Annotated in this window: 99 protein-coding genes (1 of these 99 cut by a window edge); 60 read left to right on the forward strand and 39 right to left on the reverse strand. The window is 69.6% G+C overall.

The window, feature by feature from the left end:
• Positions 1-116: 116 nt before the first annotated feature.
• From KRR26_RS16425 to KRR26_RS16450, 6 genes are all read left to right on the forward strand, one after another.
• Positions 117-401: a hypothetical protein gene (locus tag KRR26_RS16425; protein WP_120206604.1), complete on the forward strand. Its 285-nt coding sequence runs from the start codon at positions 117-119 to the stop codon at positions 399-401.
• 524 nt (positions 402-925) lie between these two features.
• The gene (locus KRR26_RS16430) at positions 926-2,704 is read left to right on the forward strand and encodes a serine/threonine-protein kinase (protein ID WP_217080277.1); all 1,779 of its coding nucleotides are present in this window, start codon (positions 926-928) and stop codon (positions 2,702-2,704) included.
• Positions 2,705-2,786: 82 nt separating this feature from the next.
• Entirely contained in the window at positions 2,787-3,740 is a 954-nt protein-coding gene (gshB, locus tag KRR26_RS16435) for a glutathione synthase (protein ID WP_217080278.1), read from the forward strand.
• A 78-nt stretch (positions 3,741-3,818) separates the two neighbouring features.
• Positions 3,819-4,502: a nitroreductase family protein gene (locus KRR26_RS16440; protein WP_120206601.1), complete on the forward strand. Its 684-nt coding sequence runs from the start codon at positions 3,819-3,821 to the stop codon at positions 4,500-4,502.
• A 16-nt stretch (positions 4,503-4,518) separates the two neighbouring features.
• Complete coding sequence (locus KRR26_RS16445) at positions 4,519-5,283, forward strand: tRNA1(Val) (adenine(37)-N6)-methyltransferase (RefSeq protein WP_217080279.1); 765 nt, start codon at positions 4,519-4,521, stop codon at positions 5,281-5,283.
• Positions 5,284-5,395: 112 nt separating this feature from the next.
• Entirely contained in the window at positions 5,396-5,902 is a 507-nt protein-coding gene (locus tag KRR26_RS16450; RefSeq protein ID WP_217080280.1) for a DoxX family protein, read from the forward strand.
• 803 nt (positions 5,903-6,705) lie between these two features.
• Here KRR26_RS16450 and KRR26_RS36850 read toward each other — a convergent pair.
• Complete coding sequence (locus KRR26_RS36850; protein WP_233577057.1) at positions 6,706-6,903, reverse strand: hypothetical protein; 198 nt, start codon at positions 6,901-6,903, stop codon at positions 6,706-6,708.
• Here KRR26_RS36850 and KRR26_RS16455 point away from each other — a divergent pair.
• The 3 genes from KRR26_RS16455 (at position 6,854) to KRR26_RS16465 (ending at position 10,489) form a co-directional block, all read left to right on the forward strand.
• A complete protein-coding gene (locus KRR26_RS16455; RefSeq protein WP_236068685.1) occupies positions 6,854-8,383 on the forward strand; it encodes a CapA family protein in 1,530 nt (509 codons plus the stop codon). The two genes, KRR26_RS36850 and KRR26_RS16455, sit on opposite strands and share 50 nt — an antisense overlap.
• A 245-nt stretch (positions 8,384-8,628) precedes the next feature.
• The gene (locus KRR26_RS16460) at positions 8,629-9,909 is read left to right on the forward strand and encodes an MFS transporter (protein WP_120206597.1); all 1,281 of its coding nucleotides are present in this window, start codon (positions 8,629-8,631) and stop codon (positions 9,907-9,909) included.
• Positions 9,910-10,177: 268 nt separating this feature from the next.
• Entirely contained in the window at positions 10,178-10,489 is a 312-nt protein-coding gene (locus tag KRR26_RS16465; protein ID WP_328707155.1) for a YciI family protein, read from the forward strand.
• 74 nt (positions 10,490-10,563) lie between these two features.
• Here KRR26_RS16465 and KRR26_RS16470 read toward each other — a convergent pair whose 3' ends face one another.
• Positions 10,564-10,959, reverse strand: coding sequence for a VOC family protein (locus tag KRR26_RS16470; RefSeq protein WP_217080282.1), 396 nt, complete (start codon positions 10,957-10,959; stop codon positions 10,564-10,566).
• A 485-nt stretch (positions 10,960-11,444) separates the two neighbouring features.
• Between KRR26_RS16470 and KRR26_RS16475 the strand changes: the two genes are divergently transcribed.
• Positions 11,445-11,765 (forward strand): hypothetical protein, encoded by a 321-nt coding sequence (locus tag KRR26_RS16475; RefSeq protein ID WP_120206594.1) that lies wholly within the window; start codon positions 11,445-11,447, stop codon positions 11,763-11,765.
• 140 nt (positions 11,766-11,905) lie between these two features.
• Positions 11,906-12,202, forward strand: coding sequence for a hypothetical protein (locus KRR26_RS16480; protein ID WP_120206593.1), 297 nt, complete (start codon positions 11,906-11,908; stop codon positions 12,200-12,202).
• A gap of 46 nt (positions 12,203-12,248) precedes the next feature.
• On the opposite strand, the gene KRR26_RS16485 is transcribed toward KRR26_RS16480, so the two are convergent.
• Together KRR26_RS16485 and KRR26_RS16490 are read right to left on the reverse strand one after the other, a co-directional pair.
• Positions 12,249-13,772 (reverse strand): M16 family metallopeptidase, encoded by a 1,524-nt coding sequence (locus KRR26_RS16485; protein ID WP_217080283.1) that lies wholly within the window; start codon positions 13,770-13,772, stop codon positions 12,249-12,251.
• On the reverse strand, positions 13,772-15,154 hold the full coding sequence (locus KRR26_RS16490) for a M16 family metallopeptidase (protein WP_120206591.1): 1,383 nt from the start codon (positions 15,152-15,154) through the stop codon (positions 13,772-13,774). The genes KRR26_RS16485 and KRR26_RS16490 overlap by 1 nt, the downstream gene beginning before the upstream one ends.
• Positions 15,155-15,306: 152 nt before the next feature.
• Here KRR26_RS16490 and KRR26_RS16495 point away from each other — a divergent pair, with 152 nt between their 5' ends.
• Positions 15,307-16,095 carry an LIM domain-containing protein gene (locus tag KRR26_RS16495; protein ID WP_217080284.1) on the forward strand — a complete coding sequence of 263 codons (789 nt, stop codon included), beginning with the start codon at positions 15,307-15,309 and terminating at the stop codon, positions 16,093-16,095.
• 4 nt (positions 16,096-16,099) lie between these two features.
• On the opposite strand, the gene KRR26_RS16500 is transcribed toward KRR26_RS16495, so the two are convergent.
• A complete protein-coding gene (locus KRR26_RS16500) occupies positions 16,100-17,122 on the reverse strand; it encodes a hypothetical protein (RefSeq protein ID WP_120206589.1) in 1,023 nt (340 codons plus the stop codon).
• Positions 17,123-17,414: 292 nt separating this feature from the next.
• Between KRR26_RS16500 and KRR26_RS16505 the strand changes: the two genes are divergently transcribed.
• Entirely contained in the window at positions 17,415-17,900 is a 486-nt protein-coding gene (locus tag KRR26_RS16505; protein ID WP_217080285.1) for a DUF2267 domain-containing protein, read from the forward strand.
• A 15-nt stretch (positions 17,901-17,915) separates the two neighbouring features.
• Here the strand turns inward: KRR26_RS16505 and dnaA are convergent, their stop codons facing one another.
• Entirely contained in the window at positions 17,916-19,265 is a 1,350-nt protein-coding gene (dnaA, locus tag KRR26_RS16510; RefSeq protein WP_120206587.1) for a chromosomal replication initiator protein DnaA, read from the reverse strand.
• A 363-nt stretch (positions 19,266-19,628) separates the two neighbouring features.
• Between dnaA and rpmH the strand changes: the two genes are divergently transcribed.
• Genes rpmH through KRR26_RS16550 form a run of 8 tightly spaced genes read left to right on the forward strand, consistent with a single transcriptional unit; the run spans position 19,629 to position 25,618 of the window.
• The gene (gene rpmH, locus KRR26_RS16515; protein WP_120206586.1) at positions 19,629-19,781 is read left to right on the forward strand and encodes a 50S ribosomal protein L34; all 153 of its coding nucleotides are present in this window, start codon (positions 19,629-19,631) and stop codon (positions 19,779-19,781) included.
• 12 nt (positions 19,782-19,793) lie between these two features.
• Complete coding sequence (rnpA, locus tag KRR26_RS16520) at positions 19,794-20,213, forward strand: ribonuclease P protein component (RefSeq protein WP_120206585.1); 420 nt, start codon at positions 19,794-19,796, stop codon at positions 20,211-20,213.
• Positions 20,210-20,428: a membrane protein insertion efficiency factor YidD gene (yidD, locus tag KRR26_RS16525; RefSeq protein WP_120206584.1), complete on the forward strand. Its 219-nt coding sequence runs from the start codon at positions 20,210-20,212 to the stop codon at positions 20,426-20,428. Before rnpA ends, yidD begins: the two co-directional genes overlap by 4 nt.
• Before the next feature lie 52 nt (positions 20,429-20,480).
• On the forward strand, positions 20,481-22,307 hold the full coding sequence (yidC, locus tag KRR26_RS16530) for a membrane protein insertase YidC (protein WP_120206583.1): 1,827 nt from the start codon (positions 20,481-20,483) through the stop codon (positions 22,305-22,307).
• Complete coding sequence (locus KRR26_RS16535; RefSeq protein ID WP_217080286.1) at positions 22,304-23,047, forward strand: hypothetical protein; 744 nt, start codon at positions 22,304-22,306, stop codon at positions 23,045-23,047. Before yidC ends, KRR26_RS16535 begins: the two co-directional genes overlap by 4 nt.
• Before the next feature lie 56 nt (positions 23,048-23,103).
• Positions 23,104-23,331, forward strand: a complete 228-nt coding sequence (locus KRR26_RS16540; protein ID WP_120206749.1) for a hypothetical protein — start codon at positions 23,104-23,106, stop codon at positions 23,329-23,331.
• Positions 23,332-23,382: 51 nt separating this feature from the next.
• Positions 23,383-24,936 carry a tRNA modification GTPase gene (locus tag KRR26_RS16545; protein ID WP_217080287.1) on the forward strand — a complete coding sequence of 518 codons (1,554 nt, stop codon included), beginning with the start codon at positions 23,383-23,385 and terminating at the stop codon, positions 24,934-24,936.
• Positions 24,937-24,958: 22 nt separating this feature from the next.
• Entirely contained in the window at positions 24,959-25,618 is a 660-nt protein-coding gene (locus KRR26_RS16550; RefSeq protein ID WP_217080288.1) for a Uma2 family endonuclease, read from the forward strand.
• Here KRR26_RS16550 and KRR26_RS16555 read toward each other — a convergent pair.
• The 3 genes from KRR26_RS16555 to KRR26_RS16565 all read right to left on the reverse strand — a co-directional run bounded on the left by KRR26_RS16555 (position 25,541) and on the right by KRR26_RS16565 (position 30,167).
• Complete coding sequence (locus tag KRR26_RS16555) at positions 25,541-26,647, reverse strand: GspE/PulE/PilB domain-containing protein (RefSeq protein WP_217080289.1); 1,107 nt, start codon at positions 26,645-26,647, stop codon at positions 25,541-25,543. The genes KRR26_RS16550 and KRR26_RS16555 overlap by 78 nt on opposite strands.
• A gap of 607 nt (positions 26,648-27,254) precedes the next feature.
• The gene (sppA, locus tag KRR26_RS16560) at positions 27,255-29,048 is read right to left on the reverse strand and encodes a signal peptide peptidase SppA (RefSeq protein ID WP_217080290.1); all 1,794 of its coding nucleotides are present in this window, start codon (positions 29,046-29,048) and stop codon (positions 27,255-27,257) included.
• Between the two features lie 186 nt (positions 29,049-29,234).
• Positions 29,235-30,167 (reverse strand): tropomyosin, encoded by a 933-nt coding sequence (locus KRR26_RS16565; RefSeq protein ID WP_217080291.1) that lies wholly within the window; start codon positions 30,165-30,167, stop codon positions 29,235-29,237.
• A gap of 265 nt (positions 30,168-30,432) precedes the next feature.
• Between KRR26_RS16565 and KRR26_RS16570 the strand changes: the two genes are divergently transcribed.
• The 14 genes from KRR26_RS16570 (at position 30,433) to KRR26_RS16635 (ending at position 55,227) form a co-directional block, all read left to right on the forward strand.
• Positions 30,433-33,255, forward strand: coding sequence for a M16 family metallopeptidase (locus KRR26_RS16570; protein WP_217080292.1), 2,823 nt, complete (start codon positions 30,433-30,435; stop codon positions 33,253-33,255).
• Between the two features lie 44 nt (positions 33,256-33,299).
• The gene (locus KRR26_RS16575) at positions 33,300-33,770 is read left to right on the forward strand and encodes a macro domain-containing protein (RefSeq protein WP_217080293.1); all 471 of its coding nucleotides are present in this window, start codon (positions 33,300-33,302) and stop codon (positions 33,768-33,770) included.
• An 88-nt stretch (positions 33,771-33,858) separates the two neighbouring features.
• The gene (locus KRR26_RS16580; RefSeq protein ID WP_147422973.1) at positions 33,859-34,218 is read left to right on the forward strand and encodes a hypothetical protein; all 360 of its coding nucleotides are present in this window, start codon (positions 33,859-33,861) and stop codon (positions 34,216-34,218) included.
• Between the two features lie 166 nt (positions 34,219-34,384).
• Positions 34,385-34,780 (forward strand): YciI family protein, encoded by a 396-nt coding sequence (locus tag KRR26_RS16585; protein WP_217080294.1) that lies wholly within the window; start codon positions 34,385-34,387, stop codon positions 34,778-34,780.
• On the forward strand, positions 34,780-36,036 hold the full coding sequence (locus KRR26_RS16590; RefSeq protein ID WP_120206572.1) for an RNA polymerase sigma factor: 1,257 nt from the start codon (positions 34,780-34,782) through the stop codon (positions 36,034-36,036). The genes KRR26_RS16585 and KRR26_RS16590 overlap by 1 nt, the downstream gene beginning before the upstream one ends.
• Positions 36,037-36,629: 593 nt before the next feature.
• Positions 36,630-38,477: a tRNA uridine-5-carboxymethylaminomethyl(34) synthesis enzyme MnmG gene (mnmG, locus tag KRR26_RS16595; RefSeq protein ID WP_217080331.1), complete on the forward strand. Its 1,848-nt coding sequence runs from the start codon at positions 36,630-36,632 to the stop codon at positions 38,475-38,477.
• 98 nt (positions 38,478-38,575) lie between these two features.
• Entirely contained in the window at positions 38,576-39,226 is a 651-nt protein-coding gene (rsmG, locus tag KRR26_RS16600; protein ID WP_120206570.1) for a 16S rRNA (guanine(527)-N(7))-methyltransferase RsmG, read from the forward strand.
• Between the two features lie 149 nt (positions 39,227-39,375).
• Positions 39,376-39,768 (forward strand): VOC family protein, encoded by a 393-nt coding sequence (locus tag KRR26_RS16605; RefSeq protein ID WP_217080295.1) that lies wholly within the window; start codon positions 39,376-39,378, stop codon positions 39,766-39,768.
• A gap of 11,337 nt (positions 39,769-51,105) precedes the next feature.
• Entirely contained in the window at positions 51,106-51,570 is a 465-nt protein-coding gene (locus KRR26_RS16610; protein WP_217080296.1) for a DUF5063 domain-containing protein, read from the forward strand.
• A 350-nt stretch (positions 51,571-51,920) separates the two neighbouring features.
• A complete protein-coding gene (locus tag KRR26_RS16615; protein WP_236068688.1) occupies positions 51,921-52,724 on the forward strand; it encodes a ParA family protein in 804 nt (267 codons plus the stop codon).
• Between the two features lie 95 nt (positions 52,725-52,819).
• Positions 52,820-53,707 (forward strand): ParB/RepB/Spo0J family partition protein, encoded by an 888-nt coding sequence (locus tag KRR26_RS16620; RefSeq protein WP_120206567.1) that lies wholly within the window; start codon positions 52,820-52,822, stop codon positions 53,705-53,707.
• Between the two features lie 3 nt (positions 53,708-53,710).
• Entirely contained in the window at positions 53,711-54,160 is a 450-nt protein-coding gene (gene bacM, locus KRR26_RS16625) for a bactofilin BacM (RefSeq protein WP_120206566.1), read from the forward strand.
• The gene (locus KRR26_RS16630; RefSeq protein ID WP_328707156.1) at positions 54,160-54,711 is read left to right on the forward strand and encodes a hypothetical protein; all 552 of its coding nucleotides are present in this window, start codon (positions 54,160-54,162) and stop codon (positions 54,709-54,711) included. The genes bacM and KRR26_RS16630 overlap by 1 nt, the downstream gene beginning before the upstream one ends.
• A 318-nt stretch (positions 54,712-55,029) precedes the next feature.
• Positions 55,030-55,227 carry a hypothetical protein gene (locus KRR26_RS16635; RefSeq protein ID WP_217080297.1) on the forward strand — a complete coding sequence of 66 codons (198 nt, stop codon included), beginning with the start codon at positions 55,030-55,032 and terminating at the stop codon, positions 55,225-55,227.
• Positions 55,228-55,642: 415 nt separating this feature from the next.
• Here the strand turns inward: KRR26_RS16635 and egtD are convergent, their stop codons facing one another.
• The 3 genes from egtD to KRR26_RS16650 form a co-directional block, all read right to left on the reverse strand.
• Positions 55,643-56,665: an L-histidine N(alpha)-methyltransferase gene (egtD, locus tag KRR26_RS16640; protein ID WP_120206564.1), complete on the reverse strand. Its 1,023-nt coding sequence runs from the start codon at positions 56,663-56,665 to the stop codon at positions 55,643-55,645.
• A 3-nt stretch (positions 56,666-56,668) separates the two neighbouring features.
• The gene (egtB, locus tag KRR26_RS16645; protein ID WP_217080298.1) at positions 56,669-58,000 is read right to left on the reverse strand and encodes an ergothioneine biosynthesis protein EgtB; all 1,332 of its coding nucleotides are present in this window, start codon (positions 57,998-58,000) and stop codon (positions 56,669-56,671) included.
• Between the two features lie 181 nt (positions 58,001-58,181).
• Positions 58,182-58,835: a trimeric intracellular cation channel family protein gene (locus KRR26_RS16650; RefSeq protein ID WP_158611483.1), complete on the reverse strand. Its 654-nt coding sequence runs from the start codon at positions 58,833-58,835 to the stop codon at positions 58,182-58,184.
• Between the two features lie 161 nt (positions 58,836-58,996).
• Here KRR26_RS16650 and KRR26_RS16655 point away from each other — a divergent pair, with 161 nt between their 5' ends.
• A complete protein-coding gene (locus tag KRR26_RS16655) occupies positions 58,997-59,368 on the forward strand; it encodes a response regulator (RefSeq protein ID WP_120206561.1) in 372 nt (123 codons plus the stop codon).
• 12 nt (positions 59,369-59,380) lie between these two features.
• Here KRR26_RS16655 and KRR26_RS16660 read toward each other — a convergent pair whose 3' ends face one another.
• The gene (locus KRR26_RS16660; protein ID WP_233576988.1) at positions 59,381-59,566 is read right to left on the reverse strand and encodes a hypothetical protein; all 186 of its coding nucleotides are present in this window, start codon (positions 59,564-59,566) and stop codon (positions 59,381-59,383) included.
• A 1,898-nt stretch (positions 59,567-61,464) separates the two neighbouring features.
• Here KRR26_RS16660 and KRR26_RS16665 point away from each other — a divergent pair.
• Both KRR26_RS16665 and KRR26_RS16670 read left to right on the forward strand, forming a co-directional pair.
• Positions 61,465-61,977: a hypothetical protein gene (locus KRR26_RS16665; protein WP_217080299.1), complete on the forward strand. Its 513-nt coding sequence runs from the start codon at positions 61,465-61,467 to the stop codon at positions 61,975-61,977.
• Positions 61,978-62,093: 116 nt separating this feature from the next.
• Complete coding sequence (locus KRR26_RS16670; protein WP_120206558.1) at positions 62,094-62,477, forward strand: helix-turn-helix domain-containing protein; 384 nt, start codon at positions 62,094-62,096, stop codon at positions 62,475-62,477.
• A gap of 21 nt (positions 62,478-62,498) precedes the next feature.
• Here the strand turns inward: KRR26_RS16670 and epsA are convergent, their stop codons facing one another.
• The 5 genes from epsA to KRR26_RS16695 are packed head-to-tail and all read right to left on the reverse strand — an operon-like array spanning position 62,499 to position 67,619.
• On the reverse strand, positions 62,499-63,311 hold the full coding sequence (gene epsA / locus KRR26_RS16675; RefSeq protein ID WP_217080300.1) for an exopolysaccharide biosynthesis glycosyltransferase EpsA: 813 nt from the start codon (positions 63,309-63,311) through the stop codon (positions 62,499-62,501).
• 7 nt (positions 63,312-63,318) lie between these two features.
• Complete coding sequence (epsB, locus tag KRR26_RS16680; protein WP_217080301.1) at positions 63,319-65,490, reverse strand: GH44 family glycoside hydrolase EpsB; 2,172 nt, start codon at positions 65,488-65,490, stop codon at positions 63,319-63,321.
• A 40-nt stretch (positions 65,491-65,530) separates the two neighbouring features.
• A complete protein-coding gene (gene epsC / locus KRR26_RS16685; protein WP_120206555.1) occupies positions 65,531-66,076 on the reverse strand; it encodes a serine O-acetyltransferase EpsC in 546 nt (181 codons plus the stop codon).
• On the reverse strand, positions 66,073-67,104 hold the full coding sequence (gene epsD / locus KRR26_RS16690; protein WP_120206554.1) for an exopolysaccharide biosynthesis glycosyltransferase EpsD: 1,032 nt from the start codon (positions 67,102-67,104) through the stop codon (positions 66,073-66,075). The genes epsC and epsD overlap by 4 nt, the downstream gene beginning before the upstream one ends.
• A complete protein-coding gene (locus KRR26_RS16695) occupies positions 67,101-67,619 on the reverse strand; it encodes a hypothetical protein (protein ID WP_233576986.1) in 519 nt (172 codons plus the stop codon). Before KRR26_RS16695 ends, epsD begins: the two co-directional genes overlap by 4 nt.
• 161 nt (positions 67,620-67,780) lie before the next feature.
• Here KRR26_RS16695 and epsE point away from each other — a divergent pair, with 161 nt between their 5' ends.
• The 4 genes from epsE to KRR26_RS16715 all read left to right on the forward strand — a co-directional run bounded on the left by epsE (position 67,781) and on the right by KRR26_RS16715 (position 71,871).
• Positions 67,781-69,004: an exopolysaccharide biosynthesis GT4 family glycosyltransferase EpsE gene (epsE, locus tag KRR26_RS37435; RefSeq protein ID WP_328707157.1), complete on the forward strand. Its 1,224-nt coding sequence runs from the start codon at positions 67,781-67,783 to the stop codon at positions 69,002-69,004.
• Positions 69,005-69,330: 326 nt separating this feature from the next.
• Positions 69,331-69,480 carry a hypothetical protein gene (locus tag KRR26_RS36860; protein WP_236068689.1) on the forward strand — a complete coding sequence of 50 codons (150 nt, stop codon included), beginning with the start codon at positions 69,331-69,333 and terminating at the stop codon, positions 69,478-69,480.
• 65 nt (positions 69,481-69,545) lie between these two features.
• Complete coding sequence (locus KRR26_RS16710) at positions 69,546-70,748, forward strand: MBL fold metallo-hydrolase (protein WP_147422972.1); 1,203 nt, start codon at positions 69,546-69,548, stop codon at positions 70,746-70,748.
• 73 nt (positions 70,749-70,821) lie between these two features.
• Positions 70,822-71,871 (forward strand): cation diffusion facilitator family transporter, encoded by a 1,050-nt coding sequence (locus KRR26_RS16715; RefSeq protein ID WP_120206549.1) that lies wholly within the window; start codon positions 70,822-70,824, stop codon positions 71,869-71,871.
• 144 nt (positions 71,872-72,015) lie between these two features.
• On the opposite strand, the gene KRR26_RS16720 is transcribed toward KRR26_RS16715, so the two are convergent.
• The gene (locus tag KRR26_RS16720) at positions 72,016-72,609 is read right to left on the reverse strand and encodes a putative glycolipid-binding domain-containing protein (protein ID WP_217080303.1); all 594 of its coding nucleotides are present in this window, start codon (positions 72,607-72,609) and stop codon (positions 72,016-72,018) included.
• A gap of 168 nt (positions 72,610-72,777) precedes the next feature.
• Between KRR26_RS16720 and KRR26_RS16725 the strand changes: the two genes are divergently transcribed.
• Positions 72,778-74,328: an arylsulfatase gene (locus tag KRR26_RS16725; protein ID WP_217080304.1), complete on the forward strand. Its 1,551-nt coding sequence runs from the start codon at positions 72,778-72,780 to the stop codon at positions 74,326-74,328.
• Between the two features lie 15 nt (positions 74,329-74,343).
• On the opposite strand, the gene KRR26_RS16730 is transcribed toward KRR26_RS16725, so the two are convergent.
• The 5 genes from KRR26_RS16730 to KRR26_RS16750 form a co-directional block, all read right to left on the reverse strand.
• Positions 74,344-75,675, reverse strand: coding sequence for a DUF1254 domain-containing protein (locus KRR26_RS16730; protein ID WP_217080305.1), 1,332 nt, complete (start codon positions 75,673-75,675; stop codon positions 74,344-74,346).
• 121 nt (positions 75,676-75,796) lie between these two features.
• Positions 75,797-77,233, reverse strand: a complete 1,437-nt coding sequence (locus tag KRR26_RS16735) for a golvesin C-terminal-like domain-containing protein (RefSeq protein ID WP_217080306.1) — start codon at positions 77,231-77,233, stop codon at positions 75,797-75,799.
• 59 nt (positions 77,234-77,292) lie between these two features.
• Positions 77,293-78,231: a bifunctional helix-turn-helix transcriptional regulator/GNAT family N-acetyltransferase gene (locus tag KRR26_RS16740; protein ID WP_217080307.1), complete on the reverse strand. Its 939-nt coding sequence runs from the start codon at positions 78,229-78,231 to the stop codon at positions 77,293-77,295.
• 93 nt (positions 78,232-78,324) lie between these two features.
• On the reverse strand, positions 78,325-79,029 hold the full coding sequence (locus KRR26_RS16745) for a hypothetical protein (RefSeq protein WP_217080308.1): 705 nt from the start codon (positions 79,027-79,029) through the stop codon (positions 78,325-78,327).
• A gap of 87 nt (positions 79,030-79,116) precedes the next feature.
• Complete coding sequence (locus KRR26_RS16750) at positions 79,117-79,914, reverse strand: hypothetical protein (protein ID WP_236068690.1); 798 nt, start codon at positions 79,912-79,914, stop codon at positions 79,117-79,119.
• Between the two features lie 156 nt (positions 79,915-80,070).
• On the opposite strand from KRR26_RS16750, the gene epsH reads away from it, so the two are divergent.
• The 3 genes from epsH to KRR26_RS16765 all read left to right on the forward strand — a co-directional run bounded on the left by epsH (position 80,071) and on the right by KRR26_RS16765 (position 83,111).
• A complete protein-coding gene (gene epsH / locus KRR26_RS16755) occupies positions 80,071-81,381 on the forward strand; it encodes an exopolysaccharide biosynthesis glycosyltransferase EpsH (protein WP_120206542.1) in 1,311 nt (436 codons plus the stop codon).
• Between the two features lie 363 nt (positions 81,382-81,744).
• Entirely contained in the window at positions 81,745-82,359 is a 615-nt protein-coding gene (locus KRR26_RS16760; RefSeq protein ID WP_328707158.1) for a DUF6310 domain-containing protein, read from the forward strand.
• Positions 82,356-83,111, forward strand: coding sequence for a DUF5953 family protein (locus KRR26_RS16765; protein WP_407931721.1), 756 nt, complete (start codon positions 82,356-82,358; stop codon positions 83,109-83,111). Before KRR26_RS16760 ends, KRR26_RS16765 begins: the two co-directional genes overlap by 4 nt.
• Before the next feature lie 136 nt (positions 83,112-83,247).
• Here KRR26_RS16765 and epsU read toward each other — a convergent pair whose 3' ends face one another.
• The 11 genes from epsU to KRR26_RS16820 all read right to left on the reverse strand — a co-directional run bounded on the left by epsU (position 83,248) and on the right by KRR26_RS16820 (position 94,568).
• The gene (gene epsU, locus KRR26_RS16770; protein WP_217080311.1) at positions 83,248-84,459 is read right to left on the reverse strand and encodes an exopolysaccharide biosynthesis GT2 family glycosyltransferase EpsU; all 1,212 of its coding nucleotides are present in this window, start codon (positions 84,457-84,459) and stop codon (positions 83,248-83,250) included.
• Between the two features lie 25 nt (positions 84,460-84,484).
• Positions 84,485-85,981 carry a PCP family exopolysaccharide biosynthesis protein EpsV gene (gene epsV, locus KRR26_RS16775; RefSeq protein ID WP_158611481.1) on the reverse strand — a complete coding sequence of 499 codons (1,497 nt, stop codon included), beginning with the start codon at positions 85,979-85,981 and terminating at the stop codon, positions 84,485-84,487.
• The gene (gene epsW / locus KRR26_RS16780; RefSeq protein ID WP_120206539.1) at positions 85,978-86,385 is read right to left on the reverse strand and encodes an exopolysaccharide biosynthesis response regulator EpsW; all 408 of its coding nucleotides are present in this window, start codon (positions 86,383-86,385) and stop codon (positions 85,978-85,980) included. Before epsW ends, epsV begins: the two co-directional genes overlap by 4 nt.
• A 26-nt stretch (positions 86,386-86,411) precedes the next feature.
• The gene (locus tag KRR26_RS16785; protein ID WP_199723794.1) at positions 86,412-86,588 is read right to left on the reverse strand and encodes a hypothetical protein; all 177 of its coding nucleotides are present in this window, start codon (positions 86,586-86,588) and stop codon (positions 86,412-86,414) included.
• Positions 86,589-86,598: 10 nt separating this feature from the next.
• Positions 86,599-87,795, reverse strand: coding sequence for an exopolysaccharide export protein EpsX (epsX, locus tag KRR26_RS16790; RefSeq protein WP_120206538.1), 1,197 nt, complete (start codon positions 87,793-87,795; stop codon positions 86,599-86,601).
• A 3-nt stretch (positions 87,796-87,798) separates the two neighbouring features.
• Positions 87,799-88,431 carry an exopolysaccharide export protein EpsY gene (gene epsY / locus KRR26_RS16795; RefSeq protein WP_120206537.1) on the reverse strand — a complete coding sequence of 211 codons (633 nt, stop codon included), beginning with the start codon at positions 88,429-88,431 and terminating at the stop codon, positions 87,799-87,801.
• A 14-nt stretch (positions 88,432-88,445) separates the two neighbouring features.
• On the reverse strand, positions 88,446-89,990 hold the full coding sequence (gene wzx / locus KRR26_RS16800) for an exopolysaccharide biosynthesis flippase (RefSeq protein ID WP_233576980.1): 1,545 nt from the start codon (positions 89,988-89,990) through the stop codon (positions 88,446-88,448).
• A 94-nt stretch (positions 89,991-90,084) separates the two neighbouring features.
• On the reverse strand, positions 90,085-91,581 hold the full coding sequence (epsZ, locus tag KRR26_RS16805) for an exopolysaccharide biosynthesis polyisoprenyl-phosphate hexose-1-phosphate transferase EpsZ (RefSeq protein WP_236068691.1): 1,497 nt from the start codon (positions 91,579-91,581) through the stop codon (positions 90,085-90,087).
• 323 nt (positions 91,582-91,904) lie between these two features.
• Positions 91,905-92,792, reverse strand: a complete 888-nt coding sequence (locus KRR26_RS16810; RefSeq protein ID WP_217080312.1) for a formate dehydrogenase accessory sulfurtransferase FdhD — start codon at positions 92,790-92,792, stop codon at positions 91,905-91,907.
• Positions 92,782-93,306, reverse strand: a complete 525-nt coding sequence (gene mobB / locus KRR26_RS16815; RefSeq protein WP_217080313.1) for a molybdopterin-guanine dinucleotide biosynthesis protein B — start codon at positions 93,304-93,306, stop codon at positions 92,782-92,784. The genes KRR26_RS16810 and mobB overlap by 11 nt, the downstream gene beginning before the upstream one ends.
• Positions 93,303-94,568 (reverse strand): molybdopterin molybdotransferase MoeA, encoded by a 1,266-nt coding sequence (locus KRR26_RS16820; protein WP_217080314.1) that lies wholly within the window; start codon positions 94,566-94,568, stop codon positions 93,303-93,305. The genes mobB and KRR26_RS16820 overlap by 4 nt, the downstream gene beginning before the upstream one ends.
• Positions 94,569-94,817: 249 nt before the next feature.
• Between KRR26_RS16820 and mobA the strand changes: the two genes are divergently transcribed.
• Positions 94,818-95,438 (forward strand): molybdenum cofactor guanylyltransferase, encoded by a 621-nt coding sequence (gene mobA, locus KRR26_RS16825; protein ID WP_328707159.1) that lies wholly within the window; start codon positions 94,818-94,820, stop codon positions 95,436-95,438.
• Positions 95,439-95,491: 53 nt separating this feature from the next.
• On the opposite strand, the gene KRR26_RS16830 is transcribed toward mobA, so the two are convergent.
• Positions 95,492-96,517, reverse strand: coding sequence for a 1,9-bis(guanidino)-5-aza-nonane synthase (locus tag KRR26_RS16830; RefSeq protein ID WP_199723793.1), 1,026 nt, complete (start codon positions 96,515-96,517; stop codon positions 95,492-95,494).
• Between the two features lie 377 nt (positions 96,518-96,894).
• Between KRR26_RS16830 and KRR26_RS16835 the strand changes: the two genes are divergently transcribed.
• Positions 96,895-97,509 carry a TIGR02265 family protein gene (locus tag KRR26_RS16835; protein WP_120206530.1) on the forward strand — a complete coding sequence of 205 codons (615 nt, stop codon included), beginning with the start codon at positions 96,895-96,897 and terminating at the stop codon, positions 97,507-97,509.
• Between the two features lie 3 nt (positions 97,510-97,512).
• Here the strand turns inward: KRR26_RS16835 and KRR26_RS16840 are convergent, their stop codons facing one another.
• Positions 97,513-98,832, reverse strand: coding sequence for a PQQ-dependent sugar dehydrogenase (locus KRR26_RS16840; RefSeq protein WP_217080316.1), 1,320 nt, complete (start codon positions 98,830-98,832; stop codon positions 97,513-97,515).
• Positions 98,833-99,411: 579 nt separating this feature from the next.
• Here KRR26_RS16840 and KRR26_RS16845 point away from each other — a divergent pair.
• The 12 genes from KRR26_RS16845 (at position 99,412) to KRR26_RS16900 (ending at position 111,979) form a co-directional block, all read left to right on the forward strand.
• Positions 99,412-100,029 carry a hypothetical protein gene (locus KRR26_RS16845; RefSeq protein WP_120206528.1) on the forward strand — a complete coding sequence of 206 codons (618 nt, stop codon included), beginning with the start codon at positions 99,412-99,414 and terminating at the stop codon, positions 100,027-100,029.
• Positions 100,030-100,429: 400 nt separating this feature from the next.
• A complete protein-coding gene (locus KRR26_RS16850) occupies positions 100,430-101,083 on the forward strand; it encodes a cytochrome c3 family protein (RefSeq protein WP_120206527.1) in 654 nt (217 codons plus the stop codon).
• Positions 101,071-104,049 (forward strand): 4Fe-4S dicluster domain-containing protein, encoded by a 2,979-nt coding sequence (locus KRR26_RS16855; RefSeq protein ID WP_236068692.1) that lies wholly within the window; start codon positions 101,071-101,073, stop codon positions 104,047-104,049. The genes KRR26_RS16850 and KRR26_RS16855 overlap by 13 nt, the downstream gene beginning before the upstream one ends.
• A complete protein-coding gene (gene nrfD / locus KRR26_RS16860; protein ID WP_120206525.1) occupies positions 104,046-105,458 on the forward strand; it encodes an NrfD/PsrC family molybdoenzyme membrane anchor subunit in 1,413 nt (470 codons plus the stop codon). Before KRR26_RS16855 ends, nrfD begins: the two co-directional genes overlap by 4 nt.
• Complete coding sequence (locus KRR26_RS16865) at positions 105,455-105,991, forward strand: DUF3341 domain-containing protein (RefSeq protein ID WP_120206524.1); 537 nt, start codon at positions 105,455-105,457, stop codon at positions 105,989-105,991. The genes nrfD and KRR26_RS16865 overlap by 4 nt, the downstream gene beginning before the upstream one ends.
• Positions 105,988-106,833: a cytochrome c gene (locus KRR26_RS36865; RefSeq protein WP_233576969.1), complete on the forward strand. Its 846-nt coding sequence runs from the start codon at positions 105,988-105,990 to the stop codon at positions 106,831-106,833. Before KRR26_RS16865 ends, KRR26_RS36865 begins: the two co-directional genes overlap by 4 nt.
• A complete protein-coding gene (locus KRR26_RS16875) occupies positions 106,830-108,020 on the forward strand; it encodes a hypothetical protein (protein ID WP_120206523.1) in 1,191 nt (396 codons plus the stop codon). The genes KRR26_RS36865 and KRR26_RS16875 overlap by 4 nt, the downstream gene beginning before the upstream one ends.
• Entirely contained in the window at positions 108,017-108,379 is a 363-nt protein-coding gene (locus tag KRR26_RS16880) for a hypothetical protein (RefSeq protein ID WP_217080336.1), read from the forward strand. Before KRR26_RS16875 ends, KRR26_RS16880 begins: the two co-directional genes overlap by 4 nt.
• Entirely contained in the window at positions 108,376-109,386 is a 1,011-nt protein-coding gene (gene coxB, locus KRR26_RS16885) for a cytochrome c oxidase subunit II (RefSeq protein ID WP_120206521.1), read from the forward strand. Before KRR26_RS16880 ends, coxB begins: the two co-directional genes overlap by 4 nt.
• On the forward strand, positions 109,367-110,995 hold the full coding sequence (locus KRR26_RS16890; protein ID WP_120206520.1) for a cbb3-type cytochrome c oxidase subunit I: 1,629 nt from the start codon (positions 109,367-109,369) through the stop codon (positions 110,993-110,995). The genes coxB and KRR26_RS16890 overlap by 20 nt, the downstream gene beginning before the upstream one ends.
• Positions 110,985-111,614 carry a cytochrome c oxidase subunit 3 gene (locus KRR26_RS16895; RefSeq protein ID WP_120206519.1) on the forward strand — a complete coding sequence of 210 codons (630 nt, stop codon included), beginning with the start codon at positions 110,985-110,987 and terminating at the stop codon, positions 111,612-111,614. Before KRR26_RS16890 ends, KRR26_RS16895 begins: the two co-directional genes overlap by 11 nt.
• 8 nt (positions 111,615-111,622) lie before the next feature.
• Entirely contained in the window at positions 111,623-111,979 is a 357-nt protein-coding gene (locus KRR26_RS16900; protein ID WP_217080317.1) for a cytochrome C oxidase subunit IV family protein, read from the forward strand.
• Positions 111,980-111,992: 13 nt separating this feature from the next.
• Here KRR26_RS16900 and KRR26_RS16905 read toward each other — a convergent pair whose 3' ends face one another.
• Together KRR26_RS16905 and KRR26_RS16910 are read right to left on the reverse strand one after the other, a co-directional pair.
• A complete protein-coding gene (locus KRR26_RS16905) occupies positions 111,993-112,832 on the reverse strand; it encodes a hypothetical protein (RefSeq protein WP_217080318.1) in 840 nt (279 codons plus the stop codon).
• Between the two features lie 133 nt (positions 112,833-112,965).
• Positions 112,966-113,409 carry the 3' portion of a hypothetical protein gene (locus tag KRR26_RS16910; protein ID WP_120206516.1) on the reverse strand. It continues 48 nt past the right edge of the window, so 444 of the gene's 492 nt are visible here — the last part of the coding sequence; its start codon lies off the right edge, out of view; it ends in the stop codon at positions 112,966-112,968.

Below are 113,409 nucleotides of genomic sequence, written 5' to 3' on the forward strand. Positions count from 1 at the left end.
AGGCAACCCGCTTCCCGCGGTGGGGCACGTCCTTCCCATTCGGTCGGCTTGTGCGCTCCAAGGCCCCAGGGCGGATTCAAATGTCGAGGGTATGCTTCTGGCAGTGCCCGGCCGGCATGGGCCTCGTCGCATCCCTCCCATTCGCTCCAGAACCCGCCTTCTCGGTGCTCATCCCGCGCGCGCTCCAGGACGCCCTGGCGGCACTGCCCGGTGAGGCGCGCCGGGCCCTGCTCGCCGCGCTGTTCGGCCTCGCCTCGCGGGAGGCACGGCGCGACGTCCCGTCCACGGACCTGGAATCGATGACGCTGGAGGTCGCGGGGCATCGGGCCTTCGTCACCGCGGACCGAGCCCAGGCCCGCTGGCGGCTCACCGGCCTCGTCCGGGTCAGACCTCAGCCCTGATGCCCCACCGGGCCCGCTTCGGCCCGGTCACACCGGGAGTGGACCCGTTTCCCGAAAGCGAGCGGCCCATCGCCTTTTCGGCATGGGGCGGCCGTGCCGGCCCGCCTTGCGTTCGGGCGGGGTGGGGACGCGGGCTGGGCAGGGGCCGGGGGCTTTCGTCGCTCCTGGATGCCTTGGAGGCCCTGGAGGCCGTGCATGCGGGTGGGGCTGCCTGATGCCGGTCGGTCCATCCGCCCCGCGTTCGGCTCACTCCACAGCCCGGTGCCGCGCCCATGATGTTCTTCCAGAAGGTATTGAGAGTGTTGATCAAGTGGTGGAAGAGATAGGCGGCGCGGAGTTGGGGACAAGTCAGCAAGCTCCCGAAACGCTTCAGGAATCCGCGATCTGCTACATGTGGGCAACTTGGAGCTTTCCCACGGGCATCCACAAGCCGGGTCCCCGGTCCCCATTTCTCCACACCCCTCCCCTCACAATCCACAGGTGATCCACAGGCTTCTGTGGGAGACCTGGGGCGAGCAGGCGAAATGGGTGCAGATTCACGGGACGTCCGCGCCCTACAGGCCTGTTATCGTCGCGCACCGTTTCGGGCGCCTCGGGCGCTGGAGGGTTTCCCCATCGACTTCCATCGGGGAGAGCGCATCGGGAAGTACGAGGTCCTGACCCAGCTTTCCGTCGGCGGCATGGCGGAGCTGTTCCTCGGCTACACGTCGGGCCCGGGTGGCTTTCGCAAGTACGTGGTCATCAAGCGCATCCTTCCGGACGCGCGCGAGAACGCGCAGTTCAAGCGCATGTTCTTGGATGAGGCGCGCATCACGGCGGCCTTCAACCACCCCAACATCGCGCAGGTGTTCGACCTGGGGGAGGAGGACGACGGCCTCTACCTGGCCATGGAGTTCATCGCCGGACAGAACCTCAACCAGGTGACGAGCGCGTGCCTGCGCAAGCGCCAGCAGGTGCCGCTGGCCTTCACGCTGTCCGTGGCCCGCGACGTGTGCCTGGCGCTGCACTACGCCCACGCGTTCACCACGCCCGGCGGCGAGCCCAGCCCCGTCATCCACCGGGACGTGGCGCAGAAGAACATCATGGTGACGTACGACGGCGTGGTGAAGCTGCTCGACTTTGGCATCGCCAAGGCCAAGGGCAGCTTGGAGCGCACGCACGTCGGCACCGTGAAGGGCACCACGGGCTACATGTCCCCCGAGCAGGTGCGCGGCGAGTCGCTCGACGGCCGCAGCGACCTGTTCTCCGTGGGCGTGGTGCTGCACGAGCTCGTCACCGGCGCGCGGCTGTTCGCCGGCCGCACCGAGCGCGACGAGATGGTGAAGATCCTCGAGGACACCATCCCGTGGCCCTCGGTGCTGGTGCCGCATGTGTCCGAGGACGTGTCCCGGGCCATCATGAAGGCGCTGGAGCGCGGCGTATCGCGGCGCTACCCGAACGGCCGGGACATGGCGCGCGCCATCGAGAAGGCCGCGGGCAAGCAGTTGATGGACGCGGACCAGCGCGCGGCGCTGATGAGGGACCTGTTCGCCGAGCGCCTCGCGGCCACGCGCGCGCTCCTGGAGAGCGTGGACGCCAGCACCAGCGACGTCGTGCTGGAGTCCGCGCGCCGGGCCCTCCAGAAAGACGAGGGGCCCTACCTGCCGGAGCGCAAGGACGCGATGCGCGTCATCGAGGAGCGCAAGAAGGCGGAGGCGGCGGCCGCGCGCGCGGCGGACACCGACCCCGTCCGGCAGGACCCCGTCCCCATCCCACCCCGGCAGAAGAAGCAGAAGTCCGGCTCGAGTTGGATCTGGACCGTCCTGGTGCTCGCGCTCCTGGGCGGCAGCGGCTACGGCGTCTTCCTGTTCCTCAAGGCGCTGGATGCCTCGGCGACGCCGGAGCAGCCCCAGGACCCGCTCGCCGTGCCCATCCCGGCGAACGGCGCGAACCCGCGGCTCGCGGTGTTTCATGAGCCCGGGTCCCTTTTGCCCGACGCGGGCATGGCCAAGGCGACGAAGGTGGAGCCGCCGCCCGCCAAGGAGAACACCAAGGAGAAGGAGCCGGAGGAGGCTCCAGACGAGGGTCGCAATGCCCGGCGCGTGGAGGGCAAGCTGACGCTCGTGGTGCTGCCCGAGGCGGATGTGTACCGCGGCAAGAAGAAGCTCGGCCGCACGCCGCTGTTCAACGTTCCCATCCCAGTGGGCACGCACGTGCTGCGCATCGTGGGCCCGGACAAGAAGGATCGCACCCTCACGGTCCCCGTCCAGGTGGGCAAGCCCGCGGTGTTCAAGCTGGCACTCCAGAACATCCCCGAGGGGTGACGTGCCCCAGGGCGAATGAAGAGCGGGGGCCGAGAGCCTCCGCTATCTTCGGGCACCAACCCTCCGGACCCCTTCGATTGCGATGGCGCTGACCCTCGGCTTCTTGATGGACCCGCTCGAAACGGTGCGGGTGGACCACGACTCGACGTTCGCGCTGATGCTGGAGGCGCAGCGTCGAGGGCACGAGGTCCTGTACTTCGAACAGGGCTGGCTGCGCTTCAACGGCACGTGCGCCGAGGCCCGCATGCGCCGCGTCCAGGTGCGCCGCGAGCCAGGCCACCACTTCGACGTGCTGGACGAGCGCGTGGTGCCGCTGTCGCGCCTGGACGTGCTGTTCCTGCGCAAGGACCCGCCGGTGGACGCGGACTACCTGCACGCCACGCAGCTCGTGGAGCTGTGCGGAGACAACGCGCCCCTCTTCATCAACGACCCGCGCGGCATCCGCGACGCGAACGAGAAGCTCTTCGCGCTGCGATTCCCGGACCTGATGCCGGACACGCGCATCACCGGCGAGCTGCCGGTGCTGCTGGACTTCATCGCGCACAACGCCCGCGGCACCATCCTCAAGCCCATCGACGGCTTCGGCGGCAAGGGCATCCTCTTCCTCGCGCCGGGAGACCGGAACGCGCGCTCGGCGGTGGAGCTGCTCACGCGCGGGGGCCGCGAGCCCATCGTCGCGCAGGCCTACGTCCCCGAGAGTCGACTGGGCGACAAACGCATCCTCCTGGTGGATGGCGAGCCCGCGGGCGCGGTGATGCGCGTGCCGTCCGAGCAGGACCACCGCGGGAACATGGCCGCGGGCGGCACGCCGGTGAAGGCGGAGCTGACGGCGCGCGACCTGTTCGTTTGTGAGCGGCTGAAGCCCTCGCTCCGAGAGAAGGGCCTGACGCTGGTGGGCATCGACGTGCTGGGCGACTTCCTCACCGAGGTGAACGTCACCAGCCCCACCGGACTGGTGGAGGCGGACCACCTGGATGGCGTGTCCATCGAGGGCCGCGTGCTGGACGTGGCCGAGCGGATGCGCGGTGCGCGCTGACGCGCGCGGGATGGGACTTCCCAGGACTCGTGGCTCCGGGTCAGATGGACGGCCGTCGCCCTCACTGCGGAGTGCTCCATGCGCGTGAAGACGTATCCGTTCGTGCCGCTCGTCTGGAACCAGCCCACCCCGGAGGAGTCGCGCGCCCGCGCCAAGGACTTCCGCGAGTCCATGGCGAAGCGCCGCTCCGTGCGCCACTTCTCCTCCGAGCCCATCCCGGACGGCGTGCTCGAGGACGCCATTGCCTGCGCGGCCAGCGCGCCCAGTGGTGCCAATCAGCAGCCCTGGACGTTCGTCGTGGTGAGGGACCCCGCGCTCAAGCAGCAGCTGCGCGAGGCGGCCGAGGCCGAGGAGCGCGAGTCCTATTCGAACCGCATGAGTCAGGAGTGGCTGGACGCGCTCGCGCCGCTCGGCACGGATTGGACCAAGCCCCACTTCACGGACGCGCCGGCCATCCTGGTGGTGTTCGAGCAGATCTACGGCGTGCAGTCCCTGCCGGACGGCACCGTGAAGAAGGTGAAGCACTACTACGTGCAGGAGTCGGTGGGCATCGCGGTGGGGTTCCTCATCGCGGCGCTCACACAGGCGGGGATCGCGACGCTCACGCACACGCCTTCGCCCATGGGGTTCCTGCGCGAGTTGCTGGGGCGGCCGGAGAACGAGCGCGCCTTCGCGGTGCTCCCCGTGGGGTACCCCGCCGCGGGCGCGCTGGTGCCGGACATTGGCAAGAAGCCGCTGGATGGGGTGCTGGTGCGCAAGTGAAGGTTGTTTCCGAGACATGAGCGTGTCGGAAGTCACCGGGGCGGACGAGACCCTCGATTCCATTGGCACGTCGGGGGTGCGCGTGTTGCAGCGGCGCGGTGGCTACCGCTTCACGCTGGACGCGGTGCTGCTGGCGCACTTCGCGGCCACGGAGGGCACGCGCGGCGCGGTGCTGGAGCTGGGCGCGGGCAGCGGCGTGGTGTCCTTCCTGCTCGTGAAGCAGTTCGGGCTGGAGCGCGTGGACGCGCTGGAGCTGCAGCCCGCGGTGCACTCGAGGATGCTGCGCGCCGTGGCGCTCAACGGCTGCGAGGGGCGGGTGAATCCCCTGCTCGGGGACTTGCGAGAGGCGCGGACGTTGTTGCCCTCGGGCGCCTACGGGCACGTGGTGTCCAACCCGCCCTTTCGCAAGGCGGAGGCGGGGGTGCGCAGCCCGGATGACGAGCGCGCCATCTCCAAGTCCGAGCAGGCCTGTGATGCGCCCGCGGTGGTGGCGGCGGCGCGGCACGCGTTGATGCCCGGTGGCGGGGTGAGCCTCGTGTATCCGGCGGCGCGCGTGGCGGAGGTGCTGGAGTTGTTGATGCGGGCGCGGCTGTTTCCTCGGGCGCTGCGCTTCGTGCACTCGCGCGTGGAGGAGCCGGCCACGCGCTTCCTGGTGCACGCGGTGCGGGACAAGGACCGAGGGCTCTTGGTGCGCGCGCCGCTCATCGTCCACGGCGAAGGGCCCGGGGGCTACGCGCCCGAGGTGGCCGCGCTCATGGACGCGCCGTTGGCGGAGCAGTGAGGGCACGGGGCCGGTCCCTCGCGTGCCCGCTCGCCGACGTGGGGTGCCGGAGCGGCTGCTCGGGTGCAACGTAGGGAGGCACCTACACCCGGAATCCGCAGGAGGAGACGCCATGAACGAGGCGATGCTGGAGGGGCGACCGTCGCTGCTGCACGCCGTGGCCATGTTGCCCCCGCGTCTGTCGCTCGGGGCGACGATGATCAAGCACGGGCTGGCGAAGCTGAACAAGGATGGTCAGGCGCAGAGCGCGGGCTTCTTCGAGCAGCTCGGCATCCGGCCTGCTCGACCGTGGGTGATCGCCACAGGCGTGACGGAGCTGGCCTCCGGCATCAGTGCGGTCCTCGGCTTCGCCACACGCTTCACCGCCTTGGGAGTGATCGCCACGCAGGCGGTGGCCATCGCGAAGGTGCATCGGAAGAACGGGTTCGACGTGACGAAGGGCGGCTACGAGTTCAACCTCGCGCTCATCGCCATCTCGCTCGCGACGCTGTTGCGAGGACCGGGCCCGTTGTCTCTGAGTGGCGCGCTGAGACGAGGAGTACAGCGTCGGGAGCGGCGGCGCCTGCGCTTGTTCCCTCGGCAGCGTCGAGGCTCGCGGCTGATTGAGGCCCTGGGCTGAGGCTCGGACGTGCCCCGTGCCCAAGCAGGGAGGGGCACGGGGACCGACCGAGAGGCGTCACAGGAGGCCAAGTGACGGCGGCCCGGTGCCGAGTCGGCATGGGCACAGGGGCCGAGTGAGAGCGCCACGAACTCCGAGTCGGCCCGCGGGCACGAGGGTCAAGTCGGCACGGGGGCCCGAGCAAGAGCCATCAGGGGTCGATTGCAAGGGGGCTCGGAGACCGAGTAGGCGCGGGCTCGGGGACTCAGCCTGTCCGGTCGGGGATGGGCCGAGCCCGTGGGAAGCGCACCCGCTGGCGAGCACTGCCCGTAAGATGCGCGCTCCATGGCTTCGTCCGCGCTTCTGCTGTTGCTCCTCGCTGCTCGCGAGCCCGTTTCCCCCAACAAGTTCTCCACAGCGAATCGCCCTGCCGCGGCCCTCGTGGCCGACGTGGGCGCCGCGTCGGTGAGGTCCGCCTCGGACGATGTCCGCTTCGAGGCTGACAAGGCGGGGGCCGCCTCGGTCATCGCAGTGGCGGAGGCGGTCAGCGGACGAACCGTGTCGGCACGGCGGAGCACGAAGTCCAAGCAGCGCGCAGCGACCTCCACTGCTCGCTCGAAAGTGTCCGCACATGGGGGCACGGCGGGTGAGGCCCGTGCGGCCAAGACGTCCACGCAGGATTCCAAGTCGCATCCCGCCGAGCCCGGAGGCGCGGGCGTGGTGACAGTGTCCACCGCCACGACCGAGTCGACGCCCACCCCTGACGCAAACGGAGCAACATCCGCGCCGAGCGCGTCGCCTTCGGCGACGTCCCCAACTGCCGCTCAAAACGGAGCGACGGATCCGACGACCGCATCGAACGGAGTGACGGCTGTGTCCGCTGCCGCAGCTCCGAGCGCCACGTCCTCGACCGCAGCGAACGGGATGTCTGCCGCAGCTCCGAGCACCACATCCTCGACCGCAGCGAACGAGATGCCTGCCGCGTCTCCCATCGCGTCCCCGAGCGCCACGCCTTCGACCATTGCCCCAACCACCGCCCAGAACGGGATGCCCGCTGCGCTGTCCAGCGCAGCGGCCGAGTCCCCTGTCGCGGATCCGAATGTGCTGACCGCGGAGGACGTGGGCCGCATCGCGGCCGAAGCGGGCATCGCAGCCCTGCGCGCCGCCGCGGTGGCCCTACAAGTCCCCGAGAGCGAAGTGCAGGCGCGTTACGCGCGCGGCCTGACCGCCCTCCAGGCGAAGGACACGCGCACCGCCATCGGCGAGCTGTCCTCCTGCGTGGCGGCTTCTCCCTCGCGCGCGGACTGCCGCTGGGAGCTGGGCTGGGCCTACTCGCTGGAGAACCGCTGGGCGGAGGCGCTCGAACAGTGGACGCATGTCCAGCGCTTGAACCCGCAGCAGCCGGAACTGGAAACAGCGCTCACCCAGGCTCGGGGGCAGGCCGCGCTCCAGGCCCGCCTGGCCCATTTTGCCGATGGGACGCCGCGCCCCCCTCCCCCGCTGGGCGCCAAGGTGCGCATCCGTGCCACCGGGGACGTGATGCTCGGCACCACCGTGCCGGAGGGCAAACTCCCCCCCGAGGGCGGCGGCAGCGTCATCGCCAACGTGCGCTCGCTGCTGGAGGACGCGGACCTCACCTTCGTGAACCTGGAGGGACCGCTGTGCGACAACGGCATCACCACCAAGTGTCGCTCGCCCAAGCACTGCTACGCGTTCCGTTCGCCCACGTCCTTCGCTCAGTTCCTCCAAGAGGCTGGCGTGGACGTGGCCGGCACGGCGAACAACCACTCGGGTGACTTCGGCGAGGTGTGCCGTCGCGAGACCGAGGCCTCGCTCGACGCCCACGGCATCGCGTGGAGCGGGCCGCCGGGAACGGTGGCCACGATGGACCGCAATGGCCTGCGCATCGGGTTGGTGGCCTTCCACACGTCGGCCTCGTGCAACCACCTCAACGACCTGCCCACCGCCACGGCGCTGGTGCGCTCCGTGGCCGCGACGCACGACATCGTCGTCGTGTCGTTCCACGGAGGCGCAGAGGGCGGCAAGGCCCTCCACGTCCCCGCTGGCCGAGAGCTGTTCTTCGGCGAGGACCGAGGCGACCTGCGCGCCTTCACCCACGCGGTGGTGGACGCCGGCGCGCACCTTGTCATCGGCCACGGGCCCCATGTCGCGCGCGCGATGGAGTTCTACCAGGGCCGACTCATCGCCTACTCGATGGGGAACTTCGCCACCTACGGCCGCTTCAACCTGAAGGGCCCCCAGGGCCTGGGCATGGTGCTGGAGGTGGAACTGGACCGCGAGGGCCACTTCACCACCGGCCGCATCCTCCCCACGAAGCAGGTGGGTGAGGGCATCACCCTGCCGGACCCCGCCGGAGGCGTCATCAAGCAGGTGCGCCAGCTCACCCGCGACGACTTCCCAGAAACGGGCGCCCAGGTGGCCGAGGACGGCACGCTGTCTCCCCGCGCCACGTCGCTCCCCGCCGTGGGCAGCATGCCGTAACACACACGCGACTTTCCGACAGTCTCACCCCCCCCGCGCGCGGAGGCTGTCGTGTCAGTCACACCCCGGAACGCACGGCCTGTGTGTGTCCAGAACGCGTGGGCTCGCGCGTTCTTGCTGGCGAATTCCGCGTGACTGAAAACACGCGTGAATCCCAGACAAACCACGTCCTCTTTGCTGCCCAAATCATACAAGAAAATGGGACCGAGCGCGCGTCTGGGTCATGCGCTAGAAAGACAGACGCCGTGCCTGCGCTCCGACTTCCTCGACTCGCTTCGCTCCGTCCCTTCGACCATCCGGGATTCTTCGCGGTGTGGTTGGGCGCCTTGGTCTCCAATGTCGGCACCTGGATGGAGACGGTGGCGATGGGCGTCTACGTCACCCAGACCACGGGCAAGGCGGGATGGACCGGCGCCATCGTCGCGCTGTCCTTCCTCCCCGCGGTGGTACTGGCCCCGCTGGGTGGTGCGCTGGCGGATCGCTTCGATCGCCGCGCCTATGCCGCGGTGGGCGCCGTGCTCCAGGCGCTGCTGGCGGGGGTGCTCACGCTGCTCGCGTTCCGCAATCAGCTCAGCCTCGGGGCCATTGGCGTCATCTCGTTCCTCAACGGCAGCGTCAGCACGTTGACCAACCCCGCGTTCTCCGCGCTGCTCGCGGAGCTGGTGCCACCGCACGAGCTGCACCTGGCCACCAGCCTCAACTCCGCCCAGTTCAACCTGGGCCGCATCATGGGCCCCACGCTGGCCGCGCTGGTGCTGGCCTCGGGCGGGCCGCCGTGGGCGCTGCTCGCCAACACGCTCTCCTTCTTCGCGGTCATCGTCGCGCTGTCCCGCGTGACGCCGCCGCCGCGCGAGACGAAGGCCGCGCGCGAGGAGCTGTGGGCCGGCATCGTGCGAGGCATCTCCGTGGCTCGCGAGGACGCGGACATCTCGTTGGTGCTCCTGGGCACGGCGCTCGTCGCGGCGCTGGTGGCGCCGTTCATCGGCTTGGTGCCGGTGTTCGCCATCCGCGAGCTGGGCCAGGGCGCGGCGGCCACGTCGCTGTTGGTGAGCTGTCAGGGCGCGGGCGCGGTGGCGGCGGCCCTCGTGGTGGGCACGCTGTCGGATGTCATGGGACAGCGCCGCCTGCGAGGCTTCGCGGCGCTCTCCATCGGCGTGATTGGGATGATCTACTGGCTGACGCCGTCCCTGCCCCTGGCCGCGTGCTGCATCTTCCTGCTCGGCGCCAACTACCTGACGTTGATGAGCGGGCTGAGCGCCTCGTGCCAGAACCGCGTGCCGCGTGACCTCCAGGCGCGCATGAACAGCCTCTACAGCATGGTGCTCGGCGTGGGGTACTCGCTGGGCGTGTGGCTGCAAGGCGAGCTGGCCGACCTGCTGGGTCTGCGACTCGTCACGGTGGCCTGCGCCTTCTTGTTCTTCGCGTTGGTGCTCACCGCGCGCATGCTCCGGCCGCACAGCTTCGAGAACGAAGCGAACCCCTCGCCCGCCGTGGCGGTGCAGCCCTTCTCCGACGGCTCGCACTGACGTCGCGCGAGGCGGCGCTCCACCCGACTCCGCCGTCCCTCGGCCGCGCGCGCATCACGCATGTCGATTTCCGCCCGCGTGGTTCGACGTCGGGAAGAAGGCTCGCTGGGCCCGATGAACGGAGCCGTGAGCCGTCACGAGGTGGAACGAACATGCGCGTCATGGTGCTCATCAAGGCGGACCTGCACACGGAGGCAGGTCAGCTCCCGAGCCAGGAGCTGCTGACCCAGATGGGGCAGTTCAACGAGGAGTTGGTGAAGGCCGGGTCATGCTCTCTGGCGAGGGCCTTCACCCCAGCGCGAAGGGCCGACGGGTGCGGTTCTCGGGAGCCCAGCGCACCGTCGTGGACGGGCCCTTCACGGGAGCCAGGGAGCTCATCGCGGGCTTTTGGATCTGGCGGGTGGGCTCGATGGACGAGGCGGTCGAGTGGGTGAAGCGCATGCCCCACCCGATGCAGGACGACGCCGAGGTCGAGCTGCGCCAGGTGTTCGACCCGGAGGACTTTGGCCCCCAGCTCACGCCCGAGCTGAAAGCCAATGCCGAAAAGCTCCAGGTCATCATCGATTCGTGGCGCGGATGAGGGCCGCGCCAGACTTGTGGACAACTTGGGGACGGGGCCCACGCGATGCGTGAAGGCCATCCCCGGAGCGGGGCTCAGGCTGGGCCGCGGTAGACGGCCTCGACGTTGTTGCCGTCGGGGTCGATGACGAACGCGCCGAAGTAGTCCGGGTGGTAGTGCGGCCGCGGACCGGCCGCGCCGTTGTCCTTGCCTCCGGCCTGGAGGCCCGCGCGATGGAACGCCTCCACCGCGGCGCGATCCTGCGCCACGAACGCCGTGTGGCGGGGCGTGACGGCGGTCTTCGTCTCCATGATCCACAGGACGGGCTTGCCCGGAGGCCCGAACGCGCACATGCGTCGCGTGGGAAAGTCCGGGTCCCACGTGGAGGTCATCTCCAGCACCAGCCCATGGCCCAGCGCCGCGAGCGTCGCGGTGTAGAAGGCCTTCGTAGCGGCATAGTCCGTCGCATAGAAGCTCAGGTGGTCGATCATGCGGCCCGTCGTAGCAGAGCGTGGCGCCGTGTGCGCGCCTTGCTCGCCGCGTGGTCAGGGGCGTGACACGCTCGTGGCCCGTCACGACGGGGGGAACCACATGAAGCTGTTGCTCGGCCCGGTGCTGTACGCCAGGGAGCGCGCGCACTCGGACACCTGGGGCTTCTGCGTCCAGCTCTTCCTGGACACGGTGGATGTCGCCCAGCCCCCTCCCCTGCGGCTGTGCATCGCGGGCTCAGCGGGCGCGGAGCTGTTCTCCACCCTGGACCGCGACCTGGACGTGGTGATGCTGGACCTGCGGGAGTCGCTGGGGCACCGAGGCGAGCGCTCTCGGCTCATCATGGACCTGTTCACCTTGGCCAAGGAGTCTTGCTGCGCGGTGACGGTGGTGTCGGGTGACGTGCACGTGGGCGCGCGGGCCCTCCTTCGCTCGGTGAACCCGGACCCCCTGCGCGAACGAGCGAGGCGAGGCCATCATCGACCAGGTGACGTCCTCGGCCATCGTCCACCCGCCGCCGAGCGCGCTGGAGTTCACCGGCATGCTCGCGATAGGGCGCGACGGCGCGGAGGACCTGCCCGGCTTTCTGCGCACGGAGATGCTGCCGGCGGACGCGGGCACGTCCCTTCGCGAGCGCAACGGGTTGTCGCTGCGCGTGGAGGCGTCGCGGTTGGATTCGCCTCGGCCCAAGCTGTGGATCCGCTGGGAGGCGGAGCACAGCAGCCTCACCACGCAGGTGGTGGTGGAGCCCCCTTCCCCGCCCCGAGCGAGGGAAGACGCTCCCGTCCGCTTGTCCGTGGGGGCCTGACGCTCCGTCTTCGGCTTGGGTGCCGCTCGGGCGGGCGCCTCACTCCATGGTGGGAGCTTGGTGCCGGGGGACCTCGCTGCCGACATTCCTCATGAACCGGCGCGCGTCCTCTCGCCGCGCCTTCGGACGAGGAGCGACCCATGAGCACGGGCAGCAGGAAGAGCGAACCCTCGAAGGGCGGCCGGGGAGGCCACCCGCGAGCGCACTTCGCCAAGGACCGCGTGGAGGGAGGGCTGGAAGCGGACGACACCAAGCCGCTCTTCGCGGACGACTCCATCCGCTCGACGCGCGAGGAGAAGTTCGCCCTCGACAGCGACGCGCCGGTGGGCGGCGACGTTCCCGACATCCGCAGCCCCATCGACGAAGCGGACGAACTGGAGCGCGAGCGCCGAGGCCGCGAGCGCGTCGAGAGTCAGCAGGTGGAAGAAGAAGACTGAAGCACCGAGGCCCGCGCGGCGAACGAGCGGGCCCCGGCGTTTCGCGTTACGGGTGCGGCTTCGCGGGCGGCGCGGACGGCGTCATCCCCGGCGGCTCGACGGGCGTGAGCTTGCCGAGCTTCTGCGGATCCACCTGCTCCTGAATGACGAGCGGATCCCCCACGAGGATGATCTGCATCGTCTCGGGGGCCAGGTACGACTCGGCCACGCGCTGCACGTCGGCGGCGGTCGCGGCGCGGAGTCCGGCCACGGTGCGCTCGAACTCGTTCAGCGGCCGGTGCTGGTAGTAGAGCGACGCGGCGCTCGAGCCCAGTCCCTCCACCGTCTCGAAGGCGCCGGGGAAGCCGCGGATGAGTCCCTCCCGCGCGGCCTCCAACTCCTTCTCGGTGATGGGGCGAGACTTCAAGTCGGTCAGCTCCCTCATGAACTCACTCATCGCGGGGCCCGTGACGTCCTGGCGCACGGCGGCGTAGGCGGTGAGCGGGCCCACGCCCAGCCGCGGGCTGAGCTGCGCGCCCGCCCCGTAGCTGTAGCCCTTGTCCTCGCGGAGGTTCATGTTGAGCCGGCTGCCGAAGAAGCCACCGAACACGGTGGTGGCCAGCTCCAGCGGGAACTCATCCGGGTTGCCAGCGGCCACGCCGGGGCGCCCCACCAGCACCATGGTTTGATCCAGGCCCGGCTTGGGCACCAGCCGCACGAGCTGCCGCGCGGGCACCGGAGGCGCGGCGGGCGCGCCGGGCGGCGTGGCACTGCCCCTCCACTTGCCGAAGTACTGCTTCGCCCAGGCCACTGCCTGGGGCAGCGTCACGTCTCCTGCCATCACCAGCGCGGCGGCGCGCGGGCCGGTGTTGCGCTGGTAGAAGCCCTTCGCGTCCGCGAGCGTGAGCGCCTGCACGGTCTCGGGAGTGCCACCGCCCACGTGCCCATACGGATGCGTGGGCCCGAAGACGGCCGGGAAGTACGTGGCCTGCGCGAGGAAGCTGGGGTTGCCCAGCCGGCGCACCAGGTCCGCGAGCTGCTGCTTCTTGCGCCGCTCGAAGGCCTTCGCGTCGAACGTGGGCCGCAGCACCACGTCCGACAGCAGCGCCAGCGCGGGGTCCACGTTGCGCGTCAGCACGCGCACGCCCACGAAGGCGCCATCGGGCTCCACGGAGACCGCGGGCGAAACGCCCAGGTCCGCGAAGGCGTTGTCCAGCGTCACCGTGTCCCGTGGGCCCGCGCCCTCCAGCAGCATGCGGTACGAGAGGTCCGCCACGCCCAACTGCTTGAGGGGCTCGCGCGAGGAGCCCACCGCATAGGCGATGCCGGCGAACACCAGCGGCAGCTCCTTGCGAGTGCTCACCAGCACGGTGAGGCCGTTGTCCAGCGTCGCGCTCTGGAACGTGGGCAGCACCAGCTCCGGAGGCTTGCCCGGCGTGGGCGCATGGTCGCGGAAGGACTCCACGCGGGCCGCGGGCTCCGCCGCGGGAGGCGGAGGCGTGGGCTGCGGCGTGGGAGCGGTGGGCTTGGGCGTACTGGCGCACGCGGACAGCGTCAGCACGAGGAGGGCGGAGAGGATTCGGCGCGACATCACTTGGCCTCCTGCTTCGAGGGCGGAACGGCGTGCAGGGTGACGCGCGCGTCGGGGCGCAGCACGTCGCGGGCGAACTGCTTCACCTTCTCGGGGGTCACGTCCTGGTAGCGCGCCAGGTCCTGCGCCACGAAGTTGGGCTCGCCGACGAAGTGGTTGTAGTTCTGGAGCACGTCCGCCTTGCCACCCGAGCCGCCCACGGCCTGGAGGCCGGAGAGCATGCGCGTGTCGAAGCGGGTGCGGACGCGTTGGATCTCCTCGGGCGTGACGCTGTCCTTGCGCACCTCATCGAGGATGGCGTCCACTTCGGTCTTGATCTGATCCGTGGAGACGCCAGGGCGGGCCACCACGTCGATGCTGAAGACGGACTGCGCGCCCAGGCTCTGCTGGGTGGCGTCCACGCTCTGCGCCAGCTGCTTCTCCAGCACGAGCCGGCGGTAGAGCCGACTGGCCTTGCCCGTGCCGAGCGCGGTGGCGAGCACGTCCGCGGTGGCGTCCCCCGGCTTCAGGTAGGGCGCGGTGAGCCAGGACATGGACAGCAGGGGCAGCGTGGCCACGCGCTCGTCGTGGCGGATGACCTTCTCCTGGGTGTGCTTCACCGGCGCCACATCCGGCCGCTTCGGCTTGGGGCCGCTCGGCAGCGTGCCGAAGTACTTCTCCACCAGGGCCTTGGTGGAGGGCACGTCGAAGTCGCCCACGATGGCGAGCGTGGCATTGGACGGCGCGTACCACGTGCGGAAGAAGGACTTCACGTCGTCCAGGGTGGCCGCGTCCAGGTCCTTCATGGAGCCAATGATGTTGCCGAAGTACGGGTGCGGCGCGGGGAAGAGGGCCTGCCAGGCCTTCTCGTGCGCCTCGCCATAGGGCGCGGTCTCCACGTCCTGGCGGCGCTCGTTCTTGACGACCTCGCGCTGCGTATCGAGCTTCTTCTGGCTGAGCGCATCCAGCAGGAAGCCCATGCGATCGCTCTCCAGCCAGAGCGCGGTCTCCAGGTAGTTGCTGGGGACGGTCTGGTAGTAGTTCGTGCGATCGAACGTGGTGCTGCCGTTGAGGTCGGTGGCGCCGGCCTGCTCCATGAGGCCGATGTGCACGTCATCCGGTACGTGCGCCGAGCCCTGGAACATCATGTGCTCGAACAGGTGCGCGAAGCCGGTGCGCCCGGGCTGCTCGTCATACGCGCCCACGTGGTACCAGACGTTGACGGCGACCACGGGCAGCTTGCGGTCGACGGAGAGAATGACCTCCATGCCGTTGGGCAGGGTGTACTTCTCGTAGGGAATCGCGAGCGCTTCACGGCCGGGCTCGGGCGGCTTCGCCTCGGGCTTCTGTTGGGCGAGTGCCGGGAGCCCCGCGACGAGGGCGGCGGCGACGAGGGCCTTCACAAGGGACAAGGTGCCTCCACGGAACGGAAGGCCCTGCGCTTAGCACGGGGCTGGAACCCGGTGGATGGGAAGCCATCGCGGGAAGAACAGGGGACGTCCGGTGTTGAGCCGTGCACGTCCCCGCGCCGGGTTCTCCATGCGACACTGCGCCCATGTCCATGGATGTCTCCGCCCAGGCCATGCCTCGCTGCGCCGTCCATCCCGAGGCGCTCGCGGGCGCGACGTGCTCCCGCTGCGGAAGCTTCCTCTGCGCTGGGTGCACGACGTGGCGCGACGGGAGCCTCTTCTGCGCGACCTGCGCCCAGCGTCCGGAGATCAACTACCTGGAGCAGTTCCGCCAGACGCTCTGGGGCCGCCGCGACGGCTGGGCCTACATCATCGCGGGCTGCACGGCGCTGATGCTGGTGGCCGGCGCGCTGTCCGCATCCGAGTCGGGCTGGCTGGGCGCAATCGTGGCCATCGCCTTCGTCCCCGTGGGCGTGGGCTTCTTCCTGGGACAGTCCTGGGCGCGGCTGGCGCTGGTGGTGGCGCCCCTGCTCGGCGCGGCCGCGATGTCGCGCGAGTTCGGTCCGGGGCTCATCGCGCTGGGCATCATCCCCACCGTGGCGGCCTTCGGCATCATCCGAGACCCACGCAACCAGCTCTTCTTCCGCCGGCCCATTCCGACCCGGGCGCTGCATCGGCTCTGGGACCTGCACGCGAACAACCCGCTGGCGCGTCACGCGTTTGGCTTGGGATTGAATGCCCTGTTCATTCCGCTGTTCGCGCCCATCGCCATCGTCTGCGGCGCCATCGCGCTGACCCGGGTGGACTCGCGGGCCCAGCCGCCCATTGGCCGACGGGGACAGGCCCTCGCGGCCATCCTGTTGGGCGTGGCGTCCCTGGCGGGTTGGGCCTTCATCATCAGCAAGGTCTTCCTCTGGCCCACCGAGGGAGACTGAGGCGTCAGCCCTTCGCGCTGAAGGCCAACGCGGAGAGGCTGCCCACGATGGGCGCGAGCACCGCGATGCTGTCCTGCAACACCTTCAGCGCGCTGTCCTCCAGGCCCAGGTACGCGCGAATGGCCTGGCGCTCCGTCATCCAGTCGGACCACCGCCGCCGCTCGCCAAGCGAGGCCTGCAACAACTCCTCCGCGATGGACTCGCCCACCGCCGTCAGCGAGCGCGCGGCAGGGAGGAACATGAGGGCCAGCAGCGCGGAGAAGAACGCGCCATAGGCCATGACGAGCGCGGCGGAGAAGCGCGCCCCGGGCATCTCTCCGAGGATGAGGTTGCGCAGCGAGCCCGTGCTCAACGTCGCGATGCCGATGATGGCCGCCGCATAGCCGAGGAACCGGCGGAGCTGCTCGCGGAGCCGCTGGTACTCCCGCACGCGCGCATCGATCGAGGTTTCGCCAAGCTGCGTGACCAGTTCGTACAGGCGGGCCTGCACGCAGAGGATGCCGAAGGCATGCACCGTGGCGGCGGTGGTGCCCACCGCGCTGAGGGTGGGCATCTTCCACAGGAAGCCGGGCATGCGCGTGGCTTGCGCGGCCTCGGGAGGCAGCAGCGAGGTGTGGGTCAACGCCTGGATGACGATGGGCAGCGCGGCCGCGAACAACGTCAGGGCGAAGCACGCCAATGCCCCGGCGCGGTAGGGCGTTCGCCTGGGCAGCACGGAGCGCTCGGGGTCTCGGAAGTCGCTCGCCACGGCGAGGAACGAGGCCAGCCAGAGCACCGGCTGTGCCGCGAGGAACAGGTGCCACAGCCGAGCCTCGGGCAGCGTCCAGAAGGCCGTGGCCTCGGCACCCGAGAGCCCGCCGAGGAAGGCCGCCGTCACGAGGAACGTGGCCACGCAGATCAGGAATGATCCGAACGGAGGTCCCCGCAGCGGAGCCACCCGCGCGAACACCCCGGGGCGAAGCGGCTCGCTCGGGCGAAGCGGCTCGCTGGGCGGTGGGGACTCGGGAGCGGGCAAGGGGGCGCTCATGACGGGCGGTGCCTTCCTGCCCGAGCGGTCCATCCGGCGTGTCGCATGTGTCCCCTCCCCTCGAGCCGCGAGGCTCGCGCCGAGCACAGCGGCCCGGTGGAGCGTCAGCATGCCCGGCTCCTCCCACGCCCTCCACTTCCGGTGGAGTCCGTGCGGAGGCGGGCGAGCGGGGTCCGGTTCACCCCCTGGCCCATCACCCAGGCGTCCGCTGATCCATGGCGTGAGCCCACCTGCCGATGGCCCTCCAGGGTGCGCACGCTCACGGGAGCGACAGCGCACGGGAGGCACGGCCATGGCGGAAGCGCGAGACGAACAGGGACAGGACGTTCAGGGCTCGGAGTCCACCCCGGACCTGCGAGCGCAGCAGCGCCACGCCTCACGCACGGCGCGCACCTACGGCTTCTTCCTCAAGGACCTCCAGAAGCGAGCAGGCGTGGACGCGGCCCGAGCCGAACAAGCCGCCCAGTCCGTGCTGTGCCTCATCGAGCAGCGACTGATGGGCGGCGAAGTGAAGGACCTGGAAGCGCAGCTCCCGCAGAAGCTGCGCGACGTGCTCCAGCGCTGCCCTCGACATGAAGGCAAGCCCCCGAGGAAGTTCGGCCTGCTCGCGTTCCTCGCGCAGGTGGCCGAGGACCTGGACATCACGACCAACGAGGCGGAACGGCTGTCCCGCGCGGTGCTCGTCACGGTGCGAGAGCACATCTCCGAGGGCGAAGCCGAGGACGTCATCGGACAGCTCCCCGCCGACCTGCAGGCGCTCTGGGCCCGCGAGGCGTGAAGCCGTCCTGAGGGGCTACCCGCTGAGGCGTGCTTCCAGCTCCACCAACTCGCGGTGCACGGTGGGGTCCGACTCGCGCAGACCCTCCACCTTGCGCACGGCGGAGATGACGGTGGAGTGATCCTTGCCGAAGCGCGCGCCAATCTCCGGGAAGGAGCTCTTGGTCAACTTGCGGCTCAGGTACATGGCCACCTGGCGCGCGTGCGCGAGCTGCTTGTGGCGGCGGTCCTCCTTCAAGGCCTCGATGGTGACCTTGTAGAAGCGCGCCACCTCACGCTGGATGGCCTCCACGTCCACCACGCGCTGCGCTGGGAGGATGTCCTTCAGCACCTGCGCGGCGAAGTCCTCCGTCACCGGCTGCCGCGTGAGGCTGTGCATGGCGGACAGCTTCACGAGCGCGCCCTCCAACTCCCGCACGTTCTTCTGGATGTGCTTGGCGATGAAGTGCGCCACCGCGTCCGGCAGGTCCAACCCCTCGGCCTCCGCCTTCTTCTGGAGGATGGCCACGCGCGTCTCGTACGTGGGCTCGCGGATGTCCGTCATCAGCCCCATGGTGAAGCGGCTGCGCAGCCGCTCCTCCAGGCCGGGAATCTCCGCCGGCACCGTGTCGCTGGTGAGGACGATGGCCTTGTTCAGCTCGTAGAGCGTGTTGAAGGTGTAGAAAAACTCCTTCTGCGTCTCCTCGCGCTTGCCCAGGAACTGGATGTCGTCGATGAGCAGCACATCGCACTCTTCCCGGAACTTCCGGCGGAAGTCCGTCATGCGGTGCTCGCGAACGCTCTCCACGTACTCGTTCGTGAACTGCTCACTGGACAGATAGACCACGCGCTGGGTGGGGTCCTTCTCCCAGATGTGATTGCCCACCGCCTGGAGCAGGTGCGTCTTCCCCAGCCCCGTGCCGCCATAGATGTAGAGCGGGTTGTAGTGGTGCCCTGGCTTCTCGGCCACCGCCGCCGCCGCCGCCGCGGGGAGCTGGTTGCTGTCCGCCACCACGTAGGTGCTGAAGGTGAAGCGCCCGTTCAGCCGTGGAGGCCGCGCCGGGTTGGCCTTCACCGTCGGTGTGGGAGGAAGGTTCGCGGAAGCGGGCGGTCCCTCCACCACTTCATAGGCCAGCTTGGACAGTCCCTCGCCCAACCGGGCCAGGTGGGACTCGAGCAGCGCGCGGTAGTGGTCGTCCACCCAATCGCGGAAGAAGCGATCGGGAACGCCGAGCACCAACGAGCCCTCGCGCAGATCCAACGGGCGCATCCGCTCCAGCCACGTGAGCGCGTAGCCACGGCCCTCCTGGCGGATGGCTTCCAGGATTCGTGCCCAAAGAATTCCGGCACTTGGCAACGAGGGAGCGGCTTGAGCGAGGGCGTTCACGCGGGTCTCAACAGTGCAAAAACGGGGAGTCGGCGAGGGTTCGGCCGTGCTAACAGACGCTCCCAGGTCGATCAAGGAACTGACCCAAAGTGGCGGAAGTCCTCGCGGTTCCTGCCCCCGGAGTGATCGGATCCACGCGCGCGGAACCTGGGCGGTTGTGGGCCCTTGCTCCCCTCCCCCCAACCGCTGGGGGGCCGATCAGGACAGCAACACGGGGAGTGCGGAATGCAAAGGTCCCGAGGCCGGGTCAACGAGCTCCTTCGTTGACTTGTCCTGGAAATGGAGTTACGGACGCCCCCCTTTACTCAGTTTGGTCGCGCCGGGAGACCAGGCGCCGCCTTCTTCATCCAGGGAGTTCGAGCCGTGTCCAAGCGCACGTACCAGCCGTCGAAGATTCGGCGCAACCGCACCCACGGGTTCCGCAAGCGCAACGCCACCAAGGGTGGCCGGGATGTCCTCAAGCGCCGTCGGGCGAAGGGCCGCAAGCGGCTCGTGGTGTCCGCCCCGAAGAAGTAACCGGACTCGCGAGTGACGGCCGAGGGAGTCGCGCCAGATGTGCCGGCGGTTGTCGGCGAGCGCTTCCCCAAGGCCCTGCGCCTGTTGCAGCGGCGCGAGTTCCTCGAGGTCCAGGACGGCGGTCAGAAGGTTCCTTCCGACTGTCTCCTGGCCCTCATTCAACGCAATGGCCGGGCGTACTCTCGCGTGGGGCTCACCGTTTCCAGCAAGGTGGGCAACGCGGTGGTGCGCGCCCGGCTTCGTCGCGTCTTGCGCGAGCTGTTTCGCAAGCGTCGCACGCAATGGCCGCCTGGATTGGACGTCGTGTTGGTCGTCCGCTCCTCGGCGAAGGAAGCCTCCTTCGCGGAAGTTTCGCGTGCGTTCGACGGCGTCACCCGTAAGCTGCAAAGGCTCTTCCCGGCACCGCCTCCGCCGAAAGCGCCCGTTCCATGAGTCCGCTCGCCTTCCTCATCGCCCTGCCCATCCGCTTCTACCGGAGGTTCTTGGGGCCGTTGCTTCCGAAGGCGTGCCGGTTCCACCCCTCGTGCTCCACCTACGCCATGCTGGCGCTGGAGAAGCACGGCGGCTTGAAGGGCAGCGCGCTCATCGTCTGGCGCCTGCTGCGCTGCCAGCCATTCCACCCCGGCGGATTCGATCCCGTTCCTTGACGGTTTGCTTCCGCCCTCCCTCCGGCCCTCTGCCGCCGGCAGAGGGAACCCTATGACGAACGATCCGCTCTCGCCCCAGTCGAACGATTCGCAGAAGCGGCTGATGGTCGCACTCGCGCTGTCCTTCGCTGCCACCGCGGCCTACACCTTCTTCTTCGCTCCCAAGCCGCAGCCGCCGGGCGCCGAGGGCGCCGACGCAGGCGTCGTGCTCGCCCAGGGTGCTGATGCCGGCACCGCCGAGGTCGCGGTGCCGCCGCCCGGAAACGGCGGCACGGCGGAGAGCACGCTGACGGCCGAGGCGCCCCCGCCTCCCCTGCGCAAGGTGGACGTGGCGCGCCAGGAGGCCAAGTACACGTTCTCCTCCGAGGGCGCGGGCCTCACCTTCGCGGAGCTGCAGGGCCGCAAGATGCGGGAGCAGCAGACGCTCACCATCCGCGAGGGCTTCGACAAGCTCTTCGGCAAGCCGGTGCCGACCGCGCCGCAGATGAACCTGGCGCACCCGGTGCCCGGCCAGCCGCTGCCGCTGTCCATCTCCATCGAGGGGAACACGCCGCTGCCGGCCACCACCCGCTACGCGGTGGAGGAAGGCACCACGCCCAAGGGCGCCGGCACCCTGTCGTTCACCGGCCGCCAGGGCCCGTGGGAGGTGACAAAGTCATTCCTGTGGCCGCACGAGGGCTTCGAGCTCGTCTACACCGTCACCGTGCGCAACACGTCCGCGCAGCCGCAGAGCGGCGAGCTGCGGGTGCACTACAGCCGCGCCATCGACCCGGAGTTCGAGCACGCGCCGTCCTTCTTCGGCGGCGTGGGCAACCTGAGCCGCTCGGCGTGCTGGATTGATGACAAGCTCCACAAGCTGAGCCCCGGCGACAAGCCACCCGAGGACACGCGCGGGCAGGTGAGCTTCTTCGGAATCGATCAGCAGTACTTCCTGTCCGCGCTCTACCCGCTGGACGGGCCCATGGCCGGGCACTGCGTGCTGACGGCCACGCCCACCGCGCGCGAAGTGGCGGCGGGCTTCCCGCTCAACGTGGGTCCCGGCCAGACGGCCACCTTCCGGTTCGGCGGCTACCTGGGTCCCAAGGATCCGGACCTGCTGCGCACCGTGCCGGGCGTGGCGCTGCGTGACGCCGCGGGCCTGTCCACCGCCGCCGCGTTCCACCCGAAGCTGGAGGACACGGTCGACTTCGGCATCTGGGCGGTCATCTGCAAGATGCTGCTGGCGGTCATGAAGTTCTTCCACGGCCTCGTGGGCAACTGGGGCGTGGCCATCATCCTGCTCACCGTCCTGGTGAAGCTGGTGCTGCTGCCGCTCACCTACCGCTCCATGGTCAGCATGGAGCAGGTGAAGAAGCTCCAGCCGCGCCTGGAGGAGATCAAGAAGAAGTTCGCGGACGACCGGGAGCGCCAGAACCTGGAGACGATGAAGCTCTACCAGGAGGCCAAGGTGAACCCGCTGGGCGGGTGCCTCCCGATGCTCATCCAGATGCCGGTGTGGATCGCCCTCTTCACGTCGCTGCGCAACAGCTTCGACATCTACGGCGAGCCCTTCTTCGGGCCGGTGTGGACGGACCTGACCTACAAGGACCCCACGTACATCCTGCCGCTGGCGCTGGGCGTCTCGATGATCATCACCCAGAAGATGCAGCCGCAGATGATGGATGCGCAGCAGGCGAAGATGATGACCTGGGTGCTGCCGGTCATCTTCACCTTCACGCTGCTTCAGTACCCCGCCGGTCTGTCGCTCTACATCTTCACCAACAACGTGCTCTCCATCGCGCAGCAGTACGGCCTGCGGAAGTGGCTGGCGCGCAAGGGCGGGAACCCAACGGGTGATGGGACGGCGGCCGTCTCCGCCGCGGGAGGCAAGCGCAAGTGAGCGAGCCGCAGGGGACGACGCAGCAGGGCGTGGCGGGCGGCGCGGACTTCCGCGCCCGCGTGGAGCGACTGCTCACCGACATCCTCGGGCTGATGGGCTTCCCGGCCCGGTTGGAGATGCAGGACGCCTCGGACGGCAGCCTGTCCGTGGCGCTTCACTTCGACGCGGGCCTGCCGGCCGGCGTCGAGGTGGGCAAGCGCAGCCAGGTGGTGGACTCGCTCCAGTTCCTGCTCAACAAGATGCTGCACCGCCCGGGCGTGGATCGGCGCTGGGTGATGTTGGGCGCGGGCGTGCATCCGGAGCCCCGTCCGCGTCGCGAGGCGCAGCCGGCTCCCGCGGCACCCGCTCCGGCTCCTATCGCGCGAGCCCAGCCGGCTCCCGCGGCGCGGCCGGCGGCGGCGCCCAAGGCCGCGCCGACGGCGCCGGCACGGGCTCCCGCGGCGCCTCGGGGCGACGTGGACGAGCGCTCGGTCGCGGTGGAGGAAGACGCGGCCTTGCGAGAGGCCGTGCGCCGGATCGCCGAGAAGTCCGCCGGGCTGGGGCGCTTCTATGCGCTGGCCGCGATGAAGATGGAGGACCGCGCCCGGGCCCTCAAGGCGGTAGAAGGAGTGTCCGGGGTGAAGGTGACGGCCGAGGGTGAGGGCCGCAATCGCCGGGTGGTGTTCACTCCGGACAAGCCGGCGCCGCTGCCCAAGCGGAGCCTGCTCCCCGACGATGACGAGGACGACCTCGACGAGTAGGCATGGCCCCGACGCGCGGGGGCTCGTCGGGTCGCCTGGAGAAAGAGAAGAGGTTCATGGGCAAGGCGAAGGGACTGAAGGACAAGCTGTACGGCGCCGCCGTGGTGAAGATGAGCTTCCGCCTCCGAGGAGATGAGGAGTCCACGGCCTTCCGAGTCGTCTACCCCGGTGTGCTGCGAGACCTGGAGATCGACGACGCCGCCGTGGAGAAGTACATCGAGGAGAACCGCGAGGCCGTGGAGCGCGCCGCGCGGGGCTCCACTCCGCCTCCGGGAGTCCGGTAGGCCGCTCGTCTCAGGAGCTGGCGCGGTGAGGACCTCCTGCGCTTCGTCACCATGACGTCCGGTTCCGTCACCATCGTCGCGCTCGCCACCGCGCCCGCCGCGGGCGCCGTGGGCATCCTGAGGCTGTCCGGACCGGATGCGCTGGAGGTGGGCCGCCGGCTCGCCCCCAGCGTCCCCGCCGAGCCCACCCCGCGTCACGCCTACCTGGCCACCTTCGTGGATGCCGCGGGGCGGATGCTCGACGAGGGCCTGTTCCTCTACTTCCGAGGGCCCCGGTCCTTCACGGGCGAGGACGTGGTGGAGCTGCACGCGCACGGCAGTCCGCGCCTGTTGCGTTTGCTGTTGGGGCGCGTGTTGGAGGATGCGCGGGTTCGGCTCGCGCTGCCGGGAGAGTTCACCAAGCGCGCCTTCCTGCAAGGGCGCATCGACCTGACGCGCGCCGAGGCGGTCGCGGACCTCGTGGCCGCGGACTCGGAAGCGGCCGTGCGCGCCGCCGCCGCGGGCCTGTCCGGAGCGCTCGCGGGGCGGGTGCGCGAGTTGGAAGAGCCCCTGCGCGCCCTGCACGTGGACCTGGAGGGCGTGCTCAACTTCCCGGACGAAGCCGAGGGCGCGGACGAGGATGCCGCCGCGCGCGTCGTGCCGCTCATGGCCCAGGCGGAGACACTGCTGGCTGAGGCGGGACGCGGCCGACTGGTGCGCAGTGGCGCGCGGGTGGCGTTGTTCGGTCCGGTGAACGCGGGCAAGTCCACGCTCTTCAACCGACTGGTGGGCGAGGCCCGAGCGCTCGTGGACGCGGAGCCCGGTACGACGCGAGACACGCTGGAGGCCCGTGTCGAGTGGGATGGGCTGGGCGTCACGCTCTACGACTCGGCGGGGCTGCGCGATGCGCCCGGGAGAGTGGAGGCGCTCGGCATCGCGCGCACGCGTGAGTTGCTCGCCGCAGTGGACCTCGCGGTGCTGGTGCTACCACCGGACGCGAGCGCCGACGAGGCGCATGCGTGGGAGCGCGAGGCAGGCGCGACGCCCGTGCTGCGGTTGATGGGCAAGTGCGATGTCGCCGCGTGCACGCTTGACGTGGTGACCGTCGCGAGTGGCGTGGCGAACGGAAACGGATCCGATTCGGATCAGACCGTCGACGTGAGTCACGCGCGCGGCGTGACGAACGAGAGACCATCCAGCTTGCGCGCGCTCCTCCTGGAGTCGCGGGTCAGTGGAGAAGTGAGCGCGTCCGCCGCGCATGGGCCCGCTTCTGCGCCTCGCGCGAGTGACGTGAGCCCGGGCGCCCTGCACTCACCCGTCCCGGCGTTGCGGGTGAGCGGGCTCACGGGCGAGGGCGTGGAGACGCTGCGCGCCGCCATGGTGGCGCGGCTGTGGGGCTCGGGGACGCCGTCCGCGGTTGCGCTTGTCTCCGAGCGACATGCGGATGCCCTGCGTCGCGCTTCCGAGGCGCTGAGCCGCGCTCTGGAGGCCTCGCGCGTGTCCACCCTCGAGGTCCTCTCCGGCGAGTTGGGCCTCGCGTTGGAGGCACTGGGAGAAGTGTCTGGAACCACCGTTTCCGAGGCGCTCCTGGATGCACTCTTTCAGCGATTCTGCATCGGAAAATAGGGCCTTCGCGGCGTCGCGGGAGATGTCAGACCCGTCCCTAGAATGCCCCGCCTCAACCGGTATTCACGGAGGCGCCGTGACGGCACTCAGCACCCACTCGCATCCCTATTCTCTGCTTTCGGCGCTGCCTTCGGGCTGGGTGGGGGAAATCCTCGACGAAGAGTTGGTGGCGTCCCCGCGCCCCGGCCTGCCGCAGTCGCGCGCGGCCTTCATGTTGGGCGTGGAACTCGGCGAGGCGCTCGACAAGCGTCGCGGTGGCTCCGGGCGCTGGTGCTTCCTGCGCGCGCCGGAACTGCACCTGGGCCATGACCTGCTCGTGCCGGACCTCGCGGGCTGGCGACGCGAGCGCATCAGCGAGCCGCTCGACCCGGGTGTGTCCTTCCTCACGTTGACGCCGGACTGGGTCTGCGAGGTGCTCGCGCCCGCCACCACGGGGTTGGACCGCACGCGCAAGTTGCCGCTCTACGCGCGCGAAGGCGTGTCGCACGTGTGGCTGGTGGACCCGGACGCGCGCACGCTGGAGACGTATCAGCGCGTGAAGCGCGGGTGGCTCCTCACGGGCAGCTACGAGGGCGACGCGTGGGTCCGCGCCGAGCCCTTCTCCTCAGTGGCGCTGGAGCTGGGCTCGCTGTGGCTGCCGGAGGTCCCCGAGCAGACTTCCTTCCTGCACGCTGCTCCCTGAGAGGGCATCGCTCCAGCGGGCGCGCTTGCCCGTGGCATCGTCCGCGGAGGCCGCCAGTCGGCGCACCGCCCGCAGGAGCAGATCCGGATCCACCGGCGCCGCGAGGAACCCGCGCGCGCCAACGGCCTGAGCCCGAGGCAGATCCAACTCGGGCGTCTTGCCCGCCACCAACACCTGCGCGCGCACGCGGCGGCCCAGCGCTTCCATGGATGGCAGCGGCGCCACCACGACCTGCGTCTCGTCCGAGGCGAGCACTGCGTCGGTACTCGCCACGCGCGCCAGAAGGCCCTCGTCGCCCAGCACTCGCACCAACCCCGCCGCGGCGACCGCACCCCATCCGTAGACGAGCACCTGACCCGTGGCCGTCACCGGCTGAGGCGTCACGCGCGCCAGAGGCGGCAGCGGCGCGCGAGGAGCCCGAGCCTCCAGCGGCGCGAGCAGTGGCAGCCCCGTGGTGCCCTCTTCGGCAGGGGTCTCCATGTTCGTCAGCTCGGCCATGCTCTCGCCCATCACCACGGGCATGGCGTCATCGGCTTCGGGAAGGGAGAAGCCCTCGAAGCCAGGACGGCGCGGGGCGGGGCCCACTTCGCCTCGGTAGAGCCGCCCAATGGCCCGGCGAATGGCGGCATCCGTGGCCAGCCGAGCCACCACCCTCCCCTTCCCCGATACGCTCTTCACCACGTCCAGTGACGCCATGCTCGCCGGCGCGGCGATGGCCACCACCAGCACCGCGTCGCGAGGGCCCTGCCCTTCCATCCGCAGCGGCACCACGCGATGCGCCTCGGCCACCTTCTCGGGGATGAGGCGCGTCAGGACGGACTCAGGCGCCAGGGTGTCCAGGTCCACCGTCTCCAGTCCTGCCTGTTCCGCGAGCGCGGCGAACACGATGTCAGCGGTGCAGAAGCGCTGGTCCACCACCACCTGGCCCAGCGGGACGCCCCACTTGCGCTGGTAGGCGAGCGCGGAATGGAGCTGCAAGGTGTCCAGCACGCCCCGAGCCAGAAGGATGTCCCCCAAACGCTTCTTCATGATGTCGACTCCTCCGGCCCCCCTACCACGTGGCGCGGTGACGCCACGGGGTGGCGCTCGGTCTCCGGGATGAAACGCGAGCGGTGTCCCCATGGCCCCGGGAAGCTGTGCTTCTTTCCAGGCGATGGGGCTGCTCTTGGTCTGTTTCAACGGACTGCGCGCCAATCCTTGAGGCCACCGAGCGTGCGGGCCTCCCAGGGATGGCCCCAATTGCTGCGAGGGAAGCCCGCCTGCGGGCCTCGGTGGGTCATCTCAAAGGCGACACACCGCCGCCACGCGTGGCGGACCCGGGGTCCGTGTGGCGCCCCTCATGCTCACCTCGCGTGGTGGGGCCAGGAGCGCTGCGTCGCTACCCGCGCACAGGACCTCGCGTGGCGGGTTCAAGGGGCTCATCGCGGGAGAGTGTGGGGCCGTGGCCCGACTCTCGAGGAGTGGACCCTCGGAGCAGCCGGAGTGGAGTCGTGGGTGGGCCCACTCGGGACGAACCCACGAAGATGGGGACCCTGCACCGCGGCGCTACACGCGAGTCGAGGCACACGCGGTGCGAGCTTCCCCCCGAGTTGAGGAGACCGGGAAGTGTGAGCGCCCCGGTCTCGTGTGACGCCAACTACCAACGGATCGCGGGAGGCGGCGCATAGAGCGCGCTGGAGCGCGCGTTGCCTCGCGTCAGTCCCAACTGCTCACCGAGCTGGTACACAGCACGCGCCTGATCCATCACCGGCGCCCAGGTCGCTGCGCGCGTGGTGACATCGTCCTCGCTGTTGTCGCCGTTGCGCTCGCCGAACAGCTCGGCGAGGACCTGCGCGGTCGGCTTGGGGCGCGGGAACTCCACGATGTTGACGGGCGCGTCCTTGGGCAGCTTCGCGGCCTCCTTCGCCAGCTCGATCGCCTTCGGATATCCACCGAGCGCATCCACCAGTCCTCGCGCCGATGCGTCCTCACCGGTCCACACTCGGCCGCGCGCCACGTCGCGCAGTTGCTCCACGGGGATCTTCCGGCCCGCGGCGGCGCGCGTGGTGAAGTCGGCGTAGATCTGATCCAACGAGTTCTCGAAGCGCTGCTTCTCCTCGGGCGTGAAGTCCGAGTCCGAGCTGTACATGTTCGCGTTGCGGCCCTGGCTGACGGCGTCGAAGTTCACGCCGAGCTTCGCCCAGAAGTCCGCCGTGACGAACTTGCCGCTGTACACACCGATGCTGCCCGTCAGCGTGCCAGGCTGCGCGACGATCTTGTCCGCGTCCATGGACACGAAGTAGCCGCCGCTGGCCGCGTAGGTGCCCATGCTGACGATGACGGGCTTGCCCGCGTCCCGAGCGCGCTGCACTTCGCGGCGCACGGTGTCGCTGGCCACGTAGCTCCCTCCGGGGCTGTCCACGCGGAAGACAATCGCCTTCACGCGCGGATCCTCCACCGCCTTGCGGAACGCCGCCGCCACGCTGTCGCCGCCCATCGCCTGTCCGCCGCTGAGCGGATTGGACTGGCTCTTGCCACGGACCAGCTCGCCCACGCCGTAGATGAGGGCGATGGTGTCGCCTCGCGTGTGCGGACGGCCCGCGCGCTCCAGATACTTGTCCGCGTAGAGGAGCTGCGCCCCCTCGCCGGCCTGCTTCTTCAGATCGTCATAGACCTCGTCGCGGTAGCGCAGACCGTCCACGAGCTTGGCCTCCAGCGCCTCCTTGCCGAAGTACGGCGCGTGGTCGATGAGGTCGCGCACCTGGGCCTCGGTCATCTTCCGACCCTCCGCGACGCCGCGGACAATCTGGCCGTAGAGGCTGCCGGTGAAGCGCTCGGTGGCCTCGCGGTGGGGCGCGGTGTAGTCCTGCTCCGTGTAGGTATCGACGGCGTTCTTGTATTCAGCGCGCTTGCTGAAGTGTGGCACCACGCCGAACTTGGTGAAGGCGTCACGCGCGAAGGGCGTCTCGATGGAGATGCCCGTCAGCGCCACGTCGCCCGAGGGCTGGATGTAGATTTCATCGAAGGCGCTGGCCAGGTAGTACGCGCCGGTGCCGTTCCCGGACTCGCCCAGGCTGTCCGCGTAGGCCACGGCGCGCTTGCCCTTGGCGCGGAAGGCCTGGACCGCGTCACGCAGTTCCTGTGCCTGGGCCGCGCTGCCGGGCGAGCCCACGCGCGCCACCACTGACTTCACCCGAGGGTCACTGCCCGCCTTCTCCAGCGCATCCACCACGTCCCGCACGGTGGTGGGGCGTTTGCCGAACGCTCCCGCGAAGGACTCGTCGAGCACGTACTCGGGCAAGGGCTGGTCCAGGTCCAGCTCCAGGACGAGGTTGGAGGGGACGCTCGGTTTGCTGGAGGACGCGAGCACCAGCAGTCCCACGATGCCGATGACGAAGAGAATGGACAGCGCGCCGATGCAGGCGAGCGCGCCGATGAAGAAGCGTTTCATCCGGAAGGACTCCTGGTGCCCGAGTATCCGAGGGAAGGCCCCGGCAGGCGGTGCTTACTACTAACGCGCCTGAGCGACGATGCTTGCCGTGTGGGGTGTCCCGCGGATGTTGTGTGGCAACAGGGGCGGGTCCCGCTTGCCCGCCCTCCCGCGGAGCACGGCATGGCTCCGCGGGGGGCCGGACGCTCAGGCGTTCGAGAGTTCCGCGATGCGCAAGGCGAGAGTGTTCAGGCGAAGGTCGATGTCGTCCAGCTTCTCGGCGAACCTCACGATGACGCGATTGAGGTTCTGGAGTTGCCAACTGTGATGGGTCTTGAGTTGAGAGACCTCTTTCACGAGCCTGTCCAACCCCGCGACGACCATGGACTGCGTCTGGTTCATGCTTGTCGTACTCTGCTCACTTAGAGAACTCTGGGCGATCAATCGATCGACAGACCGGTCAACGAGGACGAGTCGCTCCTCGACCTTCGTCATCCGTGCTTCCACGAGGGCGAGTCGCTCTTCAATCTTCGTCGTTCGCACGTCGAGAAGTGTGACCCGCTGTTCGAGGTCAGCGAGCCGTTGCTCGACCTTCTCCATGCGTCGTTCGAGGTCAACAAGCCGCTGCTCGACTTTCTCCATGCGCTGCTCGAGGTCAGCGAGCCGCTGCTCGACCTTCTCCATGCGCTGTTCGAGGTCAGCGAGCCGTTGCTCGACCTTCTCCATGCGCTGTTCGAGGTCAGCGAGCCGTTGCTCGACCTTCTCCATGCGTCGTTCGAGGTCAACAAGCCGCTGCTCGACTTTCTCCATGCGTCGTTCGAGGTCAACAAGCCGCTGCTCGACCTTCTCCATGCGCTGCTCGAGGTCAGCGAGCCGCTGCTCGACCTTCGTCACTCTCACTTCGAGGTCAGTGATTCTCCTCTCGATGTCTGTGAGTCGGTGCTCGATGTCTGTGAGTCGGTGCTCGATGCGCTCGATTCGGTGCTCGACCGCTTCGAGCCTCCGTTCGATCCGTGCGATGTCTTGTTTGAGTTCCGCGACCCCCTGCTCGATTTGAGTGAAGCGCCCCGACACCTGCTGCCGGAAGTCTCGAAATTCGTGCAGCAGCACCTGCATCACATCCCCGCCCGCCATCTCCATGACTGCTCCCTCTCCTGGCCCGGTGCGGCCAGTCACCCCGCTCTACCAAACCAACCTGACACGGCGGAATCCTGGAGCCCGCCTCCACACATCCTGTCATGGAACCTTTGAAGTGATCAACGCATGGCAGAACCTGTAAGGTCGTGTCGGGACCCACGCTGAACACTCCCGACCTCGGCGCCGCCGAGATGGGTTGCTCGGGATGGCGGGCACCTCGCGGGTGGTTCAAAGTCCCGTGCACTCTCTGAAAGGTCGCGAGGACCGCATGCCGCGCCGTACCCCGCTCTTCCTGCTGGCCACCTTGCTGGTCGCCTCCACGCCTGGGTGGGCGAAGGGGTCTGCCCCCGCGCCGAAACCGGTCGCCACGGCGCCCGCTCGGGCGGCGACCAAGGCGCCTGCGCTCTCACCCATGACGAGCGTGGAGGGCATCACCGAGTACCGCATGCCCAATGGCCTGCGCGTGCTCCTCTTCCCGGATCCGACCAAGCCCACCGTGACGGTCAACGTCACCTACTTCGTCGGCAGCAAACACGAGGGCTACGGCGAGACGGGCATGGCCCATCTTCTCGAACACCTCATGTTCAAGGGCACGCCCACCACGACCAACGTGCCGCAGGCGCTCACCGAGCGCGGTGCGCGTCCCAATGGCACCACGTGGTTGGATCGCACCAACTACTACGAGACCCTGCCCGCCTCGGACGACAACCTGCGCTGGGCGCTCGGCTTCGAGGCCGACCGCATGGTCCACAGCTTCATCGCGAAGAAGGACCTCGACAGCGAGATGACCGTCGTCCGAAACGAGCTGGAGTCGGGCGAGAACAACCCGCGCGGCATCCTCTTCGCGCGCGTGATGAGCACCGCGTACCTCTGGCACAACTACGGCAAGTCGACCATCGGCGCGCGCGCCGACCTGGAACATGTCCCCATCGATCGCCTCCAGGCCTTCTATCGGCGCTACTACCGGCCCGATAACGCCATGGTCGTGGTGGCGGGCCGCTTCGATGAAGCGAAGGCCCTCGCGCTGGTGCGTGACACGCTGGGCAAGGTGCCGCGCCCCGCCGCGCCAGTCCCCACCACCTACACGCAGGAGCCCACGCAGGACGGCGAGCGCGAGGTGACGCTGCGCCGCGTGGGCGACACGCAACTGCTCACCAGCGTCTACCACGTGCCCGAGGGCGCCCATCCCGAGTTCGCCGCCATCGACGTGCTCACCGAGGTCCTCGGTGATGTGCCATCGGGTCGCCTCTACAAGTCGCTCGTGGAGACGAAGCAGGCCTCGCGCGCGAGCGCGTTCAACTTCCAGCTCCGCGACCCCGGCGTCATCGGTTTCTCCACCGAGCTGCGGCAGGACCAGCCGCTCGCGCCCGCCCGCGACACACTGCTCAAGGAAGTCGAAGAGGCCGCGCGCCGCCCGTTCACCGCGGACGAGGTGACGCGCGCGAAGACGAGCCTGCTGAAGCAGGTGGATCTGCTGCTCAACAACTCGGAGCGCGCCGCCATCCTGTTGTCCGAGTGGGCCGCCATCGGTGACTGGCGCCTGCTCTTCCTGCATCGTGACCGCATCTCCGAGGTGAAGCCCGAGGACGTCACGCGCGCCGCAGCGGCCTACCTCAAGCCCTCCAACCGGACGCTGGGGACCTTCCTCCCCACGCCGCAGCCGGACCGCGCCGAGCTGCCCTCTCCCGTGGATGTGGCGAAGATGGTGGATGGCTACCAGGGCCGCGCGAAGGTGGCGCAAGGCGAGGCCTTCGACCCCTCCCCTGCCAATGTGGAGGCGCGTGTCGAGCGCGGCGAGCTGCCCGGAGGACTGCGCTACGCCGTGCTGCCGAAGAAGACGCGCGGCGAGATGGTGAACGTGGTGCTCGACCTGCACTGGGGCACCGAGGAGACCGTGCGCGGCCGAGTGGACGCCGCGCAGTACGCGAGCCGCATGCTCATGCGCGGCACCACGAAGCACTCGCGCCAGCAGCTCATGGACGCGCTGGACACCTTGAAGGCGCGCGTGTCCGTCGACGGCTCCTCGTTGGAAGCGAGCGTCTCCATCGAGTGTCCGCGCGACAACCTCGCCGAGGTGCTGAAGCTCATCGCCGAAGTCCTGCGCGAGCCCGCCTTCGACGCCAACGAGTTCGCCCTGCTGAAGCAGGAGCGCCTGACCGCGCTCGAAGCCCAGCGCAGCACGCCGGAGACCCAAGGCGGCATCGCGTTCTGGCGCGCGCTCTCACCGCAGTATCCGAAGGGGCACCCGTACTACGTGCCCACGATGGACGAGCGGCTGGCCTCGGTGAAGGGCACGACGCTGGAGGAGGCGCGGGCCTTCTACCAAGACTTCTACGGCGCCTCGCACGGAGAGCTCGCGGTGGTGGGCGACTTCGACACGAAGCAGGTGCTCGCGCAGGTGCAGGCCCTGTTGGGAGACTGGAAGAGTCGCGCTCCCTACGCGCGGGTCCCCTACTCCTATGTGGACGTGGGCGCCAAGGCCGTGACGTTGGAGACGCCGGACAAGGCCAACGCGTACTTCCTCGCGGGCCAGTCGCTCTCCCTGCGTGACGATGACGCGGATTGGCCCGCGCTGACGCTGGGCAACTTCATGCTGGGCGGAGGCTTCCTCAACTCGCGACTGGCCACGCGCGTGCGCCAGCAAGAGGGCCTCTCGTACGGCGTGGGCAGCAGTGTCCGCGCAAGCGAGTTGGACGCGGTGGGCAGCTTCGTCACCTACGCCATCTACGCCCCGGAGAACGCGGCGAAGCTGGAGTCCGCGATGCGCGAGGAACTCTCCCGTGCGACGCAGCAGGGCTTCTCGGTCGAGGAGCTGACCAAGGCGCGCGCCGGCCTCCTGGAGTACCGGCAGACGTCGCGGGCCCAGGACGGGAGCCTCGCGCACCAACTCGCCAGCTACCTGTACCTGGGCCGCACGCTCGGCTTCGACGCGGAGCTGGAGCGCAAGCTGGCGAAGCTGACGCCTGACGAAGTCCGCCGGGCCATGGCGGCGCGCCTGAGCTGGGACCGCGTCTCCATCGTGAAGGCCGGTGACTTCGCCGGGGCGCGCAAGAAGGCGCCCGCGTCGGACGCGCCTCCCGCCTCGCCGTAACGACAGACATCCCCGGTGTCGGGCATGCGGGTTATGGTCCTCGCATGCCCGTCGCCGTGATGGATGGAGACCTGCTGGACCAGCCGGTGGATGCGATTGTCAATGCGTGGAATCGCAACATCATCCCCTGGTGGTTGCTGTTGCCCCAGGGCGTGTCGGGCGCCATCAAGCGCCGCGGCGGCACCGCGCCCTTTCGTGAGCTGGCGCGCGTGGGGCCCATGCCGCTCGGCTCGGCGGTGGTGACGGGGCCGGGACGTCTGCCTTTTCGCGGCATCATCCACGTCGCCGGAATCAACATGCTGTGGCGGGCTTCGCCGCGCTCCATTCAAGACTCGGTTCGCAATGCCCTGGCCCGCGCGCGCGAGCATGGCTTTCGCTCCGTGGCGTTTCCCGTCATCGGCGCGGGGTCGGGCAGCTTCGATGCGGCGCGTGCGCTCGTGCTCATGCAGGAGGCGATGCAGGACGCGGACGCCGCGTCGCTCGACACGCGCATCATCCGCTACCGCCCGTCGTGACCTGGGGAGCCCCATTCCTTCCGCCCGCGCGTTCCACCGATGATGCGCGGGACGGGGGGATGGACCTGGGGACACGGGAGTGGATGCGATGAAGGCTGGCGGATGGATGCGGGGACTCGTGGTGGGCGTCGCGGTGCTGGGGATCGGCGCGTGCGCGGCGGGGAAGGGGGATGGAACGAAGTCCGCATCCGAGGCCCTCGCGGCGGCGCCCGCGACGGTGACCCGCGATGCCGGCCCTCGGCCGACCTGTGAGCCGGCGACCTGCTCCTCGCTGAAGCTGCGCTGCGGCCAAGCCGATGACGGCTGCGGAGGTCAGGTGGACTGCGGGGCGTGCGCCTCCTCCCGCTGTGGGCCCGACGAGCTGTCCTGCTGCGGCGCCTGCGTGCCCAAATCGGAGGGGCGCTGCCCGGAGAATGTGCACTGCCCCGCGCCCGCTCCGCTGCTCTGAACTGGGCGCCAGGAGACTCCGAGCCCAGTGATTCTCAGGGGTTCGGAGCCTCCAGCCGGTCGCGCGAGGAATCTGTGGCGGCCATGTAGAGAATTCGTGCTCGGCTCCGACCTCTGTGTGACCGCACCTCGTCACGGGGTGCCGGTGACAACCCGAGGAGTCGACCATGAAGTACATCCTGATGATGAACACCCCCGGCAATGGCCCGTACCAGGTGGCGAACTGGCCGCAGCAGGACCTCAAGGCGCACATCGCCTTCATGATGGGGTTCGCCAAGAAGCTGAAGGGGACGGGCGAACTGCTGGCCGCCGAGGGGCTCGCGGGGCCTGATCAGGCCAGGCGCGTGCGCGCGGGCGCGGACGGCAAGCCCATCACGGACGGCGTGTTCCCCGAGTCCAAGGAGTTCCTCGCCGGCTACTGGATGGTCGAGGTGGAGAACCCCGAGCGCGCCTACGCCATCGCCGCCGAGGCCTCCGCCGCGCCCGGCCCGGGTGGCAAGCCGCTCAACATGGCCATCGAGGTGCGCCAGGTCATGAGCGGTCCCCCGCCTGACCTGATGTGATGAACGCGGTCTCCGCCCAGATGGAGGACCTGCTCCGAACGCTCGCGCCGCAGGTGCTCGGCGCGGTCATTCGCAGGTTCCGCGACTTCAGCGCCTCCGAGGACGCCGTCCAGGAGGCGTTGATCGCCGCGGCCGAGCAGTGGCCCCGTCTGGGCATGCCGCAAGAGCCGCGCGCGTGGCTCATCCAGGTGGCTGCGCGCCGCATCTCGGATCAGGTGCGCGCCGAGACCGCGCGCCGCCGCCGCGAGGAACTCGTGGTGAGCCTGGTGCCGCCCGAGGAGCAACTCGCGCTGGCGCTCGATGAGGACGAGACGGCGGGGCGGGATGACACGCTCGTGCTGCTCTTCATGTGCTGTCACCCCGCGCTCTCCTCGGCGTCGGCCATCGCGCTGACCTTGCGCGCGGTGGGCGGGCTCACCACGGCGGAGATTGCCCGCGCATTCCTGGTCCCAGAAGCGACGATGGCGCAGCGGATCAGCCGCGCCAAACAGAGCATCCATGCCTCGGGTGTGCCCTTCCAGATGCCCACGGCGGAGGAGGGGGCGCAGCGCCTGGGCGCGGTGCTGCATGTGCTGTATTTGATTTTCAGCGAGGGCTACACCGCGAGCTTCGGCTCCGAGCTGCGCCGGAGCGACCTGTCCGGCGAGGCCCTGCGACTGACGCGCTTGCTCCACGGCCTGCTCCCGGATGACGGAGAGGTGGCGGGGTTGCTCGCGCTGATGCTGCTCACGGATGCGCGGCGCGCGGCGCGCACGGGGCCCTCGGGCGAGCTGATTCCGCTCGAGGAGCAGGACCGCCGCTTGTGGAACGCGCACGAGATTGCCGAGGGCATCGCGCTGGTCACCGCGACGCTGTCCCGAGGCGCCGTGGGACCGTATCCGCTCCAGGCCGCCATCGCCGCGGTGCACGACGAGGCGCCCAGCACCGAGGCCACCGACTGGCCGCAGATTGTCGCGCTGTACGAAGTCCTGATGGGCCTCTCCGACAATCCCATGGTGGCGCTCAACCATGCCATCGCGGTCGCCATGGTGCGGGGACCCCAGGCGGGCCTGGACCTCTTGAAGCGCCTGGACGCGGATGCCCGGCTCGCGGCGCACCACCGGCTGGACGCGGTGCGAGCCCACCTGTTGGAGCGCGCGGGCGAGCGCGCCGCCGCCATCGCGCACTACCTGAGGGCATCTCAGCGCACCACCAGCCTCCCCGAACGCGACTACCTGCTCATGCGCGCCGCGCGGCTGCGAGACACCGGCGCCTGAGCCGGAATGTCAGACCCACTGGCTATACCTTCACGTGTCGCGCACACGGGGGCCGCGCCGTCCTCTCGGCTTCTGGTCCCCGCACCGTTGCGCCCTCACCGCACGGAGGAGATCGCCCCCCGTGTGCGCGACGGCAGTTCGGCAGCACGTGAGGACGGGGGCCTCGCGGTCGCGCCCCAGGGCGTGGGTTCCACGGCGGAGAGGGGCGCCGGAGAACGGAGGAAGCGGGGGATGCCGAAGCGCGCGGGGGGACGCGCAAGCGGGGACATGGCGCGGGGGGCGCCCGGCGGCCGAGGGGGACGGCCGCCCCAAGACAGACATCTGGAGTGCCACCTGTCCGGTGGGGCTGGCTGCCGTGAGTGTCCGGCCCACCCTCTGGAGAGGTGACCGGTGCGCGCGAGGCGGGCAGCGTTTCAACCCCTCCCACTGTCCGCCTCGCGCTGCTCCCGTCCTGGGAAGCTTTGCTTGCCAAGGGCCCGAGCCGGGGACATACGGAAGCGCAAGGCCGCAGCGCGCGGGGCGCGGTGCCCGGCGCGACGGAGCGGGCCCGCGCTCGGGTGTCGGACGCGGGTGGTGCGCGGCCCTCGCGAGCGATGGGACTCCGGTACGACGTCATCGTGGTGGGACTGGGCCATGCCGGCTGCGAGGCCGCGCTGGCCTGCGCGCGCTTGGGCGTGTCCACGCTGGGCGTGACGCTCAAGCGAGACCGCGCCGCGGTGATGAGCTGCAACCCCGCGGTGGGGGGCACGGCCAAGGGCCACCTCGTGCGAGAGCTGGACTCGCTCGGCGGCCAGATGGGCCGCGTGGCGGACCTGGCGGGCACGCACTTCAAGACGCTGAATGACTCCAAGGGCCCCGCGGTGCAGGCGACGCGCGTGCTGTGCGACCGCGAGGCCTATGCCGCGGCCATGCAGGCGGTGCTCTTCTCGCAGCCGAACCTGGATGTGCGCGAGGCCGAGGTGTCCTCGCTCGTCGTCGAGGGCGGTCAGGTGGCGGGCGTGGTGCTGGGCGACGGCACGCAGGTGCTCGCCCGCGCGGTGCTGCTCACCACGGGTACCTTCCTTCAGGCGCTCATGCACGTGGGCGAGAAGAAGGAAGTGGGCGGTCGGCTCGGTGACGACGCGGCGCGCGGCCTGTCGGACTCGCTGCGCGCGGCGGGCTTCTCGCTCGGGCGCTTCAAGACGGGGACGCCGGCGCGGCTGGCGCGCGCGAGCATCGACTGGGATGCGGTGACGCCGCAGCCCGGGGACTTCCCGCCGCGTCCGTTCTCCTGGCGCACGCGCGGGGAGCTGGCCTCGGGCGAGGTGTTCCCCCGTCAGCCGGCGGTGACGTGCGGCCTCACGGCGACGACGTCCGAGACGCATCGGCTGCTGCGCGACAACCTGCACCGCTCGCCGCTCTTCCAAGGGGACATCGTGGGGCGAGGGCCGCGGTACTGCCCCTCGCTGGAGGACAAGGTGGTGCGCTTCGCCGCGCGCGAGCGCCACCAGGTCTTCCTCGAGCCCGAGGGGCCCCGGTCTCCCTTGGTGTACCCGGCGGGGTTGTCCACCAGCATGCCGGCGGACGTGCAGCTCGCCTTCCTGCGCACGGTGCCGGGCTTGGAGCGGGTGGAGGTGGTCCGCTTCGGCTACGCGGTGGAGTACGACTACGCGCCCCCCACGCAGCTGCGCGCCACGTTGGAGACGAAGGCCGTGTCGGGCCTCTTCTTCGCGGGGCAGCTCAACGGCACCTCGGGCTACGAGGAGGCCGCCTTCCAGGGACTGTGGGCGGGCCTCAACGCGGCCCTCCAGGTGAAGGGTGAGCCGCCGCTCCTCCTGGGCCGGGACGAGGCCCACGGCGCGGTGCTGGTGGATGACCTGGTGACGAAGGGCGTGGACGAGCCGTTCCGCATGTTCACCAGCCGCTCCGAGCATCGGCTCAAGCTGCGCGAGGGGAACGCGGACCTGCGCCTGGCGAAGCACGGGCACCGGGTGGGGCTCCTCCCACGCGAGGCCCTGGAGCGCGCCGAGGCCCGCGCCCACGCGGTGATGGCCGAGGTGACGCGGCTGAAGCGCGGCGGCCTCGCGCTTCGACTGAAGCGTCCGGAGATGAGCCATGCCCGACTGGGCGAAGGGCGAGCGGACTGGCCCACGCTGCCTCCGGACGTGGTGGAGGAGGTGGAGGTGGAGGTGAAGTACGAGGGCTACATCGCCCAGGCCGAGCGAGCGGCGGCGCGCGAAGCGGAGGCCACGGACCGGTGGCGGATCCCCGAGGGGTTCCGCTTCGATGCGGTGCGGGGCCTCGGCGCCGAGGCGGTGGAGAAGCTGGCAGCGCATCGGCCGGGGACGGTGGGGCAGGCTCGGCGCATTCCGGGGCTGACGCCCGCGGCGGTGTCGCTGTTGCTGGTCGCGCTGAAGCGGGGCCCGGGGCCGGGGAGCGGTGGTACGCCGCCCCTGGAGTGATCAGAACCCGGGGTGTGGACAACGTGTGGGCAACTCTGGGGACAGAGAGTCCATGAATGATTCCAGCGGTTTACGGGCCGCTTGGACAGGGAGACGCTGTGGATAACGCGCGGTTCTCGGATCAGCTCGCGGTGGGATGCCGGGCCTTGGGTGTGTCGGTGGGGGAGGACGTGGGGCCTCGGCTGCACCGATTGATGGGCGAGCTTCTCAAGTGGAACGCCAAGGTGAACCTCACGGCGATCACCGCGCCGGAGGAGGTGCTGGAGAAGCACTTCCTGGACTCGCTCGCGGTGCTGCCGGAGGTGACGGGGGCGACCTCGTTGTTGGACCTGGGGGCGGGCGCGGGCTTCCCGGGGTTGCCGTTGCGGGTGGCCTTGCCGAGCCTGGGCGTGACGTTGGTGGACGCGGTGGGGAAGAAGGTCGCGTTCATCAAGGCGGCCTCGGCGACGTTGGGGTTGGGAGTGCGGGGGCTGCACGCGCGAGCGGAGGGCAAGCCCGAGGCGGAGGGGATTCCGCGCGCGCAGCTCCTGATTGCGCGGGCGTTCATGGACCTGCCGGACTGGTTGGCGCTCGCGCCCGCGTACGTGGAGCCGGGAGGGCGCGTGGTGGCGATGCTCGGCAAGGCGCAGACGGACGCGGACCTGGCGGCGCGCGCGGCGGAGCGGAACCTGAAGGTGGTGTCCGCGCGGGCCTATCGGCTGCCGTTCTCCGGCGCGGAGCGGCAGGTGGTGGTGTTCGCGAAGGAGTAGGGGAGGGCGCTCCTCGCGCTCAGGCGAGAGAGCGCGCTCCAATCTGTTGGAGTTCCGTTCGTCCCTTGGGGCGGGGAACCCACGCCGCGCACCGAGCCCGATAGCCTCCGCGCGTACACAGGCGCCGCGGAGGCGCGACGGGAGTCAAGGTGGAGCACTTCAAGCTGCGGGTCGCGAGGCCGACGCGAGACCTGGACGCGGTGGTTCGCTTCTACGAGGGAGCGCTGGGCTTCTCGGTCCTGGGAGGTTTCCGGGACCATGAGGGCTTCGATGGCGTGATGCTTGGGCACTCGGGGGCGCCGTACCATCTGGAGTTCACGGTGGAGCACGGCCACGAGGCGCCCCGCTCGCCCTCCGACGACAACCTGCTGATCTTCTACGTCCCGGACCGAGCGCACTGGGAAGCGTGGGTCGCGCAGGTGGAAGCCGCGGGCCACCGAGCCGTGGAGTCACGGAATCCGTATTGGGACGCGGGAGGAAAGACCTTCGAGGATCCAGACGGCTACCGCGTGGTGCTCTATCAGGGTGACTGGAAGCGCTGACGCAGGTCCGTGGAACACGTGGCCCGCGCAGGTGCACGGCTGAACCGGACTTGCCTCCGAGCATCGTGAGCCGCGACATCCCGTGGGCCATCTCCGCGTGGATCCGTTCGGTGCGGTGGGCACGACGGGGTCCGTTCTCTCTCCATGGGGGCGCCGCGTGAGGACGTTCGTTCCTGGCCTCGGGAGATGACCGGGCGAAGCGGTGAGCGTCTGATTCGCGTTCATGTCACTGCGCGGTGACCGAGTTCAGGGTTCCACGCCCAGCAGGCCCCTGCCCGGCGTCGCGCAACGAAGTCTCGCGGGGTGCCGCTGTATCCAGCGGCGATGGTGTCTCAATCCTCCGTGAGCGCACGCTTGGAACGGATCCGCTGCGACACCAGCGCCGCGAGTTGGCGCCCCCGCGCGATGGTCACGCGTTCTTCCTCCCGACTTCCTGAGGGTGCCGAATCGACTGCGTGGGAACTTCAGTCCGTCACGGTCTCTCTGCGGCGTGCTCTGCATCCGCCAGCAACTGGCGCGAGTCCGGCGCGGCGCAGGGAGTGGGGAAGAGGATGGAGGGCTGACGCCGGTTCGCAGTGCGACCGCAGGTGGGAAGTGATGTCCACCGTGTGCGGCGCGCCGCGGAACCGGGCGCGCGCGTGCTCGGCGAGGTGAGGCGCGAACTCGCAGTCACGCTCGCCCGGTGCAACTCGCTCGGGTCCGATGGAGGAGCCTGCGCGAATGATCGCGAGTGAAGAGGCGAGTCCTTGATGCACGCTTGCGGCATCTGCCTGTCATCAAGAGCGCGGGCCCCGGTCCATGGGATCGGACGAGACCGGGCATGACAGCGGGTAGCTGAATCACGACGGGTCTGAGTCCGCGAGGGTGCAACGGTTCGAACCACGACGAGTATCGGTGTCACGAGCGAAGCGCCCACCTGGGCCGTCTGCCGCGGATGAATCACCGCCGTCTCGGAGGCGGTTGGTCGTCGGCGAACTCCGAGGCAGTCGTCATGTGCCGCGCCGGAGCAGCGCATCTGGTGACGCCTCTCTGGACCACACGCGCACGGGGCATGCGGTTGCGTGTCGAGCTTCCATCCACACATCAGTTCGACGCAGCACCGAACGCCCCCGATTCCCCAGGCGGACTCAGTGATGGAGGGAGCGCCAGTCCAGAGCAGGGGAGGGGAGGGGAGGGGACACCGGATGTCCGAAGACCCCAAGTCCCCATGCCTTTGTCCGAGTCCAACCTGGGCAGGGCTGCCCGACGGTTTGCGGATGCACCGCATGTCGCCCTTCGTGATTCACAGGAGGGCAAGTCCGAGCCCAACCCACGCGAGGCTCCTGATCACGGGAACCAGGTTCCCTTCCTCCGTGCACGCGGAAGAGTCGCGCTGGCTCCAAGCGTCAGCTCGCCAGGAGCGGGTGCTCCGCGCTGAGCGCATCCCGCGATGCCGAGCTGGCCGTGTTTCGACATCGACCATCCAGTCGTCGCTCCGCATCATGACGAGCCGCGTGTAGAGCGGCAGCGCTCGCGCGAAGGTCTCCCGCTGGGAGGGAGTGCTCGCGCAATCCGAGCGAGTTCAGTCGGTCCTCGCACCCGTCATGTGCGCGATGCAGCGCGCGCCTGTTCCTTCGGGAGCCCGCGTCGACGCTCCGAGCCGGTCACGGTTGGCGGACGCTTGAAGTCGACGAGGATCCCACAAGACCGGCAGTCGTGACCTGAGCCCCAGTGCCTCGAAGCAGCCGAGCAACACCACCGAGGTTCCCAGTGGAACGCGCCAGGGTCTCGCGGAGGCTCGCGTTGCTGAAGCGTGCCCGAGCAAAGCCGGTCTCGGAGCGAGAGTGACTCGCGAGCCCCAAGTCCCCGGTCCGCGCGGAGCAGGCGCGGTCGTGAAGAGACTCAGTGGGAAGCCGAGAGTCGAGGAGGAGGCAGTCGCTCACCATCCACCTCCGCTCGCGTGACAGGGACGCCGTCGGGTGCACGCGGTCCATGCCAGTCCTGCGAGTCGACCTCGGGCTGAATCGCGCCGCACCGAGCGCCATCACCCATCCTCTTCCATGCGCGAGAACCTGACCGCAGCGGTGACTTGCGACCGAACTCGCAGCAACACCGAGCCAGTTCGGCCACGGCCCAAGTCACGCGTGAGCTTCCACGGAGAACGCCGCGAAGAGAGCCGCGATGCTGCGCCCCGGAGCAGTCAGCAGCCTCGAAGCCGGGCTTGGGAACGAATCGCGCTGCCGCACCCGGCGGTGCCGCCGATGGACGTTGAACTCCCTCAAGTCTGGTCCGAGGGGTTGCTCCTGTTGGTGCGTGTCGGCCCGCCGCCGGACCTGTGATGAGCGGAACCCAGTCAGGTCTCGGGTTCCCTCCGAACCAGTGCGGCGCGCATGGGGGCGATGTGCTTGCTGGCCGGCGGGAAGTGCGGCCACATCGAAGCCAAAGCATGGTGACGGCGCGACTCCTCCGGGTGCGGTCCAGACGGCAGTCTCGACCAGCACGAGGCCACATCTCTCGGGCGTCGTTCCAAGTGGAGCAACGCCGCACCCAGGACCCATCACTGTGGAGCCGTGGGGCTCGCCCCGGCATCGAGGCCGAAGGGTGAGAAGGCTCACCACTGAGTGTGGCGCTCGATAGGGACGAGGTCGCGCCGTTGGGGCCACGCGAAGCAGCAACACGCGGGTGGCCACTCACGAGCCCGTGATGAACCGAAGTGAGTCGCACCATGGCCACGCTGACACGCTGCTGCGGTCCACGTGCGCTGTCGCCCCATGACTGGGATGCGTGATGATGAGCGAGTGGGCCAGGGCCCAAGCCCACTTGGGTGGTTCGTGGATCCAACCTTCGGTTCACGTGGAACCGCGCTGAGTGCATCGCCTGCTGCGGGATGAACGACGAGCCGGGCTCATCTCGAACCGGAAGGTTGGCGAGGCAGCTGTGCCCGAAGAAGTGAGCGCCTCGTGCCCGGTCGTTCACGGGCCTCGCGGGGCGCACCACCCCCACGAGCCGTTCCACGTGGAACAAGGAGACCATCGAGACGGGCCTGAAGTGAGTGGGCTTCGCAGGCCAGTGCGTGGCAACGACGCTCGCCTTCGTTCCACGTGGAACCGCGCCTCATGCATCACCTCGACTCTTGGCGAACGCGGATGCGCGCGCTGAATTCGATGCCGAGGCGGGGATTCGATGGCGCTGCTCGGGGGACCGCTGAGCGTGCTGCGTGGCCCACCAGACCTGCATGAAGCAACGATGCACTCAGCGCGGTTCCACGTGGAACACGGGGCTCATCAACGAACCTGAAGTGAGTCGGTTCGTGGGGGCGGCGCGCGGCCGGAGAGTCGCGTCAGCGTTCCAAGTGGAGCACCGCGCAGCACGGTTCCGCATGATGCTCGAACAGCGGTGCGGGGTGGATCCCATGCCCCAGAAGTGTCGCGCCGAGCTCCTCCATCCAGCAGGGCAGGGTGGTTCGGTGGGAGCACGCGCTGGGCTCGAAACGCTGTTCCACGTGGAACACGGAAACCCATCCATGGGCTGCGTGGCGAGCGCGAGATGGGGCAGTGCTCAGGTTCAGCGAAGGGCCGATGAAGCTCGCCCGCGTTCCAGGTGGAGCAACGCGGCGCCGAGTTCCTCGCGATGCTCGAACCCCGCTGCGAGATGGAGACAATGCTTCGGGGCCGCGAGCCCAACGGACTCATGGGTTCCTCAACCGCGGTTCGAAGCGCTGTTCCACGTGGAACAGCTCACGGGCATCTCCTCATGACGGACGGTCGGCACACCCGCTTCGGATCCGAAGCCAGAAGAGGCAGTCCGCAGCGGGTCGTCAGGTGGTGTCCCGAGGTGCAGGGGCGGCACACGAGATGACCTCGAACGGCCAAGCCAAGTGGAGCAAAGGGTCGCATCCGCGAGCCCGAAGTGAGCTCGTTCCGCGGTCCATTGCTGGGCCCGTGAAGCCCGCTGTTGTTCCACGTGGAACATCGCCGCACGCGTCTCCCGGGTGCTTGAAGGGACCTTCAGGCGCACCGGATCCGTAACCGAAGGAGGAGGTCATCCCCCCTCATCGCGAAGGCGTGTCTCGCGGTTTGAGTGGACGATGCGCTGGGGTCCGAGCGCTGTTCCACGTGGAACACGAAGGCGCATCAGCGGGCTCGAAGTGAAGCCCTGCGTGGGGCCCGTCGTGCTCCGTGACGACCGCCGTTGTTCCACGTGGAACAGCCCCTGCCCATCAACCACGGGCTGAAGGTCGGTGCGTCGGTTTCGGATCCGAAGCCCAACGGGGGTGATGGACGGTCCGCGAGGATGCCCATCGGCGCGGTTGAAGTGAGTCAGCCCAGCGGTCCAGTCGAAGGCCCATGAGGCCGGCTGCTGTTCCACGTGGAACAGCGCATGCCCATCAACCACGGACAGGAGGCCCGTGCCCCGGTTTCGGACTCGAAGCCGAAGAGGTGGTCATGGACGGTTCGCGAAGATGCCCATCCGCGAAGCCGAAGTGAGTTGGTTCAGGTGTCCGACGGAGGCTCCATGAGGCTGGCTGCTGTTCCACGTGGAACAGCGCATGCCCATCAACCACGGACGGGAGGCCCGTGCCCCGGTCTCGGACTCGAAGCCGAAGAGGTGGTCATGGACGGTTCGCGAAGATGCCCATCCGCGAAGCCGAAGTGAGTTGGTTCAGGTGTCCGACGGAGGCGCCATGAGGCCGGCTGCTGCTCCACGTGGAACAGCGATGCACGCATCGCCCCGATGCGTGAAGAGCCTCACGTGGACACCGGATGCCTGACCGACGGATGCGTCTGGATGGCTTCATCAAGTAGCAGCGGCCCATCGTTCAAGTGAGCCACCAGCGGCGGTCGATGGGGCGTTCCACGTGGAACACGGAGATGCGTTGGCGAACCGAAGCGGGCCCGTTCGTTGGCGAGGCTGGGGTCCATTGAGGTCCGCCGCTGTTTCACGTGGAACAGCGACGCACGCATCGCCCCGATGCGTGAAGCGGCGCATGAGGGCACAGGATTCCTGGCCGAAGGATGAGTGCCTCGACGGCTTCACCATGTGGCGGCTCGTGGGTTGGGTGAGCCACTCGCGGGCTCGAAGGGTCGTTCCACGTGGAACACGAAGACGCGTTGGCGAACCGAAGCGGGCCCGTTCGCTGGCCAAGCTGGGTGCCTGATGAGGTCTGCCGCTGGCTTACGTGGAACACCGCTGCGCGCATCGCCCGGATGATTGAAGCGCTGAGAGCCATCTCCGGATCCACGCGGAGGACGTTGGGCCCAAGTGGCTTGGGGCTTCCCGAACGGGGTCGCGCGGAGGCGGGTCCACACGGAACGAGGAAGCACCTTCATGGGCTTGCCGTGTGTCTGAGGTGGGTCGGGTCGCCTTGAGGGTTGGCCGCTGATGAAGCTGGTCGGCGTTCCACGTGGAACAGGGCTGAGAAGGTCTCGGCTCAATGCTCGAAGCGACCGTGATGCGAGCCACGGTTGAAGTCACGAGGATGAGGTCGACGGTGGCAGTGCTTCGTGAACTCGGCGGAGGCGATGGGGCGCAGCGGAGGTCATTCATGGAGCGCGGAGGGATGCTCGAAGACCTCATGGTGGCGGGATGAACGCCGGGTCCACGCGAAGGGCTGATGAGGTCTGCTTCAGTCCTCGTGGAACCGAGCCAGCCATGTGCCGGTCGAAGGCTTGGATGCATGGCGACCGTGCACTGGCCGCGAAGTCGAATGGCGAGGTCCCGAGTGGCCTCACGGGAGAGGACTCAAGGAGCCGAGGAGTCCGCCGGACGACCCCGATGAAAAGTGGCCCAAAGACAGGTGGAAGCGCTCACGCCACCCGGGGCCCCGTGGAACGGTGCGAGCCCCGTCCATCGGCGCGCAGTGGGGCTGGCGAGATGGAGGTGTCCGCCATCTTGCGCGGAGCGATACCAGGGGACTCCACACGGAACGCCCGAGCCTGCGGAGCCAGAGTGGATGCAAGTGCTTGAAGAGGCCGCACTCACACCACATGGACCTCAAGAGCCCGTCGTCGATTGCCGAACCACGAGCCTGCCCCGAGTCATCGCGTCGCGATGAGTTCGAACCTCATGCGATGCCCAAGAGACGGGCCCGCGCGGCGACGCAGCTTGGCCTTGGGACATGTCGAGTCGCTGGGAGTCGCCCTGTCCGGCCGCGATGAATCTGCGGCGACCGCCGTTGCCTCAACAGGGGACGAGGCCCCCAGCGCATCGGGCATTCGATGAATCATGGGGACGCGGAGTGGTGTCGGCGCAGCGGAGCGCGCGCTCGACCTGGGGTCACCCGCGTTGGGGCGAGGATGGCTACGGAGGCCCAGTTGGACCACGTACCGCTGGATCCGCCGAAGTCTCGCGGCACGCGGGGGCTGCTCCGCAATCCAAGTCTGGGAGCGGTGGTCGGAGCGAAGCGCCATCGTCGAGTTCGTGAACCAGGGCGATGCAGCAGGCAGGCTTCGCGATGGAGGAGCAGCTCGGTCGAGGGGTGTGAAACACGACGGCGCTCCGGGCCGCAGAGAAGGGGTTCAGGCGGTTGCTGCCCCATGGCCCAGGAACCAGCAGGCCGAACCGATGGCTGCGGGGCGGGTAGGCGGGTGACCGTGCAAAGGGCATCCACGGGATGCGCGGAGAGCCGAATGCGTCACGGTGCGAGATGACTGCTGCGCGGTGCTCGCGACACGCCGAGTCCGGAGTCAGGGGCGTGTCGTGGGTGAATCCGGTGGCGCGAGGGTCTTCATCGAAGGCGTGGAGAGGACAAGGCGCAGCACGGCACATCGAGTAACTGCCTAACGGGTGGCTCTGTTGAAGCCGAGCGGTGGCGCGAGCCGCTGCGGCGAAGGTGCGAAGAGAGCGGACGAGGTGCCGCATGGCCCATCAGGCGGCCGTCGGGATGTCCGCTGTGATGAACCTGAGCCAGTGGCGCGAGCCGCTGCTGCGAAGGTGTGAAGAGAGCGGACGAGGTGCCGCATGGCTCATCAGCCGGCTGCTCGGATGTCCGCTGTCATGAACCTGAGCCGGTGGCGCGAGCCGCTGCGGCGAAGGTGCGAAGAGAGCGGACGAGGTGCCGCATGGCCCATCAGGCGACCGCCCGGATGTCCGCTGTGATGAGCCTGGGCCGGTGGCGAGAACCTGTGCGGTGAAGGCGCGAAGGGAGCGGACGAGGTGCCGCGTGGCCTATCGGGCGACGCCAGGATGGCCACGGTGCCGATGCTGAGGGTGGATGCGATGGCGCGAAGGCCTTCGTCGAAGGGCCGAAGAGGACGCGGCGCTGCATGCCCCATCGGTCGGCCGCCCGGATGTCCGCTGTTCTGACTCGGAGGATGGCGGTGAGCTGCACGCGGCAGTTCGCGATGTAGGCCCGCGAGTTGGGGCGAGCACCTTGGTGAAGCGGCGTTGCTGCAAACACAACAGGGTGGCGATTGGAGTGGTGCGAAGTGATGGCCATGCTTCGACCACCGCCGGAGCCGAGGCTCAGAGCGCATCGGGTAGCGAAGGTGGTGCGCGCGATGGGGCAGGTGAGTCGGATGAGGAGAACCGAGGTCGTGCTGCACGCCGACCGGTCCAATGCCACGGGCAACACACGCGATGACCTCGAGCCCTTGAGTCCGCGCAGCCCTGTTGTGAGGCCCAGTTTGTCCTCACGAGGGAGGCTGTTGGTGCGATGCGCTCGGAACCTGGTCGTGGTGCAACCTGGCGGGCGAGGTTGTGAAGGACTCAGTCCGACCACGCTGAAGTGGCGATGAAACCGCGTCCCGGTGCCGACGAAGCCGTGATGCCAGCTCGGTCGAGCAGTGGCGCCGAGCGCGTTGGAACCAAGCGCTTGGCCGGATGTACGAGGGGCCTCGACTCGAACCCGCACAGCAAACGGCTCACGCTGGTCAGACGTCGACGGGTGATTCAACCGCACGCCACGTTTGTGGATGCGGCGGCGCCCTCGGGGCCGGGTGCGGGTGACAGCCTGTCGGAACGCAGCCCTGGTCAGGGGCGTGGTCACGCTACATGTGGAGTTGCTCGAAATTGCGGGTGCAGTCGGCCGGAGCAAGTGGGCGGAGGACGGCGCCGATACGGGGCATCCATGCAGTCAGAGGACTCTCGTGAGCCGCGCCGTCGCCGCGTGTCCTGGTCAAAGGGTTCGGCTGGGACCAGGGCCGCAGAGCGAGTAGTCGAGTGGTCCGATGCCTGTGAGGTCCATGAGTCAGTTGCTGTGTGATGGCGATGGCTTCGAACCCACGCGCCGACGTCCCGCTCGGAGCCGAGAACAACCCGAGCGAGTCGGAACGCCGGACGTGGGCAGCAGCATCGCGGCGTTTCGAAGAGAGGGACTGCCCCCGTTGTCTGCAAGCCCGTTCACAACGCATTCGATGACGGACGCGAGTGTCATCGCTCACGTGTGTGCTCAACCCAGTGACGCGTGACGCTGGCGAGCGTGCCGGAACGAGGACCGAGGTCAGTGGCCTCGTCGACTGCGATGCGAGTGAACCCTGGGGTGTTCAGTCCCAAATGCGGAAGCCAATCCCTCGTGTCCACGTCATCCACGAATCTGTGTGCGGCTGAGCGATGACGGCGCTCCGGCTCTTGGTCGGAAGTGGGGCGATACATAGGGCGCTCCGTGACGCACAGAAGGCGGCTCGGCTCTGGAGCGAACTGTTTGGTCGGAAGTGGGGTGACACTGTGAACCAGGCTGTGCGAGCCATGCTGCCTGCTGGCTCATGCCAAGCGATTCAGCTTCTCTGTGGCGGATGATGAATGGCCCTGGCCCCGAGCTTTCGTGCCCACGCAGGAAGTGAGTCACGTCTCGTCGTGTGATGGCGGAGAGCGTGACGGCGCGAAGCGCATGGCTGAGGCTTGGCGATACTGCAATCCAAGTTTGCAGATGATCCAGACGCGCAGTTTGGCCTCGCCTCACGTGCGGATGGATCCGAATCTTGTACCCACGTAAGCCGTGAGGGGCCGTCCGGGTCTCGATGGTGACGAATGCGCCGAAGCGAAGCGCTTGGCCGGTGGCATGGAGAGACGGCGAGCCTTGCTGTCCGAGGTAGCAGGGCGCCGGTTGGCCTCGCCTCAGGTGCTGATGGATCCGAAGCCTCATGCACTCGCAGGTGGTGAGGTCCCGCCGAGCTGCGTGATGGTTGCGAGCGCGTTTGAAAGAGACGCTTGGTCGGGTGCTCGGTGGCGGGGCGGACCATGCGGGTTGCTGCTCTTGGCCGCAGTTCGATTGGGCTCTGCGAGCGAAGGCGGCGAGCCTCGTGTTCACGCTCGCTGCGGGAGCCTGTGTGGCTGGCGTGTCGGCACGGAGTGCTCAACAGGATGTGCGGCGATACTCGGGGCCGAGCTGCCTCGACGTTCGCCTATGGCGTGCAGTGGAGTCCCATCGTGGATGGCCGGCGACAGTGAGTGAGAGCCGAGCTGACCCGATGCAGCTGTCTGCGCGGATTGGGTACGCGCACGGACGCTCGATCCGAGACGTCGCGCTCACGTCGTTCATCGCTCACGTCGTTCGTATTGAGCTGACTGAATGAGCGATGGTGACGCGCGCGATGGACCGAAACACTTGGCTGTAGTCATCGCGTCATCGCGAACCGCGCTGACCGATGCTGCCGAGTGGTCTGTCGCGAATGAAGGAGACGGGCCCTCGTTCCCTTGCCGGCCATGACTTCATGTCTGCGCTCGAGCTCGTGCCGAGGATTGAACCCATGTGCTCGGCCGGATGGACGCATGGCGGCGCTGCGCTCAAGGGGGCCGATGCTGTGGATTGCTCTGGTCGGTCTCACCGCGGCTGACAATGGGCCGAGTCAGGAGCCCACTGAGCCTGTGAACCCTTTGGGCTTCGTGGCGCGGCGCTGAGCGCGTCGGATCGAAGCGTTCGGTCGGGGCAGGGTGGAGGTCGGAGCCGAGCGGTCTGCGGCTGGTTGCGCTGCACTGGGTGCACTGCCGAGCCCTCGTGCTCGCGCAGTGCGATCCTGTTCGGCTACCCGATGGGCTTGAGTGTGTTGGTCCGAAGCGCTCAGTTGGTTGTTTAGGGGAGGGGGGTCATTTCAAGCGATTCGCGGGGACCTCCCTCGGCTGCTGGCCGCCGGCTGGCCGCAGCACGCTCCGGGGTTCTGCTGCGCTCCTGGCTTTCGGAGACATCGCTGTCGGACGGGATGCATGGCGGAGCCTCGTTTGTTGAATGTAAGGAGGCGGGCGAAGCCGTGAATAGTCGCTGACTCTGCTGGAGGCGGTTCGCTGTGCAACCCGCTTCGCTCGTGCCGTGTTCGAGGGGCTTCTGTGCACTGGAGTCATTGGCGGCTGTTGCGGCGCGACGCATCCGTCCTTGTGGGCGCGCAGGGGTTGATTCCTCGCATCTGGGAAGCGCGGCGCCGCGAACACCGCGCATCGAGCACCAATGTCGCAGGTGGCTGTGGATGCCGTCTGGGCTCACGTGGCTCTCTGCGAGCACGGTGGTTGGTCTCTGCGCGTTCGTTGGAGCGACAGGTCGGTTCAGGACCTCACGAGAGTGTCGCAGGAGGATGGCCTGGATTGAGCCGCGTCGATGACCTGCTTGGGGATGCGGTCTTCGCGAGTCGGGGGCCGGATACTGCGCGGGTGAAGACCGCTGTCAGGTGTTTCGACCATTGATGCAGCGTTGCCGCATGTCATTGAGCGGCTGTGACAGGACATCTGAGGATGGCGTCGTTCTGCCTGATGGGCCCCTTGGCAATTGGCGACTTGTCGTGACGAACACGGTGGTTGGTTGAGCCTGCTGCGGGTGAACGCGCGGTTCTCTGCCGGCTCATTCCAACTGGGGCTTGCGGGCTTGTCGTTTCGCGAGTGAAGCACAGGGCTGATGTTTGTGATGGGATTCGCGCCTCGGGAAAGTCAGGGCGCTCCGTCCGTCGATGGTGCGCAGCACGATCCTCCGCTCTCAGCGGATCCATCTCTTCTTCGTGATGTGCAGGCTCGGGGCGCACCGCGATTGAATGCCTTTCGGTTGTCGAGGACTCACGGGCAGCCGGCGGTGGCGTGCTTCGAGAGCCACCGAGTGGCGGACGGGATGCGTGTTCGAATTGGCAGACAGCCGGTCCTCCGAAGGGTGCCGGTGTGCCCAGGTTTCATCCAGGGACATGTCCACACGCTGCATCACGGAGGTGATGGCGACCGAGGGCCCGCTTCGCTGCCACATGCAGGCGACGGTGCTGTCTGCGCCGAGCGTTGCGGGATGCACCGCGCTGATGGACTCACTGACTCCTGGACGGAACGAGGGCGCGACGTGATTCCTCTCAGCCCCACGTCCCCACGGCGTTACCAACGCGGAAGTGGATGTGCACAGACTTTGAAAGGCACCCTCATCGCGACTCGGGTATGCCCGGTGCAAATTCCCAAGGCATGACTCGGAAGGACATCCTCCTGGCGGTGAAGCATTTCCTCGATGTGGTCGACGCGCGGATTGCTGTCGCGGACCGCGAGCGAGCACTGCGCGCGGCCTTGGACCCATTGGCGCTGGCCTCGCACTTCGCCGAGGCCCCGTTCGACGACGCGGAGTCTCCGGATGCGCCCGAGCTCGACTACCAAGTCCTGCGCGCCTCCATCGAGCCGCTCTTCCCGGGTCTCGGCCTCTACATCGAGGCCTTGAACATCGCGGACTCCGTGGGCGAGTCCGCGCTCAGCCTGGGCGATGCGCTCGATGACCTCACCGACATCACGCGAGACCTGCGCGACGTCCTCTTCTACTGGGAGCACACGAGCGAAGAGAACGCGCTCTGGCACCTCCGCTTCGGCTTCGAGTCCCATTGGGGACAGCACCTGCGCAGCTTGCAGCTCTACCTCCACGCGCGAACGACCGGCCGCTGAACCAGCCCCTCTGGCCAGGGGCCATGCTGCGCCGCGCCTCCCGCGAAGGTGCCGCGTCGCTCGGCTGCTCGGTGCTGAGGGGGCTCAAGCGTCGGGCCCGCGCATCGCGCCCAGGTCTCGGGATGAACCGAGGGGCGCGCGAGGCCCGCCAGCTGATCGGCCGCGGCAATTCGGGCGAGGTTCTTGACCCCGCATGCGCCCGGAAAACAAGGGAGCGGCCGGGCGACTCCGACAAGAGCGGTCGCGAATTTGATCGGATCACAAACCCCGTGCTAGCTGCCGGGGCAGCGTTAATGAGTGCGCCTCCGGCACGAATGGATGCGGAACCCCGAGCTTCGGGGTGAGAGAGGATGGAGCACGTGGGTCGAATCATCTGCATCTCCAACCAGAAGGGCGGCGTGGGTAAGACCACCACCGCCATCAACCTCGCCGCGAGCCTGGCCTCCGCCGAGCGCCGCACGCTCCTGGTGGACATGGACCCGCAGGGGAACGCGGGCAGCGGACTCGGCCTCAAGCGCGACGTGCTCCACGGCACCGTCTATGAGGCGCTCCTCAACGGCCGCCCCGCCGAGGAGCTGCTCCACGCCACCGAGCTGCGCTACCTCCAGGTCATCCCCGCGACGCCCGACCTCACTGGCGCCGAGGTCGAGCTGGTGAACCAGGAGGGCCGCGAGTTCCGCCTCCGCGAGGCGCTGCGTCCCCTCAAGGCCGCGTACGACTACATCATCATCGACTGCCCGCCATCGCTCGGCCTGCTCACCCTGAACGCGCTCATCGCGGCGGACTCGGTGCTGATTCCCCTCCAGTGCGAGTACTACGCCCTCGAGGGCCTCTCGCAGCTGACGCACACCATCGACCTGGTGAAGCAGGGCCTCAACCCCGAGCTGAAGATGGAGGGCATCCTGCTCACCATGTTCGACTCGCGCGCGAACATCGCGCACCAGGTCGTCGAGGAAGTGCGGGGCTACTTCAAGGAGCAGGTGTTCGAGGTCCTCGTGCCGCGCAACGTGCGCCTGTCCGAGTGCCCCTCCTTCGGCAAGCCCATCATCCTGTACGACATCAAGTCGAAGGGCTGCGAGAGCTACCTGGCGCTCGGCCGGGAAATCATGCGCCGGGAGACGCCGCCCGCCGCGCCCAAGCGGCGCGTGGCCTGAGTGCGTCCCTCGTCGCGAATGAGGGGATGGCGCCACGGGTTGGCCGCGCGTCCCCTCTCCCTTGAATCGCCGCGAGGCGCTGGAGCGAAGACGACGTGGTGAATTCAGACAAGCACAAGCGCGCGCTCGGGCGAGGCCTCTCCGCGCTCATTCCGCAGGCCGCTCCGGCCCCCGCGCCCGCCGCCGAGCCCCCTCCGCGCGCCGGCGTCCTCAAGCTGCCCATCGAGTCCATCCACCGCGACACCGAGCAGCCCCGCCGCTACTTCGACCCGGCCAAGCTCACCGAGCTGACCGAGTCCATCAAGGCGCAGGGCCTCTTGCAGCCCATCCTCGTGCGCAAGTCCGGGGACGGCTACAAGCTCATCGCGGGCGAGCGGCGGTGGCGCGCCTCGCAGGCCGCCGGGCTCAAGGAGATTCCGGCCATCGTCCGGGAGGTCACTGAGGTCCAGGCCTTCGAGCTGGCCCTGGTGGAGAACCTCCAGCGCGCGGACCTCAACCCGATTGAAGAGGCGGACGGCTACAAGCGCCTCATCGACGAGTTCAAGCTCACGCAGGAGCAGGTGGCGCAGCGGGTGGGCAAGGAGCGCTCCACCGTGGCCAACGCGCTGCGGTTGCTCGCCCTGCCCGATGACGTGAAGGACATGGTGGCCGACGGGGCCCTCTCCATGGGCCATGCGCGCGCGCTGCTCGGCGTGCCTCGGCTGCCGGAGCTGCAGAACCTGGCGCGCCAGGTGACGGAGAAGAAGCTCTCCGTGCGCGACACGGAGAAGCTGGTCCAGCAGAACCGCTCCACGAAGAAGGACGCGGGGAAGCCGGCGCCCAAGCAGAGTCCCCAGGTGCGCTCGCTGGTGGAGGAACTCCAGCGCAGATTGGGGACGAAGGTGCGCTTGTCGGAGAAAAGCCCAGGAAAAGGCACCCTCGAAGTGGACTTCTTCTCCTACGATGACCTGGACCGTCTGTTGAAGATTCTCAGGAAGGAGTAGCGCGTGGCGCTCCTTGGCGGGAAAAAAGACGAAGCACCCAGCAAGCCTCTGTTCAAGCGGGAGGAGGAATTCGTGTCGACGCGTCCTGGTGAGGTTCACACGCTCCTGGGCAAGGGGAGCGAGTTCGAGGGGAAGCTCACCTTCGAAGGGCAGGTCCGGATTGATGGGAAGTTCCAAGGGCAGATCGTCACCAAGGACGTGCTCGTCATTGGGGATGGCGCCCGGGTGAACGCGGAGATTCAGGCCGGCACGGTCATCATCAACGGCACGGTCGAGGGGAACGTGAAGGCCACGACCCTCATCGAGCTCAAGCAGCCCGGCCGCATCAAGGGCAACCTGGAGACGCCCGCGCTGTCCATGGACCGCGGCGTCATCTTCGAGGGCTCGCTGAAGATGGAGAACATCGGCAAGTCGATGCCCCCGCCCGTGGGTGGGGAAGGCTCGAAGAAGTAGTGCGCGGCCTCCGGCAAGGTGTGTCGCTGGCCTCGGGGCTGGCGCTCGCCCTGCTGGTGGGCTGTCCGGAGTCCAAGCGCGAGGCGGAGCCGTCCGCCGCCTCCCCGGAGGCGTCGCCCCGCTCCGCGGGACTCCGTTCCGGCGTGAAGGTGCCGCTGCCGTCTGGGTGGTCCGCGCAGGTGGCGGCGGATGGCAGCTTCCAGGCAGGCCCCCCGGGACACTCCAGCCTCCGGGTGGACCTGCGCCCGGGGCAGGGCGAGCAGCTCCCCTCCGCGCGCGCGCTCACCCAGGCGATGCGGCCCCCCCTCAAGGACTTCGTCGTCACCTCCGAGCAGGAGGAGGGCACGGAGGACTTCACGCTGGTGCGTGGGGCGCTCGCGCCGAAGCTCGGGGATGGGGGCGTGGGCTCGCCGGCGCCGGTCTTCTTCGCGGCGCGCCGCGTGGGGCAGGACCTGTTCCTGTGCGCGAGCCTCCCGGGGGCGTCCGCCGAAGAGGTCCGCCTGGGCGCGGACGCGTGCCGAGACATCCAGGTGCAGGCCGCGCCGCGCTGAGCCTCCGCGAGCGGGCCGCTGCGTCGGGTAGCGGGCAGGCGGCGCGCTGTCGCGTGAACTTCCTGCGCGGGTCGCGTGTCCCAGTTACGTGAACCACGTGCTTCCCGCTCGCCAGGTCAACGACAGGACGATGGCCTCCGACGCGGGAACGTCCAGTCGCGACGCGGGGTGCAATTCCGTGCACGGCATGTCTTCATCTGTTCGCGGGGACTTCCCGAACTCGTCACGACTTCTTAACCTTCACATTCTGGCCTGCGAGCGCGCCCCCCGGGGCTCGCGCCAGGTCGTCACGCAGTGCCCGCTTGAAGGAGTTCGCGCATGACGCTCGCCGAGATGCTTCCCCTCCCGCTCGCAGCCGTGGACCTGGGTTCGGTGGGAGAGCGCGTGGTCGCGGTGGGGGGCCTGGTCATCACGGCGCTGGCGGGACTGTGGCTGGCGTGGGCGCGCCCCGCCGTGCAGCCCGTGCCGGTGCCGGTCCGCGCCAACTCGCGGCGCACTCCGCCCCGCCGTCGGTAGTCACGGGGACGCTCGGCCCCCCAACGCCGGGTGTCCCTGAAAAAGACAACGGGCGCGGTCGGTCAGGAGGGTTGCCCCCGGCCGCGCGCCCGATGAATCCCCCCGGCGTGGTGTACGTGCGCCAGCCTCCGTCGAAGCGGGTGCGGTGGAGCCGAGAAGGCCCAGGGATGCGTGCCAGGGGGTGAACGTCCGCCCCTCGCCCGGTTCCCTCTCCCTCGAAGGGAGTTGCGCCACCACGTGGAGTCGCCTCGATGAGGAGGTCAGCAGGGTCCCCAGCCCTGTTGGACCCCATGCCGGGTACACCGAATCCGGCATTTCCCGAATGATGGCGTGAAACCCTCCGAGTTTCCCCCTCGCCGTGCGCGAGGGGACCGGATGACCGAGGGTCTGTCACTACCCGGGAACGACGCGGGGTTCAGCGTCGCAGCGCGAGGGACAAGGCGAAGTCCCCGGCGCTGTCGGTCCACCAGGCGGCGAGGTCCAGGCCGGCCGCGGACAGCTCCGCTTCCACCTGGGCGCGGCGGAACTTGCAGCTCACCTCGGTGCGGAGGACCTCGCCCTCGGCGAAGTCCACGCGCCGCTTGAGCCCGCCGAGCCACACGGTCTGCGCGCGGCGGGAGATGAGCTGCATTTCGATCCACGCGTTGGACTCGTCGAAGGGGGCGTGGTGCACGAAGCCCTCCGGCTGGAAGTCCGCGCCCAGCTCGCGGTTGAGGACGCTCAGCACGTTGCGGTTGAAGTTCGCCGTCACGCCGGCCCGGTCGTTGTAGGCGGCGAAGAGGCGGGCGCGGTCCTTGATGAGGTCCGTGCCCAGGAGCAGGCCGTCTCCGGGCTTGAGGCCGGCGGACAGCTCGCGCAGGAAGAGGGCGCGCTGGGCCGGCTTGAAGTTGCCGATGGTGCCGCCCAGGAAGGCCACCAGCCGGCGCCCGCCGCTGGGGAGCTGGCAGAGGTGGTGGTCGAAGTCGCCCACCACCGCGTGGACGCCGATGCCCGGGTACTCGCGCGCGAGGTCCGCGGCGGCGCGGCGCAGGAAGGCCTCGCTCACGTCGAAGGGCACGAAGCGCGAGAGCTGTCCGGCCTCCAACATCGCGTCCAGCAGCAGGCGCGTCTTCTCGCTGGTGCCGCTGCCCAGCTCCATCAGCGTGTCCGCGCCGCTCAGCCGCGCGATGTCACCCGCGTGGGCCAGGAGAATCTCCCGCTCGCGCCGCGTGGGGTAGTACTCGGGCAGGCGGGTGATGTCGTCGAAGAGCTGGCTGCCGCGCTCGTCGTAGAGCCACTTGGGGCTCAGCTCCTTGGGCATGCCGCACAGCCCCTGGAGCGCCTCGGCCCGCAGGGCGCGCCGCGCGTCCCCGGGCTGCACGAAGACGTCCACCCTCACCCCGGGCACCTGCCGCCGTCCCGGAACCCCTGCCCCCGTCTGCGCCGTCCTCACCCGCATGGCTCACCTCGCGTCGCGTGCACAGCGGAAGCCGGCGAAAATCTGCCGGCGAATGGGGAAGTCCCAGTTGCGGAAGCTGCTCCGCACCGCCACGGGCGCGCTGGCCCAGGCCCCTCCCCGAAGCACCTTCGAGTCCGGTCCGAAGAACACCTCCGAGTACTCGCGGTACGGAAAGGCGCGGAAGCCCGCGTAGGGGCGGAAGTCGCTCGCGGTCCATTCCCACACGTCGCCCAGGAGCCCCCAGACGCCGTCAGGGCTGACGCCCGCGGGATGGCTGCCCACGGGGGACGGGCCCCACGTGTCGCCGCCCAGCGTGGCGTGCGCGGCCGTGGGCGGGGTGTCTCCCCAGGGATACGGGCGGGGCACGCCGTCGCCGCCGCGCGCGGCCCTCTCCCACTCGGTCTCCGTGGGCAGCCGCTTGCCGGCCCAGCGCGCGTACGCGTCCGCCTCGTACCAGCACACGTGCTGCACGGGCTCGTCCAGGGGCAGCGGCTCCACCGCGCCGAAGCGACGGCGCTGCCAGGTGCCCGAGCCCCGCGGAATCCAGAACAGCGGATGGCGGATGCCCTCGGCGCGGATGAACGCGAGGCCCGCGGGGTGCCACCAGCGCGCATCGTCGTAGCCGCCGTCCGCCATGAACCCGAGGAAGTCCCCCGTCGTCACGGGGTGCGCGTCCATCAAGAAGGCGGGCGCCCACGCGTCATGCGCGGGTCGTTCGTTGTCGTAGGCCCAGGGCAGGTCACTGCCCAGGCGCACCGGGCCCTCGGGGATGAGGACCTCGCGCCGAGCCACCGCGCCCGGCTGGGCCCGCGCCCGCGCTCGGGGGTGATAGGCGAAGCCCGTCATGAGCTGCAGCGTGGCGGCCAGCGTCTCCGCGTGTTGCTGCTCGTGCTGCGCCACCATGCCGAAGACGAAGCCCCCCGCGAGCAGGGGCTCGGGGCCGTGCTCTGGCAGCGCATCCAGGTGCTCACGCACCGCGCCCCGCACGCGCGAGGCGTAGGCGAAGGCGGCCTCGGGGGTGAGCAGCGGCAGCGCCGAGCGCGTGCGCCGGGGATGGCGGAAGGCGTCGTACAGCGCGTCGAAGGCGGCGTCCGTGAAGGCCGGTGCCCCCAGGGCACGCAGGAGCCACTGCTCCTCGTAGTTGGCCACGTGGGCCACGTCCCAGACGAGCGGCGACATCAGCGGCGAGTGCTGCCGCAGCAGCTCTGCCTCCGGCAGCCCCTCGAGCATCCCCAGGACCCTCGCCCGTGCCCCCTCCAGCTCGGCCCACGCCCGCGCCTTCCAGGGCCGCACGTCCTTGCCCTGGCGCCCCCCGCCCTCTGCCGTTAGCAACATGGCTGCTCCAAGCTAGGGAGGCGCGCACCCACCCGGTAAGTCCCTGTCGTACCCAGGCGGGAGACGCGCGTGCGGAAATGTACGTTTCAACCGCCACAGAACACAGCAAGCCACGGAATATCCGCGAAAATCGCAGAAATCGTCGTTGTTGTTGATATTCAAACCACTTGATGGGGAAGGCTCAGCCGCGGGGGCGGCGCCAGCGGTGCCACCACAGGCGCAGGTCCACCTGTCCGGGCAGGGTCCAGCGGTGCCGCATGGCCAGGAGGCGCAGGAAGGCGGCCACGCCCACGGCGGCGAACTCGCCAACGATGGGCCGCATCTTCAGCCCCAGCACGAGCGCGACGTAGAGGAACGCGGCGATGAGCGCGGGCGTGGCGTACAGCTCGCCGGGGCTGACCAGGCTGGGGCGCTCGCCGTTGAGGACGTCGCGCAGCACGCCGCCACCCACGGCGGTCATCAGGCCCAGGAAGATGGAGCCCGGCACGGAGAGCTGGAGCGCGAGCGCCTTCTCCAACCCGAGCACCAGCCACACGCCCAACAACATGGCGTCCACGTAGTCGAGCACGCGGTTGAGGCGGCTGAACCACGGGCCAAAGAGCATGGACAGCACGGCGCACGCGACCACCGCGGCCAGGTAGCGCGGCACGCGCAACGCCATGGGGGGGCCATGCGAGAGCAGCACGTCGCGCAGCATGCCGCCGCCCACGGCGGTGACGACGGAGAGGATGATGACCCCCATCGCGTCCGCGCCCTTGCGCATGCCGTGCAGCGCGCCGGAGAGCGCGCCCAGCGCCACCGCGCCCAGCTCCACGTAGACCGGCAGAATCATCATGGCCGCCGTCCAAGGTAGGCCCGGGTCTTCACGGACCGTGGAGGGACCTGCGCGCATCGTGTGGTGTAAACCGGAAGTCCCTGCTTTCTGTCCACTAGTGGCCGCCTGCCCGAGTGCCCTGGGTATTGGTGTGGGGCCCCAAGCCTCTATGCTTGCGCGCCATGGTCACTGCTTCGCGCGGGTCCGTGCTCGTCGTGGAAGACGATGACGACATCCGCGCCGCCGTCGCGGAAATCCTCGAAGGTGAAGGCTACGACGTCGCCATCGCGGCCAATGGGCGCGAGGCGCTGGACGAGCTCGCGACGATGCGCGCGCCTGGCCTCATCCTGTTGGACTTGATGATGCCGGTGATGAACGGCCACGAGTTCCTCACGCATCTGCGCGCGCAGGCTCGGTTCCGCGACGTGCCGGTGTTGGTGCTGACGGCGGTCTCCACGGAAGCGCCCAAGGGCACGCGCGGCGTGCTGCGCAAGCCCTTCGTGGTGGAGGAGCTGCTGGATGCCGTGCAGCAGCTGTGCGCGGTCGCGGCCTGAGCGAGAGGGCCGCTAGATGTCCGAGACGCCCAGCAGCGTGAGCGTGCGTTCGCGCTCGTCCCGGGCGTAGCGCAGCTCCAGTCCATGCGCCGCCAGGACGTGGCGCATGGGACCGTCCTCCAGGTCCTCGAGGGGAGGGCCCTCTTCCGCGAGGTGGTGGAGCGCGCGCTGGAGGGCCTCGAAGGTCTCCGAGGACATGCGGCCCACCTCGCGCCACGCGGGCGGGGTGTAATGGATTCGGTAGGGAGTGGCTGTTCTGACACGGACTTGGGACATCGGTCTCTCTTCCTTGTCCGGCCATCCTGCGAACCGCGTGCCTCGGTCGAGGTCGCTCGACAGTTCTCGGGAACCCGCGGCATCCGCGAAAGGGAGCGGCCAAGGGGCGCGAGAAGGAGTTACAGGCCCGGGGCTGAAGAAATGACGGCGGGGTGGAGAGGGGGCGCGGAGGTGGGGTCCTGGTCCTCGTGGCGGAGGGGAGCGTCCCCTCCCCGACGCGGGGTGGAGCGCGAGTTGCGCCGGCGCGGGACCGTGTTGATGGTGGAGAGGGAGCGATGGGCCGCGGAGCGTGTCCTCACGAGGGCGCGGGCAGGTGATGCGCGGTTCATGTTCCCAGGAGCGACGGCCCTCGCTCCGCCCGGTTGGAGTGAGCCCGTGGGCTCGCGCGCGGGTGACACACCTCGAAGGGCCGACGCCCGAGTTTCCGTGAGGCACGCCCGCGCGTTGGGGCACGGGTGCGCGCTCGATGCGTTACCCGAGGCGGGGAGCGCGCCGGATGTGGCGCTTCGGGAGAGGTGTGTTCGGGCGGGGAGCGCGGGGTGTGAGGCGCGTCGTGGGGACGAAGGCGCGCGGTGGAGTGGGAGCGCGTCGTGGGGACGAAGGCGCGCGGTGGAGTGGAGGCGCGATGCACGCGAGCCGCATCGCCGCGCGGTGGGCGAAGGCTGCGGGTGCGGCGTCATCGCGCGATGGGCGCGGAACACATGGGCGTCAGGGCGTGCCCTGCGTCATCGCGTGAGCGTCATCGCCGCGCGGTGGGCGAAGGCTGCGGGTGCGTCGTCATCGTCAGGCGGTGAGTTGATGAGCATGGCTCATCACGCTCGACCTCGATGCGCGGAGCCGCGCAATCCAATGCTGTGCGGTGAGCGATGCGCGGTGGGTTCTCGGTACGGCAACTCCATTCATTGCGCACCTCGTGAGGATTCCAGTTCGCGGCACAGATTGGGCGTGACGAGGTGTCGCGGTGCGGCTGCTTGCCCTCGAGGCAGAGCGCTTCGCTCAGCGCCAGGGATGGGAGGCCTCCGCGAGCCGAGGGCGCGCAGCCTGGGCGAATCGTCACGTTGAGAGGCGCATCGTGACGCGACGCCCTGCGCGGCACCTCCTCGGACGTCGCGTCATCCCGTGAAATGCAAGGGAGGCGCATGCGCGACGACGTGATTCGCGCGCGGATCCGTTACTTCGCGAGATGTGCTCTGCTTGAACGCCAGGGGGGCCCGAAGTACCGCCGCTGCGCGCGCGTTGGTTGTCATTGCGCGGCAAAGTTCGACATGGGGCGGACTCGTGACGAGGACGGTGCCTGCGCGGACCTGCTCGTTTCGTTGAACCCTCGCGCTTCTGTTGCCACGAATCGTGCGGGGCACGTGGTGGCTCTCGGAGGTCTGTCTTTCGCGCGCCCTCGCTGTCGCCACGCAGAACGCAGGCGCTGCGCCGCGGACTCCCTGCGTCATGATTCGCCGTCCATCCTCGCGAGGACGCGTATTGATGGAGGAGACCGCGCAGCGCAGCTCCCAGCGTCATGATTCGCGTCCATCATCGCGAGGGCGCATTCCGGGCCGCGCTGACGAAGGCCTCGCGCTACGACCCGGGCCCTCTGCCGGTGCGGTCACCGCGTCGGGCGACGCCGCGCGCGCCGAGGCGGTGTCCGCGGTGGAGAGCGGATCCGAGTCCACCGCCCTCACGGGGGAGGACACCGAGAAGGGGCTCGCTCGCGTGGCCGGGCGACGACGGTGCGGCCTTTCATCCAGGCGGGCTGACCGGCTGGGCGGCGCATGTGCACCGTAGGACGAGAGCGGACCTCGGGAGGGGACCGCGAGGAGGCGTGCATGTCGTCTCGGGAGGACACCCCCTGGTCGGCCGTGAATGGCTTGCTCTTCGGCGTGGCCGCGGGCGCCGTGTTCGCGCTCGCGGAGATGGCGCTGGCCACCGCGGCGGGCGAGGGGCCGAGCCGCCCCGTGCGCATGGCCGCCGCCGTGTTGCTCGGCCCGCGCGCGTTCACGCCTCACGTGTCCATGGGACTGGCCGCCGTGGTGGGGCTCGGCATGCACCTGCTGCTGTCCGCGGCGTGGGGAGTCTTGTACTCGCTCGTGGACTCGCGGCTGCCTCCGGATGGGCGCGGCCGATGGGAGTTCCAGGCGGCGGTGGGCATGCTGTTCGGCATGTTCGTGTGGATGGTGGACTTCCAGTTCGTCGCGCGCGGCTACTTCCCGTGGTTCCTGGACGTGCCGCAGTTCACGCAGGTCGTCATGCACGCGGTCTTCTGGGGCCTGCCGTTGGCGCTCCTGTTCACTGCGGCGGAACGCCGTCGCACCGTCATGGCGGATGAACCCATCCCGTAGGGTCCGCGTCACCGGAAAAACGCTGAAGGTATGGTGACAGGACCCGACCCTCAGGGTTATCACTGGGTCCGGGACCGAATGGGGAGGCCCCCTCTTCTTCGTGGATCGACACACGCATGGACAATGAACTCGCGGGCATTCTGGGCGCTGCGGCGCGAGGCGCTCGGGTGCGGCTGGGCCTGACGCAGGCGGATGTGGCGGAGCGCATCGGCATGGCCTCCGAGGTGTACGGCCGGCTCGAGCGAGGGCACATGCTGCCGAGCGTCCAGAACCTGCGGCGACTGTGCACCGTGCTCAACGTCCCGCCGCATGACCTGTTGGGTCTGGGCAGCGAGTTCTCCGGCCCCATCGCGGTGCGAGAGACCAAGCCCAAGCCCCGCCCCGAGGAGGAGCCCCCAGAGATGCGCCGGCTCTTGCGCAACCTCCGGAAGCTGTCCCCCGTGCAGCTCAAGCTGATGAACCTGGTGGCCTCCGCGATGCACCAGAAGAAGAAGCCGTAGCGCGGTCCCGGTGGCGCGCGGTCACTGCGAGCCGCCACCCGTGCGCTGCCACAGCTCGCGCAAGAGGATGATGCCGAAGCGCGAGTCATTGAGGATGTAGCGGCGCCACAGGCGCTTGGGCTCGTGGGTCAGGCGGTAGAGCCACTCGAAGCCCGCCCGCGCAATCCACTGCGGCGCGCGCTTGGCCGTCCCCGCGATGAAGTCGAAGCCCGCGCCCACGCCAATGGCCACCGTGGGCCCCAGCAGGTGCGCCACCTGGGAGATCCACACCTCCTGCTTCGGGCTGCCCAGCGCGACCAAGAGCAGGTGCGGATCCTTCTCGCGGATCCGCGCGACGATGGGGTCGTTCTGCGCGTCGCTCGCGTCGGTGCGGACCATGGGCGAGTCCCAGCCCACCACCTCCACGCCGTACCGCGCCTCCATGAGTCGGGCGACCTTCTCCGCCACGCCCGGGCCCGCGCCCAGCAGGTACACGCGCCACTTGCGCCGCGCGCCCTCCTCCATGAGCGGGAGGATGAGGTCCGAGCCGGCGATGCGCTCGGGCAGCGCCACGTCCAGCATGCGCGAGGCCCAGACGATGGGCATGCCATCCACCACGGAGATGGACGCGCGCGCGTAGGCGTCGCGGAACACGGCGTTGCTCTCCGCGAGCACCACGTGGTCCACGTTGGCGGTGAAGACGTAGCCCCCCTGGCGCGAGTCCACCAGCGCGCTGATGTCTTGGATGGCCTCCGGGAAGGAGAGCTGGTCGATGGCGAGCTGACCGATGCGCAGGCGCGGGCGGCGAGCCGGCGCGGCGTCGGGAGTGGGCGGGTGGGTGTGGGCGGTCGTCACAAGGTCCTTACTTCACCGTGAGGTCGAGCACGGTGATGGAGTAGGGGGGCAGGCGCTGGGCCAGCGAGTGTTCCGCGTGGGGGCCCGCGGGCTGCTCGGAGAAGCCCGTGGGCGCGCCGGAGAAGCCGAGCACGCGCACGGTGTCGAGCGCGCCGCAGCCCTTCAGCTCCAACTGGGCCTGCGCGGCCTGCTCGGGGTCGAAGTTGAGCACCACCGCCACCAGCTTCTTGCCGGAGGCGTCGCGCGAGGCGAACACGCTGGTGCCCTCGCTGGCGGCGGCGGGCACGTAGGTGTCCTGGAAGCGACCGCCGTGGCCGTCGAAGTCGCGGTACGCGCGGAACGCCCAGAACGTGGGGCTGTTCTCCAGCGGGTACTGCCAGAAGAAGGCGGAGGTGATGCCCTGCTCCGCGAAGCGGCCCAGGGCCTCGGCCTGCGCCAGCCCGCCGCTCATGTGCTTCATCGCGCCGAAGTTGTACTCGCCAATGGAGATGCCTCGGCCAGGGTAGTTCTCGGCGATCCACTGCTTGAGCCGCGGGATGAGCTGGATGGGCTCGCCAATCCAGGACTCGTCCTTGTACGTGGGGTCCCACAGCGCGCGGGTGGAGCGGATGCGGCGCGCGTTGGTGGCCGCGTCCGTGTCCCCCGCGATGCCCAGGCCCACGTTGCTCTGCGGGTAGAAGTGCACGTCCAACACGTCCAGCACGCGCACGCCCGTCTTCTTCTCGTGCTCGCGAAGCTGCTGGAGGTACCAAGGGAGGAACGGCACGTCGCCGTGCGCGCGGCGATCCGAGTGCGTCAGCTTGCCGGGCGCGAAGTCCGCGGCGGACCAGAAGTAGTTCGTCCAACCCCACTCGGCGGGGCCGGCGATGACCGCCTCCGGGTCCGCCTTGCGCACCCCCGAGCCATACGCGACGGTGCGCTGGAGCAGCTCGTCGTAGGTGGTGGGCTCGGGGTGCACGTCCCGGTGGGTCGAGTTCCAGAGGTTGGGCTCGTTGTCCAGGATGTACATGTTCACGCCGCGGTCGCCGCGCTTCGTGTCCGCGTCGCGCAGGGTGCGCACCCACTCGGCGATGAACTCGGGCGGCGCGGCCACGCTGGTGCGCGAGGGCGGGCCCGGCTTGAGCGGCGTGCCGTCTCGGCTGTTGCCGTTGCCGCCCGCGGGCTCGGTGGCGTCCAGGTTCTGCTGGGGCGCGTAGTCCCCCACGGGGAAGCCCACGGACTTCGTGTCCTTGGCCACCCAGCCGAGCATGGGCAGCGTGAGCGCGGACTGCACGCCGTGCTGCCGGTTGGAGGCGAGGAAGTCGTCCGCGCTGAAGCCCAGCTCCACGTTGCGGAAGAACCAGTCGTTGGCCGTGTTCCACGCGCGGCCCAGCTTCCAGTTGTAGCGGGAGGTGGGGTTGCCGCCCCAGCGCCGGATGGTGGCGCCCAGCTTCCACTGGTGCGTGTCCAGCGTCTCTCGGTTGCCGTCCAGCGCGATGCCGTAGATGAGCGGGCTGATGCGGTGGCCGGGCGCGGCGCAGTCGATGCTCAGCGTGGCCTCGCGCGAGGGGCCGGTGCCCGCCATGCCTCCGCCCGCGGCGCGCGCGGCGGCGGCTTCCGGCGACAGCGGGATGAGCGTCACCTTGTCGAAGAGGACCTGGTCGCGTCCCACGTCCTTGCCCGCGCGCAGCACCATGCGGTCGAACGGCGCGTTGCGCGGGTTGAGCGCCTCCATGGGGATGACGACGTCGGACCACTCGCCGTCCTTGCGCACGACGTAGCGCGCGGTGACGGGGACGTGGGGGAAGACGATGGCCCCGGGCGCGTCGAGGTGGACCTCCAGGAAGTCGCCGAACGACTCGGGCGAGTGCATGCGGAAGGACAGCGCGTCGAAGGCGCCTTCCAGCTTGGGCCGGTAGAGAATCCAGCCGCCGCGATTGAACAGGCGCAGGCGCGCGGGCGCGGCGCGAGGCAGCTCCCGGGGCGCCCAGCCAATGTCCTTCCAGTCCGCGGACAGGCCGCCGTCGTACACGGTGACAGGCGCCGTGAGGACGGGCTTCGCGGGCGCGGGAGCCTTCGCCGCGGGCTCGGCTTCGAGTCCTCGCGCGGCCACGGCGCCGCCCGCCAACAGGGCTCCCGTGAGGGCTCCGATGAGGACCGCGCCCGCCTTCCACCTCGCACGCTTCACGTCGTTCTCCATGGCGCGCTCCGCCCCCAGGCGCCCGGGGTCCCAGGACGCCTCACAGCCCGATGTCGTCCGAGTCCTTGCGCGGGAAGATGCGCGCCGGGATGCCCACGGCCACGCTGTCCGGCGGGACGTCCTGCAACACCACCGCGTTGGCACCGATGCGCGAGCGCGCGCCCACGCGCACCGGCCCGAGGATGCGCGCCCCGGCGCCAATCCAGACATCGTCCTCGATGATGGGGTAGCCGTTGTCCTTGGCGGTGCCCACCGTGTTGTTGCCGTAGAAGCGCACGCGGTCGCCGATGCGCGAGTCTCCGCCGATGACGATGCCCAGGCTGTGCACGAAGTAGACGCCGCGGCCCAGCGTCACCTCCTTGCCAATCTCGATGCCCATCACCGCCGTCTGCGCCACGCGCAGCACGTGGTTGACGAGCGGGATGTGCCAGGAGAGGGCGGCCTCGCGGGCGCGGTTGAGCGCGGTGATGCGGTACGAGTCACTGGTGAGGACGACCTTGGCCAGGGACTTCGCGTCCGGCGCGCCGGTGGCGGCTCGGGCCAGCTCCACCGCGTCCGTGACGAGCGTTCCAAACAGGCGCTTCATGGTTCATCCTCCCCGGCCCGGATGTAACGGTAGAGGCCGCGAGCGATTCCCGACCACCCCCCGGCCTGGGCGCGCGCGCCGCGCAGGTACTCCATGCCGTAGGCCACGGAGGTGCCCGCGAAGGCCGCCTTGCTCAGGCCCAGCTTGTCCGCCGCCTTGGCCGCGCTCATCACCGCGTGGGTGAGCTTTCGCGTGGCCTCGGGCGCCACCACGGCCGAGGCGAGCAGCGGGCGCGCCAGCGGGTTGGTCTCGAACAGCAGGCGCCACGGGTTCACCTGGGCGACGTCCGGGTGCTTCTGGGACACGTGCGTGTCGAACATGCCGTAGCGGTTCGCGCGGCGCATCCACTTCTCGAAGCTGACGTGGTCACTTCCGTGCAACACATACGCGTCGCTGGCGAAGCGGAAGGTGCAGCCCGCCTTCTCCAGGCGCACGCCCAGCTCCACGTCCTCGGACTGGCCCAGGCTCTTGTCGAAGCCGCCCACGCCCACGTAGTCCGCGCGGCGGAAGGACACGTTGCCCGTGTACAGGTGGTTGCCGCGCGCGCGCGCGCCGGGCACGGACAGCTCCTCGGCCATGCGGTGGTTGAGATAGGCGTACCAGCGCTCGAAGAGAGGCATGTCGCCCACGCCCGGGTCGGGGCGGATCCTCCCGAGCACCACGTAGCGCGAGCCGGGCGGGTGCTGCTCCAGGTGGCGCTCGAGGAAGTCCGGGGCCACCTGCATGTCGTCGTCGGTGACGAGGACCACGTCGCCCCGCGCGGCGAGCACGCCCCGGTGGCGCGCGGCGGCGGCGCCCGCGTTGGCCTGCACCTCCACGCGCAGCGCGTAGGGGAGCGAGAGGGCCTCCAGCGGCTCGCGCACGGGCGTGGCCGAGCCGTCATCGACGACGACGACCTCGAAGTCACCGGGCGGGAGCGTCTGCTGGGCGAGCTGGCCCAGGAGTCGTTCCATCAACGACAGCCGGTTGTACGTGGCGACGACGACGCTGAGCCGGAAGGTGGCGGGAGACGCGGGCGCGTTGCTCATGGTTTCGGCTTGGGGGCGGGCTCGGCCCGGCGCTTCTTCTTCGCTCGGGGGAAGGTGACGCTGCCGACGAAGCGCTCGCGGCCCACCAGGTCGAGCGTCTTCTGCGCGGAGCCGAAGTCCGACTCGCCCAAGGTGACACACAGCAGGGCGGCGTCCGCGGCCAGGGCCAGCGGGAGGCTGGCGGGATGGGTCATGAGTGAGTCGATGACGACGATGATGCGCTCGCCCTGGGCGATGCGGTGGCGGATCTCGGTGACGAGTCGCGGCGCACCCGCGGGCTCGATGCCGGTGGCATCCACCAGACGCAGCGGCGGTTCAGGGTAGGGCGAGCCGGCCTCCAGGAGCGCGTGCGCGGCGTCCAGCGCGGGGGCGCCGGGGTGCGCGGGGATGACGGTCAGGAATGACCACGGCCGGCGCTCGAGCGCGAACCAAAGTCGCTGAAGCTCCGGAGAGGGGCCGGGGCTCGGCGCGGACGAGTCCGCGGGCTTGGGAGGTGCGCTCGAATCTGCGGCCATGGGACGCGCCAGGGTATAGCGCAAGGCGACCACGCCGCCCAATGACCTGGACGGGTGGACGGTGGGGTTGGTCGGTGTCCGTGTTGGCTCTCGGATTCGCGGGACCTGCGGAAAGTGTCCGAGGCGGCAAAAGCGCGCGTCCGCCGTGTTATGGAAAGTCCGTGCAGAAGATTGGCTACCTGATTCCCGAGTTCCCCGGGCAGACGCACATTTTCTTCTGGCGCGAGCTGCAAGCGCTGCCGGCGAAGGGTGTGTCTCCGGAGCTGGTGTCCACCCGGCCCCCCCCCGCGCGCATCATCAGCCACAGTTGGGCGCGTGAGGCGATGTCTCGCACGGAGTACCTGGCGCCGCCGGGGCCGTGGGGATTGGCGGAGGCGGCCGCGGAGGTGGCGCGCGCGCTGCCCACGGGGTGGGCGCGGTGTCTGGCTTCCATCGCGCGGGCGCGCGGGTTGGACGCGAAGGGGCGGGCGCAGCTGTTGGCGTTCGCGGTGATGGGGGGGCGGCTGGCGTCATTGGCGCGGCGGCGAGGATGGACGCACGTGCACGTGCACAGCTGCGCGAACGCGGCGCACGTGGCGATGTTCGCGCACCTGCTGTCGGGGCTGACGTACAGCATCACGTTGCATGGGCCGTTGGATGACTATGGGCCCAACCAGCACGAGAAGTGGCGGCACGCGAAGTTCGCGTTCGTGATTACGCGCAAGTTGTTGCGCGAGGTGAACGCGGAGCTGGCGGGGAGCCTGCCCTCGCGCATCGAGCTGGCGCCCATGGGCGTGGAGCTGGCGCGCTTCCAGCGGAGCACGCCGTATGTGCCGTGGACGGGCGAGGGGCCGCTGCGCATCTTCACGTGCGGGCGACTGAATCCGTGCAAGGGGCACGCGGACCTCATCGACGCGGTGGGGATGTTGCGCGCGAGGGGCTTGGACGCGCGGCTGGCCATCGCGGGGGAGGACGAGGCGGGCGGGACGACGTACCGCAAGGTGTTGGAGGCGAAGCTGGCGGAGTCGGGGTTGGGCGACGCGGTGACGTTGCTGGGCGCGGTGAGCGAGGACGTGGTGCGCGGGGGAATCGAGAACGCGCACATCTTCTCGCTGGCGAGTCTTCAGGAGCCACTGGGCGTGGCCATCATGGAGGCGATGGCGATGCGCGCGCCGGTGGTGGTGACGGGCGCGGGCGGAGTGCCGGAGTTGGTGGACGACGGGGTGGATGGCGTGTTGGTACCGCCGCAGCAGCCGAAGGTGTTGGCGGCCAAGCTGGAGGCGCTGGCGAGGAACCCCACGGAGGCGGCGCGGCTGGGCGAGGCGGGACGGCGCAAGGTGGAGACGCAGTTCAGCAGCGAGCGCAGCGCGGACATGCTCGCGAAGCTGCTGGAGGTCGCGGCGTAGTCCGTCTGGCCCTTGAACAGGGGCGGGTGTTGCTCATTGCGCGAGTTCTAGCGGGGGGATGCGATGCGCCTCACGTGGCTCGGGTTGCTGGCCCTCTCGGGATGTTCGCTGCTCCCTCGCGGCTATCGCCCTGAGCACGCACCCAAGGCCGAGGCGAATGCATTGCCTTATCCGTTGGGGTTTCCCGAGTCCGGTCAGGTGCATGTCCCCGCGGACATGTCCGCAGGCATCTCCTGGCCCTGGATGACATGCTTCCGCGAGATGTTTCGCCTCCGCGAAACGCGACCCCGGACGAAGTCTGTCTTTATCGGCGTGACTCGTATGACGTGGACGCAGCTCCACTCAACGCGGACGTCATGCTCGTGCGCTTCCGGGTCCGCGCGGGTGCCTGCAACGCCGAAGGCAGGACCGCGACCGAGGTCGCGACCTACGCCGTGGATGTCCGTGGCGGCCGCATCCTCGTCGTCCAGAAGTAGCCGGGGCCACATCGCTCGCGTGTGCGTGGTAGCCTTCCCAGGTCGGCTCACGCGAAGAGGACTTCATGCGTCGTGTGTGGATGGCCCTGGTGATGTCTCTGTCCAGCGTGTGGGGGCTGGGCGGATGCGCCGCGCCCACTCATGGCTTCAAGCTCTATGCGGGCGCTCCCGAGGACGCGCTGGCTTCGCGACCCACCGAGGGCGATTCGCTTCAGGTGACGTATCTGGGGGTCGGTGGCTATGTGCTGCGCCATGGCTCGGATGTCGTCGTGCTCGCGCCTTCGTTCAGCAACCCGGGCATCCCCAGCCTCGTGGTTCATGGACTCTTCGGTGGACTGAAGTGGGAGCCGGATCAGGTCAAAGCCTGCATGACTCGCGCGGAGCAGCTCGCGGGCTCGACCCAGAACGCGAGCCTGCTCCTGGTGGGCCACTCCCACTATGACCACTTGATGGACACCGCCGAGATGCTTCAGTCCGGCCAGTGGTTTCCCAACGCCCGCATCCTGGGCTCCGCGACCACCGGGCACTTGCTCGCGTCGTTCGGGCTCTCGACCCGCTTCGAGGAGGTGACGAAGGCCGCCTCGCGCAACGGCAAGCCGGGCGGATGGATCCCGAATGATGCGGGCACCGTGCGTGTGTACCCCATCGTTTCGGACCACTCGCCGCACTTCATGCACTTGAAGCTCTTGAGTGCCGCTCGCCTCACGGAGGACGCGACGAAGAAGCCATCGAATCCGCGCTCGGATTGGTTGGAGGGCGAGACCTATGCGTATGTCGTGGACTTCCTGAGGGAGAAGGACGGCCCCGTCGCGTTCCGCCTCTACTACGAGGACGCGGCCAGCAGCCCGAGCGTGGGACTCATCCCCGATGACTTGACGCAGGACGGGCATCGCGTGGATGTGTCCATCACCTGCGTGGGCGCGTACGAACAGATTCCCTCGAGCCTCTATCCGCAAGAGGTGCTCGCAGGCACGCATCCGCGCTACGTCATCTTGGGGCACTGGGAGGATTTCTTCGGCAATGACTGTCTCAAGCCGCCGAGCATCGTCCGCATGACGGGGCGCAAGGGATTGTCTCGCTTCATCCGCCGCGTGGGGGAGGTGACGCCCGAGTCTCGGTGCGTGCTGCCCGTGCCCCTCGCTCCGACGATGTTCATCCCAGAGGGCAGCGATGCGCCCGCCCGCTCGGGGCCCGCCTGCTTGCCCGTTCCTCCCGTGGAGGATGTCGTGTGGGGCGCGCCCGTGACGACGTCCGGGACGGGCAACTAAGCTGCTCGGCGAGCGGGCGGAGCGCGGGGGAGGCTCGTGATAGGTTGAGGCCCCCGTTCTTCCAAAAGGAAACATGGCCGCTCCCGCTTCGTCCCTGAAGGCCGTTGTCGCCGCCCTGTCTGGCAATGTCGTCGTCACGCTGGTGAAGTTCATCGCGTTCTTCTTGTCCGGCTCGGGCGCGATGCTGTCGGAGGCGATCCACTCGGCGGCCGACACGGGCAACCAGGTGCTGCTGTTCCTGGGGCTCAAGCGCGCGGCGCGCAAGCGCGACGACGAGTTCCACTACGGCTACGGCGGGGAGCGCTTCATCTTCGGCATCCTGTCCGCCTCGGGCATCTTCTTCGTGGGCTGCGGCGTCACCGTGTACCACGGCCTCCAATCCCTCCTGCACCCGCACGCGGCCGAGGTGGGGCCCATCACCTTCGCGGTGCTCGGTGTGTCCTTCCTCATCGAGGGCGGTGTGCTGGTGCTCGCGGTGATGGGCCTGCGCAAGCAGGCGGCGGACATGCCGTTCCTCCGCTACGTGCGCGAGAAGGCGGACCCCGCCGCCGTGGCCATCTTGTTGGAGGATGGCGCGGCGGTGCTCGGGTTGGTGTTGGCCACGGTGGGCATCGTGCTCGCCTACGTCACGGGCAACCCGGTCTGGGACGCGGCCGCGTCGCTGACGGTGGGCGTGCTGCTGGGTGTCATCGCCATCTACCTGATGGTGGAGAACCGAGGACTCTTGCTGGGGCGCGCGGTGCCGGACGACGTGGAGCAGCGCTTCGTGGACGTGGTGCGCGCGCGGCCGAGCCTCGCGGATCTGCACGACGTGAAGACGCGCCAGATCACGCCAGAGACGTTCCAGTTCAAGGCCGAGCTGCGCTTCAGTGAGTCCTTCGTCGCCGCGAAGCTCGGCGAGGCGCTGCCTGCCTCGGGGCTGCCCGCCGCGGGCGCGTCACGCGAGCAAGCGCTCCAGGGCGCGGCCCGTCACCTCATCCGCGCGCTCAGCGAGGAGATCGACGCCATCGAAGCCGAGGTGCGCCGGGTCATCCCCGAGGCGAAGCACATCGACCTCGAGTTGGAGCACCTGTCCGCCGAAGCCGCCGAAGCCGCTGAGCAGCGCTCCGCCCAGGCGAGCTGAATCCCCGACGTTGCGCGCCCATCGAGAGGACACCTCGGGGGCCCGGTGCGTGAGGCCGGGCCCGTGTCGCTCGATGGGGGGCGCGCCTTGAACGAGGTCGGCGCGCTGGGGCCTCTGCGTGAGGCCGGGCCACTGCGCTGTCGCTCATTCCCCCGCGAGCGTCCACGCAGGCGGGTAGTGCGTGACGAGCCCGCGCGCATCCACGTCCAGCTCGGCCACGAAGCGCCCGCCGTTGCTCTCGTAGCGGTAGCGTGACTCCGCCAGCCGCGTGTAGCGCTGCGGCAGCACGACGAGGGCCAGGTCCGGCATGCGCACCCACGCGGCCACCACGTCTTCTCCCTGACCCACCGCGAGCGACAGCCGCCGGATGGGGAGCGTGTTCGTCGCGGGGGTGAAGCCCAAGTCCACGTCGGTGCAGCCGCGGAACTGGGTGACCTCCTCGTCGCCTCGCCACCAGCACTGCCGCGCGTCCACGCGCAGATGGAGCTGCTGCCGCGCACCGCTCCGCGCCAGCGCGATGCGCACCTCGCGCGTGAGCCAGGCTCGGTCGCACGAGACGGCGTACTCCACGAGGCACGGGGTGCCCTGCTCCCAGAGCACCACCGAGCCCAGGAGGTCCCAGCCGGTGGGGTGCTCATGCAGCTCGCCGTACTCGCTCCCGGGCGTGTCCAGGCGCTTCCACATCCAGGCGTGGAGGCACGGCTTCGCGGAGACGGCGGCTTCAGCGGAGAGGAGCATGCGGGCGCTCGCGGACGGGGGCGTGAAGCCGGGCATCACACCATGGCGGCGCCGCGGACGTGATGTCTTTCCAGTACCGCGCACTGTCATCCGGCACGAGGGCGCGTGGGCCTCGCGCCGCCGCGCGCCCACCTTCCAGCGCAGGGACTCGACTGGGGGAGGGGACGCATGGCCAAGGCGGCGAAGAAGCCCAACATCCTCGTCATCTTTGGTGACGACATCGGACTCTGGAATCTCTCGTGTTACAGCTCGGGGGTGATGGGCTATCGCACGCCGAACATCGACCGCATCGCGGCCGAGGGCATGCGCTTCACCGACTGCTACGGCGAGCAGAGCTGCACCGCCGGCCGCGCGTCCTTCATGACGGGACAGTCGGGCTTCCGCACGGGCCTCACCAAGGTGGGCGTCCCTGGCGCTCCCGTGGGGCTCCAGGCGGAGGACGCCACCATCGCCGAGCTCCTCAAGCCGCAGGGCTACGCGACGGGCCAGTTCGGCAAGAACCACTTCGGGGACATGAACAAGTTCCTGCCCACCGTCCACGGCTTCGATGAGTTCTTCGGCAATCTCTACCACCTCAACGCCGAAGAGGACCCCGAGGACCCCGACTACCCGAACCCGAAGGAGTTTCCGAACTTCCGACAGCGCTTCGGGCCGCGCGGCGTCATCCACTCGTGGGCCACGGACAAGGACGACCCCACCGACGAGCCGCGCTGGGGCCGCGTGGGCAAGCAGCGCATCGAGGACACGGGCCCGCTCACGCGCAAGCGCATGGAGACGTGTGACGACGAGTTCGTCGGCGCCGCGCAGGAGTGGATCAAGAAGCAGCACTCGGCGGGCAAGCCCTGGTTCTGCTGGCTCAACACCACGCACATGCACCTGCGCACGCACACGAAGCCAGAGAGCATCGGGCAAGCGGGGAGGTGGCAGTCCCCGTACCACGACACGATGATCGACCACGACAAGCACGTGGGCCAGATGCTCCAGTTGCTCGACTCGCTGGGCATCACCGAAGACACCATCGTCGTGTACAGCACCGACAACGGGCCGCACATGAACACGTGGCCCGACGGGGCCATGACGCCCTACCGCAGCGAGAAGGACACCAACTGGGAGGGCGCCTTCCGCGTCCCGCTCGTCATCCGCTGGCCGGGCAAGATTCCCGCGGGCAAGGTCTCCAACGACATCATCAGCCACCATGACTGGATGCCCACGTTCCTCGCCGCCGCGGGCGAGCCCGACATCCAGCAGAAGCTCCTCAAGGGCTACAAGGCTGGAGAGAAGACCTTCAAGCTGCACCTGGATGGGTACAACCTGCTGCCGTACCTGACGGGCGAGGCGCCCAAGTCGCCGCGCGACGGGTTCATCTACTTCAGCGACGACGGCGACCTGGTCGCCATGCGCTTCGACAACTGGAAGATGGTCTTCATGGAGCAGCGCTGCCGAGGCACGCTCCAGATTTGGGCGGAGCCCTTCGTGGCGCTGCGCATCCCCAAGCTCTACAACCTGCGCACCGACCCCTTCGAGCGCGCCGACACGACGTCGAACACGTACTGGGATTGGTACATGAGCAAGGCCTACCTCATCATGGCCGCGCAGGGTCTGGTGGGCAGCTTCCTGGAGACGTTCAAGGAGTATCCGCCCCGCCAACGCGCGGCCAGCTTCACCATCGATCAAGCGATGGATCGCATGGAGCAATCGCTGGGCGGCTCGGGCCGCTAGCCGTCGCGCGCGCCGTCAGTCGTTGAAGGCCTCGATGGCGGGTGGAGTGTACTGGCCTTGGAGGGCCGCCTCGGATGGACCGTAGATGCGCAAGAGGACGTAGAACGGTCCATCCGGGACGGGCAGCCAGTTCGCGAGCCGAGAGGGCTCGGGGCTCGCGTGCTGGAGGAACAGCGAGAGCGAGCCATCCGAGGACGTCACCAGGTCTCGCGAGTGGCCTCCCAGCGAGTAGCGCTGGATGGGATTGTCCACCAGCATGTGCGTCTGCGCGTCGTAGGCCGTGAGCGACCAGAAGAAGCGCGCGGGGGGCAGGGCGTTGTTCGGGAAGCGCAGCACGTAGCGCCGCGGGCCTCCGTCGAGCAGGCGGTCCGCGCTGTCTCGGTGAGCGATGGGGTAGATGGCCTCGGCGGGGGAGTTCGCATAGAGGTAGTTCCACGCGACTCTGGCGCGCAGCGCGTAGTCCTCTCCGAAATTGCCCACCTTGGGGTCAGGCATCTCCCAGCCGTGTTGCGTCGCGGGCGGCTGGCGGAGTGTCGCGCGCGCCTCGCGGATGCCCTCGAGCATCGCGGCGCGCACGTCCGGAGACAGGGCCTGTTCATCGAAGTGGGCCCGGCCCGGACGCACGCCGATGCGCGCCAGGCGCCGCAAGAGCGGCAGCTCCCGCTCCGAGAAGCGGTGCCACTGCATCATGAAGTTCACGTACTCGAAGGCCTTGAAGCCCTCGTCCTGCTTGTCTTCGAAGTACGGCGGCCAGTCGATGTCTGGCAGCGCGGGCGCGTCGCCGCCCATGACGGCGTGCAGCGGCTCGGCGCGGAACTGGGGCTGGAGCGCGGTGACCGTGGCCACATCGTCAGGGCGGGTGATGCCGATGCGCAGCAGCGCCAGCACGAAGCGCGAGTCTGTGCGGATGACGCGCGCGTCCCGCAGCTTCGGGGGCACGGCGCCGTCCCACTCCGGCCCGGCGATGAGGAAGCGCCTCGCGTCGTTCCCGGTCGCGCGCGTCCCGATGTACGGCAGGTTGTTCGTCGTGAGGTCGACCAGCTGGATGCAGAAGTAGCGCTGGCCCAGGTCTGGCGTCTCGAGGAGGACGGGCTCGCCGCGGAGGTCCAGGTTGGCCTCTGAGTAGAGCGTGTCGTTGTTGGGCGAGACGACGTCACGATCCTTCGGCGTGAAGAGGCGCGAGAAGTGGATGAAGGCATCGGCGGGCCGGGCCATGGGTGAGCCGGCGAGGAAGCCCTGGGCCAGCAGCTTGTAGTTCTCCACGAAGGGGAGTCCAAAGACATACGCCTCGCGCGCGAGGTCGTGTGCCTCTTGGGGTGTCAGCTCCGCGGTGGACTGCTCCAGCATGAGGGTGCCTCCCCTGTCAGGGCTTGCCGTGAATGCGTCAGAGGCAACCTGAGGCGCTGTCATCCGGCAGGCAACATTCGAGGGGAGGCGCGGGACGCGGGGCTCGGCGTCCCGTCTGGTGTCAGCGGACCTGGATGGCGTCCGCGACGACGTAGGCGCCGGCCGTGGTCCAGCGGCTGAGCTGGACCTTGTTCCAGCCCGCTGCGAAGCTCCACGTGCCGAGCGTGTTCCACTTCGCGCCGTTGAGTTGCTGATTCACCTTCAAGTTGGCGAGCTGCGTGCCATTGGCGCTCCAGACGATGAACGGCGCGGCGGTGGCTCGGTCGGTCGCCGCGGTCCACCATGCATCCACCGTCTTGGTCGCCGCCGCGGGCAGGTAGAACCAGAACGTGATGGGCTCGGACACCGCCTCGGTGGGCGAGACGAGGTAGTTGTTGCCGTAGTAGCCAGCCACGTTGACGGAGGTCACCCAGTTGGTGCCCGCAGTCTCGATGTAGCCCTTCGTGGTGTCATTGTTCGCGTTGTTGTTGTCGATGACGAGCGCGCCGCTGGCGCTGGTGGTCCAGAGGAACGTGACGTCCACCCAGTCGTTGTCGGCCATCCCCAGGTCGGTCCAGAACGTGCCGTCCGCCAGGTCGATGCCCGCCGGGGTCGCCGGCCGCCGGCCAAACTCATCCAGCCCCCCATTGAAGTTGTCCTGGTACGCGGCCTGCGCCTCGGGCTTGCCCTGAGGCAATGACTTCCACGACTGCCGGATGCTCGACGGGTTCCAGTAGTCATCCGTGGTGTTCCACGGGCCAATGTCCCAGACGGAGGTCGTGGCGCACTTGGAGGTCTTCGCGTAGCAGACGCGCACCTGGTACTCGGAGCCGCCATTGGACGCGAGCCCGCGACGCGACGGCAGCGCGACGAAGCGGTCGTAGCTCTTGATGATGTGGCCGTTCGCCGTCTGCGAGCCGACCAGTCCCTCGCGCGTGGCATAGATGTGATAGGTCAGCGGGGCCGCTGCCTGGAGTGTCTCGCGGGACGCGACGCCCTCCTGCCAGCCCTCCACCTCCAGCGACTGCACCTCGGGGCCGCGGCCGTGCTCATCCGCCACCAGGGCCAGCCGCACCTGCACCTCCGTGCCCGAGGCGGGCAGGTGCACGGCCTCGCCCGGCGTGGCCGTGCGCCACTCCGTCCAGGCTCCGTTCGGAGCGCGCACGCGCACGTCCACCTCGACGCTCGTGCCCGGGGCCACCGCGGCCGAGACGATGGGCCGGACCGTGTCCACCGATTGCTCCAGCGTCCGGACCGGGAAGGTGGTCAGGCCCGTGAGGCGGCTCAGCCCTTCGGGACGGCGCATGACCGCGCTGGGCTCGTAGCGCAGGCCACTTCGCGAGTGCACGAAGTCGCCCGGGGCGTCACCCTCGGACAGCGTCTCCGCCCAGCGCGCCTTCCGCGCGCCACGCTCAGCCACGCTCTCGTGAGGTGCCGCCGAGTCCACGGCGGGCGCCGCGCCCGCGAGCCCCGCTGACAACACCGCCACCACGACAGTCGATCGCCACGACGCCTGCATGGAATTCCTCCAGTAAAACTGGAACAAGGTGAAATTCCATTAAATCATAAAGTGAGAGGTCAGAGCTTTAGCTCCCAGGTCTGTTCGCGTTGGCCAGGACCGAACAGGGGCTGTGGGGCCTCGTGGATCAGCCGGAAGCCCGCGTGCTCGTAGAGGCGCCGCGCGGCGAGCAGCGCGCTGCTGGTCCACAGCACGACCTTGCGGTAGCGCGCATGTCGCGCGAAGCGGAGGCACTCCTCCACCAGCTTCGCGCCAATGCCCAGGCCCCGAGCGCGTGGCTCCACGAGCAGCAGGCGCAGCCTGGCCACGGTGTCCGATTTCCTGACCAGGAAGACGGAGCCCACGGGCTCGCCGTCCAGCTCCGCCATCCAGCAGCGCTCGCGCTTCGCGTCGAAGTGCTGGATGAAGTCGGCCACGACGCGGGCGACGAGCGCCTCGAAGCGCTCATCCCAGCCGTACTCCTGCGCATAGAGCACGCCGTGACGGTGCACCACCCAGCCCATGTCTCCGGGGCGGTGCGCGCGCAGCCGATAGGGGCGCGGGGCCTCCGCGGGCGCGCCGAGGAGTCGTTCGAGGGTCCGCATCGCCTCGACGACCTGGCGCTGTTCGCGTGGCGCCAGCGGCTTCAGCAGGGCCGCGACCTCTCCGCGGGAGCGCGCGTCGAGCGGCGCGAGGACCTTCTTGCCCGCGCGCGTGAGGGACAGGAGGACCTGTCGCCCATCTCGGGGGGAGGGCTGCTTCGTGATGAGCTGCTGCTTCGCGAAGGCGCGGAGGATGCGGCTGAGATAGCCCGCATCCAGGTCCAGGGCCTGGCCCAGCTCGGAGGCGGTGGGGTGCTCGCGATGGGCCAGTTCGTACAGCACGCGCACCTCGGTGAGCGTGAAGGGACTGTCGAGCAGCCCTTCACGCAGCACGCCGATGCGCTGGGTGTAGAAGCGATTGAAGCGCCGGATGGCCGCGACACGCTGCTCCAGGGACCGCCGAGACTCGACCGACATGGCTCGCTCCAGGATGAGGAGAAGGGACCGGCGCGGCCAGTGTAGATGATTGACTCCGTCAAGTATCGGAGCGAGGGGGGCGGTGGCGCTGCGCTACTTCCAGGTGATGGGGAGGGGCGCGGCGCTGCGGATGCCCACGCCCACGACGTCATAGCGGTAGGTGTTCTTGAGCGAGTCCTGACCGGTGGCGTAGGGCTGCTGGCGTACCTTCACGCGGGAGAGGATGAGCTGGTCCTGGTAGTTCAGCGCGGCGTTCATCCCGGGGGTGATGATGAAGGAGCCGGTGTCGCGCACGGCGCAGGTGATGACGTTGTTTCCACTGGCGACGCGGAACTCGAGCAGCACCATGTCCCCCGTGGGACCGCTCCACGACACCTCGGTGGGCTTCCCGCTGGAGAGCGCCAGGGTGGCGCTGCCCGGAACGGGGGCCTCGGGAAGCTCCAGCAAGGGGCCTGAGAACGCCGGCTCCGAGAAGTCGCCGTCCCACGACACCGTGTAGGCGCCTGCGCCCAGGCTGTGCGTATCCGAGAAGCCATACGACACGGGCATGGCGCCCCCGCTGCCCAGCGTCTTGGCGAGGGCGTAGCGCACGCCCAGCGCGCTCTCCAATCGGACCTGGCTGCCGATGGAGACGCCGACCTTCGTGTTGAAGGCGCCGCGCGGCGCCAGGGCCAAGCTGTGTCCCTGCGCGTGGCAGAGACCCGTGGGAATTCCTCCGATGAAGTCGAAGCCCTCGTCGTCCGCGCGGCCAAAGAAGGCCGTTGCCCGGGGGCCCAGCGCGTCCGAGTCCGTCACCACGACGACGCCCGTGACCGCGACGGACGTGGGGCCCGCGTCGACTCCGCCCTCTGGCTCGGGCTGGGGGCCCGCATCCGCGCAGGTGCCTCAGTGCTGCGCGTTCGCGGGCGGCTCCCAGGTGAAGTTGACGGAGGGCGCGCGCACGGCCTTCGCGTCCTTCATCAGGAAGCCCTCCTCGCGCTTCGCGGCTCGGTCGAGCGCGGGGCGCAGGGCCGCGGGAATGGGCAGCAGCAGGCCCACCACGAACTTGCTTCCGCGACAGGATTCATTGTCATAGCCAAACGCGATGCGCACGGCGACCTTGTTGCCCTCGATGTGATGGAACGCCACGGAGCGCTTCACCGGGTCGAGCCCATACGCGAAGCCCACGCAGTCCTCACCGGGCACCAGGCTTTCGAGCAGCGCTTCCACGGTCTGCGCCTGCTTGAGCGCGGCGGCGTCTCCGATGTGCTTGCGCACGAAGGGGTCCGCCTTGAGCGCCGCGACCACGTCCTTCTCGGGGAACACCGCGAGCAGGGAGAAGGCGTCCTTGCCCTTCGTGACGTCCTCCGTGACGTAGGTGATGCTCGCGTAGGGGTGCGCGCCGCCGGTGTAACCCGACACGGAGTGCTCGTAGCTGACCCACGGGCCCACCACGGAGAGCACCTCGAAGGACTCAGCGCCTTCCCAGTTGGACAGGTCCTCGCCCGGTTCGGGCTGGAAGCCGGCGCGGAAGGCGGCCTCGCGCGACTTCAAGCCAAACACTTCCTTGCCGCCTCTCAGACCCCGCAGGTCCCGGGCGGACATCTCGAACGTCACGTCCGTGCCCGAAACCTTCCACGTTCGCGCGGGCGCGGGAGCGGGGGCCGCGGCCAGCATCACCATCAACATCGAGTTCAGGAGCATGGCCAGCATCCTGCCCGAACCGCGCGGCCCGCAGGCCCTCGTGTCCAGGGGTGGACCCTGGTCATTCCTCACCCCGGCGCGGAGGCCGAGGATCCGACCTTGGCTCGGTCGGAGGCTATTTCCGGGCTGCGGGTTGAGATAGGACTGGCGGTCCCTATGGCCGCTGGCGCTCGTCCCCGTGTCCTCCTGATTGCCGAGCTGTGCAACCCCGACTGGGTGAGCGTCCCCCTCGAAGGGTGGTCCCTGTTCCACGCGCTGAGGGACGTGGCGGACGTGCACCTGGTGACGCAGGTGCGCAACCGCGAGAACATCCTCAAGCAGGGGCTGGTGGAGGGGCGCGACTTCACGGCGCTGGACTCCACGCCGGTGGAGCGTCCGCTGGACAAGGTGGGCGGGCTGCTGCGCGGACAGGCCGGAGTGGGGTGGACCACCGCGACGGCGCTGAGCGTGCTGCCGTACTACTTCTTCGAGGAGCTGCTGTGGCGGCGCTTCGGGGGGCGGATCCGGGCGCGCGAGTTCGACGTGGTCCACCGCTACACACCCATCAGCCCCACCACGCCGAGCACCCTGGCGGCGCGCTGCCAGAAGGCGGGCGTGCCCTTCATCATGGGTCCGCTCAACGGCGGCCTGCCGTGGCCCAAGGGCTTTGGCGGGGCGCGGCGCCGGGAGAAGGAGTGGCTCAGCTACGTGCGGGATGTGTACAAGCTGATGCCCTTCTACCGCTCCACGCGAGAGCACGCGGCGGCCATCATCACCGGCTCGCGGGCGACGCGCGGACAGGTGGCGCCCGAGTTCCAGGCGAAGACGGTGTACGTGCCGGAGAACGCCATCGACGTGCGGCGCTTCGGCACGTCGAAGGCGGAGGCGCCCACGGGGTTGCCGCTGCGCGTGGCGTTCGTGGGGCGCTTCGTGCCGTACAAGGGCATGGCCATGCTCATCGACGCGGCGGCGCCGCTGGTGCGCGAGGGCAAGGTGCAGGTGGAGTTCATCGGCGACGGCGCGGAGATGCCCAACCTGCGCGCGCAGGTGGCCCGCGAGAAGCTGGAGTCCGGCGTCACGTTCGCGGGGTGGGTGAAGCACCAGGAGTTGCAGGGGCGGCTGGCGAAGAACCACATCTTCGGCTTCCCCAGCGTGCGCGAGTTCGGCGGCGCGGTGGTGGCCGAGGCCATGGCGCTGGGCCTGGTGCCCATCGTGATGGACTACGGCGGGCCGGGCGAAATCGTGAGTCCGGACACGGGCTTCGCCATCCCCATGGGCACGCCGGAGGAGATCGTCCTGCGCGTGCGCGAGGTGCTGACGAAGCTGGCGGCGGACCCCTCCGTCATCGGCCCCATGGGCGAGCGCGCGCGTGCGCGCATCCTCAAGCACTTCACCTGGAAGGCGAAGGCGGAGCAGGTGCGCGAGGTCTACCGTTGGGTCATGGGTGAGCGCGCGCAGCCGGACTTCGGCATGCCCCTGGCGGACTGAGGCGCGGCGCTACCGGCGCTCGGCTTCGCCACCGATGGCCACTGACTTGGAGGACGGGTCGTGCTCATGCGTTCCCGCGCTTGCATGGGACTCTTGCTGCTCCTTGTTGCCTGCGCTACGCCGAGACCGCCTCTCCACGAGCGGAGTACTCGGGGTCAGCGGTTCAGCAATCTGGGGCGGGCAGCGAAGTTGCCCTGGGCCGACGAGGGCCGGTGCGTTGTCCGCGAAGCGTCCCAGCCTTGGCCGATTCTGGTCGAACGGTGCTATCGGGACCTCGACCACGACCGGATCGAGTTCCACGACACCTCGGGAAGATGCGCGGTCGCCTCCGCTGACGCCGCCGCTGTGGGCATCGGAGTCTGCGTGCTTGCAGCTCCTGAGATTGCCGTGGGAGCCGTGGTCGTGTTGGGCGTGGTGGTGGTCGGCGTCGCTATCCACGAAGCGCTGGCGGCATATGAGCTTCGCCATGCCTACCCAGTGGAAGCAGGTCCCTCACGAGGCGCGAAGGACTCATCTCGGGGCACGGAGGGACATCGCACTCCGAAGTCGGATCCCGAGGGCCAGGACTGGCAGCCGCCTGTGTCTCCGATGCCCGTGGACCGAACGGAGCGCTCCGACTGCGAGCCTGTTCCCGTGTCGCATTCGGGCGGAGATCCCGCGCACGACTCGTGCGCCGATGCGTTCCCGCCCAACCGTTATCCCGGAATGGACGTGCTCGTCGGAGGTGTGCGCTTCGACGCGTTGCAGGTCGGCGTGCGCGTGCTGTGGGAGATAAAGACCCATCAATTCGACGCGTACAAGGACTTCATCCGAAGGCAGGAGATTGCGAAGGAGCTGGAGCAAATCGAACTGGAGCAAGACGCAGCAGCGGCTTGCGGATACGACTACGCGATTGGAGTGAGCACCCAAGCGCACAAAGATGCATTGCTGCGAGCGAATCGGTTCCTCACCATCGTTGTCACGGGATGCAAACGGTGACCCCTCCACAACGTCTCGACCTGACCGTGTATGCGCCAGCGCTCAAGGCCCATGACGACCGCACCGTCGCGGTGGTCCGTGGAATGGAGCGCGCGCTGCCCGGCCTGCGCTTGAACTGGGAGGTGGGCAAGGGAGGGCGCCCCATCGAGTTACCGCAACGCGATGCCTGGCTCGTTGAGGCGGCAGCGCGTGGAAAGCTCCCTCTCCTGTGCAATGGCGATGAGCGCTACCCCATCACGGTTTCGGGTCGGGGGAGGTCGGGACGTCTCGGCCCGGGCGGTCAGTCGCTGCTCGACATCTCTGCGGAGCTGCCTCTCGATGCCGCCGTTATCGCGGCAGCGGGAGAGATGTTGGTGCATGCAGGAGAGGGCGCGCGCGCATTCTGGGGCCATGCGACGCCGGACGTCGCGGCGCTGGACATCGCGTATCAGACAGCGCCTACCCGAGACGGGCCACCGTCCCCCCGTCGGGGGCTTCCCGTGCTCAAGCTCCTCGAGCAGATCCGCGCACCCGAGGTCCCCTACTTTCTAGGATGGCTGAACTACTGGTCGGCCGCGTCCGCACAGGCCCTTGGGTTCCCGGACCCTACCCGTGATGCGGAGCTGCTTTCACGTGCGTGGCGCACGGTGACGGGGGGATGGGTCGTGCAGCTCACGTCCGCGCCGCTCGACCTGGATGACCCCGCGCACTTGGACGCGCTCTTGCGAGCCTACGAACGTTTCCCGGAGATTGGTGGGCGTGCCACGCCTTGAGCCGTTCAAGGGGCTGCGCCGTTGCCTCGGCCGCAGCGCCCGATGCGGCACCGTCTTCGGCGTCTTTGACGCCATCCCGAGGTGAACCGCTGCCGTGGGGTCCCTCCGAGGGAGCGATGCTCCTCGAGGCGCGGCGCTACCGGCGCTCGGCTTCGCGGGTGGTGCGCACCCACTCGCCGCGCTTCTCCGCGCCGGCGCCGCGCAGCATGAGGCCCACCTTCCACACCACGTAGACGGGCGCCCAGGCGAGGTCCAACAGCCCGCGCGGCCCCACGCCAGACACCCACCAGCCGCGCAGCACGTAGGCCGTCAGCGAGAACAGGCCGAACGCGGCCACTCCGGACGCCGCCACCGCGGTGCCACCGGACAGCCACACGAGCCCCGCCGCGAGCCCCGCGCCGCCCACCATCGCCAGCACCAACTGGCTCAGCGGCGGCACGAGCACGTCCATGGCCAGGTCGAACAACAGCCGGCTGCCCTGCTGGAGCGAGTCGTTCAGCAGCGGCCAGCCATGCAGCTTGCGCATCTGCTTGCGCCCACCCTCCCAGCGCTGGCGCTGCGAGCGGCTCTGCTTCTCCGCGGAGACCATCTCGCCCAGCACCTCGGCCTCCCAGGCGTAGTGCACCCGGTGGCCCGCGCGGCCCAGGCGGATGCCGTACTCCAGGTCCTCCACCACGCTGAAGGCGTCATGCGGCACCTGCTTGAGCACCGCGTGCGTGAAGCACATGCCGTTGCCGCGCAGGCCACACGACACGCCCATCCGCTCACGGCCCTGCGAGCGCACGCGGTGGAACATGCCCAGCGCGATGGTCATCAGCCGCGTGCGCCACGACGCCGTCGGGTTCATCACGCCGTAGTGCGCCTGCACCGCGTGCGCGCCGTCCTCCAGCCGCCGCGAGAAGGCGTGCAGCAGGTTGGGCGTCACCACCGTGTCCGCGTCCACCACCACCACCGCGTCCGCCACGCCGTCGCGCTGGCTGCGCTCGAAGGCGTGCGCCAGCGCGTAGCCCTTGCCGCGCTTCTCCGCGTCCTGGCGCTCCAGCACCGTGGCGCCCGCCTCGCGGGCCTTCTCGGCCGTGGCGTCCGAGCAGTTGTCCGCGACCACCAGGATGCGCCGCAAGAGCGGCGGGTAGTCCACCGCGGACAGGTTCGCCACCGTGCGCGCGATGCCCAGCTCCTCGTTGTGCGCGGGGATGACGATGTCGAAGCGCCGCACGGGGGGCGCGGGCGGCACGGGCGCGGGCCTGCGCCCGGACAACAGCGTCAACAGCAGCAGGTATCCACAGCCCGCCGCCACCGGCAAGAGCCCCACGCACAGCGCCACGTCCACCCAGGTCCAGACCGTCACGGATTGCTCTCCCCCGCGCGCGCCGTCAGCGCCGCTCCAGCTCCGCCAGCACCGGCAACTTCAGGATTCGCTCCACCTGCCAGCGCTCCAGGATGCGCCGCCGCAGGATGTCCAACGCCACCGCCGCGAAGACGGCCAGCGCCACGCCTCCCACCACCCCGCCAATCGCGATGAGCTTCGTGTTGGGCTTGGTGGGCTTCTCCGGGAACAGCGCCGGCGTCAGCACCGTGTACCGGTGCTTGAAGGACGCCTTGGAGATCTCCAGCTCCGTCTGCGCCAGGTCCAACCGGCGCAGCTTCTCCGTGTGGCGCGACACCATGACCCGCATCGTGTCCGTGGCCACCGCCACCTGCGGATCATCCGGCGTGCCCAGGAGCGCGCCCGCCATGGGCGCCATGGATTGATCCGTGGGCGAGTCCACGTCATGCCCGCCCATGCGCAGGTACTCCTGGATGAGCGCCTGCTCCTCGGCGCGCATCGACGCGAGCTGCGGCGAGTCCGCCTGCATGGCGGCGATCTTCTGCTCCAGGTCGGTGATGACCGGGTGCTGCGGGCTGAACACCGTGCGCTGCTCGGTGAGCTGGGCGCGCAGCTCGGCCAGCCGCCGGGCGCGCAGCTCCTCGACGTCCGCGATGGCGCGCCGCTTGGACTGCACCATGAACTTGAGCTGCGCCAGGTTGTGGTCCGCCTGGAGGAGCAGCTCGCGGGCGCGCGCCTTCACCGGATCCGAGTCCGCCTTCTTGCGGCGCAGCTCGGCCTGCTTCACCGCGGCCTCCAGCTCGGAGATGGCCTTCTTGATGTTCTCCTTCTCGCGCGCGACCTGCCCCTCCAGGACGCGGACGGACTCGCTGATGGCGGAGACCTCCGCGTCGTGGCGCGCCTCCAGGAAGTTCTTCTGCGCGGCCTCCACGATGTTCATCGCGAGCTGCGGGTCGCTCCAGTCCACGCCGATGGTGACGGTGCCCGTGCCCCCCTCGGCCATGACCGTGAGGCCCTGCTCGAGCTGCGCGATGAGCGCGTCCTGCTCGTCCTCCGGCGCGAGCACGGGCGGCTTCTTGTGCAGCAGCTTCTCCTTCAGGTGGCTGATGGGCGAGCGCATCAGCTCGCGGTACTCCACCAGCTTGGCCTGCTGGATGATGGCCTTGAGGTTGTCGCGGCTGAGCACCATCTCCCACGCGGCGCGGGTCGGTTGATCCGCCTCCACGGGGATGGAGCGGCCCGGGTTCACCAGCGCCGCGATGATGAGGTTGCGGTAGGTGAGCAGCCGCGTCTCCACGTGGTACTTGCGCGGCATCAGCTTGCCCGCGACGGAGCCCAGGCCGCCCATCGCCACGATGATGAGAATCCCGAGGAACCAGTGCCGCAGCACCGCGTTCTTCACGAAGCCCACCGCGTCCAGGAGGAAGCCCCAGTCGATGAGGTCCGCGGGCGCGTTGGTCTCCTCTCGCTCCGGCATGTACGGAGGCGGAGGGGCGCGCCGGGGTGGCGGGGGCGGCCGAGGCTCGGCCGCGGGTGACGTCACGAAGTCCTCCGGGGCGCCGGGGCCTTGAGCGCCTGCCGCACGCGCTTGGCGAACTCCTCCGCGGTGAAGGGCTTGCCCAGGTAGCCGGTGGCGCCGGCCTCCTCGGCGTGCGCCTTGTCCTCGGGGAGGTTGCGCGCGCTCACCATCAGCACCGGCACGTCCGCCACCGCGGGCGAGCGGCGGATGTGCTCGCAGACGTCATAGCCGGACACGTCCGGCAGCGTGAGGTCCAGGCACACGAGGTCCGGCCGCGCGCTGGTTTGCAGGTGCTTGATGGCGGCCTGGCCGCTCGACACCTCCACCACCTCCGCGACGCCGAGTTGGTCGCGCAACAGGTCCGCCAGCATCTTCCGGAACATCGGGGAGTCCTCCACCAGGAGGACGGTGCGCAGTTGGGGCTCCATCCGTGGAAACGCCTTTCCCTTCTTTTTCAGCCGAACCCGAACCGAGGCACGAGCACGAGGACGCCATACGCATAGGCCGCGTTGAAGAGTGCGACCCAGAGGATGGCTTTCTTCAAACCGCGCATCGGGTTGGGGTCTCTCGCGGCCGTGCCCGGCAACGCAATGGTGAAGATGAGGACGGACAGGAGGATGAGCTTCGCCATGTGCGGGCCCTCAGAGGATACCAGCTTGACGCACCGCCAGCCCCAGTGAAGCGGACCATTGGAAGCGGGCTGTTTCCACCCCAGGCGACCGGCTCCACGCCGTCCGCGCCTCGGACTCCACCGAGACCCAGCGGGTGAAGGCATAGCTCGCTCCCAACCCGCCCAGTATCAACCGGTCCGCCGTGGCCCCGCCCACCGCGAAGGCCGTTCCTCCGGTGGCGGACACTCGGGCGCGAGGCCCCAACATCCAGGTGCCGGACGCCGTCACATCCGCCCGGGGGTACACCTGTCCCGTCAACCGGTCGACGAACGGCGTGACGTGCGCCGAGAGCCGACCCGTGAAGTCGTACTCGCGCGAGGGAATCCGGTAACCCATCGCGACGGTGAGGTCGGGCAGCACGTCCGTGCGCTCCAGGCCCTCCGCGGACAGCGACTGCGCCACGCCCACGCCCATGCCCGCCTCCAGGGACGTGCGCCGGTCCATGCGCCAGTTCCAGCCCTCGGTGAGGGTGAGCACGGTGGCGTGCGCGCCGGTGGAGAAGCGCGTGTCGGTAGCGCCCACGGCCGTGGACAGCACCTGTCGCTGCGCCAGCGCCCAGCCGAGCGCCGCCTGCGCGCGGGGGCCGTATTGCAGGGGCACCGCCTCGCGCGCGCCGCCGTTGAGGCCGCCGCTGACCGCGAAGGCCGCCGAGGCGGACAGGCCCAGCCCGCGCCCCAACCACGTGGTGGTGGTGCCCAGCGTGGTGAGCGAGGAGAGGAAGTAGACGCTGCCGCCCTGGGGGATTGGCTGGAGCGGGCCATCCCCCACCGGCCGAGTCGGCGAGTCCGCCACGGGCACGGTGCTCAAGAGGTCCACCCGGCCGAGCACGAACTCCTGGCTGCCGTGGAGCGTGAGGCCCCGGTCCGCGCGCCAGTCGCCGACGAGGCGCCCCACGTGCTGCACCTCGGTGCGCGCGCTCTGGGTGACCTCGCGCAGGCTGAGGCGCGGGGCGTACTCCGCCTGGAGCTGCGTGCCTCCGTCGCGGAACAAGAGCGACAGCGAGGGCGTGAGCTCCGCGTCGCCGGTGATGGAGGGCGTGGTCGCGGGCGTCTGGGTGGCGGGCGTGTCCAGCGAGCGCACGCGCGAGTCCGCGCGCACGGCGACGCCATAGCTCACCGAGGCCGAGGCCACCTCCAGCCATGCACTGGTGAGCACCGCCCCGAGCACGGACTACTCCACCACGACCACGTCGCCAGGGCGCAGCCGGAAGCCCACGGCGCGGCCCTCCGCGCGGATGAGGTCGCGGTAGCGCACGCGGATGCGGGTGGGGGCGGGCAGCTCGGACTCGTCACGGCGCAGGACGAAGATGCGGTCCGGGTGCGCGTAGTCGGTGAAGCCGCCCGCGCCGGCCAGGGCCTGGAGCAGCGTGGCGGTGGGCTCCAGCACCAGCGGCCCGATGCGCGACACCTCGCCCATCATCGTCACCGTCATGGGCTTGGCCTCCTCCAGGGAGACCGTGACGACGGGGTGGTTGATGAAGTCCTTGAGGCGCGTCTGGATCTGCTGGGACAGCAGGGCCGGCGTCTGGCCCGCGGCCTCCACGTCATCCAGGAAGAGCAGGCTGATGCGCCCGTCCTCGCGCACCTTGGCGCGCGTGGTGAGCGACTCCTGGTTCCACACGCGGATGCTGAGCACGTCGCCGGGGACGATGCGGTAGGCCGCGTCCACGGCCGGGGGCTTCTCCTGGTACTCGTCCACCCAGACGTACTTGCCCAGGCCGCCGCACGCGGGCGCAAGCCCGAGCAGCGCGACGCAGGCGAGCGCGCGGGAGAAGACGGCGGGGCGGGGGCGCGTGGGGGACATGGGCGGGGAGACTCTCACGCGAGAGGAGGGACCGCGACAGGGGCGGGGGCAGGGGCGCCTCGGTTGCGTGCCAGCTTGAACACCAGGGCCAGCTCCGCGGGGCGCACCGCGCCGGAGGCGAGGATGAGCGCGACGTAGAGGAAGGCCTCCAGGCCCAGGCGGACCCACGGCTGGATGAAGGACAGCAGCGGATCCACCGCGAAGCACACGAGGCACACGGCCGTCGTCTTGGCCAGCATGACGAGCGAGCGCCGGTCGAACGAGGCGCGGCCCATGCGCCACAGGAAGAGCGCCGTCACCAGCAGCTCGGTGATGAGCATGCACAGCGCGGTGGCGGTGGCGCCGCCGCCGTCCCCCAGGCGCTCGTGGAGCACGGGCACCAGCACCAGGTTGAGCAGCGGATCCAACACCGCGCCCATCACCGCCGCGGCCGTCACCCACCAGGGCTTGTTCATCATGGTGAGCCACACGCTGCTGACCATGGTGACGTAGACGAGCACGAACAGCGGGGACAGCACGCGCAGCGGCATGGTGGATTCGTCGAAGCCCGGCCCGTTCATCAGCCGCACCCACGAGTGGGCGCCCAACACCATGGCCATCATCATGGGCACGGTGACGGACAGCGTGCCCTCCAGCGAGCGGCGCGTGAGCTGCGTCAGCTCCGCCTCCGAGCGGGACGCCGCGCGCGACATGAGCGGCATCAGCACCCAGCCGAAGATGGGGTTGATGAGGAAGGTGAGGCTGGCGATGTTCCACGCGCCCCAGTACCAGCCCACTTCCTTCATGGAGCCCAGCGTCCCCAGGAGGGACATGTCCACGCGGCCATTGCACGCGAGCGCGGCGGCGGTGAGGAAGTAGGGCAGGCAGTCCTTCAGCACGCGCCGGGTGGCGGCCCAGTCCACGCGGAAGCGCAGGCCCAGGTGCGTCTGCGCCAGCCGCCAGCCGACGGCCAGCTTCACGGACTCGGCGGCCACGATGGGGATGGCCAACCACTGCAGCCCCACGCCGCCCGCCGCCGCCAGCGCGAGCCCACCGCCCCAGATGAGCTTGGTGACGATGTTGGAGACGGACAGCCCCGCCACCTTGCCCTTGGCGTGCAGCAGCGCCGCCATGCACGCGTTGATGATGATGAGGGCCTGCGCCAGCGCGAACCACTGCACCAGGTGGCGCACCTCGGGGGGCTCGTTGCGGAAGTGGAGCACCACCGCGAGCGCGCCCATCAGCAGCACCGTCATGCCCAACCGCACGAGCATGGTGGTGCCGAAGAAGTCGCTGGCGTGCTCGGGCCGGACCGCGACCTCCTTGCGGATGTACGTCTCCAAGCCCAGGTTGGTGACGATGAAGAAGGTGGCGGAGAAGCTGTCGGCCCAGCTGAAGTAGCCGAGCGCCTCGGGGCCCAGGTAGCGCGCCATCAGCGGCCGGATGGCCAACGCGATGGCGAACGTCACGAGCAGCGAACCGCCGAGCTGCAAGGTGTTGCGCACCGCGCCTCGGACTTCGTTCGTGCTGTCGCCCTGGCCGCTGTCCTGCGGAGTGGAGTTCTGGGTGTTCACGGTCATGACGGCGCTGGGACCCCCGGGCCCCGGGGGGGCGCGCACATAGAAGACGAGCGGCCGCGGCGCGTCAACGCCGCTCGCCCGACAGCCCGAGGACCTAGCTGGCCCCGCGTCCGGTGATGACCACCGGCACGGTCTGCAAGAGGAGCCTCAGGTCACTGGTGAGGCTCCAGTGGTCGATGTACTGCATGTCCAGATACATCCACTCCTCGAAGGAGATCTGGTTCCGTCCGGACACCTGCCAGATGCAGGTCAGACCCGGGCGCACGGACAGGCGGCGGCGCTGCCACGTCTCGTACTTGGCGACCTCGGTGGGCACGGGCGGGCGCGGCCCGACGATGCTCATCTCGCCGCGCAGCACGTTGATGAACTGGGGCAGCTCGTCGATGGAGAACTTGCGGATGAACCGGCCGATGCCGGTGATGCGCGGGTCGTTCTTCATCTTGAAGACGGGGCCGGACTGCTCGTTCATCGCCGCCAGCTTCTCCTTCAGCTCCTCGGCGTTGACCACCATGGAGCGGAACTTGAGCATGTAGAACGGCTTGCCGTGCTGCCCGGTGCGCAGCTGCTTGAAGAAGATGGGGCCGCGCGAGGTGAGCTTGATGCAGGCTGCCACCACCGCGAAGACGGGCAGCAGCATCCAGATGGCCACCGCGGACACCGCGATGTCGAACAGGCGCTTCATCGCCATCTGGTGCGGCTTGGGCGCCACCGCGGCGAAGTGGAGGTAGCCATCCGCCACCGCGGCGGAGTCCACCGGGCGCGCGCGGTCCAGGCGGAAGCTGTGCGCCGGCAGCGCGAAGGGCACGCCGAAGCGCTCGGCCAGCTTGATGGCGGCCTGCATGGCCTCGCCCTGGCGCAGCGTCTGGCCGGCGATGAAGACCTCGCTCACCGGCATGGTGCGCAGGATGCGCTCCAGGTCATCCACGGTGCCGAGCACGGTCGCGGGCAGCCCGTCTCCGGCGTGGTCGTCGTGGTAGCGCACGTAGCCCAGCAGCGTGCTGCGGCCACGCTTGAGCAGGTCCTCGCCCGTGTAGCGGCCCATGGCCCCGGTGCCCACGATGAGCACCTCGTCCATGGGCGCCTCTTGCGAGGCCATGTGGCGGAAGACGAACAGGCGCAGCATCAGCGCCACCGGCCAGAAGATGACGAGCAGGGGCGCCACGCCGGGGACGCGCGCCGCGTCCGGCAGACCCAGCTGCACCACGGCGAGCACCGTCACCACCGCCAGCGTCGTCACCGAGACGAGCGCCACGTGGTCCAGGCGGCTGCGCTCCGCGAAGCGCGAGTCATACAGACACAGCGCGGTGCCGGTGATGAGCCACACCAGGACGGCGATCACCACGAGCCCCGGAAGGGCCCAGCCTGGGTTGCCCGGGAGCTGCCCGCCCAACCACGCGGAGCCCGTCAGCACGCCCGCGAGCAGGACCAGGTCCACGGTCAGGTTCATCTTGGCCGCGATGCCCGGCGCCAGCTTCGGCGTGTCGGTGGTGGTTTCCTCGACCTTGACCAGCAGCGGATTCCCGGACGAAAGCCCCGACGAACTCGATGACTTCGGACTCTCGACCGCGGCGCTAGAGCTTGCACTGCTCATCGTGTCCACCCCCCTCCGCCGACCGTCTGGACGCTGGCAGAGGATGCCGTTGTGCCTTCAAAAGTACAAGAAGAGGGAAAAACCTGTTTGCCCGATAGGGCGGCGCGTTGCAACCTCTGCACGGTAAGTAAGACGTGACAAGAGGTGAATTCTTGGCGGCGACCGCCCCCGGTCGCAGACGGCGTGTTGCGCGGAACACCTTGCCTCGGACCCCTGTCACGCGCCGTGGACTGCCCTGGGACACAGTGCAGGTCTGGTGCCGCCCGCTTGCTGGCTTTATGAGAGATTGGGGAACCCGCTGAATGCGAAATCCCCGTGAAACTTCAAGGCGTTGCATGACGTGGGGGGAGGGCAAGGCGGGAGGCGCCCGCGTAGATGTTGCAGCGGCCGTTCCGTGCGAACGCAGCCAGCGTCACGCCAGAACGCAGGGCCAGGTCGATGGCCAGGGAGCTTGCGGCTGAAAAGCTGACTATCATGCTTAGTCCGGAAGTTATAGCCTTCTGGACAATCTCGAAACTGGCGCGACTGCTGACCACCAGGGCAACTGGTGGGTTTGAAGTGACCTGGGGGCGAGCCCGGGACGGGGCGCGGACCTTTCCGGCGAGCACGAGGGCGCCCACGACCTTGTCCACGGCGTTGTGGCGGCCCACGTCCTCGTAGGCGGCGAGCACCTGTCCGGAGGCGTCCAGGGCGGCGGCGGCGTGGACGCCTCCGGTGCGCTCGAAGTTGCGCTGGGCCTCCTGGAGCCGCTGGGCGGCGAGGGCCATCAGCTGGGGCGACAGGGGCGGGCCGGGTGGGGGCGGGTCGCAGCGCTCGAGCAGGTCGCTCACGGAGCGACGTCCGCACACGCCGCATGCGGAGGTGGTGAGGGTGCCCCGTCGGGTGGTGGCCAGTCGCTCCACGTCGAACAGGACGCCCGGCGCGGGGGTCACCTCCAGCACGTTGCCCCAGCCCTCCTCGCCCGGACGGCCGCAGTGGGCCAGCCCGCCCAGGTCGTCCACGCTGTGCAGCAGGCCCTCCGCGAAGAGGAAGCCCACCGCGAGCTCGCGATCATTCCCCGGGGTCCGCATGGTGGTGGCCACGGGGTCTCCGCTCACGCGGATCTCCAGGGGCTCCTCCACGGCGACGCGGTCCTCCTCGGACGCGTCCAGGGTGGTGCCGTCCCAGCGCTGGACCTCGCGCGTGGCGACGCCTCGGGGCTCAGCGGCCATGGGCGCTCCCCCGCTTCAGCGTGGCGAGGACGAGGTCCGCCACCGCGCGCGCATCCGACGCGGCCACCCGGCGCGCGGCGAGCGGGCCCAGGGCGTGCGCGGGCGCGTCCGTGAGCACGGCGAGCACCTCCGGACGCGTGGCGGCGAGCGGGGCCTGGAGTCCTTCTCGCCAGACCTCCAGCTTGGGCAGGGGGCCGTCCTTCCAGCCCTCCACGAGCACCAGGTCCACGGTGTCCGCGAGCTGGGCCAGGAGCGGTCCCAGTGTGTCGGCGAGCGGCTCCGCGCGGGTGAGCTGTACGCCCTCGGGCGTGGCGAAGCCCACGAGCGCCGCGCCCGCGATCTGGAAGCGCGCGGTGTCGCTGCCGGGGCGGTGCAGCGGGTGGGTGTCCGAGGAGTGCTTCACCACGGCCACGCGCAGGCCCCGCGCGGACAGCTCGGGGACGAGGCGCTCCAAGAGCGTCGTCTTGCCGGCGCCGGACCAGCCGACGACGGCGAGGGCGGGGGGCACGCTCATGGGCTCGGGGACTCCGACGTCACGGGGCTGAAGGTTGGCCGGTCGAACAGCTCGACCTCCACGTGGTCGCCCTCGGCGAAGTCGGCGCGGCCCGCAGGGAGGATGGCCCAGCCCTCCGCGCCCACGTTCTGGAGGATCTGCCCTGAGCCTTGCGGACGCAGCCTCGCCCACGGGGCGCCGCCGTCGCCTCGCGCCTCCAGGGCAGCGACGGTGAGGAGGTAGGTGAGGCCCGCCTGCTTGTGCCGCGACTCGGTGAGGCGCGCGGTGACGCGGCGGCGGTGCTCGTGCACGCCCTGGTGCTGGAGCAGGAGCGGGCGCGCGAACTGGTCGAACGCGACGGTGGCCGCGCCGGGGTTGCCGGGCAGCACGACGACGGCGGTGGCGCCCAGCTGCGCCACTGCCACGGGCTTGCCGGGCTTGAGGGCCACGCCATCCAGGAGGAACCGGGCGCCAAGCGCGGTGAGCACGCGCTTCACGTGGTCGCGGTCACCCACCGAGGCGCCTCCGGTGGTGATGAGCACGTCCACCTCGGGCGCGAGGCGCAGCAGCGTGGCGCGCAGCTCGCCTTCGTCATCGCGCACGCGGGCCAGCTGCGTGACTTGCGCGCCGGCCTCGCGGGCGAGCGCGGCGACGAGGACCCGGTTGCTCTCATAGACCTGATGCGGGAGCGCGGGGTGGCCGGGCGCGACCAGCTCGTCACCCGTGGCGAGCACGGCCACGCGCGGCGCGGGGCGCACCCAGGCGGTGCTGTCTCCCAGGGACGCGAGCACGCCGAGCACGGCCGCGTCCACGCGCAGCCCCGCCGGGAAGAGCGGGCTGCCAGAGGCGACCTCCTCGCCCATCCGGCGCAGGTCCTGGCCCGGGGAGACGGTGATGAAGATGTCGACCTCGCGTCCCTCGGCGGCGGGGCGCGCGGCCTCCTGGCGGACGATGGCGTCCGCGCCGTCGGGGAGCGGGGCGCCGGTGAAGACGCGGGCGGCCTCGCCGGGGCGCAGCGCGCGCGCGGGCAAGGCGCCGGCATAGACGGTGTCGACGACGCGCAGGCGCGCGGGGCGGTCGCGGTTGGCGCCGCGCGTCTCCTCGGCGCGCACGGCCCAGCCATCCATCGCGGAGTTGTCGCAGCCCGGCAGCGAGCGGGTCGCGCGCAGCGGCGCGGCCAGGAAGTGCCCATGGGCGAGCGCGAGCGGCAGGTGCTCAGGCGCCGCAGGAGCGATGGCGCCGAGCGCGGCCTGACGCGCGGCGGAGAGGGACAGGAGCGACATGACTCGGCCGCACCTTAAGCGCGCGCGCGAGTTCCTTGTCCATCGTCGCGGCGTGAGGCGTGCTCGCCTCCCTCCTGACCTGTCGGGAAGGAGGCGATGGTTCGGGATGCGGCCTGGGTCATTCTCGCCGCCCTGGGTGCGCCGTGCTCGCGGCGCGCCCCAGCGTGCCGTGCTCGCGGCGCGCGGCCCCAGCGCGCCGTGCTCGCATCGAGCGGGGCGGGCGTGGGACGGTGTCCGTGGGAGGTGTGCGTGGAGAAGAGTGCCCGAGCCCCGGAGCATCCGGACGTGACGCTCGCCCTCATCGCGGGCGGGCGCGGGACGCGGTTGTCCGGCGTGGCGAAGGGGCTGCTCGTCGTCGAGGGCCTCACGGTGATGGAGCGGCAGCTCGCGTTGGCTCCGCTGTTCGCGGAGGTGGTGCTGGTGGCGAACGCGCCGGAGCCCTATGCGCGCTTCGGGCTGCGCACGGTGCCGGACGCCATCGCGGGCAAGGGCGCGCCCGGAGGTGTGCACGCGGCGCTCGGGGCCGCGCGGACGCCGTGGGTGTTCGCCGTGGCGTGTGACATGCCCTTCGTCTCGGCCGAGGTGGTGCGCGCGGTGCTGGCGGCGCGGCGCGAGGACGTGGACGCGGTCTGCGGCGAGGTCGCGGGACGATGGGAGCCGTTGCTCGCGGTGTACCGCGCGCGGCTCGCGGGTGCGTGGGGTGACGCGCTCGCGGAGGACCCCTCGCTGCGGCGGCTGCTGGAGCGCGCGAGGACGCAGGTGCTGCCCGAGTCCGAACTGCGCGCGGTGGATCCACGCTTGCGCGCCTGGGTGAACGTGAACACGCATGAGGAGCTGGCGCTCCACAGTGTCTCCCTGCCGCCGCGATAGCGAGGGGTTGGCCGGGCCCCGCCCGCGTGGACGGGGCCCGACGCGTCACGGGCTCAGCGGCAAGCGTCCACGAGCCGGCGCTGGGGCCTGCTCTCCCAGCCGCGTTGATGGAAGGCGTAGCCCGCGACCAGCGGCAAGGTGACGGTGGCCTCGCCGTACACCATCTGCTCGTGCACGGTGGACACCTTGCCCCAACTGCTGGCCTCGCGCAGGGTGGAGCCGGAGAGGGCGCCGTCGCGCTCGTCGGCCACGGTGAGCTGGATGGCGTACTGGTGCATGTCCACGGGCTTGCCGACGAAGTCCGCGGCCACCACCACGTCCTGCGCGAAGTTCTTCGGCACGCCGCCGCCGACCATGAAGAGGCCGGAGGTGTCCATGGCGAGGCGGCAGCGCGTCAGCTCCAGGAAGTCGCGCGCGCTGTCGATGGACAGGTGCGGTTGGCCCTGCCGCTCCCACTGGTGGCGCACGAGCCCGAAGCCCGCCGAGCAGTCGCTGAAGGCCGGGACGAAGATGGGCACGCCCGCTTCGTGCGCGGCGAGCACCACGCTGTCGCGCGTCTTGCCGTGCTGCGCGAGGTAGCGCCCCATCTCGCCGATGAACTCGCGCGAGGAGTAGGGCCGCGGCTCCAAGGCGCCCGCGAGGGTGGCGATGGTGGCGTCGCACTCGCGCAGCTCGTCCTCGTTGATGAAGGTGTCGTAGATGCGGTCGATGTGCAGCTCGCGCAGGGCGTTGTCGTCCGCGTCCGCGCGGCCCCGGTAGTGACGGAAGCCCAGCGCCTCGAAGAAGTCCTGGTCGACGATGAGCGCGCCCGTGGCGACGATGGCGTCCACCATGCGGTGGCGCACCAGGTCCACCACCACCTGCTTCAGCCCCGCGGAGAAGAGGCTGCCCGCCAGGCAGAGGATGATGCCGCAGCGCTCGTCGCGCAGCATGGCGTCATAGAGGGTGGCGGCGCGGTGGAGGTTGCGCGCCTGGAAGGCCATCTTCCCCATGGCCTGTACGAGCGGGCGCACGTCATGCGCCCGGAGGTCGATGTGCTCGATGGTGTCGCGAAGATGCTCGGCTTGAGAGGGAGTCACGTCGGAGGCGTCCTGCCAGGCCCGATGAACGAATCCGGAGGCGCAGGGCCGACGTGGCACCACCCGGAGCGTCCTTACGGCCTCTCCCGCTCGGGAGATGGCCGCCATCGGAGACGCCAGGTGGCATGAGAGGGCTTCTCTAACGCGCGTCCGGGATGGGAGCAACCCTGTTGCTGTAGACGACCCGTTGCATCACTCCGATGCCGGGACACCGAGCGAGTTCACTCGCATGCGCATGACCGATGTGAGGTGAAACATTCGCACGCTGCGCGCGACGCGGTGCGCGCCGTACCCATGGTGAAGCAGCGCCGTCCGTGCTCGCGAGTCGCGCGAACCTGTGGAATCATGCGCCGCCATTCCCGGCTCGAGGGGCGACGATGCAGACCAGTCCATGGGATACACCCGAGGCCGTGGAGCGCGATTTGTCGCAGCGCCTCGCCGCCGTCTCCGACTCCGATACCACCCGCGGCATGTTCTTCCTGGGCGTGCTGGACGCGGTGCGCTTCCTGGGCGGCGAGTCCGCCGTGACGGGGTGCCTGGCGCAGGCCGGAGAGCAGCGCGACTTCGTGCCCATGCAGACGTACCCCATCGGGCGCTTCCTCAAGCTGGCGTATGTCGCGGGGCACCAGCTCGCGGCGCAGTTCGGCGGCTTCGAGGACGCCATGCGCCGCATCGGCACGCAGGCCACGCTGGACTTCCTCAACTCCATGTTCGCGCGCGAGTTCGTCGCGCAGGCCGGCGGCGACCCGAAGAAGCTGCTGGACCTCTTGCACTCGGGCTACCGCACGGCGCTCAGCTTCGGTGAGCGCTCGGTGGAGTGGACGGGGCCTCGCAGCGGGCGCGTGCTGATGAAGCGCTCCATCATGCCCATCCCCTACAACGAGGGCGTGCTGCGCGGCGCGCTGGAGATGGTGGGCGCGCGGGACGTGCAGGTCACCGGTCGCGTCATCTCGCTGGACGAGGCGGTCTACGACACCTCGTGGGATGACTGAGCGTCACTTCGCTCCCGTCTTTGTTCCGACGTAGCGCACGCGGTAGATGCGCCCGTTGCCGTCATCCGTGACGAGCAGGCCCCCATCGGGTAGCTCCAGCAGCCCCACCAGCCGCGCGAAGGTGGTGGGGCCCGAGGGGTCCAACAGGAAGCCGGTGAGGAAGTCCTCGAAGCCGCCCTGGGGTTTTCCCTCGGGTGTGAAGGGGACGAACACCACCTTGTACCCAGTGCCCTCCGAGCGGTTCCAGCTCCCCCGGAACGCCACGAAGGCGCCCCCGCGGTAGCGCGCGGGGAAGGCCGTGCCCCGATAGAACGCGAGCCCGAGCGCCGCCGAGTGCGAGGGGAAGAGCACGTCCGGCGTGAGCGTCTTGGCCACCAGGTCGGGCCGCTCGCTGCGCCCGTCCTTCATCCGCCGCGGGTCCAGGTTCTTCGGCGACAGGTACGCGTAGGGCCAGCCGTAGAAGCCACCGGGTTGCAGGTGCGTGAGGTAGTCCGGCACCAGGTCATCCCCCAACTCGTCGCGCTCGTTGACGGTGACGTAGGGCTCGTTCGTCCGTGGCTGGAAGTCCAAGCCCACGGGGTTGCGCAGCCCGGAGGCCAGCGTCCGCCGCTCCGAACCATCCAGCGCCATGACCTGCACCGCGGCGCGCGGCGGCGCCTCCGCGCCCACGTTGCTCTGACTGCCCACCGTGACGAACAGGTGCTGTCCATCCGGGCTCACCCGCACGTTGCGCGTCCAGTGTTGGTTGTAGCCGAGCCCTGGCAGGGCGGTGACCTCCTCGCCCGAGCCGGTGAGGCGCTCTTGTCCCCGATGATAGGGATAGCGGCGCACGGCGTTGGTGTTGCCCACGTAGAAGTGGGAGCCCGTGAACGCCATTCCAAAGGGGAGGTTGAGGCCATTGCTCGCCTCCGCGAAGACGGAGCGCGCGTCGGCCACGCCCGTGCCTTGCGTGTCGCGCAGGCGTTGGATGCGCTGCGCGCGGCTCTCGACGACGAGCACGTCACCCTCGGGGGTGAGCGCGAGCCAGCGCGGCGAGGACAGCCCTTCCGCGAACACGTTGACCGCGAAGCCCTCGGGCACGTGCAGCAGGGGAGCCGCGGGCACGGGGATGACGTCCGGTGACTTGCTGGCGCTCCGTGTGGCGAAGGGCGCGGGCAGCGACTCCAGCGTCACCTGTCGCGGCGCGGGCTTCAGCACGTCGGTGCGCACGCGCGAGGCGGCGGGGGGCTCGGCGCGTGGCTTCGCGGTGCCCGCGTCGGGTGGCTCGGCGAAGGCGGGGACGGCGAAGAGCAGCGCCAGGGCGAAGCGAGAGGATGGGCTCACGGGCGGTCCTTTCCCGCGCAGCATGCCGTGGCTTTCGCGCGGCGCGCGCGGTGTGGCGTCCGGGCCGCGTGGGAAGTGTTGACCCTCACGGCGACAGCGATTGCACGCGTGCTGTCTGCCCTCACGGCGCGCTGGGGGCGATGCCTGGATTCTAGACGTGCCCGCGCTGTTCGCTGCTGGGACGGAGGCATCCCGGTTGCGGGCAATGGGCCGCACAGGAGGGGCGCCGCTCCCGGCGTGGCCGTCTGACGCGGCGCTGGCGCACCTCTTGCTGTGTGGTCGCCGGCCCGTGGCGCGAGTCACTCTCCTGGCTCGGGAGACACGTGCCCGGGCCGGACCGCGCGGCGTGCTGGAGTGGGTGGGCTGCTCCAGTCCGTGCGGGGGAATGCAGCATTGGAGGCCGGCCGAAGCTCTCCTCCCTTCGGCCGGCCTCTCGACTTGAGGATGTCTGATAGCGGCCCAACGGAAAAATAAGGGACGCTGAAAACATCCACGCGCCGGTACGACCTTTGGTTAGAAAGAGGTCACGCGCGCCCCGGTCGAAGCGCTCCGAGGCGCGGACAGAGGAGAGGTTTCCATATGCGTGGTGCGAACAAGTGGCAGGCGATGGCCGTCGCGGCCGGTCTCGTGGTGGCGTCGCAGGCGGGTGCGGCGGAGCAGATTACGGACCCGACGAAGGTGGCGCGCGAGGCGGGTTCGGCGAGCGGCTTCGGTCATGCCGGGCAGATTGTCGTGAGCGCGGATGCGTCCGGTTTCTTCGGCTACAACACGGGCGCTGACGCCCTCGTGCTCCACCTGGAGCCGGCGGCCGACTACTTCATCCAGCAGAACCTGTCGGTGGGCGCGGCGGCCCTCGTCGAGCAGGTCTTCCAGGACGGGCCGAACACGACGGCGCTCGGCGTGGTGGTGCGCGCCGGTTACAACCTGGGCGTGGCCGAGAAGGTCTCCCTGTGGCCGCGCGTGGCCTTCGGTCCGAAGTTCATCCACGTGAGCGGTGGCGGCAGCGACCTGGCGTTCGTGCTGGAGGGCTACCTGCCGGCGCTGTTCCACGTCACGCCGCACTTCTTCGTGGGCGCGGGCCCGCAGGTGCGTGCGCTCATCAGCGACAGGACGGGCGCGGGTGGCTCCGACCAGGGCGCGTTCAGCGGCCACGACGTGACGATTGGCATCTCCACCACGGTGGGCGGCTACTTCTAAAGGCTGTCCCTGGCTCGTTCCGCTGAATGAGCAGCGACGCAACGGTGAAGACGGCCAGGTCGCCTTGGCCGTCTTCACGTTGCGCGTCGCGGCAGCGCTGGGGGGCGTCAGGCATTCCCACGCTTCGTCGGGTTGAGTTTGTCCATGCGAAGCGCCTCCTCTTGTCGTGTTTGTCGTTGTTCGCCTGCGCGACGACGACGCCTGGATTGACCGCGGCTCTGGCGGGCGACCGCGCGTTGCATCGGGTCCAGCGGGTGTGTGTGAAATCCGACGCGGCGGGCCACCTCAGCGTGGACTACCCGACGCGTGGCGCGAGCGGTGCTGGTCCCTCTCACGCGCTCTCTTCACAGTCGTCCCCGCTGGGGGCGCTGCCTCCACGCCCATGCCGCGTGAGAGGACCATGGCGCCGCTTTTCCGTCCGGGGACCGATGCGGTGCTGCGCGGGATTCTCGCGCTGGCGCTCGGCACGCCCGCCGTGGCCCTGGCCGGATGGATGTGGTTGGCGCGCAGTCCCCTGGGGCGCGGCTCGTTCGCTCCCGTGGAGCAGCCGGTGCCGTTCGACCATCGCCATCACGTGGCGGATGAGGGCATCCCGTGCGGGTATTGCCACGAGGGGGCGTGGCGCTCTCCCCGCGCGGGAGTGCCACCCACGCAGCGCTGCATGGGCTGTCATGCGCAGGTCTGGAATGACAGCCCCAAGCTGGAGCCGGTGCGAGAGAGCTGGTTCGCGGACACGCCCATTCCCTGGCGCCGCGTGCACGCGCTGCCGGACTACGTCTGGTTCAGCCATCAGGCGCATGTGAACAAGGGCGTGGGGTGTGTCACGTGTCATGGGCGCGTGGACACCATGCCGGCGGTCGAGCGCGTGGTGCCCTTCACCATGGAGTGGTGTCTGGACTGTCACCGGGCCCCCACGCCCCACCTGCGCCCCTTTCGCGAGGTGGCGAGCATGACGTGGCGCCCGCCGGGGGGGGACGCGGAGCGGACGGGTCGCGCGGTGCGCGCCGCGTTGAACGCGAACCCTCGCACGAGCTGCAACACATGCCACTTCTGACCGACAGCTTTCCGTTGCCCGTGCTCGCGGACCGCGGTGACGCCGGGTGTGCATGCGGTGCGGCCCGGCCGCGCGCGTGGCGCAGCTGGGAGTCCCGGCGCGAGGTTCCGGCTCGGTCCGCGGAGTTTCCCGACGGCGCGGACCTGCCGCCCGAGGGAATCGCGCGGCGAGGGTTTCTCCAGGTGGCGATGGCCTCGTTGGCGGCGGCGGGCTTCACCGGATGCTTCCGGCAACCGGCCGAGGACATCCTGCCGTACTCGCATCCACCAGAGGGGCTGACTCCTGGCGTGCCGCTGCACTTCGCCACGGGGCTGGAGTGGGACGGCCTGGTGGTGGGGCTGGTGGTGGAGAGCCACGAGGGGCGGCCCACGAAAGTGGAGGGCAATCCCTCGCATCCCGCGAGCCTGGGCGCGGCGGGCGTGTTCGAGCAGGCCGCGCTGCTCGGGCTGTACGACGCGAGCCGCGCGAGGACCTGTCGCCTGGAGGGCCAGGAGGTCGCGTGGAGCACGGTTCAAGAGGCGTTGGAGGCGCGAGCGCGGCGCGCGGATGAAGGGGCGGGGCTGCGCTTCCTGGTGGAGCCCACGGGCTCGCCGCTGCTGCTGTCACTTCAGGCGCGCATCCTGGAGCGCTTCCCGCGAGCGCGCTTCGTCCCCTTCCGCGCGTCGTTACCCGAGGGACTCCATGAAGGGACGCGACGGGCGTATGGCCGACCGCTGGACGTGGTGCATGACGTGGCGCGCGAGGTTGTCGTGTCGTTGGGCGCTGACTTCCTGGCCACCACGCGGCCGGGCAATCTGGTGTTGGCGCGCGACTTCCTCGCCGCACGCAAGCCCGAGTCTCCCAATCGTCTGTGGGTCGCGGAGAGCGCGCTGTCGGTGACGGGAGGCTTCGCGGATGAGCGGTTGCGCGCGAAGCCCTCGCAGCTGCGGCCGTTGGCGTTGGCGCTGGCGGCGGAGGTGGGCGCGGCGCTTCAGCGCGAGGAGTGGTCGAGGCTGCGTCCTCCCGTGGAGGCGCTGAGTGACGCGCAGCGCGGCTGGGTGCGCCGTGCCGCGAGGGATCTGCTCGCGCATCGCGGACGCGGTCGAGTCCTGGTGGGGCCCGAGTCATCGGGGGCGGTGCAGGCCCTGGCGTTCGCCATCGATGAGGCGTTGGGCAATGCCCCCCGGCTCATCGAGCCCGTGGCCCGTCCGCTCGGAGGTCTGGAGGCACTGGCCTCGTTGGTGGGCGAGCTGCGCGCGGGGACGGTGGACACGCTCATCATCACCGCGTGGAACCCGGTGTACGCGGCGCCGGTGGACCTGGGGCTCGCCGAGGCGCTGTCGCGCGCACCGTTCCGGCTGTACCACGCGCTGCACGAGGACGAGACCTCGGCCCACTGTCCCAGCTTCGTCCCCGCCGCGCATGCCTTCGAGTCCTGGCGTGATGGCCGCGCGCCCGATGGCACGGCGGCGGTGCTGCAACCCCTCATCGCGCCGCTGTTCCCCGCGGCGATGCAGGAGGCGGACGTGCTGGGGGTGTTCGCGGGCCTGGCGTCCCAGTCCCCCCACGCGCTCCTGCGCGCCCTGTGGCGGGAGTGGGCCGGCGCGCCCCAGGACTTCGAGCGGCGGTGGTCGACGTGGCTCGCCGAGGGCGTCATCCCCGGGACACGCGCGGCCCCGGTCCACGCGGAGCTGGAGGAGCACGCGGTGCTGGCCGCCACGCGCGAGCCCGTTCCTCCCGCGAGCGGCCTGGAGCTGTCCCTGGTGCTCGACGCGAAGGTCCATGACGGGCGCTTCGCGGGCAACGCGTGGTTGCAGGAGCTGCCCGAGCCGATGGCGAAGCTCACCTGGGGCAACGCGGCGTGGCTGTCTCCGGCCACGGCGGCGCGACTCGGGTTGGAGAAGGATGACGTGGTTCGGTTGGCGCTGCGCGGTCAGTCGTTGGACGTGCCCGTGTTGGTGATGCCTGGGCAGGCGGATGACACGGTGACGTTGGCGCTCGGGTACGGGCGGGAGGCTCCGGAAGGCGTGGCGCAGGGCGTGGGCGTCAATGCGTTCCGGCTGCGGCACCTCGATGCGCCGTGGGGGGCGTCCGGAGTGGGCCTCACGGCCGTGGGGCGTCGCGAGGCGCTGGCGCTCACCCAGGAGCACTGGAGCATGGAGGGGCGCGAGCTGGCGCTCCAGGTGCCTCGGGCGCGGCTGACGGAGGAACTCCGCGCGCTGCGGCCACTTCAAGAGGACGCCCCGCATCTCTACGCCGCGCCGCTGCGCACCGGAGCGCACCAGTGGGGCATGGCGATGGATCTGCATCGCTGCACTGGGTGCGGCGCCTGCGTGGTGGCGTGCCAGGTGGAGAACAACGTGCCCGTGGTGGGGAAGGAGGGCGTGCTTCGCAGTCGCGAGATGCACTGGCTGCGCATCGACCGGTACTTCCTGGGCGACCCGGACGACCCCGGCGTCATCACGCAGCCGGTGGCGTGCGTCCACTGTGCCTTCGCGCCGTGCGAGTACGTGTGCCCGGTGAACGCCACCGTCCACTCGGACGAGGGCCTCAACCAGATGGTCTACAACCGGTGCATCGGTACGCGGTACTGCTCGAACAACTGTCCCTACAAGGTCCGCCGCTTCAACTATCTGGAGTACCAGCAGCGAGAGCCCCTGGCGCGGCTGCGGCAGAACCCCTCGGTCACGGTGCGCTCGCGTGGCGTGATGGAGAAGTGCACGTACTGCGTGCAGCGCATCGAGCGGGCCCGCGCCAACGCGCGCGCCCGCCAGCGTGACCTCCGCGATGGAGAGGTCCGCACCGCCTGTCAGCAGACCTGTCCCACGCGGGCCATCGTCTTTGGAGACCTGAACGCGCCCGACTCCGAGGTGAAGCGGCGGCACGAGGACCCGAGGCACTACCGGTTGCTCAACGAGCAGGGGACGCAGCCGCGCACGGTGCATCTGCTCCGCGTGAAGAACCCGGCGCCGAGGGGCGGGACATGAGTCAGGTGGATCCGCAGGTCCCCGCGCCGGGGGACGCGCTGGTCACGCATCCGCTGCTCACGGGGAGGCATTCGGATGCGGAGTACAGCGAGTCATTGCTGGCCTACGTGCATGCGCCGCCCACGCGCGCGTGGTGGATGCTCCTGGGCGTGGGGTTGACGGGGACCGCGCTGCTGGCGGTGGCGGTGGGCGTCACCCTCTGGGTGGGCGTGGGCGCCTGGGGCAACAACATCCCGGTGGCGTGGGCGTATGGAATCACCAACTTCGTGTGGTGGATTGGGATTGGCCACGCGGGCACGCTCATCAGCGCCATCTTGTTGTTGTTTCAGGAGCGGTGGCGCAGCTCCATCAATCGCTTCGCGGAGGCGATGACGCTGTTCGCGGTGACGTGCGCGGGGCTCTTCCCGCTGCTGCACCTGGGGCGGCCGTGGAAGTTCTATTGGCTGATTCCCTATCCGAGCACGCTGCGCGCTTGGCCGCAGTTCCGCTCGCCGCTGACGTGGGACATCGCGGCGGTGGGCACGTACCTCACGGTGTCTCTCTTGTTCTGGTACCTGGGGCTCATCCCGGACCTGGCCACCGCGCGAGACACCGCGCGAACGCATCGGGCCCGGTTCTGGTACGGGCTGGCGAGCCTGGGGTGGCGAGGCTCGGCGCGGCACTGGCGACAGTGGCGCACGGGCTATCTGCTGTTGGCGGGCCTGGCCACGCCGCTGGTCGTCAGCGTGCACACCCTCGTGTCGTTCGACTTCGCGGTGGCGCAGCTCCCGGGGTGGCACACCACGGTGTTCCCGCCGTACTTCGTCGGGGGCGCGGTGTTCAGCGGCTTCGCGCTGGTGTTGACGCTGCTCATTCCCGCGCGCAAGGCGTTGGGGCTCGAGCAGGTGGTGACGCTCGCGCACCTGGACAACATGGCGCGGGTGTTGCTCGTCACGGGCTGGGTGGTCGCCTACGGCTACATCCAGGAGCACTTCTTCGCGTGGTTCAGCGGGAACCCTTACGAGCAGCACGTGACGTGGGCGCAGCACGTGGGGCCCTATGCGCCGCTGTTCTGGTTGCAGATCTTCTGCAACGTGTTGGTGCCGCAGTTGTTCTGGGTCGCGCGGCTGCGCACGAACACGGCGGTGCTGTGGGGCGCGTCCCTGCTGGTGAACGTGGGGATGTGGACCGAGCGCTTCCTCATCGTCGTATCGCCGCTGAGCATGGACTTCCTGCCCTCGGCATGGGCGGCGTACCGGCCCACGTGGGTGGACTGGAGCCTGCTCGTGGGGACGATGTGTTTCTTTGGCACCGCGTTCCTCTTGTTCCTCAAGTTCGTGCCCGCCGTGTCGATGAGCGAGGTGAAGGAGTTGCGCCGCGAGGTGGATGAATCGGAGCGCTTCCGTGAGGAGCTGGGAGGCGCGCCGTGAGCCATTGGGTCCTGGGGGAGTTCGGCTCGGATTTGGCGCTGGTGGAGGCGCTGCGGGTCCTGCGCGCCCAGGGGTATCAGCGGTTGGATGCGCATACGCCGTTCCCCGTGGACGCGGTGTTCGAGGCGCTGTCCTTGGGGCGCTCGCGCTTGCCGCTGCTCGCGTTGGTGGCGGGGTTGGGGGGAGCGGGCTTCGCGTACCTCACGCAGTGGTTCACCAACGCGGTGGACTTCCCGCTCGACGTGGGCGGGCGCCCGCTGCACAGCGCGCCCACGAGTCTGCCCATTGCCTTCGAGCTGGGCGTCCTGTCCGCGGCGCTGATGATTTTCGGCGCGCTGATGGTCCTCTTCGGCTTCCCGCACGTCACGCATCCGGTGTTCGACGCGGAGGCGTTCCGGAGCGCCTCGGTGGATGGCTTCTGGGCGAGCGTGCTCGTGGAGGACGCGGGTGACGGCCTCGCGCATGTGGAGAAGTTGTTGAGAGATGCGGGCGCGCGGCGGGTGGCCGTGGTGGTGGCGGAGGCGGGGACATGAGGGGGGCGGGGCTTGTGCTGCTGCTGGGGTTGGGGGGGTGTGATGACCTGGACCCCATGGCCACCCAGCCTCGGGCGCAGGCCTTCGGCGCGAGCACCTTCTTCGCGGATGGGCGCGCGATGCGTCCGCTGGTGGCGGGCACCGTGGCGAGGGAGTGGGCCCCGGAGCGAGAGGCGGACCCCGCGAGGACCGAGGGGTTGGCGCGCGATGGGGGCTGGGTGGAGCAGGTGCCCGAGCCGCTCTCGCTCCCGCTGCTGGAAGAGGGCCGCGCGGGATACGAGACCTGGTGCGCGGTCTGTCACGGGCTCCGAGGCAACGGAGACAGCGCGGTCGCGCGGAAGATGCCGCAGCGCCGTCCACCGGGCTTGTTCGTCCCGCACACGCATGCGACCCAGGTCGTGTACGGCGTGTTGGAGGACTCGGCGCCGGAGGTCGCGTCGCCGGATGCGAAGTCGCGGCCTCATCGCGTGGACGACCTGGGCGCGGTGCGCGACACGCGCGGGCGAGCCCCCTCACCGGAGGCCCTGCCCGGCGCGGAGCGCGCAGCGGCGGTGCGCCACGCGCGAGAGGTCGCGCTGCCCGGTGTGGACCGTGGGGCGATGGAGGGCTTGCTGCTCGAACAGCCGGGGCAGGGCGGGCTGCCGCATCCGGTGGGGTTCTACTTCGCGGTCATCTCCGAGGGCTTCGGCGTGATGCCGGACTACGCGGCCCAGCTCCCGCCGAGAGAGCGGTGGGCCATCGTCGCGTACCTCAGAGCCCTGGCGCGCAGTCAGCGCGCGCCGCTCGCCGTGGCGCCTCCCGACGTTCAAGGCCGGCTGCTGCAAGAGGCGCGGGCGCCATGAGGCCTCCCGCGCTGCCTCGCTTCGAGGGGGGCCAACGCCTCTGGATGTCCTCCGCTGGCGTGGGCGTGGTGGGGCTCGTCGCGACGGGCGTGGGCGCGCTGCTCGACGTGCGCGAGGCGCTGTATGGCTATCTCTTCGGCTTCATCTACTGGCTGGGGTTGTGCCTGGGCACGCTGCTGTTGTTGGCCAGCTTCCACGCCTCGAATGCGCGCTGGCCCGTGGTGCTTCGGCGGACGCTGGAGGTGACGGGCGCCACGGTGCCGGTGTTCCTGGTCCTGTTCGTGCCCGTGGGGTTGGGCATGGCGCGGCTCTATCCCTGGGTGACGCCGTCGCCGGAGTTGGGCGAGCACGCGCTCCAGGTGCTCGCGCATCGCGAGCCGTACAACACGGTGCCGCGCTTCCTCCTGCGCGCGGTGGGGTACTTCCTCGCGTGGGGGCTGGTGGGGCACTTCCTGCTGCGCTGGTCCGTGCGTCAGGACACGGAGGGCTCGACGCGTTGGACGGCGTGGCAGCGGAGGTTGGGGAGCGGCGCGCTGCCGGTCATCGGACTGGCGTTCTCGTTCATGACCTTGGACTGGTTGATGGCGCTGGACGCCACGTGGCAGTCCACCGTCTACGGCATCTATGTCTATTCGGGCGCCACCGTGGGCGCGCTCGCGCTGGTGGTGGTGGCGGGCGTGGCCACGCGGGACACGCAGCACTTCGGGCGGCTGCTGACGCCCGGGCACTACCAACGCCTGGGCACGCTGCTGTTCGCCTTCATCTGCTTCTGGGCCTACATCGCGTATTCGCAATACATGCTCATCTGGGTGGCCTCGCTGCCCGAGGAGGTGACCTGGTACCTCGTGCGCATGCACGGCGGTTGGGGGGCCGTCTCCTGGGCGCTGATTCTGGGGCACTTCGTGTTGCCCTTCGCGGTGCTGCTGTCGCGCGAGCTGAAGCAGCGCCCGCGCGCGCTCGCGGGCGTGGCGCTGTGGATGTTGTTGCTCCACGCGGTGGACACGGCGTGGCTGGTGTTGCCCGCGCTGTCTCCCTCGCGCGCGCATCTGCCTTGGACGGCGCTCACGGCGTGGGTGGGCGTGGGCGGATGCGCGGTGGCCTTCGCGGTGTGGCGCTCGCGAGGCATGTACCCGGTGCCGGTGGGGGATCCGTTCCTGGTGCACTCGCTCCAGGTGCGCCAGCCATGAGCGGCGTGCAGACACCGCCGCCCGAGGAGGAGGACCTCCGCCTGGGGCGGACGCTGGCGCTCGGGGGCGCGGCGCTCGGCGTGCTGGCCGCGTCGAGCTGGGTGGCGTGGCTCCTGTGGTGCGCGTGGCGCCCCGGGGTGCAGGCGCCCGTGCCGAGCACGCTGGGCGCGCCACAAGTGGGCCGCGTGGAGCAGGTGCCGTTCATGCAGGCCCCGCCCGAGGAGGCGGTGAATGCTCGGGAGCAAGCGCGGCTGAAGGGCTACGGCTGGGTGGACCGGGATGCGGGCCTCATCCACATCCCCGTGGAGCGGGCCATGGAGCAGCTCGTCTCCGAGGAGCGCGCGGGAGGGCGGCGATGAACGAGCTGCTGCGCCGCCTCTTCTTCCTGCCCGAGCAGGGCTCCACCTTCGCGACGCGCGTGGACGCGCTGCACTTCGCCATGCTGCTCACCACGCTGGGGGTGGGCACGGGGCTCGGCCTCACGGGCCTGGTGTTCCTGGTCCGCTATCGCCGTCGCGCGAGCGCGGAGCCCACGCCGCACCTCATCGCGCCCGTGTGGTTGGAGGCCGTGTTCGTGAGCGTGCCGCTCGCGTTGTTCCTGCTGTGGTTCGCGCTGGGCTTCCGACAGTACGTCTGGGTAGAGAGCCCGCCACCCGACGCGATGGATGTGTATGTCACCGCGAAGCAGTGGATGTGGAAGTTCGCCTATCCCGGTGGGCCGAGCGCCATCGACACGCTGGTGGTGCCGGCGGGGCGGCCCGTGCGGCTGTTGATCACCTCGCGCGACGTCATCCACTCGTTCTTCGTGCCGGACTTCCGCTTCAAGCGCGACGCGGTGCCCGGCCGCTACACGGAGATCTGGTTCGAGGCGCCACGTCCAGGGCGCCATCAGGTCCTGTGCGCGGAGTACTGCGGGCTGGACCACTCGCAGATGCGGGGCGAGGTGGTGGTGCTGTCGCCCGCCGACTTCGAGGCGTGGCGCGCGTCGCGTCGCGAGGGCGTCCCCGTGGCGGGCGAGTCCATGGCCGAGCGCGGCGAGCACGTGGCCGCCAGCCAGGGCTGCTTGCAGTGCCACAGCGTGACGGGCGTGCCGCACATCGGGCCCACGTGGTGGGGCCTCTACGGCAGGGTCGAGCCATTGGTGGGAGGGGGCAAGGTGCTGGCGGACGAGGCCTACCTCACCGAGTCGATGATGGATCCGCTGGCCAAGGTGGTGGCGGGCTATCCGCCCGTCATGCCCAGCTACCACGGCCGCTTGAGCGCGGGGGACGCGGGCGCGCTGGTGGAGTTCATCAAGTCGCTGCGACCGCCGAGGCCCGGTCCCCCTGTCGCGGAGGAGCCTGTCTATGTCCCCACCGGTCGCTGAGCCCGGGGCGCTGCCGCCCGACAACTACCTCTCGGAGGGGCGCACGCTCTGGTCCTGGCTCACCACGCGTGACCACAAGCGCATCGGCGTGATGTTCCTGATGCTGACGCTGGGGTTCTTCTTCCTGGGGGGAGTGTTCGCGCTGGCGCTGCGCATCGAACTGCTGACGCCGGGGCGCACCATCATGGGGCATCTGGCCTACAACCGGTCGTTCACGCTCCATGGCGTCATCATGGTGTGGCTGTTCATGATTCCGGCCATCCCCTCGGCCTTCGGCAACTTCCTGGTGCCGTTGATGATTGGCGCGCGCGACGTGGCCTTTCCTCGGCTCAACCTCGCGTCCGTCTATCTCTTCCTGTTGGGCGCCAGCGTCGCGCTCTGGGGAATGATTCAGGGCGGAGCGGACACGGGCTGGACGTTCTACACGCCGTACAGCACGACCACGGGCACGGCGGTGCTGCCCGTGTTGCTGGGCGTGTTCATCATCGGGTTCTCCACCATCCTCACGGGGCTCAACTTCATCGCCACGGTGCATCTCTTGCGAGCGCCCGGGCTGACGTGGATGAGGTTGCCGCTGTTCGTCTGGGCCATCTACGGCACGTCCATCATCCAGGTCCTGGCCACGCCCGTGTTGGGCATGGTGTTGCTCCTGGTGGCGCTGGAGCGCGTGGTGGGCGCCGGCATCTTCGACCCCGCGCGCGGCGGCGACCCCATCCTCTTCCAGCACCTGTTCTGGTTCTACAGCCACCCGGCCGTCTACATCATGGTGCTGCCGTCCATGGGCGTCATCAGCGAGGCGGTGTGCGCCTTCAGCCGGAAGAACGCCTTCAGCTACCGGATGATTGTCTATTCCACGATGGGCATCGCGTTCGTGGGCTTCTTCACGTGGGGGCACCACATGTTCACCTCGGGCGAGTCCACGTTCGGCGCGGGCGCCTTCGGGGTGATGTCGATGCTGGTGGCCATCTTCACCGCCATCAAGATCTTCTCGTGGCTGGGCACGCTGTACCGAGGCTCCATCGCGCTGGAGGCGCCGCTCTTCTACGTGCTCGGGTTCATGTTCTTCCTCTTCTCCGGAGGGATGATTGGCGTGGCGTATGCGACCACGTCGCTGAACCTGCACTGGCATGACACGTACTCGGTGGTGGCGCACTTCCACTTCATCATGGTGGGGGCCACGCTCATGGCGTTCCTGGCGGGCCTGCACTACTGGTTCCCGAAGATGTTCGGCCGCACCTATCCGGGGGCGCTCGCCAACGCGGCGGCGGTGCTGGTGGTGTTTGGCTTCATCGCCACCTTCGTGCCGCAGTTCCTCCTGGGCAACGCGGGCATGCCGCGCCGGTATGCGGACTACCCGCCTCGATTCCAGTCGTTGCATGTCGCGTCCACCGCGGGCGCGTCGTTGCTGGCGTTCGGCTTCTTGAGCATCGCGGGCTATCTGGCGTGGAGCCTGCGCCATGGCGCGCTCGCGGGAGACAACCCGTGGGGCAGCCTGGGCTTCGAGTGGCAATCCCAGTCACCGCCGCCCACGCGCAACTTCGACGTCACCCCCGTTCACGCGACGGGGCCGCATCAGTACGCGCCCGGGGAGCCTCGTCATGCCGCATGAGTCCACCGCGGAGCACTGGGGCTCGGAGGCCGCGCGCGCGCACGCGGCGCACCTGGGGATGTGGCTGTTCATCTCCACGGAGGTGCTGCTGTTCGCGGCGCTCTTCACGACCTATGGCGTGTATCGCTCCGTGTATCCGGAGGTGTGGCGCGAGGCCCAGGCGCACATGGACGTGACGCTGGGCACGGTGAACACGGTGGTGTTGGTGACGAGCAGCGTGCTGGTGGCGCTCGCGGTCCACGCGACGCGGGAGGGGCGGCCGGGGACGGGTGGCGCGCTCCTGGGGCTCGCCGCGCTGCTGGGGGTGACGTTCCTCGTCTTGAAGGGCGTGGAGTACGCCGGCCACGCGCGCGAGGGCGGACTGCCCGGCGAGTGGTATCGCCTGGAGGCGCTGCCCAAGCCGGGCGCGAGCCTGTTCTTCAGCCTCTACTACCTGCTGACAGGCCTGCACGCGGTGCACGTGACGCTGGGGGTGGGCGTGCTGACGGTGCTCGCGGTGCGCGCCGCGGCGGGTGGCTTCTCCGCGAGCGACCACACGCCGCTGGAGCTGGGCGGCATGTACTGGCACCTCGTGGATGTCATCTGGCTGTTCGTCTACCCCATCCTGTATCTGTCGTGAGGCGGGCGATGCGCGACGCGAAGTCCCTGGGCGTGGTGGGGGTGCTGGGCGTGGGCATGGGGTTGCTCGCGCTCACCGCGCTGACGTTCCTGTTGCACCGGCTGCCGCATGGCGCGTGGTCGCTGCCCACCGCGCTGCTCATCGCGAGCGTGAAGGGCGTGCTCATCGCGACCTTCTACATGCACCTGCGCGAGCGCCGCGGCGGGGGCGTGCTGATTCTCACGGCGTCGGTGGTGTTCGTGGCCGTGCTGCTGACGGTGTGCATCCTGGAGACGCGCACGCGCTTCGCGCCGTCCATTCCGCCGGGACCGTTCCCGGTGCAGCCCCTGCCGGGACTGGAGGCGACGCGGGCCGCGCCCCCCTGAGCGCGGCCCTCCGTCACTGGCTCGCGAGCAGTGGCTCGCTGTCCACGCGCGTCTGCTCTACCCAGCCGCCCGCGAAGGACGCTCCCGCGTGGGTGGACAGGCGCAGCTCCAGATGGACGACGCGCGGGCCCAGCGCCTGGGCGTGGAGCAGGAGCACGTGGGTGGCCTCCGCGAGGACGCGCGGCGCCACGGGCTCGGCGCCGCTGGCGGCGCCACGGGTCGCGCGCCAATCGCGCAGCCGCCACGACACCAGTCGCCCATCCTCCATCTTCACGTCCACGCTCACCCACGCCGCGCCCCCATGAGGCACCGCGACAGGCGCGAGCGCTTGCTGGAGTTTCTCCATCGCGCGGGCCTGGACGTCCGGGGCGATGCCCTTGTGGCGCAGCGGCATCGGCCGCCCCTCCAGAGGACGCGAGGCGGTGTGGGATTGCGCCTGCTCCACCTGCCAGCGCGAGTCTTCACGACGCAAGGTCAGGTACACCTCGCCCGGGGGACGCCGGCCCAACTCGGTGAGCGCTCGGGCCACCGCGTCGCGGGTGTCGCCTGGACTCGTCGGGGCGCCTGCGCGCGTGTCGCGCCGCAGGGCCTGATAGCCCGTCAGCGTGAGCGCGCCACGCTCCGACCAGAAGGTGAACACCAACCGCGTGCCCACCTCGTGCACGCCCTCGGCCACGCCCCAGACCTGCGACGTCGCCAGCGCCACCTCCGCGTCGCGCGCCTCGTCCCAGGCCTCTTCATCCATCGCCATCAGGCCCGGGTCGCGCGGGGCGGAGGCGCAGCCGCACAGCCCCGCGACCAGCACGGCCAGCAGCCCTCGCGTCAGCGTGGAGGGAAGGAATTGAACTCGCATGAGAGCCTCCAGGTAGGGCGCGCGGCCGGGTTGGAATCAGGTCTATTTCGTGTTGCTTGTCTCTCCTGATTCAGACGGCGGGCGCGCGCGTCGCTGACGGGCTCGCGCCTGGGGGTGAGTCGTTGTTCGGCATTCAGCGCGCGCGCGGCCGGAAGCGGGCGCGGGCGGCGGGGAGCGTTCCGAGGGCCGCGCCGAACGCGAGGTGGAGCGCGAGGAGGAGGGGACCCGGATGGGCTCGGTCCAGGGGCGGGGACGCGAAGGGGAGGATCCACTCGGTCATCACGCTCCACAGGACCAGGCTGTACAGCAGGCCCAGCATGAGGGCGGCCACGGCCGTGCCTCCCCGGGGAAGTACCAGGGCGAAGCCGGTGGCCAGCGCGCCCGCCAGCGCGAAGTGGAGCAGGAGGCCCAGCACCACGGTTCCGGTGCCCAGGGGCGCTCCTGCCCGGAAGAAGGTGCCCGCCACGAGGAGGGCGGGACGCCAGGGCGCTCCGTGCAGGACCCCCACGGCCCCGCACGCCAGCAGCGCCATCGCGACCGCGCCCACGGTCCCCGCGAGCGCGCCGGGAAGCAGCGC

Origin of the sequence: Citreicoccus inhibens, assembly GCF_019039035.1 — a bacterium.
Lineage (GTDB): Bacteria > Myxococcota > Myxococcia > Myxococcales > Myxococcaceae > Citreicoccus > Citreicoccus inhibens.

What these genes read in the sequence shown, in the direction of transcription:
- KRR26_RS16425 (WP_120206604.1), top strand. Translation starts at nt 117, where the DNA reads ATGGGCCTCGTCGCATCCCTCCCATTCGCTCCAGAACCCGCCTTCTCG.
- KRR26_RS16430 (WP_217080277.1), top strand. Translation starts at nt 926, where the DNA reads ATGGGTGCAGATTCACGGGACGTCCGCGCCCTACAGGCCTGTTATCGT.
- gshB (WP_217080278.1), top strand. Translation starts at nt 2,787, where the DNA reads ATGGCGCTGACCCTCGGCTTCTTGATGGACCCGCTCGAAACGGTGCGG.
- KRR26_RS16440 (WP_120206601.1), top strand. Translation starts at nt 3,819, where the DNA reads ATGCGCGTGAAGACGTATCCGTTCGTGCCGCTCGTCTGGAACCAGCCC.
- KRR26_RS16445 (WP_217080279.1), top strand. Translation starts at nt 4,519, where the DNA reads ATGAGCGTGTCGGAAGTCACCGGGGCGGACGAGACCCTCGATTCCATT.
- KRR26_RS16450 (WP_217080280.1), top strand. Translation starts at nt 5,396, where the DNA reads ATGAACGAGGCGATGCTGGAGGGGCGACCGTCGCTGCTGCACGCCGTG.
- KRR26_RS16455 (WP_236068685.1), top strand. Translation starts at nt 6,854, where the DNA reads ATGCCTGCCGCGTCTCCCATCGCGTCCCCGAGCGCCACGCCTTCGACC.
- KRR26_RS36850 (WP_233577057.1), bottom strand. Translation starts at nt 6,903, where the DNA reads ATGGTCGAAGGCGTGGCGCTCGGGGACGCGATGGGAGACGCGGCAGGC.
- KRR26_RS16465 (WP_328707155.1), top strand. Translation starts at nt 10,178, where the DNA reads ATGCTCTCTGGCGAGGGCCTTCACCCCAGCGCGAAGGGCCGACGGGTG.
- KRR26_RS16470 (WP_217080282.1), bottom strand. Translation starts at nt 10,959, where the DNA reads ATGATCGACCACCTGAGCTTCTATGCGACGGACTATGCCGCTACGAAG.
- KRR26_RS16480 (WP_120206593.1), top strand. Translation starts at nt 11,906, where the DNA reads ATGAGCACGGGCAGCAGGAAGAGCGAACCCTCGAAGGGCGGCCGGGGA.
- KRR26_RS16485 (WP_217080283.1), bottom strand. Translation starts at nt 13,772, where the DNA reads ATGTCGCGCCGAATCCTCTCCGCCCTCCTCGTGCTGACGCTGTCCGCG.
- KRR26_RS16495 (WP_217080284.1), top strand. Translation starts at nt 15,307, where the DNA reads ATGTCCATGGATGTCTCCGCCCAGGCCATGCCTCGCTGCGCCGTCCAT.
- KRR26_RS16500 (WP_120206589.1), bottom strand. Translation starts at nt 17,122, where the DNA reads ATGAGCGCCCCCTTGCCCGCTCCCGAGTCCCCACCGCCCAGCGAGCCG.
- KRR26_RS16505 (WP_217080285.1), top strand. Translation starts at nt 17,415, where the DNA reads ATGGCGGAAGCGCGAGACGAACAGGGACAGGACGTTCAGGGCTCGGAG.
- yidD (WP_120206584.1), top strand. Translation starts at nt 20,210, where the DNA reads ATGAGTCCGCTCGCCTTCCTCATCGCCCTGCCCATCCGCTTCTACCGG.
- yidC (WP_120206583.1), top strand. Translation starts at nt 20,481, where the DNA reads ATGACGAACGATCCGCTCTCGCCCCAGTCGAACGATTCGCAGAAGCGG.
- KRR26_RS16540 (WP_120206749.1), top strand. Translation starts at nt 23,104, where the DNA reads ATGGGCAAGGCGAAGGGACTGAAGGACAAGCTGTACGGCGCCGCCGTG.
- KRR26_RS16545 (WP_217080287.1), top strand. Translation starts at nt 23,383, where the DNA reads ATGACGTCCGGTTCCGTCACCATCGTCGCGCTCGCCACCGCGCCCGCC.
- KRR26_RS16550 (WP_217080288.1), top strand. Translation starts at nt 24,959, where the DNA reads ATGTCAGACCCGTCCCTAGAATGCCCCGCCTCAACCGGTATTCACGGA.
- KRR26_RS16555 (WP_217080289.1), bottom strand. Translation starts at nt 26,647, where the DNA reads ATGAAGAAGCGTTTGGGGGACATCCTTCTGGCTCGGGGCGTGCTGGAC.
- sppA (WP_217080290.1), bottom strand. Translation starts at nt 29,048, where the DNA reads ATGAAACGCTTCTTCATCGGCGCGCTCGCCTGCATCGGCGCGCTGTCC.
- KRR26_RS16565 (WP_217080291.1), bottom strand. Translation starts at nt 30,167, where the DNA reads ATGGAGATGGCGGGCGGGGATGTGATGCAGGTGCTGCTGCACGAATTT.
- KRR26_RS16570 (WP_217080292.1), top strand. Translation starts at nt 30,433, where the DNA reads ATGCCGCGCCGTACCCCGCTCTTCCTGCTGGCCACCTTGCTGGTCGCC.
- KRR26_RS16575 (WP_217080293.1), top strand. Translation starts at nt 33,300, where the DNA reads ATGCCCGTCGCCGTGATGGATGGAGACCTGCTGGACCAGCCGGTGGAT.
- KRR26_RS16580 (WP_147422973.1), top strand. Translation starts at nt 33,859, where the DNA reads ATGAAGGCTGGCGGATGGATGCGGGGACTCGTGGTGGGCGTCGCGGTG.
- KRR26_RS16585 (WP_217080294.1), top strand. Translation starts at nt 34,385, where the DNA reads ATGAAGTACATCCTGATGATGAACACCCCCGGCAATGGCCCGTACCAG.
- KRR26_RS16590 (WP_120206572.1), top strand. Translation starts at nt 34,780, where the DNA reads ATGAACGCGGTCTCCGCCCAGATGGAGGACCTGCTCCGAACGCTCGCG.
- mnmG (WP_217080331.1), top strand. Translation starts at nt 36,630, where the DNA reads ATGGGACTCCGGTACGACGTCATCGTGGTGGGACTGGGCCATGCCGGC.
- KRR26_RS16610 (WP_217080296.1), top strand. Translation starts at nt 51,106, where the DNA reads ATGACTCGGAAGGACATCCTCCTGGCGGTGAAGCATTTCCTCGATGTG.
- KRR26_RS16615 (WP_236068688.1), top strand. Translation starts at nt 51,921, where the DNA reads ATGGAGCACGTGGGTCGAATCATCTGCATCTCCAACCAGAAGGGCGGC.
- KRR26_RS16635 (WP_217080297.1), top strand. Translation starts at nt 55,030, where the DNA reads ATGACGCTCGCCGAGATGCTTCCCCTCCCGCTCGCAGCCGTGGACCTG.
- egtD (WP_120206564.1), bottom strand. Translation starts at nt 56,665, where the DNA reads ATGCGGGTGAGGACGGCGCAGACGGGGGCAGGGGTTCCGGGACGGCGG.
- egtB (WP_217080298.1), bottom strand. Translation starts at nt 58,000, where the DNA reads ATGTTGCTAACGGCAGAGGGCGGGGGGCGCCAGGGCAAGGACGTGCGG.
- KRR26_RS16650 (WP_158611483.1), bottom strand. Translation starts at nt 58,835, where the DNA reads ATGATGATTCTGCCGGTCTACGTGGAGCTGGGCGCGGTGGCGCTGGGC.
- KRR26_RS16655 (WP_120206561.1), top strand. Translation starts at nt 58,997, where the DNA reads ATGGTCACTGCTTCGCGCGGGTCCGTGCTCGTCGTGGAAGACGATGAC.
- KRR26_RS16660 (WP_233576988.1), bottom strand. Translation starts at nt 59,566, where the DNA reads ATGTCCTCGGAGACCTTCGAGGCCCTCCAGCGCGCGCTCCACCACCTC.
- KRR26_RS16665 (WP_217080299.1), top strand. Translation starts at nt 61,465, where the DNA reads ATGTCGTCTCGGGAGGACACCCCCTGGTCGGCCGTGAATGGCTTGCTC.
- KRR26_RS16670 (WP_120206558.1), top strand. Translation starts at nt 62,094, where the DNA reads ATGGACAATGAACTCGCGGGCATTCTGGGCGCTGCGGCGCGAGGCGCT.
- epsB (WP_217080301.1), bottom strand. Translation starts at nt 65,490, where the DNA reads ATGGAGAACGACGTGAAGCGTGCGAGGTGGAAGGCGGGCGCGGTCCTC.
- epsC (WP_120206555.1), bottom strand. Translation starts at nt 66,076, where the DNA reads ATGAAGCGCCTGTTTGGAACGCTCGTCACGGACGCGGTGGAGCTGGCC.
- epsD (WP_120206554.1), bottom strand. Translation starts at nt 67,104, where the DNA reads ATGAGCAACGCGCCCGCGTCTCCCGCCACCTTCCGGCTCAGCGTCGTC.
- KRR26_RS16695 (WP_233576986.1), bottom strand. Translation starts at nt 67,619, where the DNA reads ATGGCCGCAGATTCGAGCGCACCTCCCAAGCCCGCGGACTCGTCCGCG.
- KRR26_RS16710 (WP_147422972.1), top strand. Translation starts at nt 69,546, where the DNA reads ATGCGTCGTGTGTGGATGGCCCTGGTGATGTCTCTGTCCAGCGTGTGG.
- KRR26_RS16715 (WP_120206549.1), top strand. Translation starts at nt 70,822, where the DNA reads ATGGCCGCTCCCGCTTCGTCCCTGAAGGCCGTTGTCGCCGCCCTGTCT.
- KRR26_RS16720 (WP_217080303.1), bottom strand. Translation starts at nt 72,609, where the DNA reads ATGCTCCTCTCCGCTGAAGCCGCCGTCTCCGCGAAGCCGTGCCTCCAC.
- KRR26_RS16725 (WP_217080304.1), top strand. Translation starts at nt 72,778, where the DNA reads ATGGCCAAGGCGGCGAAGAAGCCCAACATCCTCGTCATCTTTGGTGAC.
- KRR26_RS16730 (WP_217080305.1), bottom strand. Translation starts at nt 75,675, where the DNA reads ATGCTGGAGCAGTCCACCGCGGAGCTGACACCCCAAGAGGCACACGAC.
- KRR26_RS16735 (WP_217080306.1), bottom strand. Translation starts at nt 77,233, where the DNA reads ATGCAGGCGTCGTGGCGATCGACTGTCGTGGTGGCGGTGTTGTCAGCG.
- KRR26_RS16740 (WP_217080307.1), bottom strand. Translation starts at nt 78,231, where the DNA reads ATGTCGGTCGAGTCTCGGCGGTCCCTGGAGCAGCGTGTCGCGGCCATC.
- KRR26_RS16750 (WP_236068690.1), bottom strand. Translation starts at nt 79,914, where the DNA reads ATGCTCCTGAACTCGATGTTGATGGTGATGCTGGCCGCGGCCCCCGCT.
- epsH (WP_120206542.1), top strand. Translation starts at nt 80,071, where the DNA reads ATGGCCGCTGGCGCTCGTCCCCGTGTCCTCCTGATTGCCGAGCTGTGC.
- epsW (WP_120206539.1), bottom strand. Translation starts at nt 86,385, where the DNA reads ATGGAGCCCCAACTGCGCACCGTCCTCCTGGTGGAGGACTCCCCGATG.
- KRR26_RS16785 (WP_199723794.1), bottom strand. Translation starts at nt 86,588, where the DNA reads ATGGCGAAGCTCATCCTCCTGTCCGTCCTCATCTTCACCATTGCGTTG.
- epsY (WP_120206537.1), bottom strand. Translation starts at nt 88,431, where the DNA reads ATGTCCCCCACGCGCCCCCGCCCCGCCGTCTTCTCCCGCGCGCTCGCC.
- wzx (WP_233576980.1), bottom strand. Translation starts at nt 89,990, where the DNA reads ATGACCGTGAACACCCAGAACTCCACTCCGCAGGACAGCGGCCAGGGC.
- epsZ (WP_236068691.1), bottom strand. Translation starts at nt 91,581, where the DNA reads ATGAGCAGTGCAAGCTCTAGCGCCGCGGTCGAGAGTCCGAAGTCATCG.
- KRR26_RS16810 (WP_217080312.1), bottom strand. Translation starts at nt 92,792, where the DNA reads ATGGCCGCTGAGCCCCGAGGCGTCGCCACGCGCGAGGTCCAGCGCTGG.
- mobB (WP_217080313.1), bottom strand. Translation starts at nt 93,306, where the DNA reads ATGAGCGTGCCCCCCGCCCTCGCCGTCGTCGGCTGGTCCGGCGCCGGC.
- KRR26_RS16820 (WP_217080314.1), bottom strand. Translation starts at nt 94,568, where the DNA reads ATGTCGCTCCTGTCCCTCTCCGCCGCGCGTCAGGCCGCGCTCGGCGCC.
- KRR26_RS16835 (WP_120206530.1), top strand. Translation starts at nt 96,895, where the DNA reads ATGCAGACCAGTCCATGGGATACACCCGAGGCCGTGGAGCGCGATTTG.
- KRR26_RS16845 (WP_120206528.1), top strand. Translation starts at nt 99,412, where the DNA reads ATGCGTGGTGCGAACAAGTGGCAGGCGATGGCCGTCGCGGCCGGTCTC.
- KRR26_RS16850 (WP_120206527.1), top strand. Translation starts at nt 100,430, where the DNA reads ATGGCGCCGCTTTTCCGTCCGGGGACCGATGCGGTGCTGCGCGGGATT.
- KRR26_RS16855 (WP_236068692.1), top strand. Translation starts at nt 101,071, where the DNA reads ATGCCACTTCTGACCGACAGCTTTCCGTTGCCCGTGCTCGCGGACCGC.
- nrfD (WP_120206525.1), top strand. Translation starts at nt 104,046, where the DNA reads ATGAGTCAGGTGGATCCGCAGGTCCCCGCGCCGGGGGACGCGCTGGTC.
- KRR26_RS36865 (WP_233576969.1), top strand. Translation starts at nt 105,988, where the DNA reads ATGAGGGGGGCGGGGCTTGTGCTGCTGCTGGGGTTGGGGGGGTGTGAT.
- KRR26_RS16875 (WP_120206523.1), top strand. Translation starts at nt 106,830, where the DNA reads ATGAGGCCTCCCGCGCTGCCTCGCTTCGAGGGGGGCCAACGCCTCTGG.
- KRR26_RS16880 (WP_217080336.1), top strand. Translation starts at nt 108,017, where the DNA reads ATGAGCGGCGTGCAGACACCGCCGCCCGAGGAGGAGGACCTCCGCCTG.
- coxB (WP_120206521.1), top strand. Translation starts at nt 108,376, where the DNA reads ATGAACGAGCTGCTGCGCCGCCTCTTCTTCCTGCCCGAGCAGGGCTCC.
- KRR26_RS16890 (WP_120206520.1), top strand. Translation starts at nt 109,367, where the DNA reads ATGTCCCCACCGGTCGCTGAGCCCGGGGCGCTGCCGCCCGACAACTAC.
- KRR26_RS16895 (WP_120206519.1), top strand. Translation starts at nt 110,985, where the DNA reads ATGCCGCATGAGTCCACCGCGGAGCACTGGGGCTCGGAGGCCGCGCGC.
- KRR26_RS16900 (WP_217080317.1), top strand. Translation starts at nt 111,623, where the DNA reads ATGCGCGACGCGAAGTCCCTGGGCGTGGTGGGGGTGCTGGGCGTGGGC.
- KRR26_RS16905 (WP_217080318.1), bottom strand. Translation starts at nt 112,832, where the DNA reads ATGCGAGTTCAATTCCTTCCCTCCACGCTGACGCGAGGGCTGCTGGCC.